Annotated in this window: 91 protein-coding genes; 45 read left to right on the top strand and 46 right to left on the bottom strand. The window is 61.4% G+C overall.

What is annotated here, in order from left to right; translation table 11 throughout:
- From DL237_RS18445 to DL237_RS18435, 3 genes are all read left to right on the top strand, one after another.
- Nucleotides 1–1,013, top strand: a 1,013-nt coding sequence (locus tag DL237_RS18445; RefSeq protein ID WP_407691921.1) for an ATPase, T2SS/T4P/T4SS family, incomplete at its 5' end; no start/stop codon positions are given.
- Between the two features lie 16 nt (nt 1,014–1,029).
- Nucleotides 1,030–1,449, top strand: coding sequence for a hypothetical protein (locus DL237_RS18440; protein ID WP_119400560.1), 420 nt, complete (start codon nt 1,030–1,032; stop codon nt 1,447–1,449).
- Nucleotides 1,449–2,474, top strand: a complete 1,026-nt coding sequence (locus DL237_RS18435) for a type IV secretion system protein (RefSeq protein ID WP_119400559.1) — start codon at nt 1,449–1,451, stop codon at nt 2,472–2,474. Before DL237_RS18440 ends, DL237_RS18435 begins: the two co-directional genes overlap by 1 nt.
- A 235-nt stretch (nt 2,475–2,709) precedes the next feature.
- On the opposite strand, the gene DL237_RS20755 is transcribed toward DL237_RS18435, so the two are convergent.
- The 5 genes from DL237_RS20755 to DL237_RS18410 all read right to left on the bottom strand — a co-directional run bounded on the left by DL237_RS20755 (nt 2,710) and on the right by DL237_RS18410 (nt 7,856).
- A complete protein-coding gene (locus tag DL237_RS20755; RefSeq protein WP_321186082.1) occupies nt 2,710–3,471 on the bottom strand; it encodes a glutaredoxin family protein in 762 nt (253 codons plus the stop codon).
- Between the two features lie 22 nt (nt 3,472–3,493).
- Nucleotides 3,494–4,366 (bottom strand): DUF305 domain-containing protein, encoded by an 873-nt coding sequence (locus tag DL237_RS18425; protein WP_119400558.1) that lies wholly within the window; start codon nt 4,364–4,366, stop codon nt 3,494–3,496.
- A gap of 106 nt (nt 4,367–4,472) precedes the next feature.
- Complete coding sequence (locus tag DL237_RS18420; protein WP_233545058.1) at nt 4,473–4,823, bottom strand: ion channel; 351 nt, start codon at nt 4,821–4,823, stop codon at nt 4,473–4,475.
- An 80-nt stretch (nt 4,824–4,903) separates the two neighbouring features.
- A complete protein-coding gene (gene cueR / locus DL237_RS18415; RefSeq protein ID WP_119400557.1) occupies nt 4,904–5,323 on the bottom strand; it encodes a Cu(I)-responsive transcriptional regulator in 420 nt (139 codons plus the stop codon).
- A 13-nt stretch (nt 5,324–5,336) separates the two neighbouring features.
- Nucleotides 5,337–7,856, bottom strand: coding sequence for a heavy metal translocating P-type ATPase (locus tag DL237_RS18410; protein WP_119400556.1), 2,520 nt, complete (start codon nt 7,854–7,856; stop codon nt 5,337–5,339).
- Nucleotides 7,857–7,995: 139 nt separating this feature from the next.
- Here DL237_RS18410 and DL237_RS18405 point away from each other — a divergent pair, with 139 nt between their 5' ends.
- Nucleotides 7,996–8,202, top strand: a complete 207-nt coding sequence (locus tag DL237_RS18405; protein ID WP_119400555.1) for a heavy-metal-associated domain-containing protein — start codon at nt 7,996–7,998, stop codon at nt 8,200–8,202.
- 51 nt (nt 8,203–8,253) lie between these two features.
- On the opposite strand, the gene DL237_RS18400 is transcribed toward DL237_RS18405, so the two are convergent.
- The 5 genes from DL237_RS18400 to DL237_RS18380 are packed head-to-tail and all read right to left on the bottom strand — an operon-like array spanning nt 8,254 to nt 12,426.
- Nucleotides 8,254–8,982 (bottom strand): DsbA family protein, encoded by a 729-nt coding sequence (locus DL237_RS18400; protein WP_119400554.1) that lies wholly within the window; start codon nt 8,980–8,982, stop codon nt 8,254–8,256.
- A gap of 15 nt (nt 8,983–8,997) precedes the next feature.
- Nucleotides 8,998–9,459 (bottom strand): c-type cytochrome, encoded by a 462-nt coding sequence (locus DL237_RS18395; RefSeq protein WP_119400553.1) that lies wholly within the window; start codon nt 9,457–9,459, stop codon nt 8,998–9,000.
- Nucleotides 9,459–10,850: a multicopper oxidase family protein gene (locus tag DL237_RS18390; RefSeq protein WP_119400552.1), complete on the bottom strand. Its 1,392-nt coding sequence runs from the start codon at nt 10,848–10,850 to the stop codon at nt 9,459–9,461. Before DL237_RS18390 ends, DL237_RS18395 begins: the two co-directional genes overlap by 1 nt.
- Before the next feature lie 48 nt (nt 10,851–10,898).
- Nucleotides 10,899–11,840, bottom strand: a complete 942-nt coding sequence (locus tag DL237_RS18385) for a c-type cytochrome (RefSeq protein ID WP_119400551.1) — start codon at nt 11,838–11,840, stop codon at nt 10,899–10,901.
- A 1-nt stretch (nt 11,841) separates the two neighbouring features.
- Entirely contained in the window at nt 11,842–12,426 is a 585-nt protein-coding gene (locus DL237_RS18380; RefSeq protein ID WP_119400550.1) for a c-type cytochrome, read from the bottom strand.
- 94 nt (nt 12,427–12,520) lie between these two features.
- Between DL237_RS18380 and DL237_RS18375 the strand changes: the two genes are divergently transcribed.
- Complete coding sequence (locus tag DL237_RS18375) at nt 12,521–12,736, top strand: hypothetical protein (RefSeq protein WP_119400549.1); 216 nt, start codon at nt 12,521–12,523, stop codon at nt 12,734–12,736.
- An 84-nt stretch (nt 12,737–12,820) separates the two neighbouring features.
- On the opposite strand, the gene DL237_RS18370 is transcribed toward DL237_RS18375, so the two are convergent.
- Together DL237_RS18370 and DL237_RS18365 are read right to left on the bottom strand one after the other, a co-directional pair.
- A complete protein-coding gene (locus DL237_RS18370) occupies nt 12,821–13,279 on the bottom strand; it encodes a c-type cytochrome (RefSeq protein ID WP_119400548.1) in 459 nt (152 codons plus the stop codon).
- 31 nt (nt 13,280–13,310) lie between these two features.
- Nucleotides 13,311–13,865: a L,D-transpeptidase gene (locus tag DL237_RS18365; RefSeq protein WP_119400573.1), complete on the bottom strand. Its 555-nt coding sequence runs from the start codon at nt 13,863–13,865 to the stop codon at nt 13,311–13,313.
- Between the two features lie 196 nt (nt 13,866–14,061).
- On the opposite strand from DL237_RS18365, the gene DL237_RS18360 reads away from it, so the two are divergent.
- The 4 genes from DL237_RS18360 (at nt 14,062) to DL237_RS18345 (ending at nt 18,513) form a co-directional block, all read left to right on the top strand.
- The gene (locus tag DL237_RS18360) at nt 14,062–14,355 is read left to right on the top strand and encodes a DUF2933 domain-containing protein (protein WP_119400547.1); all 294 of its coding nucleotides are present in this window, start codon (nt 14,062–14,064) and stop codon (nt 14,353–14,355) included.
- Between the two features lie 298 nt (nt 14,356–14,653).
- A complete protein-coding gene (locus DL237_RS18355; protein WP_233545057.1) occupies nt 14,654–15,403 on the top strand; it encodes a DsbA family protein in 750 nt (249 codons plus the stop codon).
- The gene (locus DL237_RS18350) at nt 15,388–17,514 is read left to right on the top strand and encodes a protein-disulfide reductase DsbD family protein (protein ID WP_233545056.1); all 2,127 of its coding nucleotides are present in this window, start codon (nt 15,388–15,390) and stop codon (nt 17,512–17,514) included. The genes DL237_RS18355 and DL237_RS18350 overlap by 16 nt, the downstream gene beginning before the upstream one ends.
- 63 nt (nt 17,515–17,577) lie before the next feature.
- Entirely contained in the window at nt 17,578–18,513 is a 936-nt protein-coding gene (locus tag DL237_RS18345) for a cation diffusion facilitator family transporter (protein WP_119400545.1), read from the top strand.
- 84 nt (nt 18,514–18,597) lie between these two features.
- On the opposite strand, the gene ccmI is transcribed toward DL237_RS18345, so the two are convergent.
- The 7 genes from ccmI to DL237_RS18310 form a co-directional block, all read right to left on the bottom strand.
- Nucleotides 18,598–19,761 carry a c-type cytochrome biogenesis protein CcmI gene (gene ccmI / locus DL237_RS18340; protein WP_233545055.1) on the bottom strand — a complete coding sequence of 388 codons (1,164 nt, stop codon included), beginning with the start codon at nt 19,759–19,761 and terminating at the stop codon, nt 18,598–18,600.
- A complete protein-coding gene (locus tag DL237_RS18335; RefSeq protein WP_199672154.1) occupies nt 19,758–20,234 on the bottom strand; it encodes a cytochrome c-type biogenesis protein in 477 nt (158 codons plus the stop codon). Before DL237_RS18335 ends, ccmI begins: the two co-directional genes overlap by 4 nt.
- Nucleotides 20,231–20,794, bottom strand: coding sequence for a DsbE family thiol:disulfide interchange protein (locus DL237_RS18330; protein WP_119400544.1), 564 nt, complete (start codon nt 20,792–20,794; stop codon nt 20,231–20,233). The genes DL237_RS18335 and DL237_RS18330 overlap by 4 nt, the downstream gene beginning before the upstream one ends.
- A 6-nt stretch (nt 20,795–20,800) precedes the next feature.
- Nucleotides 20,801–22,801 (bottom strand): heme lyase CcmF/NrfE family subunit, encoded by a 2,001-nt coding sequence (locus DL237_RS18325; RefSeq protein ID WP_119400543.1) that lies wholly within the window; start codon nt 22,799–22,801, stop codon nt 20,801–20,803.
- A gap of 124 nt (nt 22,802–22,925) precedes the next feature.
- On the bottom strand, nt 22,926–23,246 hold the full coding sequence (locus tag DL237_RS18320; protein WP_233545054.1) for an SHOCT domain-containing protein: 321 nt from the start codon (nt 23,244–23,246) through the stop codon (nt 22,926–22,928).
- A gap of 17 nt (nt 23,247–23,263) precedes the next feature.
- The gene (locus DL237_RS18315) at nt 23,264–24,652 is read right to left on the bottom strand and encodes an ATP-binding protein (protein WP_119400542.1); all 1,389 of its coding nucleotides are present in this window, start codon (nt 24,650–24,652) and stop codon (nt 23,264–23,266) included.
- Nucleotides 24,652–25,374 carry a response regulator gene (locus DL237_RS18310; RefSeq protein WP_119400541.1) on the bottom strand — a complete coding sequence of 241 codons (723 nt, stop codon included), beginning with the start codon at nt 25,372–25,374 and terminating at the stop codon, nt 24,652–24,654. The genes DL237_RS18315 and DL237_RS18310 overlap by 1 nt, the downstream gene beginning before the upstream one ends.
- Nucleotides 25,375–25,543: 169 nt before the next feature.
- Between DL237_RS18310 and DL237_RS18305 the strand changes: the two genes are divergently transcribed.
- From DL237_RS18305 to DL237_RS18285, 5 genes are all read left to right on the top strand, one after another.
- Entirely contained in the window at nt 25,544–26,119 is a 576-nt protein-coding gene (locus DL237_RS18305) for an EF-hand domain-containing protein (protein ID WP_199672152.1), read from the top strand.
- A gap of 171 nt (nt 26,120–26,290) precedes the next feature.
- Nucleotides 26,291–26,677 (top strand): DUF302 domain-containing protein, encoded by a 387-nt coding sequence (locus DL237_RS18300; protein WP_119400540.1) that lies wholly within the window; start codon nt 26,291–26,293, stop codon nt 26,675–26,677.
- A 43-nt stretch (nt 26,678–26,720) separates the two neighbouring features.
- On the top strand, nt 26,721–27,407 hold the full coding sequence (locus DL237_RS18295; RefSeq protein ID WP_119400539.1) for a TVP38/TMEM64 family protein: 687 nt from the start codon (nt 26,721–26,723) through the stop codon (nt 27,405–27,407).
- Between the two features lie 120 nt (nt 27,408–27,527).
- The gene (gene lgt / locus DL237_RS18290; protein ID WP_119400538.1) at nt 27,528–28,451 is read left to right on the top strand and encodes a prolipoprotein diacylglyceryl transferase; all 924 of its coding nucleotides are present in this window, start codon (nt 27,528–27,530) and stop codon (nt 28,449–28,451) included.
- Nucleotides 28,452–28,495: 44 nt separating this feature from the next.
- On the top strand, nt 28,496–29,104 hold the full coding sequence (locus tag DL237_RS18285) for an RNA polymerase sigma factor (protein ID WP_233545053.1): 609 nt from the start codon (nt 28,496–28,498) through the stop codon (nt 29,102–29,104).
- Nucleotides 29,105–29,175: 71 nt separating this feature from the next.
- On the opposite strand, the gene DL237_RS18280 is transcribed toward DL237_RS18285, so the two are convergent.
- A complete protein-coding gene (locus DL237_RS18280) occupies nt 29,176–30,072 on the bottom strand; it encodes a DMT family transporter (RefSeq protein ID WP_233545052.1) in 897 nt (298 codons plus the stop codon).
- A gap of 106 nt (nt 30,073–30,178) precedes the next feature.
- Here DL237_RS18280 and DL237_RS20500 point away from each other — a divergent pair, with 106 nt between their 5' ends.
- The 9 genes from DL237_RS20500 to fabI all read left to right on the top strand — a co-directional run bounded on the left by DL237_RS20500 (nt 30,179) and on the right by fabI (nt 38,851).
- Nucleotides 30,179–30,379 carry a hypothetical protein gene (locus DL237_RS20500; protein ID WP_147405375.1) on the top strand — a complete coding sequence of 67 codons (201 nt, stop codon included), beginning with the start codon at nt 30,179–30,181 and terminating at the stop codon, nt 30,377–30,379.
- 475 nt (nt 30,380–30,854) lie between these two features.
- Nucleotides 30,855–32,150, top strand: a complete 1,296-nt coding sequence (locus DL237_RS18270; protein WP_233545051.1) for an SAM-dependent methyltransferase — start codon at nt 30,855–30,857, stop codon at nt 32,148–32,150.
- A gap of 108 nt (nt 32,151–32,258) precedes the next feature.
- Nucleotides 32,259–33,413 (top strand): Na+/H+ antiporter NhaA, encoded by a 1,155-nt coding sequence (gene nhaA, locus DL237_RS18265; protein WP_119400533.1) that lies wholly within the window; start codon nt 32,259–32,261, stop codon nt 33,411–33,413.
- 171 nt (nt 33,414–33,584) lie between these two features.
- Complete coding sequence (locus tag DL237_RS18260) at nt 33,585–33,854, top strand: DUF5676 family membrane protein (RefSeq protein ID WP_199672150.1); 270 nt, start codon at nt 33,585–33,587, stop codon at nt 33,852–33,854.
- Entirely contained in the window at nt 33,851–35,605 is a 1,755-nt protein-coding gene (locus DL237_RS18255; protein WP_199672148.1) for a DUF3141 domain-containing protein, read from the top strand. Before DL237_RS18260 ends, DL237_RS18255 begins: the two co-directional genes overlap by 4 nt.
- Nucleotides 35,606–35,623: 18 nt before the next feature.
- Entirely contained in the window at nt 35,624–35,806 is a 183-nt protein-coding gene (locus tag DL237_RS18250) for a hypothetical protein (RefSeq protein ID WP_119400531.1), read from the top strand.
- The gene (locus tag DL237_RS18245; protein ID WP_119400530.1) at nt 35,799–37,007 is read left to right on the top strand and encodes an acetate/propionate family kinase; all 1,209 of its coding nucleotides are present in this window, start codon (nt 35,799–35,801) and stop codon (nt 37,005–37,007) included. The genes DL237_RS18250 and DL237_RS18245 overlap by 8 nt, the downstream gene beginning before the upstream one ends.
- A 3-nt stretch (nt 37,008–37,010) precedes the next feature.
- Entirely contained in the window at nt 37,011–38,042 is a 1,032-nt protein-coding gene (locus tag DL237_RS18240) for a bifunctional enoyl-CoA hydratase/phosphate acetyltransferase (protein WP_119400529.1), read from the top strand.
- Between the two features lie 41 nt (nt 38,043–38,083).
- Entirely contained in the window at nt 38,084–38,851 is a 768-nt protein-coding gene (gene fabI, locus DL237_RS18235) for an enoyl-ACP reductase FabI (protein WP_199672146.1), read from the top strand.
- A gap of 223 nt (nt 38,852–39,074) precedes the next feature.
- Here fabI and DL237_RS18225 read toward each other — a convergent pair whose 3' ends face one another.
- The 6 genes from DL237_RS18225 to DL237_RS18200 form a co-directional block, all read right to left on the bottom strand.
- The gene (locus tag DL237_RS18225; RefSeq protein WP_119400527.1) at nt 39,075–39,761 is read right to left on the bottom strand and encodes a DUF6629 family protein; all 687 of its coding nucleotides are present in this window, start codon (nt 39,759–39,761) and stop codon (nt 39,075–39,077) included.
- A 327-nt stretch (nt 39,762–40,088) separates the two neighbouring features.
- Entirely contained in the window at nt 40,089–40,577 is a 489-nt protein-coding gene (locus DL237_RS18220) for a c-type cytochrome (protein ID WP_119400526.1), read from the bottom strand.
- Complete coding sequence (locus DL237_RS18215; RefSeq protein ID WP_119400525.1) at nt 40,574–41,500, bottom strand: patatin-like phospholipase family protein; 927 nt, start codon at nt 41,498–41,500, stop codon at nt 40,574–40,576. The genes DL237_RS18220 and DL237_RS18215 overlap by 4 nt, the downstream gene beginning before the upstream one ends.
- Before the next feature lie 161 nt (nt 41,501–41,661).
- A complete protein-coding gene (locus tag DL237_RS20645) occupies nt 41,662–41,808 on the bottom strand; it encodes a hypothetical protein (RefSeq protein WP_158585681.1) in 147 nt (48 codons plus the stop codon).
- A 313-nt stretch (nt 41,809–42,121) separates the two neighbouring features.
- On the bottom strand, nt 42,122–42,424 hold the full coding sequence (locus tag DL237_RS18210) for a hypothetical protein (RefSeq protein ID WP_119400524.1): 303 nt from the start codon (nt 42,422–42,424) through the stop codon (nt 42,122–42,124).
- 218 nt (nt 42,425–42,642) lie between these two features.
- Nucleotides 42,643–43,263: an RNA polymerase sigma factor gene (locus DL237_RS18200; protein ID WP_119400522.1), complete on the bottom strand. Its 621-nt coding sequence runs from the start codon at nt 43,261–43,263 to the stop codon at nt 42,643–42,645.
- 627 nt (nt 43,264–43,890) lie between these two features.
- Here DL237_RS18200 and DL237_RS20640 point away from each other — a divergent pair.
- The 16 genes from DL237_RS20640 (at nt 43,891) to DL237_RS18120 (ending at nt 62,461) form a co-directional block, all read left to right on the top strand.
- On the top strand, nt 43,891–44,373 hold the full coding sequence (locus DL237_RS20640; RefSeq protein WP_158585680.1) for a hypothetical protein: 483 nt from the start codon (nt 43,891–43,893) through the stop codon (nt 44,371–44,373).
- A 136-nt stretch (nt 44,374–44,509) separates the two neighbouring features.
- Nucleotides 44,510–45,259, top strand: coding sequence for a CBS domain-containing protein (locus DL237_RS18190; protein ID WP_158585679.1), 750 nt, complete (start codon nt 44,510–44,512; stop codon nt 45,257–45,259).
- Between the two features lie 40 nt (nt 45,260–45,299).
- Nucleotides 45,300–45,917 carry a ubiquinol-cytochrome c reductase iron-sulfur subunit gene (gene petA / locus DL237_RS18185; protein ID WP_119400519.1) on the top strand — a complete coding sequence of 206 codons (618 nt, stop codon included), beginning with the start codon at nt 45,300–45,302 and terminating at the stop codon, nt 45,915–45,917.
- Nucleotides 45,918–46,517: 600 nt separating this feature from the next.
- A complete protein-coding gene (locus DL237_RS20750; RefSeq protein ID WP_233545050.1) occupies nt 46,518–46,832 on the top strand; it encodes a DUF5676 family membrane protein in 315 nt (104 codons plus the stop codon).
- Nucleotides 46,833–46,878: 46 nt separating this feature from the next.
- On the top strand, nt 46,879–48,261 hold the full coding sequence (locus tag DL237_RS18175; protein ID WP_119400518.1) for an MBL fold metallo-hydrolase: 1,383 nt from the start codon (nt 46,879–46,881) through the stop codon (nt 48,259–48,261).
- The gene (locus DL237_RS18170) at nt 48,258–49,766 is read left to right on the top strand and encodes a thymidine phosphorylase family protein (protein WP_119400517.1); all 1,509 of its coding nucleotides are present in this window, start codon (nt 48,258–48,260) and stop codon (nt 49,764–49,766) included. The genes DL237_RS18175 and DL237_RS18170 overlap by 4 nt, the downstream gene beginning before the upstream one ends.
- Entirely contained in the window at nt 49,763–50,710 is a 948-nt protein-coding gene (locus DL237_RS18165) for a ribose-phosphate diphosphokinase (RefSeq protein WP_119400516.1), read from the top strand. The genes DL237_RS18170 and DL237_RS18165 overlap by 4 nt, the downstream gene beginning before the upstream one ends.
- 50 nt (nt 50,711–50,760) lie before the next feature.
- Complete coding sequence (locus DL237_RS18160; RefSeq protein WP_233545059.1) at nt 50,761–53,055, top strand: copper-transporting P-type ATPase; 2,295 nt, start codon at nt 50,761–50,763, stop codon at nt 53,053–53,055.
- Between the two features lie 47 nt (nt 53,056–53,102).
- Entirely contained in the window at nt 53,103–55,583 is a 2,481-nt protein-coding gene (locus DL237_RS18155; protein ID WP_119400515.1) for a phosphoketolase family protein, read from the top strand.
- Nucleotides 55,584–55,694: 111 nt separating this feature from the next.
- On the top strand, nt 55,695–55,958 hold the full coding sequence (locus tag DL237_RS18150) for a DUF2933 domain-containing protein (RefSeq protein ID WP_119400514.1): 264 nt from the start codon (nt 55,695–55,697) through the stop codon (nt 55,956–55,958).
- A complete protein-coding gene (locus DL237_RS18145; RefSeq protein WP_119400513.1) occupies nt 55,955–56,611 on the top strand; it encodes a methyltransferase family protein in 657 nt (218 codons plus the stop codon). The genes DL237_RS18150 and DL237_RS18145 overlap by 4 nt, the downstream gene beginning before the upstream one ends.
- 11 nt (nt 56,612–56,622) lie before the next feature.
- Entirely contained in the window at nt 56,623–57,120 is a 498-nt protein-coding gene (locus tag DL237_RS18140; RefSeq protein WP_233545049.1) for a c-type cytochrome, read from the top strand.
- Nucleotides 57,120–58,217: a saccharopine dehydrogenase family protein gene (locus DL237_RS18135; RefSeq protein WP_119400512.1), complete on the top strand. Its 1,098-nt coding sequence runs from the start codon at nt 57,120–57,122 to the stop codon at nt 58,215–58,217. The genes DL237_RS18140 and DL237_RS18135 overlap by 1 nt, the downstream gene beginning before the upstream one ends.
- Nucleotides 58,214–60,283: an AarF/UbiB family protein gene (locus tag DL237_RS18130; protein ID WP_119400511.1), complete on the top strand. Its 2,070-nt coding sequence runs from the start codon at nt 58,214–58,216 to the stop codon at nt 60,281–60,283. The genes DL237_RS18135 and DL237_RS18130 overlap by 4 nt, the downstream gene beginning before the upstream one ends.
- Nucleotides 60,267–61,595: an APC family permease gene (locus DL237_RS18125; RefSeq protein ID WP_119400510.1), complete on the top strand. Its 1,329-nt coding sequence runs from the start codon at nt 60,267–60,269 to the stop codon at nt 61,593–61,595. The genes DL237_RS18130 and DL237_RS18125 overlap by 17 nt, the downstream gene beginning before the upstream one ends.
- A 200-nt stretch (nt 61,596–61,795) precedes the next feature.
- Nucleotides 61,796–62,461, top strand: coding sequence for a L,D-transpeptidase (locus DL237_RS18120; RefSeq protein WP_119400509.1), 666 nt, complete (start codon nt 61,796–61,798; stop codon nt 62,459–62,461).
- Nucleotides 62,462–62,548: 87 nt separating this feature from the next.
- On the opposite strand, the gene DL237_RS18115 is transcribed toward DL237_RS18120, so the two are convergent.
- The 4 genes from DL237_RS18115 to DL237_RS18100 all read right to left on the bottom strand — a co-directional run bounded on the left by DL237_RS18115 (nt 62,549) and on the right by DL237_RS18100 (nt 66,178).
- The gene (locus DL237_RS18115) at nt 62,549–62,827 is read right to left on the bottom strand and encodes a hypothetical protein (protein WP_119400563.1); all 279 of its coding nucleotides are present in this window, start codon (nt 62,825–62,827) and stop codon (nt 62,549–62,551) included.
- Between the two features lie 210 nt (nt 62,828–63,037).
- A complete protein-coding gene (locus DL237_RS18110) occupies nt 63,038–63,670 on the bottom strand; it encodes a hypothetical protein (protein WP_119400508.1) in 633 nt (210 codons plus the stop codon).
- A 258-nt stretch (nt 63,671–63,928) separates the two neighbouring features.
- Nucleotides 63,929–65,491 carry a multicopper oxidase family protein gene (locus DL237_RS18105; RefSeq protein WP_233545048.1) on the bottom strand — a complete coding sequence of 521 codons (1,563 nt, stop codon included), beginning with the start codon at nt 65,489–65,491 and terminating at the stop codon, nt 63,929–63,931.
- A 66-nt stretch (nt 65,492–65,557) separates the two neighbouring features.
- Nucleotides 65,558–66,178, bottom strand: a complete 621-nt coding sequence (locus DL237_RS18100; protein WP_119400506.1) for a Crp/Fnr family transcriptional regulator — start codon at nt 66,176–66,178, stop codon at nt 65,558–65,560.
- Between the two features lie 54 nt (nt 66,179–66,232).
- Between DL237_RS18100 and DL237_RS18095 the strand changes: the two genes are divergently transcribed.
- Entirely contained in the window at nt 66,233–66,793 is a 561-nt protein-coding gene (locus DL237_RS18095) for a hypothetical protein (RefSeq protein ID WP_233545047.1), read from the top strand.
- A gap of 279 nt (nt 66,794–67,072) precedes the next feature.
- Here DL237_RS18095 and DL237_RS18090 read toward each other — a convergent pair whose 3' ends face one another.
- Genes DL237_RS18090 through mobC form a run of 3 tightly spaced genes read right to left on the bottom strand, consistent with a single transcriptional unit; the run spans nt 67,073 to nt 71,955 of the window.
- A complete protein-coding gene (locus DL237_RS18090; RefSeq protein ID WP_119400505.1) occupies nt 67,073–69,040 on the bottom strand; it encodes a type IV secretory system conjugative DNA transfer family protein in 1,968 nt (655 codons plus the stop codon).
- Complete coding sequence (locus DL237_RS18085; RefSeq protein ID WP_119400504.1) at nt 69,033–71,381, bottom strand: relaxase/mobilization nuclease domain-containing protein; 2,349 nt, start codon at nt 71,379–71,381, stop codon at nt 69,033–69,035. The genes DL237_RS18090 and DL237_RS18085 overlap by 8 nt, the downstream gene beginning before the upstream one ends.
- A complete protein-coding gene (gene mobC, locus DL237_RS18080; RefSeq protein WP_119400503.1) occupies nt 71,368–71,955 on the bottom strand; it encodes a plasmid mobilization relaxosome protein MobC in 588 nt (195 codons plus the stop codon). Before mobC ends, DL237_RS18085 begins: the two co-directional genes overlap by 14 nt.
- A gap of 510 nt (nt 71,956–72,465) precedes the next feature.
- On the opposite strand from mobC, the gene DL237_RS18075 reads away from it, so the two are divergent.
- The 4 genes from DL237_RS18075 to DL237_RS18060 all read left to right on the top strand — a co-directional run bounded on the left by DL237_RS18075 (nt 72,466) and on the right by DL237_RS18060 (nt 75,471).
- Entirely contained in the window at nt 72,466–73,185 is a 720-nt protein-coding gene (locus DL237_RS18075) for a ParA family protein (RefSeq protein WP_119400502.1), read from the top strand.
- A gap of 10 nt (nt 73,186–73,195) precedes the next feature.
- Nucleotides 73,196–73,837 carry a hypothetical protein gene (locus DL237_RS18070; RefSeq protein ID WP_119400561.1) on the top strand — a complete coding sequence of 214 codons (642 nt, stop codon included), beginning with the start codon at nt 73,196–73,198 and terminating at the stop codon, nt 73,835–73,837.
- 161 nt (nt 73,838–73,998) lie between these two features.
- A complete protein-coding gene (locus tag DL237_RS18065; RefSeq protein ID WP_119400501.1) occupies nt 73,999–74,238 on the top strand; it encodes a hypothetical protein in 240 nt (79 codons plus the stop codon).
- Between the two features lie 120 nt (nt 74,239–74,358).
- Entirely contained in the window at nt 74,359–75,471 is a 1,113-nt protein-coding gene (locus DL237_RS18060) for a Fic family protein (RefSeq protein ID WP_119400500.1), read from the top strand.
- 140 nt (nt 75,472–75,611) lie between these two features.
- Here the strand turns inward: DL237_RS18060 and DL237_RS18055 are convergent, their stop codons facing one another.
- The 7 genes from DL237_RS18055 to DL237_RS18025 all read right to left on the bottom strand — a co-directional run bounded on the left by DL237_RS18055 (nt 75,612) and on the right by DL237_RS18025 (nt 84,971).
- The gene (locus tag DL237_RS18055; protein ID WP_119400499.1) at nt 75,612–76,160 is read right to left on the bottom strand and encodes an RES family NAD+ phosphorylase; all 549 of its coding nucleotides are present in this window, start codon (nt 76,158–76,160) and stop codon (nt 75,612–75,614) included.
- A gap of 9 nt (nt 76,161–76,169) precedes the next feature.
- On the bottom strand, nt 76,170–76,508 hold the full coding sequence (locus DL237_RS18050) for an antitoxin Xre/MbcA/ParS toxin-binding domain-containing protein (RefSeq protein WP_038073762.1): 339 nt from the start codon (nt 76,506–76,508) through the stop codon (nt 76,170–76,172).
- Between the two features lie 3 nt (nt 76,509–76,511).
- Nucleotides 76,512–77,846 (bottom strand): hypothetical protein, encoded by a 1,335-nt coding sequence (locus DL237_RS18045; protein ID WP_119400498.1) that lies wholly within the window; start codon nt 77,844–77,846, stop codon nt 76,512–76,514.
- A 55-nt stretch (nt 77,847–77,901) separates the two neighbouring features.
- Nucleotides 77,902–78,186, bottom strand: coding sequence for a WGR domain-containing protein (locus DL237_RS18040; protein ID WP_119400497.1), 285 nt, complete (start codon nt 78,184–78,186; stop codon nt 77,902–77,904).
- Between the two features lie 84 nt (nt 78,187–78,270).
- Nucleotides 78,271–79,203, bottom strand: coding sequence for a DUF2493 domain-containing protein (locus tag DL237_RS18035; protein WP_119400496.1), 933 nt, complete (start codon nt 79,201–79,203; stop codon nt 78,271–78,273).
- Between the two features lie 362 nt (nt 79,204–79,565).
- Nucleotides 79,566–80,597 (bottom strand): DUF7146 domain-containing protein, encoded by a 1,032-nt coding sequence (locus DL237_RS18030; protein WP_119400495.1) that lies wholly within the window; start codon nt 80,595–80,597, stop codon nt 79,566–79,568.
- Nucleotides 80,598–80,600: 3 nt separating this feature from the next.
- Entirely contained in the window at nt 80,601–84,971 is a 4,371-nt protein-coding gene (locus tag DL237_RS18025; protein WP_119400494.1) for a bifunctional class I SAM-dependent methyltransferase/DEAD/DEAH box helicase, read from the bottom strand.
- 177 nt (nt 84,972–85,148) lie between these two features.
- Between DL237_RS18025 and DL237_RS18020 the strand changes: the two genes are divergently transcribed.
- Nucleotides 85,149–85,445, top strand: coding sequence for a hypothetical protein (locus DL237_RS18020; protein ID WP_119400493.1), 297 nt, complete (start codon nt 85,149–85,151; stop codon nt 85,443–85,445).
- Nucleotides 85,446–85,665: 220 nt separating this feature from the next.
- On the opposite strand, the gene DL237_RS18015 is transcribed toward DL237_RS18020, so the two are convergent.
- From DL237_RS18015 to DL237_RS17985, 6 genes are all read right to left on the bottom strand, one after another.
- The gene (locus tag DL237_RS18015) at nt 85,666–86,367 is read right to left on the bottom strand and encodes an RES family NAD+ phosphorylase (protein ID WP_119400492.1); all 702 of its coding nucleotides are present in this window, start codon (nt 86,365–86,367) and stop codon (nt 85,666–85,668) included.
- Nucleotides 86,364–86,765: an MbcA/ParS/Xre antitoxin family protein gene (locus DL237_RS18010; RefSeq protein WP_028095451.1), complete on the bottom strand. Its 402-nt coding sequence runs from the start codon at nt 86,763–86,765 to the stop codon at nt 86,364–86,366. The genes DL237_RS18015 and DL237_RS18010 overlap by 4 nt, the downstream gene beginning before the upstream one ends.
- A 65-nt stretch (nt 86,766–86,830) precedes the next feature.
- The gene (locus tag DL237_RS18005; protein WP_119400491.1) at nt 86,831–87,475 is read right to left on the bottom strand and encodes an antitoxin of toxin-antitoxin stability system; all 645 of its coding nucleotides are present in this window, start codon (nt 87,473–87,475) and stop codon (nt 86,831–86,833) included.
- Complete coding sequence (locus DL237_RS18000) at nt 87,468–87,887, bottom strand: hypothetical protein (RefSeq protein ID WP_119400490.1); 420 nt, start codon at nt 87,885–87,887, stop codon at nt 87,468–87,470. Before DL237_RS18000 ends, DL237_RS18005 begins: the two co-directional genes overlap by 8 nt.
- Nucleotides 87,888–88,157: 270 nt before the next feature.
- Nucleotides 88,158–88,535, bottom strand: coding sequence for a DUF6915 family protein (locus tag DL237_RS17990; protein ID WP_119400488.1), 378 nt, complete (start codon nt 88,533–88,535; stop codon nt 88,158–88,160).
- A gap of 10 nt (nt 88,536–88,545) precedes the next feature.
- Nucleotides 88,546–88,841 (bottom strand): DUF6878 family protein (locus DL237_RS17985; protein WP_407691920.1); only part of this gene is annotated, 296 nt, incomplete at its 5' end.

The raw sequence follows: 88,841 nt of genomic DNA, 5'->3' as shown, positions 1-88,841 counted from the left end.
CGTCGCTCGACCGTTTCGGCCCCGAGGTCCTGCGCGACGACACGATCGAGATCTGCATCAATCCCGACGGACAAGTCTGGGGCGAATTCCAGGGCGATCACTTCATGCGAGGTCTCGGCAGCCCGCTGAGCCAGACTGAGATCAAGGACCTCGGCAACCAGATCGCCTCCGCCGCCTCGACCACGCTCAGCACCAAGAAGCCTATCGTCTCGGTCTCGATCCTATATCGTGATCGCCCGATCCGCGCGCAGGTGATCCAGCCGCCGGCAGTCGAGGGCGGGTTTTCAATATCGTTGCGGTTCTTCTCCTCCCTGCCGCTGGAGGCAATCCGGCTCGGCTTCCTCTTTGGAAAGGAGCGCAGCCTCGAAGGTCTGCGGCGCGAACGAAACGCCGCGCTGCGCAATGTGGTTGCCTCCGGCGACATCGACGCCGCGCTGCGCTTCTGCGTCGAGAACAAGCTCAACATGATCGTTTCGGGCGGTACATCGACCGGCAAGACGGTCGCGGCGCGCAAGATCCTTTCGCTGATCCCGCCCGAAGAGCGGATCATCACCATCGAGGAGGCGGCCGAGCTGCGCCCCGAGCAGCCCAATGCCGTGACGTTGATCGCGGACCGGGACACGGATGCCCGCAGTGCCGATGTGCTCTTGGCCTCAACGCTTCGCATGCGACCTGACCGGATCGTCCTAGGCGAAGTCCGCGGGCGCGAGGCGATGACGTTTCTCGAGGCAATCAACACCGGCCACGGTGGATCGCTGACCACGCTGCATGCCGAGACCCCACAACTTGCTGTTCGCCGCCTTGCCATCGCCGCCCTGAAAACCGATGTGCCGATGACCTATGCCGACATGATCGATTACATCGAAGGCTCGATCGACGTGATCATTCAGGCAGGCCGCCATGAAGGCGCGCGCGGGATCACCGAGTTCTTTCTCCCGGGTCAAACCACAGATTTGAACCTCGACACGGTCGACGGCAGAGGCAACAAGAGCCCCTCCGTTGCCGCTGAGTAAAAAAGGAATCTCCCAGATGCGAAAACCAATTCTCGCACTCATGCTTGCCGCCTTGGCGGGCCCCCTTGTGGCGCAGACTTCGCCTCAGGTTTCAAACGATCTCACAGTGGATATGTCGCCTCAACAATACCGGATCTGCAACGATCGTCCGGCGCGACCGACTTGGATGGACGAAATCAATCCGCGTGAAGCTTACAAGGCAGCAGCTTTGATGGAGTTGTACGAAATTCGGGCCTGGGAGGAGATCGCTGAATCTGGCGACTGCGGCTGTGAAACCCGCTTTCCCGCTTGGGATAGCTCCGATGGCGAATATCATGGAAGGTATGCAGGCCTTAGCCAAGCCGAGCATTCAGCGTTTCGCCGCGACTGGATTGAAGTAAGGAAGCAACTCGAGCCGAGCGTGCGTACAATCTGCGAAGCTCAAGGCAACTGGTAATGGGCGTCGTCAGCTGGATGGTCGGAACGGCAGACGCGTTCCTTGCCGATGCCGCTGAGTCCCAGTTCGGGGCTGTGGCAAGCAATACCGGCGCGATCGTTCTGCTGATGGTCACGCTCTCGCTGATCAGCGTCTGCATCAACATGGCCTTCCAGTTCCGCAGCATGGATGGCGCCAGTTTCTTCTGGTATCTAGTGAAACTTACCCTGATCGGGCTGTTCGCCTTCAACTGGGCCAACTTCAACGCTGTCTCAAATGCGGTCATTGGCGGCTTGGACTACGTTGCCGGCGCGCTGGTGTCGTCGGTTGGCGGAGGAGGAGCCGGAGCCACACATTTTGCGGGCGAATTCGACATCCTGATCGAAAAGTTCAGCCAGTACCTGAATGCGATCGGCAGCAACCTGAACTGGATGACAGGTGCGATCCTGGGCGGCATCGGGCTCGTCCTGTTGAGCCTTCTCGGCTTCATGACTGGCATCGTGCTCATCTTCGCCAAGATGATGCTGACACTCATGCTCGGCCTCGCTCCTATCATGATCGCTCTGTCGCTCTTCGACGCGACCAAAGACTTCTTCCATAGGTGGGTTTCGACCACGATCAGCTACGCCTTCTACCCCATCGTGATCGCAGCAATGTTCTCGACCGTGGTCGGCATGGCCAACTCACTCCTTGCCCAGATCGGTGATCCGAATTCCGCGACCAACATTGGCTCGCTCGTGCCATTCTTCGTCATGGTCTTCCTGGCCAAGGGCTTTGTCGCGGCTACTCCCCTGATCGTGCGGGGCATTTCCGGGAACCTGATGGTGGCAGCAGCACCCGCAGTTGTCGCCGGCTCGACTGGAGTAATGCGAGGGCTCTTCAACACCGCTGGCGTCAAGGGCAGGTCGCGGATCGGTGCGTTGACCACTGGGGAGGCGATCGGGCGAGGCGTTGTGCAGAGTCCAGCGGCGGTTCGGGCGGCGGCAACGACTGCCAGTGCGCAGGTGGTCAGGATGGCCGAACGTGCGAAACGGTTACGCCCGTGATGGACTGGAGAGTTGTTGCCGATCAATATTCCAGGTCTTCCTGTATGCAATGCGTGTGCGTCCCTAAATCGCGCGGCATCGCACTCTGGCGGATATTCTGCGAGACGTGCTTACCTGCATGCGTTTGGCCCAGCTTCACAGCTAGAAACTTCCCATCGGCCCGGAGATTCTTTGGCTAAACTGATATGTAGGCTCCGCGCTATGCCGACGCATTGCGACGCAGATCGATCGTTGGTCACCAGCCGAGTACGAAGACCTTCAATGGCATCCAGACCCCCATCAGCATCATCATGAGGTTTTCGGTCAGCGACACAAAACCGAGTGGCACGTTGCTACTGCCGCCGACGCAGGCGCATTTCAGCTCGCGCTTGTCGATATAGACCGCCTTGAAGACCGACGCCGCGCCAACCGTTCCGATAAACAGCGCCACCGGAGCCGAAAGCCAGGTCAACGCGCCGGCCACCATAAGGACACCTGCGAAGGCTTCGCCAAAGGGATAAATGTAGCCATAGCGTACCAGTCGGCGGGCTAGCAGGTCGTAATTGAGAAACATCGTCGAGAAGCTTTCGACATCCTGCAACTTCTGCACCGCCAGGAAGCACATCGAAATCGCGATGAACCATTCCAAGGCCCGCAACGTCAGAATCGAGCCGAACATTGTCCAGCTGAGTCCGAGGGCCATCAGGAAAGCGACGGCGAAGATGGCGATGACCGGTTGGTAACTGGTTTCGTCTTCTTCCTTCACCTCCTTGCCGAAATACTCGCGCAAATCGTCATAGCCGCCGATCCGCTCTTTTCCGATCCATGTCTGGGGCGTCGTCTCTACGACGTGCTTTTCCATGAAGGCGTCGGTCTCTTCGCGGGTGGTCAGCTCATGATCCTCGACTTCATATCCCGCGCGTTCCAGTAGGTCCTTCGACTTGAGGCCGTAGGGGCAGAGATGCCCGGGCATGACCATGCGATAAAGCGTGGCGGTTTTTGTGGCGGTGTCGCGCATACCGCGTCTCCTTCGATCTCGTTTATCCGCGGCAGTTGTAGAAACCCCGGTAACCAGCAGTCAGGCCGGCATCGAGTTTGAGCGACATGTCCGCCTCGGAAGGCTCGGGTCCGATCGGTCCGATCGCCTCTCCGGTCGTGCCGGGCGCGCCGATATTGATGGTCAGACCCTCCGTGCTGAGAACGGTGTCAGACACGGCCACCAGCCGGACCAGATCGCCGCTCAGTTTGACCAGCCCGGTGGCTTGGCCATCTACTTCTCCGATGGCGAGCGATGGCGGGCTGCCGGTAGTGTAGTTGAACGTGCAGGTCGCTCCGGCGGGAAACAGCGCCGCAATATCCTCTTCGGTCAGGAAGCCTGCGTCGAGTACGGCGACATGTGCCGTCGAGAGTGCCTGATCAAGGCTGACAATCTGGGAGCTTGACTGCTCTTCGGTCTCGGACGCGTCGCCGGAGGCCTCGATGCTGTTGATCAGATAGCGCATCTCGGCGATTTCCTTGTCTTGCGCATAGATGATCTCGTCGGCCAGCTTGCGCACGCGCGGGTCCGAGATGTTCGCGCGGCTCGACGTCATGATCGCGATCGAATGGTGCGGGATCATCGCCCGCATGTAGCTGGTGTCGCCGACCGTAACCTGGCTACGGACGAGCCAGAGCGAGGCTGCGAAGGCAATTGCCGCGCCGCCAAAGATCGCCGCATTAATCGCCTTGCTGGAATACATCGACAGCATGAAACCCAACATGATGATCGCCATGGTCGCGCCCATCAGCAGCGCCATATAGGCGCGGGTCTCGGACCAGAACACGTGGGTCCAGAGGTAGGTATTGAGATACATCAATCCGAACATCACAACCGTCGAGGTCGCGATCATCGCGGCAAATCTCCAATATGACATATGTGCTCTCCTTTCGCTGCCACTCCCACAAGACATAGCAATAACGACCTTCCAGCGCTGGAGGGTTCCGAATCTCTTTACCGACAGGTGAGAGAGGGCCGTGCAATCAGTCCCTGTCTCTCGTCACGACGAGAAAGATCGTGGATGCCGAGCAGCTGATCAACAGGAAGCCATTCAACGCTTCGACGCCGGCAAGAAAACGCAAATGACCGGTGGGATAGATATCTCCAAGTCCCAGGGAAGAGTAATTGACGACGGAAAAATAAAAGACGTCCATGAACGTTTCGACATTCGCTTGGGCAAAACCACCGATGCCGATGCCCTCGCCCAAACTGAATCCCACGGCGTAAAGACCAGCTTCAAGAATATGGGCTATCGCCAGACAATAGAGCGCGATCAACAGATTGCCCGACCGGGAAAAAGATGCACGCTTGGTGGCCGCCATCACCAGGGACATGGCGCGAACATGTATGAGCCCACTCATTCCGACAAGCAGGACCGCAAAGAGGATTGCCAATGCCAACTTTGGCGACCCGGCTAGGCTGATTTCTCTAGTTGGTCTTCGCCGCGGCACTCCATGGCCAGATCCGCGAGGATCGGGCAGTCCGGACGATGATCCCCGGCGCAGGCATCGACAAGATGCGCGAGCGTCGCGCGCATTTCCGTCAACTCGGTGATCTTTTCGTCGATCCGGTCGAGATGCAGCTCGGCGATCTCCTTGACCTCGGCACTGGCGCGGTCTTCATCGCCATAAAGCGCAAGAAGGCTGCGGCAGTCCTCTATGCTGAACCCAAGCGCACGGGCGCGGCCGAGAAAGGCCAGTCTGTGCGCGTCGCTTTCACGGAAGGTCCGATAGCCGTTCGCGCTCCGCAGGGGTTTCACAAGGCCGATGTCCTCGTAATAGCGAATCGTCTTGGCTGGGAGCCTCGACAGGGTGGCGACATCTCCGATATTCATTGCATGTTCCTCCTTATACGGCGGCGACTGGGGTGGGGGCGACAGTTGAAGCATCGCCGGAAACCATTGATTTCGCCTCGTCCATTGCTGGCCTGACACGGCGCAAGCGCAGGGCATTCGTCAGCACGAAGACGGAGCTGAGCGCCATCGCTCCGGCCGCCAGCACGGGTGACAACAGCAGCCCGAAGACGGGGTAGAGCGCCCCGGCGGCCACAGGAATAAGCGCAACATTGTATCCGAAGGCCCAGAACAGATTCTGGCGGATATTGCGCATGGTCCGTTCGGACACCTCGAAAGCATTCACCACTCCGCGCAGGTCGCCCGACATCAGGACCACGTCGGCGGACTCGATGGCGACATCGGTGCCGGTGCCGATGGCGATGCCCACATCCGCATGGGCCAACGCAGGAGCGTCGTTGATCCCGTCGCCGACAAAGGCGATCCGCTTGCCTTGGTCGCGCAGTTTGTCCAGCGCCGCGACCTTGCCGTCGGGCAACACCCCGGCGATGACATGATCGATGCCGGTCTCGCTGGCAATGGCCTCGGCCGTTTCGCGCTTGTCGCCGGTGATCATCGCGACCTTCAGGCCCATGTCGTGCAGGGCCGCGATCGCCGCCCGGCTGGCCGGTTTGACAGGGTCGGCGACGCCGATCACCGCCGCGACCTGGCCGTCCACTGCGGCGAAAAGCGCGGTGTGCCCGGACGCGGCGAGACGGGTTTCTGCCTCGACAAACGCGCCCAGGGAGATCCCTTCGCGGTCCATGAACCTGTCCGCGCCGACCAGAACGTCGCGGCCGTCGACCCTGGCCCGCACACCGTAGCCGGTGACCGAATCAAATCCCTGAACGTCCTGCGAAACGGATCCCTCGGCCTTCGCCGCGCGCACGATCGCCTCGGCGATGGGATGTTCCGACTGCGCCTCGACCGCCGCGACAAGCGTCAGCACGTCACCGTGATCGAAGCCGTCGGCGAGGATAAGGTCAGTCAGTTCCGGGCGCCCCGCCGTCACCGTGCCGGTCTTGTCGAGCGCGACCACGTCCACGCCGGTCAGTTGCTGCAAGGCGTCGCCCTTGCGGAACAGCACGCCCATTTCGGCAGCACGACCGGTGCCGACCATGATCGACGTGGGCGTAGCCAGTCCCATTGCGCAGGGGCAGGCGATGATCAGCACCGACACGCCTGCCACCAGGGCATAGGACAGAGCGAGCGACGGCCCGACCACGAGCCAGACCAGCACGGTAAGCGCGGCGAGCGTCATGACGGCGGGCACGAACCACAGCGTGATCCGGTCGACCATGCCCTGGATCGGCAGTTTGGCGCCCTGCGCCTCTTCCACCATGCGGATGATCTGGGCCAGGGTGGTGTCGGCGCCGACGCGCGTAGCGCGGAATTGGAAGCTGCCGGTGCCGTTGACGGTGCCGCCGGTCACCGGATCGCCGGCGGCCTTTGCCACCGGAACCGGCTCTCCGGTGATCATGCTTTCGTCCACATGGGCGCTGCCTTGGGTCACCTCGCCATCCACCGCGATGCGTTCGCCGGGGCGCACCACGAGGATATGGCCGGTTCCGATCCTCTCTATGGGCACATCCTGCACCGTGCCATCGACTAGCACCCGCGCCGTCCGGGCCTGAAGCCCGAGCAGTTTCTGGATCGCAGCCCCGGTGCGGCCCTTGGCGCGCGCCTCCATCCAGCGGCCCAGAAGGATCAGCACCACGATCACCGCCGCCGCCTCGAAATAGACGGCGCGCGTCCCTTCGGGCAGCAGATCGGGCGCGAAAAGTGCCGTGACGGAAAACAGGTAGGCCGCACCGGTGCCCACGGCGACCAGGCTGTTCATATCCGGCGCGCCGTTCAGCAGGGCCGGAAACCCCTTGATATAAAAGCCGCGGCCTGGCCAGGCCAGAACGAGGGTGGTCAGCACGAACTGGATCATCCAGCTTGTCTGATGGCCGATCGTCCGCCCGATCATTTCGTGCATGCCAGGCACCAGATGCGCGCCCATTTCCAGCAGGAACACGGGCAGGGCAAGCGCCGCAGCGAACGCGGTCCTGCGGGCCAGGTCGCGCGCTTCGCCTTCCTTGCGCGCGCTGCGGTCCTCGAGGCCCGCGTCGTCTGCAGCCTCGGCAGGGTAGCCGGCATCCCCGGCCGCCTTCAGAAGATCGGCCAGATCCACCGCACCCTCGGCATAGGCCACGGTCGCGGTTTCCGACGCAAGGTTGACGTTGACGCCAAGCACCCCTGGCACGGCCGCAAGTGCCTTGTCGACACGTCCCACGCAGGACGCGCAGGACATAGACGACACGTTCAGGCGGATGCTTCGGGTCCTGGCGGGATAGCCCGCCCGTTCCAGCGCCTCGATCACCTCGGGGAGATGCGCGGCAGACCCGATCCGAATCTGCGCCGTCTCGGCCGCAAGGTTCACGTTGACATCGCCAACCCCGGGTAAAGCCGAAAGCGCGCGTTCGACCCGCCCGACGCAGGATGCACAGGACATGTTCCGGACAGAAAGCCGCAGATTTTGCGTTGCGGGCATGGAGATCTCCTTATCGTTCGCAATATAGATAGGGCTTCCACTGGCTGGAAGGTCAACCCTGTCAGATTTTTTTCTTTCGACCTTGACCTTCCTGTGCTGGAAGCACTCACCTGAAGCGAAGAGAGAGAAGGAGACGGAGATGACGAACTTCAATGTTCCAGGCATGAGTTGCGGGCATTGCACCGCAGCAATCGAGAAGGCGATCAAGGCAATTGACCCCACGGCGACCGTGTCATGCGAACTGCCGACGCACACTGTTTCGGTTGAAAGCTTTCTGAGCGAACGCGCAGTGTCCGAGGCGATCCGCGATGCCGGTTACGAGGTAGCTGCGCCCGCCGCAACCTGACATCAGCGCGGCGCCGGCTTGCCCGGCGCCGGTTTCACAAGGTCGTGGCGGTCAGCCGCCGTCGCGCGTTTCCTCGACAACAGATCTGAGCTGTTCCTCGTCCACGAATCCGGGAACGAGGGTCTCACCGATCACGAACGACGGTGTTCCATTGAAGCCGAGTGCTTGCGTCAGACGCATCGAGGTAGCGATGTGTTCCTCGACTTCGGGCGCGTCCATGTCGGCGCGAAGCTGTTCGACATCCAGACCGATCTCTTCCGCGACCCGCAGGACCGAGGCTTCCTCGGCACGTCCCTGCATTCCCATCAGGGCCCAGTGGAATTCCTCGTACTTGCCTTGTTCGCGCGCCGCCAGGGCGGCCTTGGCGGCAAACACCGAGCCTTCGCTCAGAATCGGCCATTCGCGATAGACCAGCCGGACGTTGCGGTCTGCTTCGAGCAGCCCCTGGACTTCAGCCATGGCGCGTTTGCAATAGGGGCAATTGTAGTCGAAGAACTCGACCACGGTGACGTCGCCATCGGGATTGCCGAGAACCGGCGCGTTTGGGTCGCGTTCAAGCAGATCCCGCTCGTTTTCCAGTACATCTGCCACTGCGCCGGCCTGAGCGGCCGCTTGCTCGGCTTCCAGCAGTTGCACGGCCTCCATGATGATCTGCGGGTTTTCCCTTATGGCTTGCAGCGCCAGTTCCTTGATCCGCTCGTCGGTCAGGTCCTGTGCCGTTGACTGAATGGGGCCGAGTGCGAGCCCCAAAGAAATTGCTGCGATTTTGATCGAGCGCATTTCAGTTCCTTCCCGCTATTGGCTCTGACCGCTTCGTTCGGCCTGAATGGCGCGCTGACGTTCGGGCCAGGTCGATTTGATGTAGGCAATGATGTCCCAAATTTCGGGGTCCGAGAGCTGCTCGTCGAAACCGGGCATACCGCTTTCAAACTCGACACCCTGGCGCGCGAGCGCCGCCTTGCCCCCGAGTTTCGTGTAGTCGAAAAGGACACTGTCGGAATGATGCCAGGTATGTCCGGTATCGTCATGGGGCGGTGCGGGCAAAACGCCATCGGGTCCGGGCGAGCGCCAATCGGGCTGTCCCTCCAGGTTCGCCCCATGGCAGGCCGCGCAATACTCCGTGTAAAGCGTCTCGCCCCGGACAATATCGTAGGTTTCGGGTGTGGCTTCGGTCTGAGCACCGGCCCGGGTCATCAGCCAGCCTCCAGCTGCCGCCGCGCTCAAGACGATCGCCGACAAGGTAAGATATCTGCCCATCACGCAACCCTGATCCAGGTCATCATGCCAGAGGCCGCATGGCTGAGCATATGGCAATGAAACAGCCAGTCACCCGGATTGTCGGCGACGAAGCCGATCGTCCTGGTCTCGCCCCCGAACATTAGCAGCGTATCGCGAAGGGGGCCGAGGGTTCCGCCCTGGCCGATCTCGCGGAAATGCATCCCGTGTAGGTGCATCGCGTGGGGGAAGGACGTGTCGTTGTAGATTTCGAGTTTGGCGGTCTGACCAAGTGCAAGCTCGGCAAGCGGAGTCTCGGTCATTCCGATAGTGCCATTGAAGGCCCAGAACTGGTTCGCATTAACAAGTTCCCGGAAAGACTTGCGCTCGCCATCCAGAACAGCTGCGTCCAGCGTTCCCATCGCTCCGCCCTGCATGTTCAGTCGCACCGGAACAGCGCCATGGATCTCGCCCACTTCCATCTTCGCATTGCGGGGAAGGGCACCGGGAATGTCGCGTCGTGCGGTCGATGCCGAGCCGCTAACCGGGAAGGCGACCTGCGAAAAGCCCTCCTGGTCCTCGACCCGAACCAGATGCGCGGTCTCACCTGGCTCCGCGGTCACGTCGACGATGAGGTCGGCGCGTTGACCCGGACCGAGGATGAGCGCATCAATCAGTGGTTCCGCCAAAGCCAGGGGCATCCCGTCCAGCGCGATGCTCCAGCCCTGCAATCCGGCAAGGGACAGCACAAAGATCCGCGCATTGGCGGCATTGATCAGTCGCAGGCGCAGGCGCTCGTTCTGCCGCACTTCGAGTGACAGGGCAGGGTGCCCGTTGGTCGCGATGAAATTGCCTCGGCGGCCGGCGTGGCTGCGGTCGTGGACTGCCTCAAAATCCGGATCGATTTCAGCGGTTTCCGGATCGAGCAGCCAATCATCGAGGATCAGCACTTCTTCCCGGTCCACCTCCGGTGTCTCATCCTCTTCGACGATCAACGCACCGTAAAGGCCACGTGCGACCTGTTCGACCGACCGGTTATGCGCGTGGTACCAATAGGTCCCTGCGTCCGGCGCGACAAAATCGTAGTCGAAGGTCTGACCCGGCTCCACGGCGGGCTGGGTCAAGCCTGCGACCCCATCCATGGCGTTGTCGATACGGATGCCGTGCCAGTGTACCGAGCTTGCCTGTGGCAATGCGTTCCGGAACGACCGCTGCACGCGTGCGCCTTGAGTGACCCTCAGTTCGGGGCCGGGCATGGTGCCGTCATAGCCCCAGATTTCGGTCCTGGGGTAGGACGGCGGTGCCAACTGAATTGAAGCTGCGCGCGCTGTGAGTTCCTCGAACCGGGCGGTTTGGGCGCGGGCCGAAACGGGTAGGGTCAGGGCTCCGACCGTTGCCGCACCGTGCTTCAGAAATTCCCGCCGTGTCGTCATTTTTTCATTGTCCTTTGATTGGGTGGGGCGCGGAAGCGCCCCACCATGTCAGTCCAGCACTGGACCGGAAGCTGGTATGGAGGCGATTTCATCCTCGGGCGCGAGATTGCTGTCCAGAAGATAGGTCGCCATGGCCCGCAGATCATCTTTCGACAGGAACCGGGTTCCATTCTGCACGACTTCGCCCATGCTTCCCCCAAAGACATCGCCCGAAGGCGTGACACCGCTTTGCAGCGCGTAGGACAAGTTCGCGACCGTCCAGCCACGTTCCGCCAGATCCTCTGGAAGGATGGACGGAGCCTTGTTTCCGCCCGGCAGCGCATCGTTGCCGGCGAAGACGGCGCTTGCGACCCGGGCACCGGCCAGATTGCGGCCCGTGTGGCAGGCGCCGCAATGCGTGGCACCCCTGACGAGTTCGCGCCCCCGGTTCCAGGTTTCACTCTTCCCCTCGACCGGCTCGGTTTGCGGGTCGCTCAGATATGCTGCACGCCAGAGCTTCAGCCCCCATCTCTGATCGAAGGGGAATGTCGCCTCGTGGACAGGGGCGGACTCGGCGGCAGGTGCCACCGTCTGGAAAGCCGCCCAAAGGTCCGCGATGTCCTGATCCGAGAAGTCCGCATAAAACGGATACGTGAAGGTCGGGTAATACGGCTCGCCCTCGGGCGAGATACCCTGCCTTACCGCCATTGCGAACTGCTCGACGGTCCAGCCCCCGATCCCATGCTGGGCATCGGTTGTCAGGTTTGGCGGATAGAAGGTTCCAAAGTCAGTCTCAAGCGGGGCGCCACCCGCGAGTGGCGCCCCGCCATCCTCGAAATTCGTATGGCATGCGATGCAGCCACTGGCGCGCGCCAGATATGCACCGCGCTGGACATCGCCCGCCAATTCGATCTTCGCCGGTTCCTGGCCGACCGGCCACATCACCAGCGCGGCTGTCGCGGCCGTACCCACAAGGGCAAGCCCGACAACACCTGCAATAACCTGCCTCATGTCACTTGGCCTCTGTCCGGAACCGCGTGTGACACGAAGAGCATGTGTCGCTGACCATCGCAAAGACGGCATCGGCCGGCATTTCAGCGAGCTCTTCCCGGCCCATAGTAGCGTCGGCCATCATCCCGCCTCCGCCCATCATGTCACCAGAACCCATCATGGCGTCGCCGCCCATCATCGCACCCGCATCGGCCATGCCTCCCTCATAAGAGGCGAGCCCGTTCTCGGCGGCGAGAGCGAGCCCTTCGGAATAGGTGTGCAGCTGTTCCGCAAGGCCGGTGAAGGTGTCCCAGTCCTCCCAAATGGCATCCTTGACGTAGGATGCCGCATTCTCGTTGTCTTCGGGAAACAGTTCCGTCATCGCGTTGCCCGCGTGCGCGCCGATCAGTTCGGCGGCTTGGCGGACCGCCTCCGCCTCGTAGGCGGCCTCGCCGCTCATCATCGGGGCGACGGCCTTGACGGCGTCGCCCATGGCCGACATCGCGACCATGCGTTCCTTGACGATGCCGGTTGCGCCGCTATGCGCCAGCGTGGCCGATGCAACGCCAATTGCCAATGCGGCAGTGATCATCCCTTTGGTTTTCATATTCTGTTCCTTCGTCTTTCACTGTTCGATTTCGCAATTTCGATCAGACGAAATCTCGTGGAGGCGGAGGGTCATAGGATAAGTCGGTGCCTTCATGGGAAGCATGACGGACACGAAACTTCTCACCGTCGATCCCGACACCTTGGAGCAGGTGTTCCGGTTGAATCACTACAGCTGCAAGCGCGCAATCGAGGCCTGGGTGGCAGTGGCCCAAAGCCTCTTCGATCAGGTTGTGGGGGTCATGATCATCGCCGGTCGTCCCATGCGCTTCTGCGACGACCCCCACATCCTCTGCGTGTGCGTCGGCTGATTGCGGCGCCAGGCCAAATGCAACAAGCGCGCAGAGGATCGCTGCGCGCAAGACCATGAAGGGAGAAAGCCCGGCGTACATACGCTAGAAAATACCGTTTTCTGCCTGAAGTTCGCGCACATAGCGCGCGATCATCTTGACGTCGGCATCGGTAAGCCCCTCGACGGGAGCCATGTTCCCGAAATTCCAGTGATGGGCTCTGACGCCGTTCTTCGCCGCGAGCACGAAGGCCATGTCGGAGTGATGATTGGGCTCATAAATTTTATGTACAAGTGGCGGCGCAACGCCATTCTGGCCTGCAGCATTCGCGCCGTGGCAGGTTGCACATTTCGCCTCGAAGGCACGTTTACCGATCTGCGCTTCAGAGGACAGCTCCGCGGGGAGCGCGACCTCCACAATCGGTGCCCCTTGCGCGATCTCGCTCGTATCCGGCGTCACCATGGAGTGGCCAGCTGTTTGTTGGGCAGTTTGCGTCGCGTTCCAGTAGACCGCCAAGCCGCCGATCAGCAGAAAGGCCAAGACGGCCAAAAGCGTTTTGTTCATTTTTGCGGTTCCTCGCAGACGTCAGTCCGGCTCATATCAATTTGACCTGTGTTCCGACCGGCGTTCTGTCAAAGACTTCGACAATGTGCTCGTTATAAAGCCCGATACAGCCGTTCGACGATTTCCTGCCAATCTTGCGTGTGTCATTCGTACCGTGGATACGATAATATTGCCACGTAAGGTGCATCGCGCGAATGCCAAGCGGGTTCTCAGGCCCCGGCGGCACATACCTTGGAAGGCTCGGGTCGCGCTCGATCATCGATGGGGTAGGGGCCCAGTCCGGAGCTTCGTCCTTGAACACAATCTCGGTGTAGCCGCGACGCGTGAGTTCATCGGACTGCGGAACCGAGGTCGGATAGATGCGCATCGCACCATCGTTGGTCCAATGCTGGAGAACCTTCGTGGTTGTGTCCGAGATGATAATACCCTTGCCCAGGGAATCGAAGTGATCCTGCCATTCGTGGGTGCGGAAAGACGAAATGTTGCGTCGCGTGAGCGCTGCTTCTTGAGCTCGAAGTATCGACGGTGCTGCCAACGCAAAAAGACTGCCGGTCGCACCTGCGATGAACCGACGGCGGTCGGTCATGGTAAGGGCATGCTCTGCCATAGCCTGCTTGCTCCGAATTCCTGCCTGTTTCGCGTGCTTAAACGACCTTCCAGTACTGGAAGGTCAAGCGATCCCTGTCTGACATAAGAGTGATTTTTGTATCGGTTTGTAACGTTGACCTTCCCGTGCAGGAAGCCGCTAGCAATTGCGCGAGGACCGAAAGAGAAATGACCAAATGAGAGCTGAAGACGAAAAGAATGCCAAGCCGGCATCAGAAATGTTGATGAAATACGGCATGTGGATCTGCTGTGCGGTAATGGTGTTGCCGATCATGGCCTATCTTGTAGCCGGTGGGATATCAGGCGCTTCCGAAGGTCTCTTCGCCGTCGCGCCACTCCTTCTGTGTGTCGGAGCGCATCTGGTCATGCATCGCATGATGGGGAAATCCTGTCATGGGTCGGCACGAAAAAAAGGTGCCGGGTACGAAGCCGATGGCGTCCGGGAAACTGCGAAAATTGCAGCGGAATAGGATCGGCCGTCTCACCTTGCGCAACCTCTCTCCCCTAGCCGCTGTCTTCTTTCTGGGTGCTTGCTCGACATCGCTACAGAATTGTCTCGATGCCAATGCGGCACGACTGTCGACCAGCGACACATCAGGACAACTTCCTCAAGGCTGCGTGGCAAGAGAGGCGGGAACGAGTGGGCTGATGATCCTCAACTGCAAAGATGGTCGCGAGGGTTTCCTGTTTCGTGGCAAATTGATCGAATAGATTTGGACAAAATATTGAAATGGGCGAGCCAGGGTGAACAGGGAAAGACGAAACACGTTGCTGGTCGTATCCGGAGTGGCCGCGGCATATGCCGCCTTTCGAATTGCTCCCGGCTTCGGCCGCGATGACCTGGTTTTTGAAGAGATCGATGATCCCGCAGGGTTTCAGCGCTTGACCGCAGGGCAGAGTTCGTCCGGTTTCGATCCGTTCGTCGGGCTGGAAACTCAAGAAGATGCCGACAATCTCGCAGCGGCCGAGATCAGGGCAAGACAGAACATTTGCGCCGCGCTGTATCACGACCTGCCGACGACGGCAGACGAAGTGCCCGTGGCGTCATTTTCCGATTACTATTGTCCGTATTGCCGCGTTCAGACCAAACGCCTCGCCGCCTTGGAAGCGCAGACGGGCAGCGGGATCCGCGTAAGCTGGCACGAATTGCCATTGCTGGGCGAGACCTCGACGCTTGCGGCGAAAGCGGCGCTGGCAGCGAGAAACCAGGGGGCTTATCCTGCATTCCACGAAAGGCTTATGAGATCGCCGTTTCAAGCGACCCCCGAATATCTTCAATCTCTTGCCAATGATATCGGCGTCGATCATGCAAGGCTGGTCGCGGACATGGACAGCGACCAAGTTCTGGAAGATCTCGAAATCAGCGCAGCGATCGCGCGTATCTTCGCGTTCATAGGCACCCCTGCAATGGTGATAGGCCGAACAGTCATCCAAGGTGAAGTCAGCGAGCGAACGGTTCAGGCGATCGTCGCGAGAGAACGTGAGGAAGGCTGGGGATCGGCATGTCGGGTGGCTTGAAGAAGCGCATAGCATCACTTTGCGGCAAGGCTTTTCCTGTCCTTTTCGCCCTGATTGCCATCTTAGCATTCGCCTCGATGGCCGCGGCGGCCGAGTCGGAAAGTTTCGCCAACCCGGCCGTCGAGGCCCGTCTGATAACGGCGGAGAACGGCGTCGGTCCGGATGCGGCGTCGATTTCGGCAGGTCTTCATTTGCGGCTCGGCAAGGACTGGAAGACCTACTGGCGTTCGCCGGGCGAAGTCGGATTGCCGCCAACGATTGACTGGACCGGATCGGAGAACGTCGCGGAGACGAACTTCCTGTGGCCTGCGCCCAAACGATTCACCGCCTTCGGCATCGAGAATTTCGGTTACCAAGACGAGGTCGTGTTCCCGATCCGGATCACGCTATCGGAACCTGGCGGGCCGACGCGTCTAAACGCGCGGGTGAGCCTGCTCATCTGTTCGACGGTTTGCGTCCCGCAGGATTTCGCGCTGTCGCTGACCCTGCCGAGGGCGAGCGGCATCGACAAAGACGCTGCGACGCAGATTTCGACCTACGCCGCACGTGTTCCAGATGATGGCACAGACAGCGGCATCGGGATCGAAACCGCTCACCTCGATGCGTCTATGACAGCTCTCACGGTGACCGCGCGCAGCGATGTTCCGTTCGAAGCCCCGGATATCTTCCCTGAACTGGGCGAAGGCACGGCGTTCGGAAAACCGGACGTTCGTTTGGGGCAGGGCGACAGACTAGTCTGGGCAAGGCTCCCTGTCCTTGCCGCAGCCCCGGATTTGCCCGAGTTGCAGATCACGGTGACGGACGGCAGTCGCGCCGCCACCTTGCAGCCCGCGCTCTCCGACGCGCCGCCCGAGCCGCCCTTCAGCATCGCCGCGGTTGTGCCCGGCATGGGCGAGTTGGCGTGGATTGCGGCCATCGCATTCCTCGGCGGGTTGATCCTGAATGTGATGCCCTGCGTGCTTCCGGTGCTGTCGATCAAGCTTTCCTCTGCCATCACGTCCGCCGGCCAATCCCCGGCCCGGATTCGCACCGGGTTTGCCATCTCCGCTCTTGGTGTCCTGGCCTTCATGTGGGTGCTTGCCGCGGCGACGCTTGGCGCCCGAGCATTGGGTTTGACTGTGGGGTGGGGTCTGCAATTCCAGAGCCCGGTCTTCTTGGCAATTATGTTCGTCGTCCTGGTGGTCTTCGCGGCCAATCTCTTTGGCCTGTTCGACATTGCGCTGCCGACGTCTTGGCAGACCCGGCTTGCCCGGGCGGGCGGCGGAAAAGGCTATGGCGGCGACTTCGCGACCGGCGCGTTCGCCGCGATCCTGGCCACGCCATGTTCGGCGCCTTTCCTTGGGACCGCGGTGGCCTTTGCCCTGGCCGGGCGGTCCATCGATATCGCGGTGATCTTCACGGCGTTGGGGCTGGGATTGTCCCTGCCGTACGTAATCATTGCCGCGTTTCCACATCTTGTCGGACGCCTGCCAAGACCGGGGCAGTGGATGATCGTGCTCAAGATCGTTCTTGGCCTGGCGCTGGCTGGTACCGCGGCCTGGCTTTTCTGGGTTCTGACCGGCGTGGCTGGACAATGGACCGCCGTCTGGGTCGGGGCGCTTAGCCTCAGTGGGGTGGCACTCTTGTCGCTGCGACGGGTACCCGGGATGGCGAGGGTTCTGGGAGCAGCGGTGTTGTCAGTGGTTTCCGTCGCGCTGGCGGGATATCTTTCGGACGCCGACAAGTCCACCGCCGTCGCCGGAACCGAATGGGCTGAATTCGACCGCTCGGCTATCGCGCGGCACATCTCGATCGGGCAGGTTGTCTTCGTGGACGTCACGGCCGACTGGTGCCTGACCTGCAAAGCCAACAAGGCGCTGGTTCTCGATCGTGACCCCGTCGTTTCGAGATTGCGAGGCTCCGGTGTCATCGCCATGCAGGCGGACTGGACGCGCCCAAGTGAGACCATATCGCGCTATCTGGAAAGCTTCGGGCGCTACGGGATTCCGTTCAATGCCGTCTATGGACCCGGAGCCCCGGACGGCGTCGTGCTGCCCGAACTTCTGTCAAGCGAAGCCGTTCTCGAGGCACTGTCGGACGCCGGTTCCGGACGGGCCGCCGCAACACAATAGAGGCGCGGATCACCAGAAACACCGGTCATCGGCAATCAGGGCTGAACAGGAAAGGATCATTCGATGCGGGAGGCTCCAAAGAACGCCGCGGTCGCCCATGCGGGCCACATGCCGACGAGCGGGCGGGGGTTGGTGATCTCGGCCTGGTTGACTGGCATTTACTTCGTGATCGAGCTTGCCATCGGCCTTTGGACCGGCTCCATCGCCGTGATCTCGGACGCATTTCACACCTTCTCAGCCGTGGGCGGCGTGCTTGTGGCGCTGGCGGCGGCCCGATTGGCTCAGCGACCTGCCAGTTCGGATCTAAGTTTTGGCTGGTTCCGGTCGGAAATCCTTGGAGCGCTGATCAATGGCGGGTTCCTCCTGGGCATGGCGCTCGTCGTGATCTACATGGCTTCAATGCGGCTTGGGTCGCCCATCGACCTTCCGACGGGACCGATGCTGTTGGCGGCGGCCGGGGGGCTGGTGACAGAGTTCATATCGCTTGGCCTGATCTGGAAACAGAGCCGCAGCGACCTCAACACCCGCGGTGCACTCTGGCACATCGTGCAGACATTTGTTGGCAGTCTGCTGATCATCGTGACGGCACTGGTGATCGAGTTCACAGGCTTCCTGCTGATCGATCCTATCCTCGGCATGGCTTTCGGGTTTGTACTGATTTGGGCGAGCTGGGGTATCCTGCGCGATGCAGGGCGCCTGCTGATGGAAGGAACACCGAAAGAGATCGACCTGGATGAAGTCGTGGATGCATTGGCCGCTCTCGAGGGCGTCAGGGACGTTCATCATGCCCACGCCTGGACACTGACGAGTGGACGGAACGTATTTTCCGCGCATCTGCGCATTCGCGAAGACATCGACAGCGGGGTCATACTCCAAGAAGCCCATGCGATGCTGAAATCGCGGTTCGGGTTCTATTTTGTGACATTGCAAATCGAAACCAACTGTCTCGATGAAGCCGGGGCCGAGGAGATTGACGTTATGGCGAAGTCCGCGCCATAGACCGGAGGATTGCGGCGGCACCTGAATCGCCGCCAAGGATGGCGTCCGACATTGCGGGACAAAATCTCGGTGAAGGTTCGCTGGCTATCCGCCAAGTTCGGCAAGCGCATTTCGAATTGTTTCAGTTCGCGGGTCATCTGGCCGCAGGTCCCCGGCCAGCCGCTCCGCCGCCTCGTAAGCGTCACGCGCGTTCTGCGTCTCGTTCAGGACACGATACGCGTTTGCCAGGCGCAGCCAGCCATCGAGATCGTCGGGCTCCTCGGCCAGACGCTCGGCGAGGCGATCGACCATCGACCGAATGAAGGCGGCCCTGTCAGCCTCGCTCATCTCGGAGGCCGCCGCCACGTCGTCCTCCGTGGGTCCGCGCGCACCGTTGCCAGCCACTGGCGCGAAAGAGGCGAGGCTCAATGGGGCGCGCCCGAGGGTCTCGCCAATCCGATTGGTCTGGGCGATGAAGACCTCCATCCATGGGGCGGGACCCTTGGCTGCATCGAGGCGAGACACTAGCAGATCATGCGCTTCCTCGCTGTCGCCAGCCTGATCGAGAGCGATTGCCTCGTAAAATGTGGCTGCGGGATTTGTGGGATCCATTTCACGTGCGCGCCGGATCGCGTTCCGGGCTTTTGGCGTCACGATGCCGTCTTCGGCAGCGACAAGCGCCTCGGCATATTGCGACAGCACCGCAGAGGAAGCGTCGTCGCGCCCGATCACCTTTTCCATGGCCAATGCTGCGTCGTCGTATTGACCCAAGCGCATATAGGTCTGCCCGAGCAGCATCCAGCCCTCTGACGGGCCGCCGCTTGGATCGCTTTGAAGGCGTTCGAGCAACCGAACGGTCAGTTCGGTGATCTGCGCCTGTTCCGTGCGCTCTTCCTGCCGATCCGCGAAGGCCACAGCTGGAATATCTGGCGAACCGAGCCCGACATAGAAGAGGCCCGCGACCAATGGAACAACGAGGGCCGAGGCCCATAGCGCGGCGCGTCCGCCCTGAACCTTGCGGTCATTTCCAGAAGGCACCCGGCCCAGTTTCAGGAGCCGCCGTTTGATCTCGATCCGGGCGGCTGCCGCCTCCTCGTTCGAAATTAGTCCCCGTTCCATCTCCCGATCGACCTCGCGCAACTGGTCCGAGAGGACAGCAACCGCGCCCGCTCTCCGATCTGTTCCAGGGATGCCAGGCTTGCGCAATGGAAAGAGCATCAGGATTGCCGCGACCGACGAGAGAAGGGCGAAGAAGACAAACAGTATCATGACTTTTCTCCGGCTTCATCATCGAGCAACGCAGCAATCGTGCCTTCTTCATCGTCGCTGAGTGTGCCCTCGACAGCGCGCTTTCGGCTGCTGCGGAGCACGGTGAACACGGCCCCGGTGCCGATCAGAAAAAACACACCCGGTGCCAGCCAAAGCGGGTAGGTCTCGGGCTTGAAGGGCGGTTTGAGCAGCACGAAGTCGCCATAGCGCGCCTGCACGAAATCCACGACTTCCGCATCGGTATCGCCAGCGACAAGCCGCTCGCGGACCAGTAGCCGCAAGTCGCGTGCCACCCCGGCGTTTGAGCTGTCGATGTCCTGATTCTGGCAGACGACACAGCGCAGATCCTTCGATATCTCGCGGGCTCGCGCTTCCAATACGGGGTCGTCCAGAATCTCATCAGGCTCGACGGCTCCGGCTGAAAAGGGCAACATTGCCAGCGTCAGCGTGGCGGCAAGAACACTGATTCTCATGAGTTTGCTCCGATCTTGGTTCTTGCCTGAGCGAGCGCCGTGGCAAATTCCGCCTCGGCGTCGGCGCCCACGATCGGGCCGACATAGCGGTAGAGGACTGTTCCGTCGCCCGCGACGATAAAGGTCTCGGGCACTCCCGATATCCCCCACTCGATACCCGCGCGACCGTTCAAGTCCGATCCGATCAGTTCATACGGGTTTCCAAGGTTATCCAGCCACGCGCGAGCATCCTCGGGTTTGTCCTTGTAGTTGATGCCAAACAGCCTGATGCCGTCCCGTTCAACCATGCGGGTCAGCACGGCGTGTTCCGCTCGGCAAGGCACACACCAAGACGCAAAGACATTCACCACGACCGGTTCGGGGTTGCCGATCAGGTTTTCCCGCGACAGCCCAGGAACGCCGATGCCCTCGACCGGTGGTAGATCGAAGGTCGGCGCGGGTTGCGAGATCAGGACCGACGGGATGGCATTGGGATCGCGGTCGGGATTCAGCCCCCACAGAAAAAAGGCGCCGAACACGAGGGCGATCAGGATGGGCAGGGCCGCAAGGGTGCGTCGCATGTACTCTTACTCCGCGGGTGTGGCGACGGACGGCGGTCGCGCGACGCGACGCGGGGCGCCGACACGCAGGCGCCTGTCGGAGAGCGACAGGGTGCCGCCCAGTACCAGCATGACCGATCCGATCCAGATGAAGTTCACCAAGGGTTCGTAGAGGATGCGAAGCGTCCAGGCGCCCTGATCGGTGGCGGTCTCCGAGGCCGGTGTGGCCAGCGAGGCATAAAGATCGCCCGCAAGCGTGGACCTGATCGCCGACTCGGTCGTGGTGCTTTGCGCGACGGGGTAAGAACGTCGCTCAGGGTAAAGCGTGGTGACGAAATTCCCCTCCCGGCTCACCACAAGCGTGCCGCGATCGGCGATGTAGTTCGGACCGCTCACCCGTTCCACACCGTCAAAGCGCACGTCAAATCCGGCAATCTGAATGACGGAACCCGGCTGGACAAAGACGATCTCTTCGGATTTCCAGGCGCTGGAGCCGACAAAGCCCAATATCGCCACCGCCAGGCCGGTATGTGCAAGCGTCATTCCGTGTGACGCGCGCGGCAGGTTTCGGGCGCGTCGTAATGCGTCGGTCAAACTCACATCGAAGAGCCTGATACGTAGCGCCCATTCGCGCAGCGTTGCAAAAAGCAACCAGGCGGCGAGTGCCACAGAAAGATAGGCGAGAACCGGTCCGCCGCGGGTCAGATACCACGTGGCAAGCCCGGCAAGTCCGGCCAGCACCGCGGCGAAACGAAGGCGTTGCAGGACACCTTTGAGATCGGCCCGCTTCCAGGACAGGAACGGTCCTATACCCATAACCAGGACCAAAGGCAGCATCATGGGCACGAAGGTTGAGTTGAAGAACGGCGGCCCGACCGAGAGCTTTTCGCCGGTCAACGCTTCCATGAAAAGTGGGTAGAGCGTGCCGAACAAGACGGTCCCGGTGGCGGTAGCAAGAAGAAGATTGTTGATCAGCAGGCCTGCCTCGCGGCTGACGGGCGTAAAGAGGCCGCCGCCCTCCATAGCCGGCGCGCGCCAGGCATAAAGCGTAAGCGAGCCTCCAATTGAAATTCCCAGAAGGCCAAGGATGTAGAGGCCACGTTCGGGATCGACGGCGAACGCATGTACGGATGTCAGAAGGCCCGACCGCACGATGAACGTTCCCAGAAGGGAAAGCGAAAAGGTGAGGATCGCAAGAAGGATCGTCCAGCTTTTGAAGGCGTCGCGCTTTTCTGTGACGATCGCCGAATGCAGCAGCGCTGTACCGAGAAGCCAGGGCATGAAGCTGACGTTCTCGACCGGATCCCAGAACCACCAGCCGCCCCAGCCCAGCTCGTAATAGGCCCACCAGGACCCGAGCGCGATGCCCGCCGTAAGGCTCATCCAGGCTGCGAGGGTCCAAGGCCGCACCCAGCGGGCCCATGCAGCGTCGACCCGGCCTTCGATCAGAGCGGCAACAGCAAAGGAAAACACGATCGAGAAGCCGACATAGCCGAAATAGAGCAGCGGCGGGTGCATCGCCAGACCGACGTCCTGCAAAAGCGGGTTCAGGTCGTTGCCGTCGAGCGGTGGAGGAAAGACCCGCTCGAACGGGTTCGACGTCAGCAGCAGGAATGACAGAAAGCCGGTGCTTATCCAGGCCTGCACAGAGAGCGTGCGCGCCTTGAGCGCCTCCGGGATGTTCGACCCGAACAGGGCCACACCGGCCCCAAAGGCTGCCAGGATCAGCACCCAGAGCAGAAGCGACCCTTCATGGCTGCCCCAGGTGCCCGCTATCTTGAAGAGCATCGGTTTGAGCGAGTGTGAATTCTCGACCACATTGGCCACGGTGAAATCACTGACCACAAAGGATCGCATCAGCGCCGCGAAGGCGAGACCTATAAAGACGAGTTGAGCAATGGCCGAGCTACGGGCGCTTCGCATCCACAAAACGTTACCGCGTACGGCGCCGAGCATGGGCAGGACGCTCTGCACCAGGGCGGTGCCAAGGGCGAGGGCGAGGGCAAATTGTCCAATCTCGGGTATCATCGAACTTCCTGGTCTTTCGGCAATCGACAGAACGGGTGCGGCCTTCCCGGGCGGGAAGGTCAATAGCGGTGAACCAAATGGCGGCTCACATTAGTGTGGGAAAGTCAGGCAATGGGCTTCGCTTTCACGAGTCCAGCTTCGCTTTTCGACGCTCGTACTCCTCCTCGTCGATTTCACCTCTGGCATATCGCTCACGCAGGATATCTTCGGCATTCGATTTGCCGCCTGGTCGGGACCCGGCGGAGAACCCCCGGACAGCGAACACGATCAAGGCGATGATCGCGCCCCAGAACAGAAGCATCATCAGTCCGCCGAACATTCCGAAACCTCCACCCCACATCATGTGGCCGAAACCGTCGCGCCAGTTATCAGCGGGGTCGGCGAGTGCCGATCCGGCAGAGACTACAAAGGCGAATGGAATTGCGATGGTTATATTTCTTGTCATTTCAGGCCCCTTTCTTCCTAATCAGGTTTGGCTTCGCGTGGCAGCGTTACGGTCGCGCGTAGACCGCCTTCGGCGCGGTTCGCCAGCGTCACGTCGCCGCCGTGGGCCCGGATGATCGTTCGTGCGATCGAAAGACCGAGGCCAGTGCCGCCCGTTTCACGTGAGCGGGATTTTTCGAGGCGGAAGAAGGGCTCAAACACCTGCTCGAGATCGGCTTCGGGTATTCCGGGGCCACTGTCGGAGATAAGGATCTGAACATCCTCCGCGTCATGTTGGTAGGTGACGGTCGCGCCTTTGCCGTAGCGCTGTGCATTCTCGATGATGTTGCGCAGGGCGCGCCGTACCGAGTGAGGCCGCAACCGCACGCTGATGCTCTCGGAAGCATCCAGGTCGAAGCCGTCGATCATATCAGCCTGCAACTGGCGCAGATAGCTCGCCAAATCCACCGTCTCATAGACCTCTGAACTCGCCATGCCACGCGCAAAGGCAAGCGTCGCGTCGACCATCTCCTGCATTTCCTCGACCGATGCGACAAGGCTTTCGCGTGTTTCGTCCTCCTCGACCATCTCGGCACGGACCCGCATGGCTGTCAGCGGAGAGCGCAGATCATGGCCCAAAGCCGCGAGAAGACGCGTCCTGTCGGCGACGAAGCGGGTCAGCCGAGCCTGCATCCGATTGAAGGCTTGCGTGAGATTGCGCACCTCGTCCGGACCGATCAGCGGCAATTGATCGACGGTCTCGCCACGACCCAGCCGGTCCGCGGCGCGCGACACACGCAAGAGAGGGCCGGTCAGACGGGTCAAAAGAAACCAGCAGGCCGCGACCAGGATTATTGCCGCCGTAAGGCCGAAACTGACGAACGAAACCCAGGGCCATTGCAGCGGCGGGCGCTCGAACCGCGTTCCGACATTCAGCCACTGCCCGTCCGCAAGCGCGATCGAAAGCTGCATCTCGATTGCCGACAGGTCACCGCGCATCATCGCCAGATGCATTTCAGCCATCTCCGGCGCGAGATGCGGCATCGGCAGGACGCCATGCTCGACCTCATGCAGTTCCACGCGGATTTCCCGGTCCGTCGCCCCCCCAAGAAGTCCACGCACGCGCGCTTCCAGGGCTCCGCCGTCCGCGTGGCTCTCGTGATCGACTGCGGGGATCTCCGAAAGATCGAAACGCACCAAGGGCGAATTCGCGGCGCGCAGGATCGCCTGCTGCAAGGATGCCGGCGCTTCTTCGAGCAAGAGCGCGACATTTGCCGCGCGACCCGCCGCCTCGAATCCCAAGGCAGCGCGCACCGCCAGGCCACGCTCGTCTACGAACAAAAACAGGCTTATCGTCTGGGCGACGGCGAGCGCGGCGACGATCAGCAGGACCAGCTGCCCCCGGAGGCTGTCGAAAGGGCGCGGCATCAGCTCAACTCGCGGACATCGGCAGCAAGGCAATAGCCGCCGCCGCGAACGGTTGTGACGATGCGGGGGCGCGACGGGTCGGCCTCTATCTTCCTCCGCAGACGGCTGATCTGATTGTCTATGGTCCGATCAAGAGGAGACGCCGCGCGCCCTGCAGTAAGATCGAGCAACTGATCCCGGTTGAGGACCAAACGGGGCCGCTCAAGAAATGCGACGAGAAGCTTCAGTTCGGATCCCGTGAGATCGACCTGCGCGCCGCTTTCGTTCGTCAGCACCCGGCTGTCGGTATCGAGGACCCACTCTGCGAATCCGATGCGGTGCCCGGACAGTTTGCCGGCGTAGATCTCCGGCGTGGACGAGCGCCGCAGGATGGCCTTTATCCGCGCAAGCAGCTCTCTGGGATTGAACGGTTTGGCGAGGTAATCGTCCGCACCGATTTCCAGCCCAACGATCCGATCCGTCTCTTCGCCGAGCGCCGTCAGCATCAGGATCGGCACACCACCCTTCGCCGAAAGGCGGCGGCAGACTGACAAACCGTCCTCGCCGGGCATCATGACGTCCAGCACGATCAGGTCGAACTGCCCTTTGGCGAGTTTGGCGTCCATGTCGACCGCATCGCGCGCGGAGGTCGCCCGCAGGCCGTTCTTCTCCAGATACCGAGTAACGGACTCCCGGATTTCGCGGTGGTCGTCCACGACAAGGATATGAGGCTGATCGGTCATGTTCTTCCTTTTAGCGATTACCGCATTGGATTCCCGAAGAGAATTGTCACGAAATGTAACAAGGACGACGCTTGCGACGGGGCGATACAAAACCATTGTTTCCCCACATTCCGTCGCGACTTATCGCTGCCATATGACGTTTGTCGAAACCAAACACGAGGAGATCATCATGACACGCAAGACACTGTTCGCGACGGCTGTGCTGGCCGCAACAGCTCTCGGAGGAGCCGCATTCGCCGATTCACATCATGGCCACGGTGCCAAAGACGGCCCGGGTGACCGCGCCGGGATGATGTTGCAGGGCGCCCCTGGCATGATGGGAGACATGGGTGGCATGACCGGGATGATGGACATGATGCAACGCATGCATGGTGGCATGATGGGCGGAATGGGCCCAATGGGCGGTGGCATGATGCAGATGTTCGATGCCGATGGCGACGGCACTGTGACGCCCGAGGAAATGCGTGCCCAGTTGCAGGCGAAACTGACTGAATACGACAGCGACGGCGACGGCGCGCTCTCGATTGCCGAATTCGAAACCCTTCACAGCGCCATGATCCGCGAGATGATGGTGGATCGGTTCCAGTACCTGGACGCCGATGGCGACGGGTCGGTCACGGCCGAGGAGATGACGGCTCCGGCCGACATGATGGAGCGCATGCAATCGATGCGCGAGCGCATGATGCAGACCCAACCCGGTGATGGCGCGCGCATGGGCAACGGTACCATGATGGACGACAACTGAGCGGTCGGCGCCGGCGTTACGCCGGCGCCGCAGATTTCCCGCATTTATGGAGGTTCTGATGATGGGTTTCGGCATGGGCGGTGTCTGGATGCTGCTCGTTCTCGTCTTCGTGGTGTTGGGGATTCTCGCATTCGTCAAATATCTGTCCAAATGAACGAAAGGAGATCTGGAATGGCCTACACCTATGACCGCATTCTGAATGGCACCGGCATCGACGACGCGGAAACGCGCATTCGCGAAGCGCTTGCCGAAAAGGGCTTCGGCGTCCTTACCGAGATCGACGTCAAGGCGACGATGAAAAAGAAGATCGACATCGACATGCCGCCCTACCGCATCTTGGGGGCCTGCAATCCCGGCATGGCGCACAAGGCCATCGGGATCGAGCCACGCGTGGGCGCGATGCTGCCCTGCAACGTGATCCTGCGCGAGGTGAGTGGCGGCACCGAGATCAGCGCCATCGACCCGGTCGAATCGATGAAGGCCATCGACAACCAGCAGCTGCACGACGTCGCGGGCGAGGTTCGCGACATGCTTCGTAAAGCGGTTGATGCTGCTTGATCGCCAATGCCTTGACCTTCCAGCCGCAGGAATGAGCGCGCGAATGGCAGACTCGTCGATATCCCGCCCGGCTGCCAAGGCAGCCATCGCAGCGCTCCTGGTCGTGGTACTTGTGATCCTGTTTTTCGGTCCAATTGCAGATGCAATCGAAAGTATTGATGGTGAGCGCATCTCCGGATGGGTGCAGGCTGCGGGGCCTTGGGGTCCGATGCTTGTCATCGCCTTCATGACGGCCGCCATCGTCGCCACACCAATTCCGAGCGCACCGATCGCACTGGCGGCCGGGGCCGCCTACGGACATACGTTGGGAACCGCCTACATCGTAGCTGGAGCCGAACTGGGCGCACTTGTCGCATTCGGGCTGGCGCGATTTCTCGGCCGCGACGTTCTCGTTCGCTGGCTCGGCGACAAGGTGGACGCGGGCTGGCTGGGGTCGCAGAACGCGCTGACATTCACGGTCTTCGTCAGCCGGTTGCTGCCATTCATTTCCTTCGACATCGTCAGCTACGCGGCAGGGCTAAGCCGACTGCACTTCTGGCGGTTCGCGGTCGCAACCCTCGCCGGAATCATCCCGGCGAGCTTCGTTCTTGCCCATTTCGGAAACGAGGCGGTCAGCGGGAGTTCATCCCGAGCTGCCTGGGCCGCCATAGGGCTGGGTGCGCTGACGCTGACGCCCCTTCTGTTCGTGGCCGTGAGGGACTGGCAAAGACATCGGGTGCGCCATGATTGATCGCCGCTCTGGTGGTGCCCCCTGCGGGTCTTTCAAGCGCCGCAAAGCCTACGAGATCAAAGGCCGGCCGGGGATTGCTGACGGTTTCCAAGTCAAACCCATGCTTAAGGGGACTCGCCGATGCTGACCGCCGCCCTACCATTTCCGGATATCGGACCCGAGCTGTTCTCGATCGAGATCGGCGGCTTCAAGTTTGCGCTTCGCTGGTACGCGCTCGCCTATATCGTCGGCCTGCTGATCGGCTGGCGCATCTGCGTGGCGGCGGTGTCCCGACCGGTGCTGTGGTCCAGGGCCGGTCCGCCACTCGACCGCAATCAGATCGAGGATCTTGTCACCTGGATCATCCTCGGGGTGATCGTCGGTGGACGCCTCGGTTTCGTGTTCTTCTACCAGCCGGAATACTACATGGCCAATCCGCTGGAGATACCGAAAGTCTGGCAGGGAGGCATGTCCTTTCATGGCGGTATCCTGGGCGTTGCCATCGCCGGGCTGGTCTTCTGTCTTCGCCAGAAGGCGTCGCTGCTTAGCGTCGCCGACCTGCTCGCGCTGGCGACCCCACCTGGGTTGCTTTTCGGGCGGCTCGCGAACTTCATCAACAATGAGCTCTGGGGTCGCCCCACCGACGTTCCCTGGGCAGTGATCTTTCCGGGTGAGGCCGCGCAGGATTGCCTCGGCGTCGTTTCCCTTTGCGCCCGCCATCCCTCGCAGATTTACGAGGCGCTGCTCGAGGGCCTGCTACTTGGCACCGTTCTGATCTACCTCGCTTGGCGGCGCGGTTGGCTAAAGATGCCGGGAGCACTCGCCGGGACATTCCTGGTCGGATACGGCGCTGCCAGAAGTCTCGTAGAATTGTTTCGACAGCCGGATACGCAATTCGTAGCCCCCGGAAATCCGGTCGGCCATGCGATCCATTTTGGCGATTGGGGACTGACGATGGGGCAGGTGCTCTCCGCGCCAATGATCCTGATCGGGCTTGCCCTGGTACTGTATGCGTTGAGACGATCGAGAACCGCAACCAAGCAGGAAGCCAGCTTTGTCGCGTGACCCATCGTCGTCACTGAAAAGGAGGAATTGAAATGTGCAACGATATGAAAGGAACTGACCGCGGACCATCGACCGAGACCGCATTGATTGAGGGACGCAAAGCGTTCCTTGGCTTTCTTGCGAAACGCCTCGGCAACCGGGCCGAAGCCGAGGATGTGTTGCAGGAATTCTGCATTCGGGTTCTGGCCAGCAAGGACCAGCTTCGCGATGTCAAACGGATGGACGCCTGGCTTTATGCCATACTGCGCTCGGTACTAAACGATCACTATCGCAAAGCCGCGCGGCGACGGCATCTTGCAGAGGCCGTGGCGGCCGAGCCCCAAGGCTGGGCGGAGGATGCAACCGGTCAGTTGTCGCGGTCATGCAGCTGTTCTGCGGGTCTGCTCCCCGAATTGCGGCCGGCCGATGCCGATCTGATCCGGCGGATAGACCTGAACGACGACGACCGTGCCTCTGTCGCCGCTGATCTGGGACTGACGCGCGGCACTTTGGCGGTGCGATTGCATCGCGCGCGCAGTGCCCTGAAGGATAGCTTGCTAAGCCATTGCGGGATTTGTTGCGAGACGGATCGCGATGACTGCTACTGCCCGCCTGCGGGATGCGGAAATCCCGCGGTGCATTCGAATTGCAGGGAGGACGCCGCGGTGACATGAGCCCACAGGACCTTTCTTTTAATTCTCCGGAAAACTCGGCGTCTACGATTTACCCCCGCTCGCGGTCAATTCTAGATCGAACCTGATAGCGGCTTTTCGCCCGAATCCCGCGTGGCTCCATTCCGCGTTACAAGCACCACACCGATGATTGCCAGAAAAATGCCTGTCATTTTCAGCCAGCCGATGGCTTCACCATAGAACAACACCCCCATTGTCAGTCCGAAAATCGGCACCAGAAAGCTGAAGGCGTTGGCCTGATTGAGCGGCACAACGGTGAGGACAGACATCCAGAGCACATAGACTAGCGCCGATCCGAACAACGCCAGCGCAAGCAAGACAAAAATGAAGGTGAAGCACCACTGGATCGCGAATGGGTCCTCTGTCATGCCAGCGATGATGGCTAGGGGAACGCTGCCAATCAACAGCTGCAACCCCATTGCCATGAGCGGGTCAGTTTTTCCAGCGATCTTCTTTATCATCACATTGCTGACCGTGACGCCCAGGGCGGCGAGTACGATATAGGCTATACCAAGGATATAGCTGTCCTGACCGCCCGAAAACAACTGCGGGGCAGCGATCACAATGATGCCTAAAAACCCGATGAACAGACCGGCCTTGCCGACCGATTGCAATCGCTCGCCTAGTACGATGCCCGCCAGACCGGCCGCAAGCAATGGTTGTGTGTTCGCGATGACAGTCGCAATCCCCGGCGAGACAAACTCGGCCGCGTGAAACATGCCAAGAAACCCGAGGGTGGTTGCACCGATCCCCATCATGCACAACGCTGCCCACACGCCTGCGCCACGTGGCAACGGGCGGCGCAATAGGTATGCCAGACCGACCAGAGCCAAACCGGCGATCACTGCGCGCAGTGTTGCAAAACTGAGGTGTGGTGCCAGCTTGATGCCGACAGTGATCAATGGATAACAGGCGGCCCAAAGCAGCATCGCAGCCACGATCTTGAACAAGGATACGATACTCATGTGAAAACGAATTCTGCAACATGAGCCAACGCCTGCAAGCTCTTGGCAGACATCATTCGGATTTTGCCGGCGCGAGTGTCAAGACCACAAGATGGCAAATACAGCGGCGCGCATGCGCGAGACGGCGGGTTGCCTCAGACCGACTGCATCCGGTTTCGCAGGCGATCCTGGAAAGCGTCTGGCCCTGCACCTCGCAACGTTCGAAAATGTCGGCGTGGTTGTGGTCCATGACTCTGAAAAGCGTTTGCTCCAAGTCTCGGAACAGCTGCACGAGTTCGGCCTCGTCCGCTGAACTCCCGTCGAGATGGCTGCATCGACAAGGCGGGCTGCCGCGGTCTATCGGCGTCACGAAATCGAAAGCGCTCTGTCTCATCCTGGACAACTCCTGTTTGCATCCTGCATTCAATGGAACTGACGTCCGCCTCGGCGTTCCGTTACACGTTCTTCATGCTGTCGACATTTTTGACTATACGGTCGGGCCCTTCCGCTCTGTCACTCCGCAGCACGGAAAGCTGTTCCGGATTCTTTCTAGTCTATTGGCCATACGGGAGATGCTGGATTCACATTTCAAGTGCGACACCGAGTTTCTGAGCGAAGGCCTCGACTGCGGCCGCAGGCCCCTCTGACGGCCTTTGGGATGGTCAGACTCGCTCACATGCGAATGAAGTTGCGCCGATTGCCGGCCCGGACCGGCTGTCTCGAATGTGTAACGATCTTCAACGGTCAACGTCCTGATATCGAAACCGCTAAGCGAAGGAGGCCCATTCGTGAACGACTTCACTGATATCGAGCGGCTCACCGCGACAAGGGTTCATCCTGCACCTCCGGCAATGTCAATGCGGGGTCGGTTCAATCTCTGGACGCACTTGGTAAGTCGCTTTCTGAACCGGTCGATCAAGAACGGCTCGCTGACGCTGAGCTTTCCCGACGGAACCGTACGTCGGTTCGGCAAGGGCAACCCGCAAATTGCCGCCACGATCACCAGACCAAGCACCGTGCGCCGGATTGCATTTCACCCCGATCTGGCGGTCGGAGAGGCCTATATGAACGGCAGTCTTCGCATCGATGACGGCGACATCTACACATTTCTGGAGCTGGTGCTGCGCAACCTTGGCGATGCGAAGAGCTCGCCTGTGCGCCGGATATGGCTGGCGATCCGCCGAAACACCCGGCCGTTTACCTTGTTCAACCCAAAGGGACGGGCCGCGCGCAACGCGGCGCATCATTACGATCTGACGGATGAGTTGTATACCTCGTTTCTGGATGCGGACCGGCAGTATTCCTGCGCCTATTTCGCAGCGGCGGACGATACGCTGGAACAGGCGCAGCTCCGAAAGAAACGGCACATTGCGGCCAAGCTGCTGTTGCAGCCGGGTCAACAGGTTCTCGATATCGGCTCGGGCTGGGGCGGGCTGGCCCGGTTTCTGGCGCGCAAACATGACGTTTCGGTCGCGGGTCTCACGCTGTCCGCAGAACAGTTGAAATTCGCGCAAAAGGAAACCCTGACCGCCGGCCTGGCGGACAAGGTGCGATTTCTTCTGCGGGATTACCGGAATGAAAATCGGAAATATGATCGGATCGTGTCGGTCGGCATGTTCGAGCATGTCGGTACGCCGCACTACCAGACCTATTTCGACTGCGTCGCACGCCGGTTGAGCGACGACGGGGTCGCGCTGATTCATACGATCGGCACCAGCGGTCCGCCCGGCGCGCCGGGGGCATGGATCAATAGGTACATATTTCCGGGCGGCTACGTCCCGGCCATGTCCGAAGTGCTTCCGGCCATCGAAAAGAGCGGCCTGATTGTCACGGATGTCGAGGTTTTGCGCCTGCACTACGCCGAAACCCTGCGCGCCTGGCGGCGCCGGTTTCTGGCCAATCGTGCGAGGCTCGCCGCGCTTCATGACGACAGGTTCTGCCGGATGTGGGAGTTCTATCTTGCGGTCTGCGAAGCCGCGTTCCGCCATACCGGTTTGGTGGTGTTCCAGTTCCAGTTGGCGAAGCGCCAGACCACGGTCCCATTGACCCGCGACTACATCGCCAAAGCTGAAGGCCGACTGTGACAAGCAGAAACGGCCGACACTGGCGACCTTTGGCCAAAGCTGCATTTTGGTTCACGAGATGTTGCAACGGACGCCGTTCGAAACATTCACGGACAGATTGCATACGAAGTGACCATTAAGCCGCTGATCCAAGACAGGATTTCGGGAGTCCTTATCCTGAGCGCCATCATTTCTGCTTTGATCGCGGCAAATTCTCCGTTGGCGGATTTGTACGCGGCGATTCACCATGCGCCGATCCGGGTTGGCCTTCTGCCTTTCCAGATGAGGGAACCGCTGATCGTCTGGATCAACCAGGGCCTGATGACGATTTTCTTCGTTCTTGTCGGGGTCGAAATCAAGCATGAGCTTCTCGAGGGGCATCTGTCGAGCCTTCAGCGGGCCGCGGTGCCCGCGATTGCCGCTTTTGGCGGCATGGCCGTTCCGGCACTGATCTACGTCGCGCTTGCGGCACCCGATGGCGAAGCGCTGCGTGGTTGGGCGATCCCCATGGCCACCGACATTGCCCTTGCCCTGGCGTTGCTGTCCTTGCTCGGGCATCGCGTCCCCGTCGGACTCAGGGCATTCCTGATGGCACTGGCGATCTTCGACGACCTCGGGGCGGTCGCGATCATCGCCGTCTTCTACAGTGAGGAAATCCAGTTCTTCCCGATGATCCTGGCCATTGGCACATTCGGGGTCATGATCTGCCTGAACCGGCTTGAACTGGCTCGTCCGCTGCCGCTGACTGTCCTGAGCGTATTGCTTTGGTTAGCCCTGTTCCAATCCGGCCTCGAAGCCGCCCTTGCTGGGGTCCTTATCGCAGCGGTGATCCCCAAAGGCGCAAAAGGCAGCCATAGACATTCCCCCCTGCGCATCACAAAGCGGTTGTTGCATCCTTGGGCAGGTCTGCTGATCGTGCCGGCATTCGGCTTCTTCAACGCCGGTGTGTCGGTCGAGGCAGAGACACTTCGGAACGTAACGGGTGGCGTGTCGCTTGGCGTCTTTCTTGGCCTGTTCCTAGGCAAGCAGATAGGCGTGCTCGGCGCAACCTGGGTAGCCGTCAGACTGAATATCGGCGTACTGCCGCCAAAAGTAAGCTTCAGGCACATCTATGGGGCCGCTCTGCTCGCAGGCGTCGGGTTCACAATGGGACTGTTCGTCACTGCGCTTGCGTTCGAGGCGCCGGCGCTGGCCGCTAGCGCGCGGCTGTCAATCCTGGCCGGGTCCAGCCTCTCGGCAATTGCGGGTCTCTTGGTTCTGGCGCGCGCAAGGCAAGGCCAATAACTGCACACCTTGTTCTCAGGCAGCCGAAAATGGTCTGCATCGACAGTTCCGTCAACAGTTTCTTGTACTGATCCTGTAACGGATGCCCACTGGCGACGTCTTGATATCGAACCCGTGGAAACGCGGGGCCTGTCGTGCTTGCGCGACATTGCGATCTCAGGAGTAATCTGCATGTCAGAAACAAGACCTATCCGCATCTATCCTGTTGCCATGGCGCTTGGCGTCCTGTTGGCGGTGAGCTTCGCGCTCTGCGTTCTGTTCGGACTGCTGTTTCTCGGAGCCACCATGTATCAGGCGTGGCTGCCATTGCTGCCCGGTGTGAGCTGGATCAGTTGGTCAAGCGCCCTTCTCGGTCTCATCGAAAGCTTTGCCTACGGCTGGTACGTCGCCGTGATCTTTGTCCCCGCATGGAACTTTTTCGCACGGAGTGCCCCGGCATGAACACTGTAACCTCGATTGAGCCTCTCGTCGCCGCGAACACGGAAGCTCCCACCCATCCAGTTGCCAACAATGTTCCGCCCTCCGATCCCGTCGCCTACGGCCGCGATCTCTGGGAACGCACGGTGCTGTTTCTGGATACACTGCGCGAACGCGCTGACAACATGATCGCGCACGACCGCGCGGGGATGCCGCCGCTGCTGAATTTCAAGTACGAAACGCTCCTGGATGCGCGCCAGTTTGAGCGCCCGGCCAATTATGCATTGCTCAAGATCACTGAAGTCGATGGAAATTGCTGGGACGATTGCGTCGATGCCAATAAACCGCCTGTCATCGTGGTGGACCCCCGTGCAGGACACGGTCCCGGCATCGGCGGGTTCAAGCGCGATAGCGAGGTCGGCATGGCCATGGCCGAGGGGCACCCGGTCTATTTCGTCATCTTCTTCCCCGAACCCGCCCCCGACCAGACGCTTGAGGATGTGCTGCTCGCGTTGCGTCGCTTCGTCGAAGAGGTCGCATGGCGCCACGATGGCGGCGCCCCGGTCCTCTATGGCAATTGTCAGGCCGGTTGGGCGGTCACGCTGCTCGCGGCGCATTGCGAAGGACTGGCCGGGCCGGTCGTGCTGAACGGCTCGCCGCTGTCCTACTGGGCCGGAGAGGAAGGCGTGAACCCGATGCGGGTCACCGGCGGCTTGCTGGGCGGTGCCTGGCTGGCGCACTTGACGGCCGATCTGGGCGACGGACGCTTTGACGGTGCCTGGCTGGCGCAGAATTTCGAAACCCTGAAACCTGAAAAGGCGATCTGGGAGAAATACGCCAACCTGCTGACCAACGTGGATACCGAACGCGACCGCTTTCTGGAGTTCGAGCGGTGGTGGAACGGATTCTATACCCTCAGCGGCGCGGAAATCATGGAAATCACCCGGAACCTGTTCATCGGAAACAAGCTGGAAAGCGGCGAGATGCCGATCGGAGACCACTGTGTGGCCGATCTGCGCAAGATCAAGAGCCCGATGATCGTTTTCGCCTCCTACGGCGACAATATCACGCCGCCCGCGCAGGCCCTGGGGTGGATCCCGGCGGTCTACAAGGACACAGCGGATCTCAAGGCAGCGGAGCAGCGGATCGTCTACATGACCAATGATCATGTCGGGCACCTCGGCATCTTCGTTTCGGCGTCGGTGGCGCGCCTTGAGCATCGCGCCATTTTGGAAAGCCTGGGCAAGATCGAAAAGCTCAAACCCGGTCTCTACGAGATGAAGATCGACAACCCATCGGGCGATCCTGATTGCCACGCGCCGGAGTACAAGGTGCGGTTCGAGCCGCGCAAGGTGAGCGACCTTGATCCGCATGTTCCTGAGAAGACCTTCGAGACTGTCGAGCGCGTTTCGGAAATCAACGAGGCATTCTATGCCACATTCGTGAGTCCCTGGGTGCGGCTGATGACGACCCCAGCCAGTGCCGAGATGCTGAAATGGATGCATCCGATGCGCACCAGCCGCCTTGTGTTTTCCGAACGGTTCAATCCCTGGATGCGTCTGGTCCGGCAGACGGCAGACGCTATCGCCGCAACACGCGAACCGCTCGGTTCGGACGATCCGATGATCGGGCGTGAGAGGGCGGCCATCGCGGCCATCGGCGATGCCATCGAGCGCGCCCGCATTGCCCGGGACGCCAGTTCCGAGCGCGCGTTCAGAACGCTCTACGGCGGCGATACATCCGACCCCGAGAACGACGCCCATTTGCCGGTGTGACCGGAGAGGAGACGACAAATGCAATGGATAGCAGAAAACTGGCTGCTGCTTCTGGGCGGCGGAATGGTTGCCATGCACCTTTTTGGACACAGCCACGGCAAGAAGGGCGGACAGAATCACACCAGTGATCACGCCACGAAAAGGGACGGACTGGCCAGTCCAAAGAACAACCAGCCGTCAAAGGGCCACACCGATGCCTGAACAGGTCATTCTGACCCTCAATTCGGGGTCTTCCTCGCTGAAATTCGCCCTGTTCACCGCGTCCGGCCAGCCCAGGCGGTTGTGGTCGGGGGCGATCGACCGGATCGGGCTTCCCAATGCGCATTTCCAGCTTAGCGATGCGCGCCGGACCGTGGTGATCGACGAACCGGGTCAATTCGTCAGCCATGACGCAGCGCTAAGCCGGCTGCTCCGTGCTGTCGCCGGCCTGCCTGGCGCACTGGACCTGGTGGCCGTCGGCCACCGCGTCGTGCATGGCGGACCGGACTGCGACTGCCCTAAGCGCGTCACACCCGCCATTGTCGCGCGTTTGCGCCGACTGAAGGCGCTTGCGCCGCTGCACATCCCGCCCAATCTGGCCGGAATCGACGCGGTTCTGGCCACCCGGCCGGACCTGCCGCAGGTGGCCTGTTTCGACACCGCGTTTCATCACGATCTGCCCCCTCTGGCTCGCATGACCGCGCTGCCCCGCGCCTGGGCTGAAAAGGGCATCCGGCGCTATGGCTTTCACGGCCTCTCCTACGAATACATCATGGACGCACTTCACCGCGACGGCGTCGAAATCGGTGCCGAACGCATCGTCATCGCCCATCTGGGCAACGGTGCGTCGATGGTCGCGATCCGGGACGGGAAACCGGTAGAAACCAGCATGGGTTTCTCCACAATCGCCGGCCTGCCCATGGGCACGCGCAGTGGTGATCTGGATCCGGGTATCGTTCTCTTCCTGATGCAGGAAAGGGGCCTGGGTGCCGACGAGGTCGCAACCCTGCTCTACACCCAGAGCGGGCTTCTGGGGATTTCCGGTTGCAGCCGGAACATGCGCGATCTTCTGGAAAGCTCCGTGCCGCAAGCGCAGTTGGCGGTCGACTATTTCTGCTATCAGGCCCGGCTGCACCTTGCGCGTCTGACCGGTGCACTCGGCGGCGTGACCCGTGTCGTGTTTACCGGCGGCATCGGTGAGAATTCGGCCGAGATACGCGGGCGCATCTGTTCCGGGCTTGGCTATCTGGGGATCGACGTGGAACACGGTGCCAACAAGTCCGGCCACACCGTGATCTCAAAGCCGGGAGCGCGGGCCATCGTCGAGGTCCGCGCGACGGACGAAGAAAAGATGATTGCCCGGCATGTCGCCGCGCAACTCTCCACCCATCGCGCGTTCAAACGAACCGGAACCGAGGGCTAGGACATGAGTGCACAGCCGGAAAGCCTGCAACATCTGATCGACAGAGCCAGCGGCCAGGGCGCGGTGCGAGTCGCCGTGGTCGATGCCGCGCAGCCGGTGGTTCTGGAAACCCTGCGCGATGCCGCCCTTGCAGGTCTCGCCGAACCGCGACTGATCGGCGACCGGGCGGCGACGCTGCGGATTTGCACGGCAATGGATTGGACCCCGCATTCCGACTGGATCATCGAGGCGGGATCCGATGCCGAAGCCGCAGCCATTGCGGTTCTGATGGTGCACAGCGGCGACGCCGATCTCGTCATGAAAGGCAATGTTCATACCGATATCCTGATGCGCGCCGTTCTGGACAGTGCCGCCGGCCTGCGCCTCGCGGGGCGACGGTGCAGCCACACCTTTCTGGTCGACATTCCTGGACATGACCGGTTGATCGGCATCACCGATGCGGCCATCAACATCGCGCCCGATCTCGCGGCGAAAGGTGAGATTTGTCAGAATGCCGTTGATCTGTTTCACACGCTCGGCGCGGCCGAGCCGCGCGTTGCGGTCCTGTCGGCGGTAGAGACGGTGACGGGCGGCATTCCCTCGACCCTCGACGCTGCTTGTTTGACGCTGATGGCGCGGCGCGGTCAGATTACCGGCGCGCAGATCGACGGGCCGCTGGCGTTTGACAACGCTATCTCCAAAAGCGCCGCCAATGTGAAAGGCATCCTGTCGGATGTGGCGGGTCGGGCGGATATCCTGCTGGTCCCCGATCTTGTGTCTGGCAACATCCTCGCCAAGGCGCTGGAATATCTTGCTGGAGCGGTCGCTGCGGGCGTTGTTGTGGGTCTGTCGGCCCCCGTCGTTCTGACCTCGCGTGCCGATTCGGCCCCGGCGCGGATGGCCTCGCTGGCGGTGGCGGCGCTGATGTTTCGCCAGGGCATATTGCAGCAAGCACCAACCTCACCGGTAGAGAGCAGCGCAGCGGCGGCCCCGCAACCCGAACACGCTTGCTGCGCGCTTGGCGTGACAGCGCCCCCCGAGGAGGCGGCGGCATGACAAATGCAACCCATGCCCCCGGCACCAACTGGTCACTCGACATGAACGGCAAGAAGGGCCTCGTGATCGGTATTGCCAACGAACACAGTCTGGCTTGGGCGGCGGCGCGCAATTGCCACGCCGCGGGCGCGGAGCTCGCCGTGACCTATCTCAACGACAAGGCACGCCCGCATGTGGAGCCATTGGCACAGTCGATCGACGCCCCAATCCTGGCGCCTTGCGATGTCTCCCGCGACGGCCAGCTCGAGGCGGTCTTCGAGCGCATCACCTCTACTTGGGGGAGACTCGATTTTCTGGTGCATGCCATCGCCTGGGCCCCGGCCGCGGACCTGCACGGACGGCTGGTGGACAGTTCGGCGACCGGCTTTGCGCAAGCAATGCAAATATCCTGCCATTCCTTCATCCGCATGGCCAAGTTGGCTGAGCCCCTCATGGCGCGGGGCGGCAGCCTCACCACGTTAAGTTTTCTCGGGGCCGAGAAGGTCGTGGATCACTACAACTTGATGGGTCCGGTCAAGGCCGCGCTCGAGGCTTCCGTGCGTTATCTGGCGCATGAACTGGGGCCAAAGGGTATTCGCGTCAATGCGATCTCCGCCGGGGCGATCAAGACCCGCGCGGCATCCGGCATCGAGCATTTCGACGAACTGATCCGCGAGACCGAGGCCAAATCACCGCTGCGACGCACCGTGACCGCCGACGAAGTGGGACGCGCCGCCCTGCTGCTGGTCAGCGACCATACAACCGCCATCACCGGCGAGATCCTGCATGTCGATGCCGGGTTTCACGTCGATGGCATGATCTTTCACTGATCACGGCTCCGCGCGCCACGCGCCCGGGCAAAGACTAGAAGGAAGACGAAAAGAACGTCACCAAAGGCAAATTCGGAATTGCTCGCTGATGCGAGATCGGTCCGTCAGTCAGAAATCACCGCCGAACTTCTGGACGTTATCGTCGGCTTCGAGGCATTGACTACTCGAGATAGGCGCAAGCCGGCGCTGACGGCGCTGACGGCGCCACAAACCCGGACCGCATCTAGGCAAACAACATAGGACATTCTCGCGCGCACTTGTTGCGGGCGATGATGTAGATGAGGTGTAGCGTGCCAAGCCCCGCAAGCAGACAGAAGAACGAGATATAGGCGTAGCGAAGAAACAGGATATCGACGACGACCACCGCCACGATGGTCAGGGCGAACCAGCGCATGTGCAGATAGGTCGAAATCAGCGGCGGCACAATGATCAGGATCAGGTAGATCACATAAGTCAATTCGCGTGGCATCAGATAGTCCAGGATCATGGTGCCCTCATAGGCCAGTGAATCCTGATTGACAGTTACCTGAATCCACTCCGGATTGGTCAGATGCGGGACATAGAGAGCCAATCCGAAGGCCAGCCCCGCCAAAGTCATCGCCAGCATATAGGGGCGCCGACGGCTGCCGTTCGGCTCCAGCACGTAGCTGGAAAGCGGAATCCAGAACGGCCACATGAACCAGGTGAAAAAGATGAATCCCAAAGCGCCCATCAGCGTTGCGCCGGGATTGCCGGTATTGACGCCCCACCATACGTTGCCTTCCATGAACTGTTGCAGGCCCGCAAATAGCGGCATGAGGGCAACCGGCAGGTAGCGCCTGTTGATTTGCCACGCCTTTGTAACCGCAAAAGCACCGCCACCAACAAGAAAGACGCTTGCCGCGAAACTGACGGTCTGGGAAAGACACATCCTGAAAATCCTCGCCTTTGCAGTTGGACCGTGCCGTTGCGGCAGGGACAGGCTTGGCCCAGTGGTGCGGTCCAGAGTTAAAGATACATCCGCTCGCAAACAAAAACAGCCGCGATGCCGAAGGCCGCAAAGAGCGCGATCATCGCGCCGGGACCCGTACCGACATCACGCCCGGGCTGATCAAGCCCTTTGCCATTGAACCGCGGCGGTGGGAACGTGCTGCCAAAATCCGTCCCGCGACCTGACATTCACCCTCCGCGTTCCGAAATCGCATTGAGGACGACCGGCGCACGCGCGGCTTCGGAGACGGTCGGCACACGCTCCGGACTAGTCATGTTGCTCTTCGGTATCCGCATGCGCCGCATCGCCCTCCATATGGCCCATCATCGCCTCGATGTTTTCGGGGATGTCCGCGTTCGAGAACTTTGCCTGTTCGTCGGGGTCGTGAACAAAGGCAATGATCTCGGCCAGTTCCTCGCCATTCAGTTCGATCACATCGCCAAGCTCGTCGCGCTGCAACGCGACCATCGCCTCGGCGCCTTGCCACATGCGCGCAGCAAACTCGAACGGATTCATCGGAGAGTCCATGAATTCCGCGTCCAGCATCGGCGCGTCGGTCCCGCCGACTCCGTTGATCGAGTGGCAGACAACACACCCCTTCGCCGCGAACAGCCGGCGACCTTCCTGTGCATTCATCTCTGGCAAGAGCAGTCCTGCCCCCATCATCGTCCCGGAAGCATTGTGGCTGTCCGCCAAGGACGGCAACGCAAATGCGGCCACAAAGGTCGCAGCAAGGCATGTCTTGATGATTGTCATGGTCTGTTCCTTTCTTCGGTGTTGCATTGCGCTTCGGGGGTGGTTGGAGCGAACACCTCTGGCTCAACCCTTTGGGTCAGCCGCCGGATTTCGGCGCGAGAGCGCAAGACAGCGCGTGCACCCGCTGCTGTGCATCGGCGCTTGTTTTCGAACTCGAGCACTCCAACAGGCGGGTCAATTACCGGGCGAATGATCATGTCCGCTGGCATGAACCGAAGATGTGTATGTTCGTTCTGGCAGATCTCGATGGCTCGAAACATCGCCTGCAAGCCATTGGCTGGCTTCTTCGCCTCGAAATTTGTCGCGGCATCCACCACAATCACAATTTCTGCCCCGGCCGCCCGCGCCACATCGACAGGCGCAAGGTCGCAGTAGCCGCCATCGACCAGAATGCGTCCGTCCATCTCGGCGGGTGGCAGGATGCCTGCCAAGGCTGCGCTCGCGTAAAGCGCGTCCGCCGTCGGCCCGGTTTCCAGAACGACGCGCTCACCGCTCACGATGTCGGTCGCCGTCGCGAGGACGGGTATGCGCCCGGCTTCGAGCGGCTTACCCAGGGTCAGGTTCGAAAACATGGTCCTGCCCCATTCAACGGTCGGCTGCCCGACGCCCCAGCCAAAATACATCCCCGTGATTGCCTTTTGAGCGACCCGCAGGTTCTTGACGTAATTGAATACTCCGGGTTCTGAAAAATTCGGCCACGGAGGAAACCCGGATATGTCCATGTCAACCAGTGCGCCGTACCAATCGTCGTTCAGCGCATATGTCGCCCCGACGACGGCCCCCATCGACACGCCAACAAGAACACCGGGAAAAATACCAAGGTGGTTGAGAGCCCGCAGCGCGCCCGCGTGCGCGTATCCACGCGCGCCTCCCCCGGACAGAACCAGCCCGAGGTGGGGCGCACGGCGCGTTTCAGCGCGCATCGCGGTTCGCTCCACAGCGCTCAAGGCGATGGGTAAATCCCTGCCAGATAGGCCTGCCCGCAATTCGCCCTGTCCACCCAGGCGTGGGGCGGATGCTCCGCGCCCTTAGCATCCCCGGTGTCATCGGAAATGCCGCAAGAGCGGTGGCAGTCCCCGGCGCATCAGAATTGCTTCCGCAACCGCGCAGCGGGTTTTCCGAAGGCGTATCTGACGCTTGCCAAAGCCAGAATTTCACCGCGATTCCGAAAGCCGTAGAGCATCAGAACGACGGTCAGGCCGCTCGCGAAAAGGAACATGATGAATGGCATGGTTGGTCTCCTTTGATTTTTTGAACCCGTGGAAGTGGCGAATTCATTGCGACCCGTGACCGCCGCAGCAGACGTTGGACCGCTCGGTTGCGGTTTCTCTTGCCTCGTTGCTCAGCCTACCTGCCGCCGCCGCCTCCCTGGTCTCGGAAGCGGTGTTTTTCGAGCTGTCGGTTGACGACCCGCAGCAGCAGCTGCCTTGCGTCTTGGATGGCGCATCTGTCTTGCTCATAGTAAAACCCTTCGTCAGTGACTTATCCTTGTATTGTAAGGACGCATTCGGCGCCCCGGCGTTACAGCCAACAGGGGACCAGATTCAGTCGTCGCCTATGCGATGGCACTCGCAGCCAGCCAGGCCGTGCACGGGGCAGATCCTGGACATCTCGCCAAACGTGGCCTTCAGGCCCTGCCGCCCTAACGCAAGAACCGTGGCGACATCGCCCAGGCCCAGCCCCAGAGTGTCGGCAACAGACTGGGGTGACGCGCCCTCCAGATCGATAGCACGAACAATGCTTGCCTGATCCGCGGGAAGTGTCTGAAACAGTATTTCAATGCAGTCGCAGATCAGCGCTTCTAGCTCATCATCGCCAATCGGATCGGGATTGCCGACTGATTTCATCGGATCACTCCCCGGATCGAATCCCGACCGAGCCGTTCCTGCGCGGCCATCGAACGCGCGACACGTACCTGCGGATTCCGACCGGGGGTCCCGCGCCGCCTGATGATACGACTAAACGGATCAAGCTCTTGACTGACCTCGCTTCGCCCAATCGTCGGAGCCTTCGCAATAGAGGCGATCGTCAATTGGAAGAAGCGCATTTTGGAAATTCCCGACATTCAGAACGCCATTTCCGTCCGATTGTGGATTTCTTGGGAATGATCGCAGTCGCACTGCATGAACCGACCTTCACCGCAAGTCGGGCAGATCTCGGCTATGCGCTTCTTCAACGCGAGCCTCGCGCGATGGACACGCACCCGCAAGGCATTCTGAGTGACTGCAAGGTCGGTTGCGACCCTGTCGCGTGATTCTTCGCGCAGATCGAGGCGCGTCAGCAACTCTGCATGAGCAGGTTGCAGGTCCTGCATTGCCGCGTGAATGCAACTGCACGCCGGCTCATCGACATCCCCGGACGATGGCTCGGTCTCCGGACTCAGTATCTTTGCCTCGCTCGCAAAGGCTTCGGTCGCCTGACTTCGCGTGGCCTGGCGCCGGTAGTGATCGGTCAGGGTATGCCTCAGTGTGATCGCCAACCAGGCGTCCAGTCGTTCGCCATTCTTGATGGTGGCGTGATTGCGCAGCACCTTGACGCAGAATTCCTGAAAAATATCCTCGGCATCTTGGGGATTTCTCAGTCGTTTCCGAAGAAATCCCAAAAACTTGTTGCGGCACTCGATGAGTCTGGCCTCGGCTTCGTGGCGAGAGACCTCGGTTGATGTGTGTATTCGTTCAGCGTACATGGCTTGCTCCTTTCACATGGCGTTGAGCAGCACCGAAGAGCCGGTGCCGACGATCAGACCTGTGAAAGGATTCGGGGCGGGTGGAAGAGCCGGTACCGAACCCCTAATGCGAGGTAGTCCCGCACGCGGGGAAGTCCCAGCGGACTATCGAAATGCTCCAAACCCTGTACTTCGAGTCTGGGCATGATCACGGGCATGCAACTGTGGCCGGCATGGCATTCTGTGCTCGAAGCAAGCTGAACGCGACCGCCATCGTCACTGCCGACGTTGGCGACGGAAACAGCGGCAGCTTGCGTGGACCGGACACGGTGATCGATTTCCAGCGGCGCTGCAAATGCAGAGGCGAGAAGCGCCATGACGGCTACGGCGGCTGTCACCGCTCGAATCCTCACGCCCCAGGTTCTCTGCATAGTACTGAACATGCGTCCATGCCCTTCGCGATTCCCGCAGTCAGATTTTGACATATTGCCAAAGCGTGACTTTGATTTGAGTCAATCCTGAACTACCAGCAATCTGGGGCAGCACGCCGCTCGTGACCATTTCTGGTTTGCTGTTCACAGTATCGGTTTCAGGGTATTAGCCGGAGGGTCATAGCCCCCGTTCTCCCACGAAGATATCAGGTTTCAGATGCCCATAACCGTTGCGCGTTCCTGTCGCCCGCCGCCAGAGGTCGATCTTGTGTTCCTGTCGTTCCTTGGACATTTCGCGTGGGAACTCTTGCAGGCACCGTTATTTGCGAGCCTCGGCCAGACCGAACACTTCACCGGTACTCTCATCTGCCTGAAGGCGACACTGGGTGATATTGCCATCGCGTTGGCGGCTTTCTGGTGTGCCGCCCTTGTGGGCGAAGGCCGCAATTGGATTGCAAACAAAAAGGTGGCTGCCCCGGCTGTGTTTTTTGCGGTTGGACTTATGGCGACCATAGGTCTCGAATACCTGCACACCGAGGTGACGGGCCGCTGGGCCTATGATGCCGACATGCCGACGCTTCCGGTCCTCGGCACCGGTCTTTCCCCGATCCTGCAATGGGTGTTTGTTCCCATGCTCGTGCTTTTCTACATGCGCCGTTTGGCGTGCCGGATTGCTGATCAGGGGCGCAATCCCGGTTGATGCTTCGCTTGGAACCGAGCCGAGGAGACTAGGTTCGCGCGGTCTTGGGCACGCGTCGGCGGACCGTTGCGCTCCTGGAGACGCTCTCACCTGTAATGTTTCGAAGCCTGGCGCGTCTCTTAATCAGTGGCCGCCGATGCAGGCGCTTGCCTGTGTTGAGGCCGCGAAGCAGCGCACGGAAGGCGAACCAGACATGAATGCATCGGATATCATGACGAAAACCGTTGTTACCGGAACGCCAGGCATGACCGTAAAGAAGGCAGCGGAACTGATGTCGCAACACCGTATCAGCGCCATTCCGGTTCTGGACGATGCCGACGGCCTCGTGGGCATCGTGAGCGAGGGCGATCTGATGCGCCGCGTTGAGGGCGCAAAAGACGAGACCCGATCTTGGTGGTTATCTCTTTTCTCCGAAACCCAAACAGACGCGAGGAATTTCGTCAAGGACCACGGCCAGCTGCTCAGGGATATCATGACCACGCAACTGACGACCGTGGGACCTGACACGCCCGCTGGGGAGATCGCCCGGCTGCTTGAAAAAAAACACATCAAGCGGGTGCCCGTGGTCGAAGACGGCAAGCTCGTCGGGATCGTGAGCCGTGCAAATCTGTTGCAGGCACTTGCGGCGCAACCGATCGTGCATGTCCGGCCGGAGGCCGGCGAGGACGAAAGGCGCGACATAGTCCTGGGTGCGCTTGCGCAGGTGCCGGGACTGAACCCCGTTCACCTGAACGTCGTCGTCGCTGATAATCGCGTCGACGTCTGGGGTATCGTCAATTCCAACGACGAGGAAGACGCGGCCAAGGTCGCGCTGGAAGCGATTGACGGTCTTGGCGAGATATCGGTGCACCTGGGCCGTATTCCCGACTACGCCTGGGGCATCTGATGCGGGCCATTGATCGGCAATTCAGGGTCAGGAGCGTGATATGACAGAGCAAAATGCTCCTTCGAGCGCCGATGTCTTACTTCATCAAGCCTATGCCCCATCGGCACGACGCGACTTCCTCTACTATGCGACCGCGAGCGCCGGAGCCGTTGCAACCGGCGCCGCGGTCTGGCCACTGATCAACTCCATGAATCCCTCGGCCGATATCGTCGGTGCGTCCACGGTCCGGGTCGATCTCACCGGGGTGGAAGAGGGTCAACGCATTACCGTCAAATGGCAGGGACGTCCGGTTTTCATCTGGCGCCGCTCGCCCCAAGCGATCGCTGCGGCGCAGACCGTTTCTCTCGACGATCTTGTCGATCCGGTCGATACCAGCCGCGAGAACCCGAACCACGAAGCCCAAGAGTCCGCACTGGATGAGAACCGGGCCGCGGACGCAACCGGTGAATGGCTTGTGGTGATCGGCGTCTGCACGCATCTCGGATGCATACCTCTGGGTCAGGACGGTGCGGCGGTAGGCGATTTCGGCGGCTGGTTCTGCCCTTGCCACGGGTCTCATTACGACACTTCGGGAAGAATCCGACGAGGGCCGGCGCCACGCAATCTTGACATCCCGCCATTTGAGTTGGGCGTCGATCTGCAGCTGGTGATTGGGTAATGACGTGTCCGCGACAAAAAAAGACAGGTCAAGCAGGATCCGATGTCGCGCTTTGTCCGGGCAGTCCCCGCCGTCCGTCGCGCCGACGGTTCCTTGTCCTGTAATGCTTTTTCTCGGCCGGCGTCTACTGATTGAAACCCAAAGCATTGGAGGCAAGGATGGAACCTGAGAAACACACCCGAACCGACCTTGAAGCCCAAGCAGGAGGTGTCGGTTGCTGCGGAAGCGATCGGGAGGCGGTGGAAGCGACACCCTATGAGTCGCCAGACAATCAGCCGACCCCGCAGAAGCAGCGAAGAGCGGGCGGTTGCTGCTGCGGGCGGAGTTAAGCGCGATGCTTCCCGGACACTTCCCCAGTTTGGCAACATCAGAAAACGGGCGCCGGCAGCCAAGGAATTCGAAGCCATGGCGGATCAAATGCCCGCCATAGGTCGGCTACAAGCAATCCTCGACGCCGTTTGAGACCAAGCCTGATAGGGCTTGCCGGGGAACCGAACGAATGGTTGGGGCAGGGCGGTCGCACGGCCTTTGCTGGCGAATTGTCAGGACATCAGATCGGGAGGCGTCGAAAGGCCATGGAACACATCAAGGAGAATTGTCATGACCGCAATCATCTATTTTGCCGTCCTCGCAGCGATTCTATTCGTGGCGCTTCGTTTCACCTGTGGGGACTGCGTGATGGGGAAGTCCGGTCCAGAAGGGGCGGTACGCATCCCGCTGATGGCCTTCGGCTGGGCGCTGAGCCTGTTCCTGGCCCTGACCTTCCTGATCTGCGTAGCGTTCGACCTGATATTTCCCGGCTATGCAATGTATGAGACCTGGGCAGGTCTGCTGCCCGGGTTCGTCTGGCTGACGCCCGCAGGGTTCGTCATCGGCCTTATCGAGACCTTCCTCTACGGCTGGTATGTGCCCTGATCTTCGGTGGCCTGTTCAACGCCATCGCCAACCGCGGGAGGGTAGCATGACACGCTCCAACCGTCCCTCGCTGCGGTTTCTCGGAGCCGCCGGAACTGTCACCGGATCGCGCTACCTTTTGGAAATCGGTCGGCGGCGCATTCTGGTCGACTGCGGCCTGTTCCAGGGCTTCAAGCAACTGCGCGCGCGAAACCGGAAACCGTTCCCGGTTCGGCCGTCCACCATCGACACCGTGTTGCTTACGCATGCGCATCTGGATCATTCCGGCTATCTTCCTGCGCTGATCCGGGCGGGCTATCGTGGCCGCGTCATCTGCACCAGTGCCACGGCCGAGCTTTGCGGACTGATCCTGCCGGACAGCGGCCACATCCAGGAAGAGGAAGCGCGCTATGCCGCGCGCCGGGGGTTCTCCAAACACAAGAACCCGAAACCACTCTACACGCTGAAGGACGCCGAGGCGGCGCTCGATCGGTTCGAAACCGTGGATTTCGGGCAAAGGGTCGATCTGGGCGACGATATCACCGCGACCTTCATTCCGGCGGGGCACCTTCTGGGCGCGGCACAGATCCGGATTGAGTTCGGCGGAAAGGTCATCCATTTCAGCGGCGATCTGGGGCACGACCCGGACCCGTTGATGCGTCCGCCAAAGCCCTTTGCCGGTGCCGACGTTCTTGTCTGCGAATCCACCTACGGCAACCGCGTCCATCCCGGCATCGACCCGGAGGCGGAACTGGCGCCGGTCCTGAAACGGGTCTTCGCCAGGGGCGGAACGGTATTGATCCCGTCTTTCGCTGTCGGCCGTGCCCAGGGGTTGATGCTGCATATCTCGCGGCTGATCGAGAGGGGCGAGATTCCATATGTCCCGGTCTTTCTCAACAGCCCAATGTCGGTCGACGCCACCGAGATCTACCACCGGCATCATGACGAGCATCATGTCAGCCGCGAGGAATGCGTGGCGATGTTCCAACTGGCCAAGCGGGTGAACACGGTAGCGCAGTCGAAAGAGCTCAACACCAGAGCCGGGCCGATGATCATCATCTCGGCAAGTGGCATGCTGACCGGCGGACGCATCCTGCATCATCTGGCCAGTTTCGGAGGCGACCGGCGCAATGCGATCCTCCTGTCAGGCTTTCAGGCGGGCGGCACGCGCGGCGCCGCTTTGGCGGAAGGCGCGCGGAAGTTGCGCATGTTCGGGCGGGATTTTCCCATCGAGGCCGAGGTCGTGCAGCTTCAGTCTTTTTCGGGCCATGCCGACGCCGAAGAGATCCTGCGCTGGATGTCAGCCGGTCCGGTGCCGCGCATGACTTACGTGACCCATGGCGAGCCTTCGGCATCCGACACCCTGCGCTTCCGCATCGACCATGAACTCGGACGACCGGCCCGCGCGCCCGAGCATCTGGAAACCGTGTATCTGGACCGCCCGCGATGACCGATACGCTCGCAATGCTCCCCTCCGGAATAGACACCTACCGCCAGCCGGTCGTCTACATGCACGAAGATTGCCACATCTGTCGTTCCGAAGGGTTTGCCGCCGAGACCCGAATTCGCGTCGACCTGCGCGACCGCTGGATCATCGCAACGCTGAACGTGGTCGCGCGCGGCCAGTGGCTCGCGGTGGAAAAGGCCGCGCTGTCGGTCTCCGCTTGGGAGGCGCTCAAGGCGCAAGCCGGAGATCGGGCACGTTTCTCGCATCCCGAGCCGCCTGTGTCTTCGTCCGCAATTCGGGCCAAGGCCTATGGCGGGCGGCTGAAACGGGAGGATTTTGCCGCGATCATCCGCGACACGCTCGACAACCGTCTCTCGGATCTCGACCTCGCCGCCTTCATCACTGCCAGCGCTGGAAACCGTCTTGACGAGGGCGAGACGGTGGCGCTGACCCGCGAAATGCAGGCTGCGGGCGAAACGCTTGACTGGGGTAGCGAGGCCGTCCTGGACAAGCATTGTGTCGGTGGCCTTCCGGGAAACCGGACAACCCCGATTGTCGTAGCCATCGTTGCCGCAGCCGGGCATCTGATCCCCAAGACGTCGAGCCGGGCGATCACTTCCCCTGCTGGGACCGCTGATACGATGGAAGTCATGGCACCGGTGGCTCTGGACGCTGCAGCGCTGCGCAAGGTGGTCGAAGCCGAAGGCGGATGCGTGGTCTGGGGCGGCGGACTGAACCTCAGCCCGGCCGACGATCACTTCATCCGCATTGAGCGGCCGCTGGATTTTGACAGCACCGGACAGTTGGTGGCCAGCGTCCTGTCAAAGAAGGCGGCGGTCGGTGCAACCGACGTGTTGATCGATATGCCGGTCGGGCCGACAGCCAAGGTACGGTCGGCGCAGGCAGCGGCGTCCCTAGGTTCCCGCCTGAGTTCGGTGGGTCAAGCCATTGGGCTTCGCGTCGCGATTCACGAAAGCGATGGAACGGCACCGGTCGGGCGGGGTATCGGCCCTGCACTCGAGGCGGCGGATGTGTTGGCGGTGCTGCGGCGTGCGCCGGGTGCGCCGACGGATTTGCGCGAACGTGCTCTGGACCTCGCGGGTCGGCTGCTCGACCTAGCACCGGGTGCAGAGAGTGGAGAGGGCAGGGCGCAGGCAGAGACTTTGCTCGACACTGGCGCTGCAGAGGCTAAATTTTTGGCGATCTGCGCCGCGCAGGGTGGGTTCCACGAACCCGGGGAAGCGCCGCAGCGCATTGCGATGACTGCCGGTGTGTCCGGTTATCTCACTGCCATCGACAACCGTTTGATTGCCCGCATTGCAAAGCTTGCCGGCGCGCCGCGCCAGCAGCGGGCGGGAGTTCGTCTGCTGGTGCGGGTCGGGGAAGGTGTGGAAAAAGGACAGCCGCTCTATGAGATCCACGCCGAGACGACCGGCGAGCTCGCCTATGCACGAGTCTATGCCGAAGCCCATATTGGCGCGCTGACACTGTCGGAGGACACGGCATGATCCTTGTCCCGTTCCCAGAAATGACGCCACTCGCGCGATCCCTCGCGCCAGAGCTGGATGCCAATCTCCGTGCGCTCGACTGGCATCGCTTCCCCGACGGTGAAAGCCTGATTACCTTGCCGGGCGATATGGAAGGTGCCGATGTCGCGGTTCTCGCGACGCTTCGCGATCCCGATCGGCTAGCACTGCCGCTGCGCTTTGCCGCGGAGACGGCCCGAGAGCTGGGGGCCCGGAATGTCGGGCTGATCGCGCCTTATCTGGGATACATGCGGCAGGACCGGCGTTTTCGCGACGGACAGGCCGTCAGCGCCAAGCTGTTCGCCGGATTTCTCGCCGAGAGTTTTGACTGGCTGGTGACGGTCGATCCCCATCTGCACCGCATCGAGCGGCTGGAGGATGTTTTCACGATCCCGGCCGTGCGTGTCGCTTCCGCCCCGCTTCTCGCCGACTGGATTCGAACAAATCTGCCGGATGCCGTATTGCTGGGACCTGACAGCGAAAGCCAGCAATGGGTTGCCGAAGTGGCCCGGCTCGCCGCACGACCGTACGAGGTCTTGCGAAAGATCAGGACTGGCGATCTCCAGGTTGATGTCAGCGTGCCAGAGAGCGCCACGCTTCACCAGGGCACCCCGGTGATACTCGATGACATTGCGTCTTCCGGCAGGACGATGGCGCGCGCCGTCGAGCGATTGCTTGCAGCCGGAACCGGATCGCCGGTCTGTCTGGCTATCCACGCGGTCTTTGCGGAAGGGGCACATGATGTCATCATGTCCGCCGGTGCCGCACGGATTGTCACCACCGATACCATACCGCACCCCTCCAATGTGATCGGAACCGCCGGTGTGCTTGCCAAGGCGGTTCGGTCAGCTGTGTCAGGCCTTGACCTTCCAGTAAGTGGAAGGACTAGGTTGACCCCGACTCGCTCCGAGAGGAATTCCAAATGAACGACCACGCTCACCAGTCCGCACTCGACTGCACCACCTATGTCTGCCCGATGCACCCCGAGGTGCGGCAGGACAGTCCCGGCGATTGCCCAAAATGCGGGATGCATCTGGTTCCCGAGTCGGAACTCGGCACCCATTCCGGGCACGATCACCACGCCCATGGCGCGCACGGACATCCGACCATCACTGATGCCAAATACGATGAGATTCCGGCAGGATATGATGGCGCCGTCTATACCTGCCCGATGCACCCACAGGTCCGTCAGACGCATCCCGGCTCGTGCCCGATCTGCGGCATGGGGCTTGAACTGGAATCGGCCGCGATGGCTGCGGAAGGCCCGAATCCGGAGCTGGTCGATTTCACGCGGCGCTTCTGGGTTGGCACTGTACTAACGATCCCGCTTCTCGTTCTGACCATGGGCCCCTATCTGGGTTTCCCTGGAGTGCGGGACATCTTCGGCGAACGCACGACGCTATGGATCGAACTGGTGCTCGGCACGCCCGTCGTCCTCTGGTGCGGATGGCCGTTCCTCGTCCGCGGTTGGAATTCGTTCCGCACGTTGAACCTCAACATGTTCTCGCTGATTGGCATGGGCGTGATGGCGGCCTGGCTTTTCAGCGTCGTCGCCGTGTTCGCGCCAGGCATCTTTCCGGACGGTTTCCGCGACCCCGAGGGGCATGTCGGCGTCTATTTCGAGGCGGCCGCCGTGATCGTGACGCTTGTGCTGCTCGGCCAGGTGATGGAGCTCCGCGCTCGCGAGGGCACGGGCAAGGCGATCCGCGCGCTTCTTGACATGGCGGCCAAGACCGCCCGCGTGATCCGGCCCGACGGGACGGAAGAGGAAATCGCGCTCGAAGAGGTTCAGGTGGGCGACCGGTTGCGCGTGCGGCCAGGTGACAAGGTGCCGGTGGACGGCATCGTGGTCGATGGCCGGTCCTCGGTCGATGAAAGCATGATCTCGGGAGAGCCCGTTCCGGTCGAGAAGACCGAAGGCGATCCCGTGACCGGGGCCACGATCAACGGAACCGGCAGTCTGATGATGGAAGCGACCCGCGTTGGCGCCGACACGATGCTGTCGCAGATCGTCGAAATGGTGGCGAACGCACAACGCAGCCGCGCGCCGATCCAGAAATACGCCGACCAGGTCGCCGGATTTTTCGTCCCGGCGGTGATCGGTATCGCCATTCTGTCCTTCATTGCCTGGGCCGTCTGGGGACCGGCACCGGCCTTGTCCTATGCGTTGATTGCCGCCGTCGCGGTGTTGATCATCGCCTGCCCTTGTGCATTGGGCCTGGCCACGCCCATGTCGATCATGACAGCCACAGGCCGCGGCGCACAGGCCGGGGTACTCATCAAGAACGCCGAGGCGCTGGAGCGGTTCGAGAAGATCGACACCCTCATTGTCGACAAGACCGGTACCTTGACCGAGGGCAAACCGAAGCTTGTCGCCGTCCTGCCCGAGACGGGCCATGCCGAGCCGGAAGTCCTGCGCCTTGCCGCCTCGCTAGAACGCGGGTCCGAGCATCCGCTTGCCGAAGCCATCGTTCGGGGTGCGGAAGAGCGCGGGGTGAAGATGGCCGATGCGAAAGAATTCGAGGCCGTCACTGGCAAGGGGGTCAAGGGAACCGTTGACGGACAGGCGGTCGCACTTGGCAACCTCGCGATGATCCGCGATCTGGGGCTCGAGGCGGGCGACCTGACCACCAAGGCAAATGCCCGCCGCGACGAAGGCGAGACGGTCATGTTCGTGGTGGTCGAAGGCGAGATCGCCGGCCTGGTCAGCGTCGCAGACCCGGTCAAGGAGACCACCCCTGCGGCGATCAAGGACCTGCACGAGCTTGGTTTCCGCGTCATCATGGCCACAGGCGACAATGAACGCACGGCAAAGGCGATCGGATCGCGGCTCGGCATCGACGAGATCCGGGCCGACGTTCTACCCGAGGACAAGGCCCGCATCATCAGGGAGCTGCAAGAGGCAGGCCGCAAGGTCGCGATGGCCGGGGACGGCGTGAACGACGCGCCGGCGTTGGCACAGGCGGATGTCGGGATCGCGATGGGCACCGGCGCCGATGTCGCCATCGAAAGCGCCGGCATCACTCTGGTGAAGGGAAACCTGGACGGCATCGTGCGCGCGCGGCGGCTCGCGCGCGCGACCATGCGCAACATTCGCCAGAATCTCTTCTTCGCCCTGATCTACAACGCCTCCGGCGTACCGGTCGCGGCGGGGGTTCTGTTTCCCTTCTTCGGCATCCTGATCAGCCCGATGTTTGCCGCTTTCGCCATGAGCGCCTCGTCGATCTCGGTGGTGCTCAATTCGCTGCGATTGCGCGGGGTGAAAATATGACGAGCCCAGTTGGGTCATCGCGCGACCGACGCGAAATGGGTGCCGACATGCCGCCACCGGCCAATAGCGGCATAACCTTGCCGAGTCCTGAACGACACCGACAGCGCAACCGGGCAGCACTTTACCGCGACCATGATCGCAGTTTCGCCGATTGGGCGGGCGGTGCCGGGGCGCTGGCCCACGACGACCTGACTCAGGTGCGCGTTCACGATATGGTGGATGCGCTTCACCAGCGTGGGGCCATCCCCGACAAGGCTGCGGGCTACGCCATTCTCAGGGCAGCGGATCAGGTCACAAACGCCGCGATGTGGCTTGTTGTGCACATGACCTATGCGTGCACCGTCCGCACCGACGGACAGGCCCTCCGGTCCGAGGATTTCAAGCCGAACCCCGACGGTCACACCGGGGGATCACTCAATATGGTCCCCGCTTATGTTGGCTATCTCGCAGCCAATGCGCTCAGTGGCACGACGCGGTCTTGGTTGATGGGTCAGGGGCATTGCGTCGCTGCGATCGATGCGGTGAACCTTATCGTCGATAACATGTCGCCAGCGCAGTCGGAGCGGTACGCCTTCTCCGACCAGGGGCTGACCGGATTTGTTCGGGATTTCTACTCCTATGAGATCGACGCCGGAGGGCGACCGTCGTCGCCGTTGGGAAGCCATGTCAATCCACATACAGCGGGCGGGCTCATCGAGGGTGGATATCTCGGTTTTGCCGGGCTTCTCTATGGGCACATGCCAGAGCCCGGCGAGCGCCTGGTCGCATTCTTGAGCGATGGCGCGTTCGAGGAACAGCGTGGCAGCGACTGGGTGCCGCGCTGGTGGAGAGCGGACGACACAGGACTGGTCACCCCGATCATGATCGCGAATGGACGGCGGATCGACCAGCGTACCACCATGGCTCAGGTCGGGGGAGTCGAATGGTTCCGTCGCCATCTTCGCCTGAACGGCTTTGACCCAATTGACTTGGATGGCCGGGATCCTGCCGCCTTTGCCTGGGCGATCCTGGAGATGGAAGAGCGACTCGGCGCCTGCGCTGCGGCGGCCCTGCAGGGCGAGCAAACTTATCCTGTCCCACTGCACTACGGCATCGCCGAGACGATCAAAGGCTTCGGCTTTCCTGGCGCCGGCACGAACCGAGCGCACAATCTGCCCCTTGATGGGAACCCGCGGAACGATGCTGCCGCACGTCGATCATTCAACGATGGCGCAAGGAAACTCTGGGTGCCCGCGGACGAACTGGCGACCGCTGCTCGGCAACTGAACAATCATTCGGCGGCCGGACGCACGAAGGAGCGCGATCATCCACTGATCTCGCGCCAACCGGTTGCAGCCGACTTGCCGGAACCACCCTGGACAGCTTCTGAGGAAGACGAACGGGCATCTCCGATGGCTGGGATTGACCAGCACTTTCATTCCATCGTCATGGCAAATCCGCGTCTTCGCGTCCGTGTTGGCAACCCCGACGAGATGCGGAGCAACCGGATGAACGCGACTCTCGACCAACTCAAGCACCGCGTGACCGAGCCCGAGCCGGGACTGGCGGAGTCGCTCAGCGGCTCCGTCGTCACCGCTCTCAACGAGGAAGCGGTAATTTGCTCTGTCCTCGCGAACAAGGGTGGTCTGAACGTCGCGGTGTCCTACGAAGCATTCGCGACAAAGATGCTTGGAGCGCTCCGCCAGGACTTGATCTTCACGCGGCACATGATCGATGCGGGGCGCAAGCCCTATTGGTTGGGCGTGCCCCTGATCGCGACGTCCCACGCCTGGGAGAACGGAAAAAACGAGTTGTCGCACCAGGATACGACGGTGGCTGAAACGATGTGGGGCGAGATGTCCGATCTTTCCCGCGTCGTCTTCCCTGTCGATTGGAACAGTGCAATAGCCTGCCTCGACGCGGTCTTCCGTTCCCGAGGTGCAATCTGGACGATGGTCATTCCCAAGCGCGAGGTGGCGGCCCGGCTTTCTCCCGAACTGGCGAGAATGGCGCTGAACGACGGTGCGGTCTGTCTTCGTGATCTCGGTGAGGAGGCGCCCGAACTGCTTCTTGTCGCGGTGGGCGCCTACCAGCTTGGAGAGGCCCTCGGAGCCTCCGTTCGTCTCGCTGAACGTGGCGTGAGGCACCGCGTTATCCTGTTGCTCGAGCCGGGGCGGTTCCGCCTGCCGCGCGACGGCCGCGAAGAGGAATACACAGCCTCGAAGGCCGTTGTCGACAAGCTGTTTCCACCTTCCGTAAAGGCGCGAGTCTTCATTTCCCATACGAGGCCAGAGCCGTTCTGCGGTGTCGTCCGCCCCCTCGATACCGGTGCCCGGACCTCCAGATTCCTCGGGTTCTGCGGGCGCGGTGGCACACTCGATACGAACGGCATGCTCTTCGCCAATCGGTCGACTTGGGCGCACGTCGTCGTGGCCGCCGCAGATGTTCTGGGGCGGCAAGCTGAAGACTTCCTGACGAGTGCCGAACTCGACGCAGTAAATGGTGATCGCGCGCCGAAGGACATTCTATTTGAGGAGAATGCCCCATGATTCCGATCATGCAACCTCTCTCCCGCGCCTTAAGCGGACATCCTAACCGCGTAATCGGCCCGGACAGTGACGACGGGTCACCTGACAAAACGGTCATATTGGAGGTGCAACATGCATGATCCCAGCGAACACCATCGAGGTCGCGGCGACCAGTCGGAAGAACCTTCCCCGACGCCTTCCTTCTGGCGGTCGCGCGCCGGCATTTATCTGATCGTTGCGCTGGTCGTCGGCGGTCTCCTGTTGGGCTACGAGCACCGGGTCCACATCCTCGGCAGCAACTGGCTCCTTTGGCTGCCGCTACTGCTCTGCGTGGGCATGCACTTCTTCATGCATGGGGGCCACGGCGGACATGGTGGAGGAGGAGACAAGAAATGACCGATCCCGGAACTGCCTATGGCCTTTGGCTGTTGGTCTTCATCAACTCGGCCGTCTTCATCATCTTCGCCTTCAGCTTCTTCAAGCCGCAGACGTCGCGGGACTGGCGGAGTTTCGGGGCGTTCAGCGCCTTCATCGTGGCCCTTTTTACCGAGATGTACGGGTTTCCCCTGACCATCTTCTTTCTGTCCGGCTGGCTGCAGTCAACCTGGCCCGATGTCGACTGGTTTGCGCATGACAGCGGGCATCTGCCCGAGATGATGTTCGGCTGGCGCGCGAATCCGCATTTCGGTCCGTTCCATTTCCTGAGCTTCGCGCTGATCGGCGGCGGGTTCTGGCTGATCTCAGTGGCCTGGCACCATCTCTGGTCCGCGCAGCGACGCGGCGTGCTGGCAACGACCGGGCCTTATTCACGCATTCGCCACCCGCAATATGTTGGCTTCGTGCTGATCATGGCGGGCTTTCTCGTGCAGTGGCCGACACTTCTGACACTCGCGATGTTCCCGGTGCTGGTCTGGATGTACGCACGACTCGCCCGCGCCGAGGAGGCCGATAGCCGGTCGCGCTTCGGGGATGCCTGGGATCGCTACGCCGCAGATGTTCCCGCGTTCATTCCGCAACGGTGGTCGAGCCTGGTCGGTGCTAACAGGTAACGGACAGTAATATGCCCAAAGCCAAGAAAAGCGGAAACCCCGCAACAATGTCCCGAAAGACAATGGCGATTGCCTCCCTGCTCGCATTCGGATTGGCAACTGGCCTGTTGGCCCAGTCCGATGAGGTCGGAGCCGACCGACCACGGGTCAACACCCAGATGCATGGCGACGCCGCCGGGGCGCCCGCACCCGATCCAGATACCATCATCGTGCCGGAGACCCTGAGCGCGCCTTCATATTTCGGCCAGCTCGCGTTCGAGAATAGCTGCGCGTCGTGCCACGGAAAAAACGGGGCAGGTGGAACTGGGAATGGTCCGCCGTTGGTCCATCCCATCTACGAGCCGGGTCATCACCCGGACGGGGCGTTCCTGCGGGCCGCGACGGCGGGCGTGCAATCACATCACTGGAATTTCGGCGATATGCCTCCTGTGAAAGGGGTCACGGAGGAAACGGTTGGACTGATCGTCAGCTACATTCGCGAATTGCAGCGCGCCAATGGAATCGAGTGATGGAAAGCCGGCTCGACCCGCCGCCGATGCAAGGAACCGTCGTGCTGATCGGAGGCACGGGCGATGTCGGCGGTCGACTGGTCCGGTTGCTGCTCGATCATACGGCGGCCCGAATATTGCTGGTTTCGCGCAACGGAGTTGGGTCAGGTGATCGTGTCGAGGCGCTCCGGCTCGATATCGCCGGGAAGGACGCCGCCGGAAAGCTGCCGCTTGGCGCGACGGTGATAAACCTAACCGAAGCGACGCCGCCATCGGTCGCAGTCGAAGTTGTCCGCAATGGGGGAAGCTTCCTCGAGACCTCGGCGTCGCCGGATTTTGTGCAAGCACTGAGGCGTGAAGTGGCGGTCGTCGGCGGCCCGGGCACTGCTGTCCTCTGCGTCGGGACCGCGCCCGGCTTGAGCACTTTGATGGCAGCCGAACTCGTCCGCGAATATGAGGCTGCCACTGTAGACATCGGGTTGGAACTCGGCATGGGCCGCCACTATGGAAGGGCCGCGACGGAATGGTCCATCGGCGCCCTCGGCCGCCCGTACCGGCTTTCCGGTCCCAAAAACCATATGGTCCGGCCCGGAGACCTCCGTCGCTCGTTTGCCTTCGAGCGGGGCAGTCGGGCGCGTCCCGCGCTTGGGATCGGCTTCCCTATGGATGGCGTCGCGGATTGCTCGGGCAGCGGGGCCCCGGTCCTTGTCCGCACTTTCGTGTCGATCGATCCTCCTTTCGTGACGCGCGCTGTCGGTCTGCTCTTGCGGCTCGGTCTCGGTCCGGTGCTGTCGCGGCGCAAACGCGGCGTGACGCGGCTCTTGAGGAGGCTGCCGGAACTGGGTCAAGCCCGCACCCGCATCGCCGTTGAGGTGCAGAACCCCGACGGCAGCGTTGCTGCCTCGCGCCATGTCGCAGCCGGCGATCAGGCCGAGGTGACGACGGCGATGATCCTCGCCACGATCCGCGCATTGCCAGCGTCGGAGCGCCCGATGCCCGGCGTGTCAACCATCGTCGACCACCTGACATACTCCGAGGCGCTGGACGATCTTCGCCGTCTCCTGCCGAGCATGGCAGTCGAGACCTGGTCGACCGGGGTCAATGGAGGAAGACCGTGAACCGCACGAATAACTTCCTGCGGCTGGTCCGAATTGTCGTCGTCTTGTCGAAAGACATTTGGACCCTCCGGCGATATGAACCGGCCAGCGGCGACACTGGTGCGCCGGATCGGTTCGCCCGAAACCTGCTCGCTTTGGGGCCGGTCTTCGTCAAGCTGGGCCAGATCCTCAGCACCCGCCCCGACATTCTGCCCGAAAGCTACGTCGCGCGGCTTGCGGAATTGCAGGAGCACGCGCCCGATGTTGACTTCGCCACGGTGCGGCGCATCGTCGAGGATGAACTCGCGGCGCCGGTGGAAACGGCCTTTGCCAGCTTTGAGGCCCGACCCGTCGCCGCCGCGTCCCTTGCCCAGGTGCACAAGGCAAGTCTGGCGAACGGTCGGGCGGTCGCGGTCAAGGTGCAGCGACCGGGGCTGGGGCCGCTGTTCCACCGCGATCTCGACGCGCTCGACCTCGGGCTGAGGATCGCGCGTATGGTGCTGCCGCGCCGCCTTCGGCGCACGAATTTGCCGGCGTTCCTCTCGGAGTTTCGGCGCTACTCCTTAGCCGAACTTGACTTTTGCGCCGAAGCGGCTGTCATGGATCGTTTTCGCGAGAATCTCGCGGGACAGGATCGCGTCCGAATTCCAAAGACGTATCCCGACCATACGGCGGCCCGCGTGCTGACCATGGATTGGGTCGACGGCATGCGCCTGTCCGAGGCCTCGGCCACCCTTCCTGAACAAACCCGATCCGCACTGGTCGAGGCGCTGGTGTCGATGCTGCTGGAGATGTTCGTGTCGGACGGGCTGTTTCACGCCGACCTGCATCCCGGCAATATCGTCTTTCATTCCGACGGCAGTGTCACATTGCTCGATTTCGGCATGTATGGCGAGTTGGATGCGGCGCAGCGCGACCGCTTTGTGCTGTACTGGATGGCTGTAGCACAGCGGCAGACCCGGCGCGCCTATTACCATTTCAGCGCGCAGACCGAGGCCCTAGCGGGCGCCGATCACGCGCTGTTCCGGCATAGGTTCGAGGAGCTTGCGGCGGAATTCTACTCGGCCCCCTCGCGCCAGGCCAGCCTGGCGCGAACCTATCTTGCGATGATGCGGGCAGGCTACCACGCCGGGTTCGTCTTTCCCGCCTCCCTCATGCTCCATGCCAAGGCGCTGACGACCGCCGAGGCGTTGCTTTTCGTGCTGGCGCCCGACGCGCGGTTTGACGATTTGTCGCGGCCCGTCATCGCGCGCGAGGTCGCCGCGCGTCTGGCGGACAGCGATCCACTGGGGCGTGTCACGCAGGTGCTTCCCGAGCTTCTGCTGACGGGTGCCATGCCACCCGCCGAGGCGATTGACGAGACCTGGGACCATTCCGCGACCCGCGGGATGGGGCGCGGAATTCTTGAGGCTGTCATCCCATCCGGTGAGAGTATTGGCCGCGCCGCGCTGACGATGCTTTTCAGTCATTTCGCCTTGCGACACCTGGGCGAGGAGACCGACGCAATCCTCTCGGAAACCTGGGCGGCCTACTATCTGCTTGAACGCGACCTTCCGCTGGAGCCGAACGCCGGCGCGATCCTGACCACGCATCTTGCCGCCCTGACGCTTGCGTTGAACCGAACCCTGATCGCGCGAGGGCGGTCAGAGGCGCAGAGTCATAGGATCATCCATGCGATTGGCTGGGACATCTACAATCGGATGGCCGATCCACCGTTCGAGTTCGCCCGCGCCATCACCGCCGATCCGGCCAAGCGACTGCAGATCGCGACGAGCCTGTTTCGCCGTTTCCCCTTTGGACCGCCGGGGTATGGTTGGCGCGACGTCGAAGCGGGCGAGAACGTCGTCGCCTTTGACTGTACGAAATGCCCGGTAGCCGAGTTCTTTGCGGGCCATGATTCCTCGGCACTATGTACGGCAACGTGGTGCGCACTCGATTTCCCGGTGGCCGAGAAATGGGGCGGGCGGCTGTTACGGCCGAAGACAATTGCCGGCGGCAACGACCACTGCGATTTCAGGTGGCATGCCGGCCCAGGGTTGGACGAAGACGAAAGAGTAGAGGCAGGCAAGAATGCAACACGAAGATAGAAGCGACACCTACCGCGAAGGGTCGATCACTCTGGGCGGCGCCGTCGCAATGGGAACGGGCGTGATGATCGGCGCTGGCATCTTTGCGCTGACCGGGCAGATTGCGCAGCTTGCCGGACCGCTCTTCCCGCTTGCCTTCATCGCGGGCGCAATCGTGACTGGCTTCAGCGCCTATAGCTACATCAGGATGTCCAACAAATGGCCGTCCTCGGGCGGGATCGCGATGATCCTGCAGAAATGCTATGGCCCTGGCGCAGTCGCGGCGGGAGCCGCCCTGCTGATGGCTTTGAGCATGGTGATTGCCGAAAGCCTCGTGGCCCGGACCTTCGCAACCTACGTCCTGCGCGCCTTTGACATCGAGGGTGGGCCGCTGGTGCCGACCCTCGCCGTGGGCGTCATTGTCTTCGCCTTCCTGGTGAACATCGCCGGCAACCGGTCGGTCGGGGTGTTCTCGCTGATCATGGCGGCGATCAAGATCGGCGGCATTGGATTATTCGGCATCGCCGCGATCTGGTCCAGCGGCTTCCAGATCTCCGCTGCGACGAGCGACACGCAGTCCTATGGTGTGACGGGCTTCATCGCATCCGTGGCGTTCGCGATATTGGCCTTCAAGGGCTTCACCACAATCACGAACAGCGGTTCCGAAATCACCGAACCGAACCGCAACGTGGGCCGGGCGATCGTGATATCCATCGCAATCTGCGTGGCTGTCTATCTGTTGGTTGCCTTCGGTGTCGGGTCGAGCCTGACCATCGACGAGATCGTCGCCGCGCGGGACTATTCGCTCGCCGAGGCCGCCGAACCCGCCCTCGGGCAGACCGGTTTCTTTCTGACCGTAATCCTGGCGGCGGTGGCCACGGCTTCGGGCGTGCTGGCCAGTGTGTTCGCCGTATCGCGGATGCTGGCGATGTTGACGGATATGAAGATGATTCCGCATCGGCATTTCGGCATGTCGGGACCGATCCAACGGCACACGCTCGTTTACACCGTTGTCATCGCTTCGACACTGGCGGTGTTCTTCGACCTCGGCCGGATCGCATCGCTCGGCGCCTTTTTCTATCTTGTCATGGACATGGCCGTGCACTGGGGCGTTTTCCGCTACAGGCGCGAGGAGATCGGGGCCTCTGGCTTCGTGCTGCTTTTGGCTCTGGCGTTCGATTCCGTAGTGTTGGTGGCCTTCACCATGATGAAACTTCGGAGCGATCCGCTCATCGTGCTCTATGCCCTTGGCGGCATCACTGCTGTTTTCATATTCGAGCGGATTTACTTGTCTCGGTGGCTGGCGCCGCAGGAAGTTGCACATGATCACTGATATCGGGCGACAAAACAGCCGAGCGGATGGAACCGCGGAGAGAAGACCAAAACAGCCAGTGTCAGGACCAAGACCGCCTGCAAACCACCGGGATCACACAGATCCTTTATTGGACTGTGCGAAGACCACGCGTTTCAATGCGGTAGAGAAAGTTAGCCGCACGAGTTTTTCATTATCGGTTGCCGAACGAAGGAAATCCAATGTTGACCAGACGCCATTTCGTCGTGACCACTGCGGCGTTGTTTTCGCCGGCGATCTCGAACCCACTGCTCGCAGACCCCGCACCCGGGCCGGACCAATGGGCAGCCTGGGATGCGCAGGTAACGCCACCGAATTTCGATCCGGCGACCTCGAACCCCTGGGGCCTGCATCCGCGCTTTCTGCCCGTGCGGGTCGAGGCCAATGACGGATTGCGGCCAGGTGACATCCACGTGGATGCTATCGCCCGCTACCTCTATCATATCCGGAGCGACGGAACCGCGATGCGGTTCGGTGTGGCCATCGCCCGCGGCGACCTCTACGAGCCAGGGACATATACAATCCGCAGAAAGGCCAAATGGCCGAGATGGACGCCGACCGACGACATGATCCGACGAGAACCGGAAGTCTACGCACAGTACGCGGATGGACAGGAGGGCGGACCGACGAACCCCTTGGGCGCACGGGCATTTTATCTGTTTTTCGGCAACCGAGACACGTATCTGCGGATACATGGCACGCCATATCCGCGTTCGATCGGCGGGCGGGCAAGTTCAGGCTGCGTTCGGATGGTCATGCCCCATATCATCGGCCTCTATGATCAGGTCGCACCCGGTTCGACGGCGTTTCTCTACCCGCCTGAGGAATCCACGACCGCGCAGAGTTGAACCAAGAACAGCGGCTGCTTATCAGCCACCCGCGATTCATTCCTGAGTTGCCAACAAACGAAACCGAGCCGCGTGGAAGGTCGCGTCTTAACCTGACGAGGATGCAGTGCAGATCGGGCGTCCATCGGTCGTCCGAAGCGGCAGCAAGGTATTTTCGACCGGCCCGACGTGCAGATACCAGTAGCAGCCGTCTTCCGGCAAGACGCGTACCGTGCTGAGGTTCTGGTACGGTGCTGCAATTGCGACCACACCGTCGGGCAGCTTTTGGATGAACCCCGTTTCCCCTTTGTTGTTCGAGGTAGTCGGAACGGCGCATCCCGCGAACAACAGGATCGCTGACGCAAAGCCAAACAGTCGAGTTCTCATATTCGTCATCCCGGGCGCAACCTTCCTCAACAAAGCAGTTTTGAACTGTCAATGAGTGTCGAAGACACCGGCTTGGTGAACAAGCCCTTTTAGTCGGATACGCGCGGGTGCAATTGAATTCAATTGGCGCTATTCATCGGGACACTATATGGAAATCTCTGGTGCAATTCGATGAGTTGCGGCCGCCGGAAGCGCCTTTCAAGACGCCTGCTACCAGACGAGCAAGGCAGCGAATGCAGTCAGCGCCAGAACAGAGAAACCAAACAGTAAAATCGCGAAAAGCACGAATCCCAGCCGTCTTGGAAATCTCCGTGCCAGTCCGCCGAGCCTGTCCGAATTCTCGATGGCTGTGACATAGAGCGGTAACGCGCTCACCATAGTCGCATAAAGATAGACGCCAGAAATATTCTCGAAGAGGAAAGAACGGGCCAGTGTCGGCGCCACGACCCGAAGCGCGGTCGCGCGGCTTCCTCCAAAGGATCCGTACAAGTCGGCCGATAGGACATAAATCACGACATGCAGTGCGATGAAGCCGATGACGCGGACCGGCATATCGACGAGTAGCACAAGCTTTATCCCGTAACGCTGGCCCGGCTTGGCGACGATCCACGCAAACAAGAAGAAACTCACGTAGTTTACGACAAAGACGACCGGCAGACCGTTGGTAATGACCTGCCGCATGAACCTGCCAAGCGGAGGCCCACCGCTGGCCAACATAGCACCGAAACCCGGCGTCATCGCGACGAAAGCCATCAGCGGCGGCACCAGGGCGAGCAGGCTGAAGAACAGTGTGTTTCGCACGAAACGGACGGCGGACATCTCAATGGCGAAATATTTCTGCATGACTACCATCTTTCACGCTTGAAGCCTGGTCGTCGATGGCACGTGCTGCGGCAAGAGAAATATTTGGCGTTTTTGGGGATCGGAGCATTCAAACTTGATCTCGCCCTGCGCGGCGCGCAATTTCGGCTTGCTTACAGGGCGTTCGCTTGAACCGCGCCGGGTTTACCGGAGACTGATTGGCGTTAGTTGCGCGGTCATGGCTTCAGCGATTGATGATCAGACGATCCCATCGCCTCGATCTCTTCGGGAGAGCAAGCTTCAGACATACTCAACAGTCGTCATCATGCCTGCTGCCATGTGATAGAGGTTGTGGCAGTGCAGCGGCCACTCGCCGGGATTGTCGGCGTCGAACGCGATTGTCACGCTTTCCATCGGCGGCACGATCACGGTGTCACGCAGCGCGCCATTCAATCGCGCGGCTCCAAGACCTACAACCTGGAAATGGTGCCCGTGCAGGTGCATCGGATGCGACATCATCGTCTGGTTGCGCAGTGTTATTTCCACACGATCGCCACTCGTTACCTCAAGGGGGCTGCGTTCCTCATAGGTCAACCCGTTCAGTCCCCAGACATAGCTCATCATATCGCCGGTCAGATCGAGCGCGATCCGCCGATCCGGGGTTCGGGCGGCGAGTGGTGCCGCCGCCACAAGCTGGCGCTCGAGATCGAGCAGGACAGGGGGCGCAATTCTCTCTGCCTCGGAAGGCACCTTGGCGATCTGTGCACCGGCCGTGGCCAGAACGATCCCGGTGCGGGTCCGGTCACCTTCGCGCTGCGCCAGGATCGGGAAGACCCCGCCATCGCCCGGAACCACGACTTCGATATCGAGGCGTTGTGCCATGGCGATCTCGAAATGGCCGCCGAACACGGGAGACACGTCCATCCCATCGACGGCGACGAGCGTTCCGTTCAGCCCGCCGAGATCGATCCAGAAATTGGTCGAGGCGGCGCCATTGATGATCCGCAACCGCACCCGGCCGCCCCGGTCGACCGGGACTACCAAGGGGTCGGAAAGGTCGCGATCATTGGCAAGGTAGGCGTCGAAGGCAATATCGTTCAAGTCCATCTGCATGTTGCCATGGCCCATCGCGGCGTGATCCATGCCAGCCATTTCGCCCATGGCGGGCGCGGCACCCGTCCCCGGCATCGAACCGTTGTCCATGCCAGCCGTTCCGGAGTGATCCATGCCGGCCATGCTTCCCGGTCCCGTCCGCATCATTCCCATGTTCATGGCAGCCGTCCCCGAGCCGATGACTGTCGCGTCCTGCCCGGTCAGCCGCGCGAGGAGTTCCTCTGGGGGCGTGAAGCTGAAGTCGTGCAGCATGATCGTCACGTCCTGGCGATCGATCGCGCGTTCGCTGTCGGCGCGCACGATCAGGGGCGCGGCGAGCAGACTTTGTTCGGTCAGGCCGTGATGTGAATGCATCCAGAACGTGCCGCTCCGACTGAGATCAAAGCGATAGTCATGGGTTGTTCCAGGGGCCACGAGGGCTTGCGCCACCTCGGTCCCGTCATATTCGAAGGGCGGTGTGAGTCCATGCCAGTGGATCACGGTCGACGCATCTGTTCCGTTGGCAAGCCGAACATCGAATCCCTCGGACTGGTAGAGATCAAGGCCGTTCTGGCCGGCGCCGTCCAGAATACCGAAGACCGTCGCCGCTCTTCCATGCACGTCGATCGTTCGCGTGCCGAGAGATAGCGTCCTCGGTGCCCCCGGGGTCTCAGCGAAGAGGCGCCGCGGAACGAAAGACCCGGCTCTCAGCACAGCGCCGCCCGCGAACGAAAGAAATTGACGACGTGACGGCATCTCTTCGAACTCCAAACAATCTATTGGGAGGAAGCTGGTGCTCCCCGTACTGGAAGGTCAATGACGACGAAAACAAATACTTCACACCAATCGAACGCGCCCGCGTGCCGGTCTCTCGATCAAGCCATCTCGTTCCAGCGCCGCAAGCGTACGATAGAGCGCGGGCGCAGTGACGCCCGCATCCGCGGCGAGCGACTGCAGCGGCACGTCTTCGGGCAACCACCCCGCCGCGTCGACCAGTTCGGACAGCCTCGCCAGCACGGCATCGGTCAGTGGCGATGTCGCTCGAAGCTCCAGAAGACGCCGCGCTTGCATCAGGTTCCCCGCAAGATGATGAAGGAGCCCCGTCGCCAGGTCGGGATTGTCGGCGACGGCCGAAAGCACGTCTTCTTTCCTGATCGTCGTAAGTCGGGTCTGGGCAATAGCAATCGCGTCGCAATGGCAAGCCGGGGCGAAGAGCGACGCTTCGGCGAAGGTTTCGCCAGCCTCTGCTGCGTGGATTCTGACGGCCCGCCCCGATAACGTCCACCGGACGAGTTCGACACAGCCTTCCAGAACGACCGAGAGACCAGGAGATGCATCACCCTGATGAAACAGTGGTTCTCCGACCTCAAGCAAGATCGTGTTCGTAGCTGTCGCGGGACATACCGCTTCAATGGCCCTGAAGAAATCCGGCTTTGACATGATCGTGATCATATTCATGCAGTACGCTGCTTGCTACGTATTATTTCGGCAACCGGCACGGAGCTGAGCACGATGAGCATCACCAAAGCAACAATCACCGCGTTGGCTATCGCGATGTTGTCTTTTGACCCGGCCCCGGCCCAGCAGATGGATCACAGCGCCCATATGCCATCTCCCGAAAGCGACAACATTCCGCGCGAGCCGGGCCAGGATGCGTTTGCCGCCATCGCCGAGATCGTCGAAATCCTCAGAGCAGACCCGGTTACCGATTGGGGCAATGTGAACATCGACGCCCTGCGCGCGCACCTTGTCGATATGAACGCACTTGTCCTGAGTGGCGCGGTCGAGACGGAGCAACGACCCAATGGGCTGGCGATGCGCGTGTCGCTGACAGGACCTGCCGGAGATGCCGCCAGGCGCATGGTCCCGGCTCACGGACCGGTTCTCGCGGCCGAGACCGGGTGGACATCAGATGTGGAATTCGGCGTGGAAGCCCTTTTATGGACAGTTACGGATCCTGTCGGCAAATACGCTAGCCAAATCCAGGCCCTCGGTTTCTTTGGTCTGATGGCAACGGGCGACCATCATCGCGCTCACCACATTGCTATCGCGCGAGGTGAAACAACACATTGACGCGCTGAACGTAGCGATGAATCGTGGCTTTCGGAGGTCTGCAACTGAGAAAGGAGCAGGAGCATTGCTTTGAGTGACGGAGGCGATTCGACCTCGCGGTCGCTCTCTCCGATGTCTGTATCGAGAGCAGGATGCGATCTTGGTCAGCCCATTGTTCCAGTGCTGGAGGATTGGGCCAAATTTCAGATAGATCCCAAGCAGTAGACCGCTCCCGTGTGCAGATTGCGGTCAATTTGGCAAGCAACACGACAGCAACGCCCAGCTTGTGACGGCCATCGCTCACCCATGTTCGGCAATGATTGCTCTCGTTGTTTGAACGGCCGAGGCCAACATTGTCTTGTCTGCACCCTCAATCCCTAGCCCTTCGATATCAAGCGCCAGTTGGCCTTGGCCACCGCCACTCGCGGCAGCGCGCGCCGCGCGGCCTCGTGCCTTTGCTGAGCTGACAGGTTCGGACTTCGATGCGTCAGTCCCCGACTTCGGCGCATTTGGACCGGATCCCTGAGCTACATTTGCTGCCCGCACCTCCTGCAACTCCTGCCTCAGTTTCTCCACGGTATCGCGGGTTTCTGACATCTGCCGATCCCGCCGCACGCCGTCCTCGTCCGGATATGGGAGGCTTCCCGATTGACCGGCGTGCAGAACCTTCAACACCGGGTCCTCGAAATACTTCACCCTTCTTGCCCGGATCGGCATTTGCGCGTCTATCACTAGAATGACCTCGTCGAGGTCCATGCGTCGGGCCTCATCCTCGGTCAGCAGCGGGGTATCTTCTGTCCTCTCAGAGACGCTGCGCCCTTCGAATGGATTGCGTCCAACAGCACGGGAGCGGGTCACCACACGCTTGGTGGTCTTGCCGACAGCCTGGCTCAATTCCTCGATGGTCTTCTGCTCGGACGGGGTGAGGTAGAGCTTCACGCCGGCGCCGCCCTGCAGCGACCTGCGGGTGTTCTCACCATAGATCTCGTCCAGCGCCGGGATCGTCTGGGTCACGATGGCGAGGTTGCCGCCGAAGGAGCGCAGCGTCTTTATGCTTTCGGCGACGATTGGCATTTTCCCGAGCCGGTCAAACTCGTCGAGCATGATCATCACGGGCCAAGGCTCGTCATCGCCGGGTTCCTGTGCCTGCAGCGAGGCAATCAGATCCGAAAAGAAGAGGCGGATCAGCGGGGCAAGCGGTCGGATCATCTCGGATTCGACCACAAGATAGATCGCATGTGGGCGGCGGCGGATATCCCGGAATGAGAAGTCAGAGGTCGCGGTGGCCGCGTCAATCGCGCGGTTGTCCCAAGTGTCGAGACCCGATGTCATCAGGAGGGAGAGGTAGGAAGTGAGCGTGTCGTTGTTGGTCGATGCCATACGCTCGAAGATCAGTTTGGCCGACGTGTTCTTCACCTCCTGTGAACGCTTCAGGTATTCCTTCTGCTTGTCGCCCCCCGAGGCTGTGATGCGATAGATCTCGCCGATGGTCGGCACACCGCGCTCGAAGGCCAGAAGACCGGCCGCCACGAAGAGGTCGATACCCCCGGCCAAAAGCCCGCTCAGCTTTTCATTGTCGGTCTGCAGAAAGAGCTTCGCGGTGAGTTTCAGCTCCATCTGCTGCCGGTCGGGGTTGGTCATGGCAGCAATGCGCGCCAGCGGATTATAGCGATGTGTCGGTCGGTCCCAGTCGGTCGGCGCGAAGCGGAAAACCTTGTCCCCCATGCTGGCGCGGAAGCGCGAGGTCTCGCGGAAGTTCTCGCCTTTCACGTCGAGCACCACGGCCGAGCCCTTGAAGGTCAGAAGGTTCGGGATCACGAACCCCACGCCCTTGCCCCGGCCTGTAGGCGCCACGATCAGCGCGTGGGGGAAGGTTTTTGAGACAAGGAACGGGCGCTTGGATTTCGGGGAGCCGAGCTTGCCCAGAAGGAAGCCGCCGCCGGGCTTGGCAAAGAAACCGTTCCTCTTCATCTCGCTGCGCGTCTGCCAATGCGTCGTCCCGAAGCGGGTCAATGCATCCCCCAGAAGCGTGACGCTCAGCATCAGCGATGTGAGGGCGAAGCCGCCCAGGATGAGGTTCACCCAGAGGAAGTCTTTTCGTGCAGACTCAGACAGACCCCGATATTCGCGGGCAAGCAGGGTGACGTCGAAACGCGTGGGAGAAAGCCCATAGCGGAACATGACAAAGCCGGTCGCCACGACATAGCCCATGGCGAGACCGACCAGCACGAGGCTCAACACTCCGAGGGCAATCTTGCCTTTATCCATGGGTGATCCCCTTCTCGCCATCTGCCGAAGCGTGGCGTGCGCGCTGCGCCTCTATCTGTTCTTCCGCCAATGCATCGAGAACGCGCTCCATGGCCGGGCCATGCGCGGTGACCTCGCTGCTCTGGAGGTAGGTCTTGGCGAGTTCAAGCTGGCGCACCGGATCCTCGGTGAATGTGTCCAGGACGTCCGCGTTACCGGCCCGCAGCGCGTCGATTGCGTCGGGGCTTAGTCGCTCGTTTATCTGCCGGACGATGTCCTGCTGCTCTGCCTCGGAGGCCGAGGTCCCGACGTCGGCGTTTCGCACAAAGGCCATAACGGTTGGCGCTGTCTCTTCCAGATACCGGCGCTCGGCGTAATCTTGTCGCGCCTGGTCCTCGATCTCGAAACTGCGCTCGCTGATATAGGCACGCGACGCGCCGAGCGAACGAAGGTGATTGATTTCGTCCTGGACGGCCTGCTCGAACTCGTCATCCGGCATCTCCGTGCGATAGCGGGCGAGGGTGCGGAGCTCTTCGGTAATCGGACCGAGATGATCCGAAGGATCCCGCAAGGCGAGGTCCATGTCGCCAGCATGAAGCGTGCGGTCCTGCTCCGATACCGCATATTGCGGCGGCATTCGACTGTCAGTCATCTGTTCCCAAGCCATCGAGGCCAATTCGGCATGTTGCGGAGATCTCTGCGCATAGGCGTCGAACGCGACGCGGGCCTCTTCAACCTCCACGGCGCCCGCCCGCCGGACGGACGGGTCGTCGGAGAACGGATGATCGAAATCCGTCCGACGGAACTGCGCCACCAGCGCCCTGAACGCCTGCCGCTCCGATGGGGCAAAAATGTCGGGCCCGTCCTTCTCGAGATCACCCCCGGGTGCCGCCAACCGCTCGCCGAGCTCTGGCTCAGCGTTGTCCACCTCGTCGATCTCGGTTGGCGCGCGAAGGACGCGTACGTCGGTCAGGACATCGCCCAACCGAACATGCACGGCTTCCAGCCGGTCGAGCGCTTCTTCCCGGTCCGCAGATTTCTCCAGATCGAGGTCGCTTGCTTTGGCAATCCCCTGCAGATCCTGTGCCAGCCACTGGCGCTCCAATGCGGCATTGCCTGCCCCCTCCCGCAGGCGCGCGGCCACAGCCTCGGCATCGATGCCCGTGCCTTGCAACGCCTCGGTCAGCTTTGATGCCACCTCTCCATCGTCAAGACGCGCGAGGTGTTCTTCACTTAAGTTCGGCCTTGCATAGATGCCGTCCCGGGACGGGGCATCGATCAGGGCGGCGGAGCGATCCCCGAGCGGGTTCAAATGCGCGACCGAGGCCAGAACGTCGGTCAGCTTGCGCTCGATCACCGGCCGCCCGGCCGCCGGCGCCCTGTCGATCGCCGCCTCGATCTGGCGAATGTTCTGAGAAAACTCGGTGATCAGCGTGTCGAACGCTGCTTCGTCTTGGGACATGTAGATGGCTCCGTCAGATTGAATCTGACCGCCACTGGCAAGGATGGTGCTGGCACTCTCGAGCGCTTCGGCCACGTCTTCGAAATTCGAGCGTGACGCCTCCGCCGCGAGCCCGCGGTAGATCAACGCGTTGTGCCTGACGGTTTCCAGAGCGGCCGCCAGGTCAGCACCGGTTCTCTGGCGCTCGACTGGGGGACGACCTTCGTCGCGAGCCTTGTAGATTTCATCGATCTCGGCGCGGTAGGTCGTGACGCCGCGATCCAGACGGCGCGTCGCCTCAAGGCGGATCCCATGAACTTGGGCCGCCTCGACCATCGCCTCGCGAAAGGCGCCGTAGTTGAAGTGATGATCCTTCCCGAGAAAGAACATTTCGCCATCCTTGCTGCGGCGGTTCAGAACGATATGCGCATGTGGATGCGCGCGATCTTGGTGTATTGCAGCAATATAGTCGAATTGCGACCCCTCGCCTTGAAAGAACTTCTCGCATACCGCCTGGGTGATATCGCGCACCTCTTCACCCCTGGTCCCAACCGGGAATGCCATCAGCAGATGCGACGTATGGCCAAGCCTGGGGCTGTAGCGCTCGTTCCACTGGTTCTCGAACCGCCGCGCCAATCGGTTGATCTCGGCTTCCGAGAGCTGCTTCTTCCCGTCATGGGTGCCGCGACTGTCGAGGATATGGGTCGCCTTTGTTGTGAGATATGTGAGCTGCGCCCGTAGCTGCGCCCCGGTGTGGCAGCCCCCTTTCGAGATAGCCTTGAAAATCGCTGGCGAATAGCCGCGCGCGGCCCGAACCATCTGCGCGCCCTTGGAAAGCCCTTGCCAGGATCCCGAAACTCGGCTCCAGCCGCGGTCAAAGAGCGCCGGGTCGATGCCACGGACCCGGTCACTCCGCGCCATTCTCATCCCTCTCGGCGAGGCCCGCCAGGGCGGAGCTGATCTCAAGGTCCAGCACGCTGCGCCGCGCACGCGACATCTCCTGGACCTGGTCGGCCAGATCGAAGACCAGACCTGCAAGGGCGCGGACGTCACGGTGACTTGAGGCCGGGTAGGACAGTCTCTCGCCCCGCACCTTGGCCTCGTTCAGACGTCGCGCGATCTGGTTAACATTGTTGCCGACCCGGTTGAGTGCGGCGCCGAGGTTGCGCAACTCTTCACACATCTCGTCGTCGGGCAGGAAGACACCTTCGGCCGCCAGCATCAGTCGGCGCATGGCATCCGAGCGGTGCGTAATCCCGCGCCGCGACAGCGCCGCGTCGAACCGGCGCAGGTCGTCGTCCGAGACCCGGATCCCCACAACCCGCGATCGGCTGCCGTTCGCTGTCTGACGCTCATCCCGGTGGTTCACCACGTTGTAGATCGTCTTCAGGCTGACATCGTAGCGCGCGGCCAATGACGCCGCGGAGACGCCGTTCCGGCGCTCCTGGGCGATGGTCGATCGTTCGATCTCTGACAGTCTGCGACGGCGGGGCATTTTGAAGTTAACATTCCTATTTCTTGCCAACTTCGTACAAGCCCGCCGACTCCCAACGCAAGTGGAGTCGGCCATAAGGGCTTGTACTCAATGTAGAAAATCGCCCTGCAGGGGCGATTTCCCGTCCTTAGTCAAGTGGATCGCGCTTCGCGCTCATTGCACCCCGTCTCTTGCACCCCGCAAGACGGGTTTTGCTGCGTGCTGACCGTCTCGCGTCACCTGCAGAACGCCATACGCGAGGCTGCCTCCCGTTGTCTGGAGCGCGCTATCCGTCACCTGCATTCCGTCCGCAGTACATCGCCGAGCGCATCCCGACATTTGGAGGGTGTGTGGTGCCCCGCGACGAATGCTGAAGGCACCACGGCAGACGTCGCACGGTCATCGCAAAACGCCGCCCGCAGCATGCCAGGCGCGGGTCGCATCCCGACTTCTGCTTGACCCCTCCGCCTCATGCGTTTAGCGACACTTTAGCATTTTCGTTGCGATTCACTATTTTTGCGGAGGGTCAGAATGCCGAACGAAAATCTTGTGGTGATCGCAGCGATGGCCCGGAAAGGGGGCAGTGGAAAAACGACGCTTTCGCGCGCCTTGATCAGCGCCGCGATCGCCGCCGGACGCAGAGTGATGTTGATCGACACGGACAGCACGAGAGTACTCGGTGCCTGGCATGCTCGGGCGGAAGCCGGTGGGCTAAGTTCGCCGCTTCTCTGCTCGGCCACCGTCGAAAGCGTGGCGGGTGTCGAGGATCAGATCGATCAGGTCTACATGGCAGGCACGGCAGACTTCATCTTCATCGATACCGCAGGGGTCGGTGCCGAATGGTCAGACGGCATCGCGGTGCTTGCGGACCACATTGTGACGCCCGTCATGCTGTCAACGTCTGATTTCGATGTCGGAGCGCAGACAGCTGATTGGTTTGAGAAACTGAAATCCCGTGTTGATGACCCCTCCAGCCTTCCGCGCCACCACGTCGTCCTCAACATGGTCGACCCGAAAACGACCCGTGCTGACGCCGCCCTGATTGAAGAAGCGCTCACCCGTTTTCCCGTGATTGAGACCGTCATGATGCGACGGAACACTTACAAGGAGATGGACCAGAAGGGGCTTCTCCACGCCTTGGCGTTGGAAAAGCAATCTGATCCAAACCCTCTGATGCGTCCACATGTACGTCATGTCGTCGAGGCGCTCGAGGAGGCGACGGACATCCTCAACAACATTCTTGCTGCGTGAGGACAGGCGATTGCGCAAGAAAATCCCGACCATCACCAGGCCCGACCCAGCCTACGCCGCGACCCTGCAACAGGGTGACCGCGAGGTTCCCGGGAAAGAAGATGAGGCACAGGTCACAGCAACAAAGACAGGCACCCCAGCCGCTGACGTTGACGCTGATCGGCACGAGTCAGAGCGTCTGCCAGAAGGTGCCGTGGCGCCGCACCAAGTCACCGCGGAAAGCTCTGACCCGCATACCAGCCTGAGAGCTCCCGTATCGGCGCGCGCATTGAGCCCGACCCGGAAGATCGACATCAGGGTCAACGCACTTGAACGACAGGAAGCGGCGCTGCAGACTTGTGGTGTTGAGCCAGCACATGTGGTGCGTGCCGCCCTGCGCCGTGCAGTCAAAGGCTGGCAACTTTCGCCGGTCTTCGCCCCAGTCGCGGAGGAGCGGGGCACTCGCAACACGCAGTGGCAGGCCCGGACATCTCTGGCAGTCGATGCGGACAGCCTGAATGTCCTCCTCCGGGACCACGACCCCCTCGACGTGTTGAGTAAATGGGCCCTGATCCGCGGTCAGGTGGAACCACGCATATGGGGCGAGATCGACAAAATCTTGGAAGAAATTTCTGCTCGTGCTGCATCGCCGCATGAGCAGCACACACCGTAAGAGACCTATCTGAAAAGATAACTTGCATTTCGCCGGTGGATTTTCGCCCACCGGCGGAAGCTCGCCTTGCGGTTGCGGAAAGCGTGGCGCTAATGAGCGTCATAGGGAATTTCAGACCTCAGTGGTGACGAGTTACGAGGTCCATTTAGGAGGAACGCATTATGAACACGAAGCCCCGCCTGACTGGCGAACCGATTATGCGCATCCTCTGCAAGACATCTGAAAATCTGGTTGGCTACCTTTACCAATGGAATAATGGTGACGTGCAGCCTGCCTGGTTCGACGGCGCCATGGCGGACGTTCGCTATGAACCATTCATTCGAGCGCCGGAACAAAACCCCGCCGATCCGAAGATCCCCAGATCGCGTCAGCAAGATCTGACGCACCTTGAAAAGGCCTAGCTCAAGACCTCGCGTCGGTTTGTGGGTCACCCCATCCCGCAGGTCCTTTGAGCGATAGAGTTGACTTCTATGCCTCAAAAGTGATCTATGTTTGAGTTATAGAAAGGACATCTATAACTCATGGCTTGGAACTGGACGCTGCCTGATTGGCCGGATTTCCGGTATGACGCCTCCGCGCTGGAGCCGTTTGAGCAGACGTTCCTGCTGTCGTCCGGAGAAATCCTCGGCGCGGTCCATCATGTCAGCCAGCCGGAGCGCGAGCAACTCCGCATCGAACTGCTCAGCGAGGAAGCGATGCAGACGAGTGCCATCGAGGGTGAAATCCTCGATCGGCTCAGTGTGCAATCTTCGCTGCGCCGCCATCTGGGCCTCGATCCGGGCAGCTACCCTGCCAAACCGCGCGAACAGGGCGTCGCGGAAATGATGGTCGATGTCTATTCCAGTTTTGCAGAGCCGCTGACCCATGAGACACTGTACCGCTGGCATCGGATGCTCCTATCCCATGACCGCCGGTTGGAAACCATCGGGGCCTACCGACGCCACACCGAGGCGATGCAAATCGTTTCCGGCCGCCTTGACCGGCCCACGATCCATTTCGAAGCGCCGCCTTCAGAGCGGGTCATGCCTGAGATGGAGCGATACGCGGATTGGTTCAACAAGACCGGGCCGGGGGGAGCAGAGTCGCTTCCAGCGCTGACGCGCGCGGGGCTAAGCCACCTCTATTTCGAGAGTATCCACCCATTCGAAGACGGCAACGGCCGCTTGGGTCGCGCCCTCGCTGAAAAGTCGCTGGCGCAGAACATTGGCCAGCCGACCCTCATCTCGCTCGCCTTCACCATCGAGAAGGAGCGCAAGGGATACTACGATCAGCTTGAGCAGCATCAAAAAACGCTCGACGTGACCGATTGGCTCGTCTGGTTCGCAGAAGTTGTCTTGAAGGCCCAACAGGCAACACTCGACCGAGTAGGCTTCTTCATCAGCAAGGCACACTTCTACGATCGTCACAGAGACCACTTGAACGAACGCCAGGCCAAGGCCATCGCTCGCGTGTTTCGGGAAGGCCCTGGCGGTTTCAAAGGCGGCCTCAGCGCCGACAACTATCTCAAGATCACCGGAACTTCACGCGCGACCGCGACCCGCGATCTGCAGGATCTGGTCGAGAAGGGCGTGCTCGCTCGAACCGGCGAGCGGCGGCACACGCGATACTGGTTGAAACTCGACTGGATTGAATAAAAATTGCACGAAAACAACAACTTATCAAAAATCCGATAATTCGTTTTATGTAACATCTATCTTTGCAAGCAGGGATAGCTAATCGGAACCCTCATACCCAATTTGTCAGCCAAGAAGGTTAAGCTCTTTATCGAGTTGGATCATTTTTCCCAGTCCACGAGGCCGTGATCCCTGAGAGTGGACTCGGGCAGCGATCTTACCTTGTCGCAGAACACAACAGCGTTGTTTGTGTCGGATCGAGCTGATGGGACAATCAGGCCATCGAAATCTAGGAAGTGTGCGACTTCACCAATCTCCTGAGTACGAGGATATTCGTCGTTCTTTTGCTCATAGGAAAGACGACCGAACGTCTCCGTGTTCAACCCAACGTCGGAAAGCGCGTCAAGATCCACAAATCGCAGCGCCCGTTCAAGTAGAAGTTCGATCTCGAACATGCGGTACTTAACTTTACTCGGCATAATCGGTTGGCCGCGCATCAAATGAAAGCGCATCTCTTCCAGAGCGCCCGACCGAGACGTTGAGGTATAGAGCACATCGAAGGTTCCGTCGTCCCACCGACCTCCCGACGCGCTGCACAACAGCGGGTCTCGTCCGTCACGAACCAAGCGCCAAACATTGCCCTCAAAAACGACTGGCTCGATTGCCTCAATCGCGTCGATCAGCCGGTTGTCGCGTCGAGCTTTAACCATTCATCGAACCTACACATAAACATCATTGTCCAGCCGGTCGATAACGGCCAGAACCTCGAGCGAGCGATCATTATGAATAAGATCCATGGCGCGCTCGCCGCCAAGTTGCGGGTGCCGCGCGTACAACCAGGCGCGAACCTCGTCCGGCGTGTAGTATTCATTGAGACGGCCGACGACGTAATAGAGGTCGGACAGAATCAGTTCGTTCTTTGGTTGCGGTTTGATATCACCAGCCTTCCAACGCGACACCGTAGCTTTGGAGACATCCGTAATATTTGCGATATCGGTTCCTTTAAGGCCCCCGATGTCGGCGAGTTCGCCTATGTAGCGTGACACTGCACTTTGCATTTCTTACCTCTGATCGCCACGACGCAGGGCAATATCGACATTGAAGTCGCAAGCCCGAACTCGCGGTGACTCTGTTCCGCGCTCCTCATGGAGCTTTTCAAGCGCGTCTGCAACCTTGCCCATCGTCTCTGCGTGTCCTCTGGTCCGCTTGAGCAGACTTGGCAAGTCGACACCCGCCGCCTGGGCTTGAGCTTCAGTGGGCTTGAGGAAGCTGACATCTTTTGCCCTGCGCTCGGCATCCGCCATCGTCTTTGACAAAAAATGCCCTGCTCGGTTGAGGTCCGGTACAGACTGAAGCGCTTCTTGTGAGCGCACCAAGTGAAGTGCCTGTACCTGCTTTCGAGTTCTTACCATTTCCTCGACACTGGAAACGGAAACGAACTCGCTTTGAAGAAGCAGCTTCCGGCCACCGCGAGACTTGGCTAGCAATTCAAACTCGTGTGCATAAAAGCCCCGACCAAGACCCGGTACCTGAACAATGCTACGCCGACCGAACTGCGCATCGGGATCGGGCTCTTCTGGGGGTTTGTGCCAATCACGTGCGTTGAACTGGTCCAACTCGAGAATTCCGCTCGCGGAGCCAGAAGCCACACCGAATGCTTCGGTAGCCTCCGCGTTCAAACCAGAACAGTAGTCCAAAATGACAGGCTTCCCCATATTGTGGAAACCGCTGAGCATCCGTACCAAAGACCGAACCTTTTGCGGACCTGGCTCCTTCCCGAGACCGGAAAGGCGCATCCAAATCGCATCGACGGGAAGGATCGAAAGGGTCTCGGCAAGCGCCTTCCGCGACGCGGGATCCACCAATCCTTGAACGCTTTGTATAACCGGGTAGTCGATCCGGACCTGGCCTCCCCCCAAACGATCAAGCGCCAATCGGAGGGCCGAACACGCAGCCGCATCGACCTTGAGCCATCCGTCAAATTTCGGATCGCCCAAGAAGTGACTCGGAGCCAGCACGCGATCCGCACCGACCGCAACCACCATTTCCGCGATGCGCTCGATGACCTCTGTAGTAAATGCGTCCGGCCCCAAGGGAGACATCGGAGCCTCGACCAACCATGGGGAGTTACGCACAAACGTCCTATGTCGCGCCAAGCTCGACAGTTCGGCCGCTCCGGTGTCGATCGTGATCTCAACACCTTCAACTTTTAACTCTTTCGCTAGAGCAGTCTGTCGGTTGAGGCGTGCGGCGTCAAAGACAACTCGAGAAGCAGGCAGCCCCCCGGACGCGTACATCTCGGCAAACTTGTTGTGAGAGTCTCCGACACGGAAGAACTGCGCTAACGGCGAACGCAGTCGCTGGCCTTTCGGAAATGGGACGACAACCTTGGTCATGGCGCTTGTTCCATATCAGTTTCACAAATTTAAATAGTGAAACTGATATGGAATGTCAATCCTTGGCATTCACTCTATCAAGCAACCGATAACCTCGCCGCTTCTTCGTCGCCGCGAGCTTCATGAGTGCCGTGACAGCCCTTCCCTCGTCATCATGCCGTTCTATCAGCATCTGCCCTCGAAACCCCATACGGCCCCATTCCCGCACAAGGCATGCGCCGCCAAACAGGTCCGGCTGAACGCTCATTCGATAGAAGCGGCGCATGTTCAGAGACGGGTCGATCCGCTTGAGATCGACCGTCGTCGGGAACACTTCCATTTGCTGCGATGTGTCGAACATGTTGTTGGCACCTCTCTCCAGACCACAATATCAAGCGCTCTTCGACGTTTCCACAATGTTCTGTCCCGGATTGAAGTCGGGGGCTCACGCCCCCTTCTCGAACTTCATGACCGGGATGCCAAGCTTCTTGGCCTTGTCGGCGAGGTTTTCCTGGATACCGGTTCCGGGGAAGACAAGGACCCCGACCGGGAGCACATCCAGCATCGCGTCGTTGCGCTTGAAGGGCGCGGCCTTGGCGTGCTTGGTCCAGTCGGGCTTGAAGGCCACCTGCGTCACGCCCCGGGCTTCGGCCCATTTGGCGGCGATGAGCTCTGCGCCCTTCGGGCTGCCACCGTGCAGGAGGACCATGTCGGGATACTTGGTCCGGACCTGGTCGAGCTTGCCCCAGATCAGGCGGTGATCGTTGAAATCGGTCCCGCCGGTGAGGGCGACCTTGGGGCCTGCGGGCAACATCACCTCGGTTTCGGCGCGGCGCTTCGCGGCGAGGAAATCGCGGCTGTCGATGAGCGCTGCGGTCATGTGCTGGCGGTTCACCATCGAGCCGGTGCGGGGGCGCCAGGTCGATCCCGTGTGATTGACGAACTCGGTGGCGGCGTGATCGCGCATCATGTCCATGCAGTTGCGCCGTTCAACGAGAGTCAGGCCTTCGGCCGTCAGGCGCTCGAGTTCGACGGACTTCACTTCGGAGCCGTCCTGCTCGCGCTGGAGGCGGCGCTGCGCCTGCTCGTTCTCATCGAGCGTCCGCTCGATCCGGGCCGTGGCACGGTGGAAGAGGTTGACCTGGCCCCAGAGCACCTCTTCGAGGTCGGGTTCCATGCGGGTGTCTTCCAGGGTCGCGACGAGGGCATCGAAGATGTCGGCGACGGCGACCGCGAGGCGCTGCCCATCGGGCATCGGGCGCGGATCGGGCTCGTCAAAGGGGCGATAGCCGTAGAGCTGGAGCTCGTCGAGCGCATGGGCGGTCTGGGATGCGCTATGGGCGGGTTCATACGCGTCGTCGTGGGTCTGGATCGTCATCGGTTTCTTGCCTCCGGGTTTTGCCGTGTCCGCGCGTCATCCCGCGCGGCCTTCATGGGCAGACCCGAGCCGTCGGGGCGGTTGCCCCTTCACCCCGGCTTCACCGGGGCCGGAACAGCGTGGAGGAGGTCGGTTGGGAAGCTATTTGTATCGCGATGCAAAGGCGGCTTTGCCGCCGGCGGAAAAAGGTTCCCTGCCGACCTTGCAGGGGCAACCGCTTTGACGGCCTGCCCATCTCTTGAAGGCCGCTCGGGTGACGGGTGGGTGCGCAAGGCCCGGGATGGGGTGAGGACGACGATCCAGTGCCACGACTGGGATGCTGCCCACTGCCCCGCACTCCCAGCCCCCCTGCGCGATGCAGCTCAGCTGGGCAGGCGATGCCGATCCTCTGGCCCGATCTGTCCTGCCAGATGCTGGCGCAGCGCGACCTTGCCGTTCGCCCGGAGATCATCGTTGAAATCCCCGAGCCGCGGTTCCAGCACATGGCAACCAATCCCGACCTCGGTGGCTATGGCGCTCAACTTCTCTGCCGCGCGCTGCCCGGCCGGATCGCGATCGATCGCGATGTAGAGGCGCTTCAGCCCCTCCGGCAGCAGGACCGCTCCGAGGTGACCGGACGAGAGCGCCGCCCAGACGGGAAGGCCGGGGATCGCCTCGGACAGGGACAGCATGGTCTCGATGCCTTCGCCGACGACGAGGATGGCATCGTGCGGGGTGAGCCTGACAGCATTGCCGAGGAGGTGACCCATAGCCCGACGCTCTGGATTCACTGCCGCCTTCCCCTGTCCGTCAGGCGCCAGCCAGGTGCGATGCACGCCCTGCACGGCCCCTGCCCCATCGGTAACCGCCGCGATCATCGCCGGTCTGGGGATGCTCCGGGTCTGCCCCTCTTCCCGATGCCAGCACTTCGGGTGGAAGCGTAAGGCGCCGTTCGCCCCGAATTGGGTGATGCCTCGGGAATGGAGGTAGGTCTCAGCAAGCGTGCCTGTGATCGGGTTCGAGGCAGCAAACAAGCGCGCCGCCGCCGCAGGAGTGCCACCGGACGCCTTGGCCTTCCTCGGCTCTTGCCTATCCGGTTCGACCGGCTGCGGACGGCCAAGATGCGCTCGGGCCTCGGCAAGAACGTCGGGGAAGCGCGTGATCCCCGTCCGGGCGCGGATGATGTCGAGGAGATCGCCATGCGCGCCGACGGCAGGGTCCTGCCACTTGCCCGCTGCCCCTGGTCCCGACGCAGGGCCCGTCAACCGCACGAAGAGCGACCGGCCGGGGTTATTCTGCAGATCGCCGACGATCCAGTAGGATCCTTCCCGCCGTCCGGCGGGAAGGTAGGCACGACAGACGCCTTCGGCATTTTCTGCCAGATCGCGCACGAGGTCTTCGGTCTCGGAATACATGGGTCAACAACCTCCGCGATCATGTAGCCTTGCGACAGAACAACGTGCAAGCAGACGATCCAGTATCGCGACGCCATCGGCGTCGGTCGGGCAGAACAGCCGAAGCTTCCAACTGATGATCTCCGAGAAGAAGCCATCGGCCTTGAGCCGGTCCTTGGCGGCCTCGGTGAACCCGGATAGCTCGATCCGGTTCACGCCCATAACGCGGGACCGATGGAGCTCCATCCCCTCGGCCAGCCGCACCACGGTCTTGCCCTCCAGAACGAGGGCATGGACCTGCGCCGCCGACAGAGTCGGCGCGTCACTCGCAAGCGTGGTCGCGACCCAGGCAGGCGAGACGCGGCGGCCGATGATGCGCTGACCGTCATCGGTCTGCAGCCGGTAGACGCGGGTTTCGTCCTGGGGAAGCTGCTTCCAGATCGGCAGCAGCAGGCCCGCCACGATGTGCAGCGTGGAGTCCGAGAACTCGGGCACTTCAGCCAGTTCGGAATTCCATGCGGCGGTGAAGGCCGCGCGGTCGGCCTCGAGCCAATGGGTGTCCTCCATCAGCTTGGCCGGGACCGTGCTGGCATCAAGCGGCCGGATCAGCCTGAGGCGTGGCTCGATGGTGCCATCATCCAGCATTAGGCTGGTGGCGGGCACCTGCACCGCGGCCCGGCCCGAGCGGCTGTTGACCAGAAGCCGCGCCTTCGGGTCATCGAGCCAGTCGAGCGCATCTGCGAGGGACGTTGGCGTGTTCCGCCGCTTCTCCGCGATGGTCAGCAGCTGGGTTTCCGCGCCAGAGCCGGGATGGGTGTAGATCACCCGCGCATCCGTGACGCGGAAGCTTTCGGCGCGCAGCGTCTCAAGCCCGAGGTCATAGACCCCGGCAACGATAGCGCCCTCGATCCGTTGATCGAGGAGTTCTTCGAAGGCCGAGAACAGCACAGCCTGCATGTCGATCGTCAGCGCGAGCAGACGATTGAGGAAGGTCGTGATCGGCGGCAGATCGTCCTTCAGCCCATTGTCATCGGTCAGGCTGAGGCCAGTGGCATCCTCGAAGGCCCCGAGCGAGCAGCCCGCCAGATCGCCGCGATAGATGCGGCGGTAAAGCTGGCGCAGGGCGTCGCGGGCGTAGGGCGACTCGAGGTTATCCTCGGGGCGGAACAGCCCTTGCCCGCCGGTCTGGCGCTGGCCGCGCGTGATCGCGCCAAGCGTGTCGAGGCGGCGCGCAATGGTCGACAGAAACCGCTTCTCCGCCTTCACATCGGTGGCCACCGGTCGGAATAGCGGCGGCTGCGCCTGGTTGGTCCGGTTGGTGCGTCCGAGGCCCTGAATCGCCGCGTCTGCCTTCCAGCCGGGTTCCAAGAGGTAGTGGACCCGCAGGCACTGGTTCTTCGCCCCGAGATCGGCGTGATAGCTGCGCCCGGTGCCACCGGCATCCGAGAAGATCAGGATACGCTTGTCGTCATCCATGAAGGCTTGGGTCTCAGTGAGGTTCGCGGCTCCAGCCCGGTTCTCCACCACGAGCCGTGCCGAATGCCCTTCGCCCTTCCGCACGATGCGCCGCGAGCGCCCTGTGACTTCGGCCACGAGATCGGTGCCGAAGCGCTGGACGATCTGGTCGAGTGCACCCGGCACGGGCGGAAGCGAAGCCAGTTTCTCGATCAGCGCGTCACGACGCCGGACGGCTTCGCGGCACTCCACCGGTTGGCCGTCGCGCATGACGGGGCGCGACGAGAGGTTGCCTTCACTGTCGGTGAAAGGTTCGTAGAGCTGCACCGGGAAGGAATGGGCGAGGTAGTCCAGCACGTATTCCCTGGGTGTGATGTCACAGCGGATATCATTCCATTCGTCGGTTGGGATCTCCGACAGGCGGCGTTCCATCAGCGCCTCACCCGTCGAGACGATCTGGATGACTGCCGCGTGACCCGCAGCCAGATCTGCATCGATGGATGCTATTAGCGTGGGGGTCTTCATCGAGGTGAGCAAATGGCCGAAGAATCGCTGCTTGGCGGTCTCGAAGGCGGACCGCGCGGCGGATTTCGCCTGACGGTTCAACGTGCCGCTCTCGCCAGAAATGTTCGCCGCATCCAACGCCGCGATCAGGTTGTTGTGAATGATGGCGAAGGCCCCGGCATAGGCATCGTAAATGCCGCGCTGCTCGGGGCTGAGCGCATGTTCGAGCATCTCGTATTCGACACCGTCATAGGACAGCGACCGCGCCGTGTAGAGACCGAGCGCCCGGAGGTCGCGGGCAAGAACCTCCATCGCCGCGACACCGCCAGCCTCAATGGCTTCCACAAATTCCGACCGGGTCTGAAAGGGGAAATCCTCCCCGCCCCAGAGCCCGAGACGCTGCGCGTAGGCGAGGTTGTGGACCGTCGTCGCGCCTGTGGCCGAGACATAGACCACGCGGGCATTCGGAAGTTTGTGTTGAAGGCGCAGGCCCGCCCTGCCCTGCTGCGAGGCCATAGTGTCACCCCGCTCGCCTTTGCCTCCGGCGGCATTCGCCATGGCATGGCTTTCGTCAAACAAGATCACCCCATCGAACTCTGCCCCGAGCCAATCGACGATCTGGTCGACGCGGGATTTCTTGGCTCCCCGTTCTTCCGAGCGCAGCGTCGCATAGGTGGTGAAGAGGATTCCCTCGGTCAGCGGGATGTCGCGGCCTTGTGCGAAACGCGACAGCGGCGTCACCAGCAGGCGCTCCTGCCCGAGCGCCGACCAGTCGCGCTGCGCATCTTCCAGCAGCTTGGCGCTCTTTGAGGTCCACAGCGCCTTGCGTCTTCCTCGGGCCCAGTTGTCGAGCAGAATCCCGGCCGACTGGCGGCCCTTGCCCGCTCCGGTGCCATCGCCGAGGAAGAAGCCGCGGCGGAAGCGGACGGCGTCAGCGGCATCGTCCGGTGCAGCGGAGACCACGTCACCGGTCTCATCGACGGTCCAAGACCCCGCGAGACGCGCGCCATGCGCCTCCCCCGCGTAGATGACGGTCTCGAGCTGCGCGTCGGACAGCAGGCCATCGCGCAGGACAGCCGCCGGAAGCTTGGGGCGATAGCTCGGTTTCGGAGGTGCGACAGAGGCCATGGCCGCCGATTGCACAAGCTTGGTCGGGTGTGCGATCGCTGCGGGGATGTTGATCGCCTGCAAACGGAAGGTCTCGTAGATCGCATCGGACAGACGTGTCGCGTCCTCGGCGTTGTCGCGGAGTTCGTAGCATAGGTCCTCGACCTCGATCGGCGCTCCAGGTTTCTCCGGTTGAGCCGCAGAGGTCGCGCGCGATCGGTTGACGGGCTTGCATGTTGTGGGGGCAGGATTTCCCGGGAAGAGGGAAGAGTGGCTCAGACCCGCATTTGCGGCCCGTTCCATCTCGAGGCGCGGCGGAACCTCTGCAGTGACCCTGGACATTAGATGCGCCACGTCGGGGGACGTGGGCTGGTGCAGGTCAGCGGTGATGCCGCCCGGCTCACCGCCGCGGCATTTATCGAAGACAGAAATCCGCGTCTCGAAGCTGGTGCCGTGCTTGGCGAAAGCTGCGCCCGACACCGCGCCGGTGAAGATGAGATGGGTCGTCTCGGTCAGACGGCCGAAGGTCTCGGCCCAGGCCGGCGCATCCGGCGCGAAACCGGCCCCTGTGATGGCCACGAGCCGTCCGCCGGGAACCAAGCGCGCAAGGGCCGAGCGCAGATGTCGGGCCGTCGCCTCGGTCGACCGACCATCGACATTGGCTTGGGCCGAGAAGGGCGGGTTCATCAGAATGACGCTAGGGCTTGAGCAGGCATCGAGATGATCGTCGATCTGCGCGGCATCGAACCGGGTGACCGGTCGGGCCGGGAACAGCAGGCGCAGAAGATCGGCGCGCTTGTCAGCAAGCTCGTTCAGCGCGAGGCCGCCACCCGCGATCTCGGCGAGAATCGCCAGAAGCCCGGTCCCGGCAGACGGCTCTAGGACAAGATCACGGGGCGTGATCTGTGCTGCCGCCACAGCCGCGAGCCCCATGGGCAGCGGCGTCGAAAATTGCTGAAAGCGCTCCATCTCTTCCGACCGCCGGGTGTGCGTGGGCAAGAGGCCTGCCACCTTGGCGAGGATCGGCAAGAGCGCCGCAGGCGAGCCGGCACGCGCAAGCAGCGCCCGACCGAACTTTCGCAGAAAGAGGATCAGCGCCACCTCTCCCGCCTCATAGGCGAGCTTCCAGTCCCAGGCACCGGTCGCATCGGAGCCGCCAAAGGCGCGCTCCATCTCATGGCGCAGGCGCAGCGCGTCGATCTGAAGCCCTTGCGCCAGATCGGGCTGCAGCGCTTCAGCAACAGCAACGATCGCAGGGGCAGGATTTGCTGCCAACGGGACAATGGGCGCAGGCAAGGACGCCTGCGCAACAGGGGCAAGATGGGTCATCGGGAAACTCCGGAATGAAGGACAGGATCAGGCCAGGACACCCTCTCTCGGGCAGCCTCGGACCTGATCTTTCCCGGCCCCTCTCTCCCTCTCGCACCAAGGTGTTCCCGACGCTTGGCTTGATATTGTTCTTGTTATGTTCTATGTTCAGAGCCAAGTCAGAAAGGGGGTTCCACCATGGAAAGTACCAAGCACGCCCTGCCCGTAACGCCCAAGCAGATTGCCTATGCGCGGTCGCTCGCCCTGCGCAACCGGACGCTCCTGCCCTGGGAGGTTCAGCAAGACCGGCGATCTTTGAGCGCCTGGATCGAGGCTCAGGCCCAGCTGAAACCGGTATCGGACATGGACTGGCTGCCCACGTCCAAGCAGGTGGCCTTCGCTGAGAAACTCGCCCGGATCAAAAGGCGCGCCGTTCCGGACGAATGCTTCCGCGACAAGGGGCTCATGTCGAAGTGGATCGACGGGAATAAGTGACGGGTGTCAGCTGGCTGATGACTTGTCGGCGCAAGAATCCACCAGAGTTTCCCTCCGCCTACGAAACGCTGCTCGTAGTGCGTCGGTCGGTGGGGGCGGACAGTCCAACGCCTCAAAGAACGGCTGATGGTCACATGGCTTCAAGTTCGTGACGTCCGCGCTGTTGTCGTTTGCCTGTTTCATTTCTTCGGACCCCCAAAGGCGCATGAGCTGTAACTTGTCAGCCGACAGCCGCAATCGAGTAGTGCGGTGTCCCATCCCACACAAGATCCCAAGACGCGCCCGGACGAACGTTCTGAATTGCGCGGGGCTCGAAGCAGACCAGGCAATTCCCGCCCGGTGCAGGAGCCCGGACCGAAGGGTAAATCAGGCCCTTGGATCCGCCCCGACGCAGATGCTGTGCCAGGCTTTGGCCCTCGGGATACCCGACAGCCGGATCCGGATGCAGCGCCGGATGACCTGCCTCACCGGTCATGTCATCGAAGACGCCGATGAAGTCGGCCAGCAATTCCACATAGCGGGCGCTGTCCTGGAAGCTGCCGGTAAAGCCGAGTTCGCGTGTGCGGTGCCAGGCCACTTCGCTGACAGAAACCATCACATCCCATGCGCAATACCACGCGCCGCGCTCCTCGGCGTTGAAGCGGTTTCCGCCGACGCGGGTGTAAGTGAAGGCTGCGTTGACGTGACTGTCCCCATAGATGCGCAGATCGCGGCTGCGGCGTTGCCAAGCGAGTTCGCGCGGGTCCAGATGCGGGTTGCGCCCGCGTTCGGCCTGTAGACGCCCACTGGTCAGGCCCTCGATCTCTGCCAAGACCTCCATCTCGTCATCGGTATCGACGAGACCGCGCAGCGATGGTGGCTTGTGGTAGGTGGCGGGCAGGAGACGAACGAGACCGCGATCAGAAATCTCGGTCTGCTTCATGCCCCACCACGCAACGCATCAAGATAGGTCCGAACCGCGAGGATCTGCGGCAAACCCCCGTCGATGGCGGTGTCGACTGGTCGGCTTCCACCAAAGAGCGGCCCCTTGTTCGGTCGGGTGAACCAGCTTTTTGCCAGAGGCTCCGAGAAGTAGAGTTCGAGCGACTTGAAGATGCCAATTACAGCGCTGAGCCGCAACAGCTGGTCCTTGGTGAGCTCTCCGGCGAAATCCGGCTTCTTGGCGCGCTTCCACGTGCTCTCTGACATGTCGGCAAGCCCAGCCGCTTCCTTGAGACTGAGACCCCAAGCATCGGCCACGCGTGCATAAGCTTTCAACGCGACAGCGTTGATCTGTGCGGGTTCCCGGATTTTCTCTGCAACGTACATGGCGTCCTCCATTGGCTTGAATATAGTCCATATGGACTTACTGTAAAGATCAAATGAACCTTGCGCTTTGATCTCTGTTACCCGAACCGCCGCCCTCTTTCAGTAAACGTATATGCGTTCGCGATGATCCCCTCCTCGATGGCCTCGTCCGAGGTGAGGTGGTCGTATTCGGCTTCAAGCTGGCGGTAGAGCCAGCGGGCCAGATCACGCAGCGCCTCGGTCACGACTTCTTCCGCGTCCTCAGTCGGCGGCTGCCAGGTCGCGCTGTCCCGCGTGACGTCGATCGACATGGTATATTCATGGTAATAGCGGCCACAGTGGCTGGCCTCGGCGGCGAGTTGGTAGAAGTTTCGCCGCTGGATGGCCTGCAGGCGGTCGGCGATGCCATGCAGCGTCGCGTCCGTGGGCGCGTAGTCCCGGATCTGCGCGGCCGCGCCCTTAGCGTGGAACCAATAGCCCTCGAAGCAAGCGCCGTCGCCCTGGCTCCAGAAACCGGAAAACCAGATGCAAGGCTTGGCCCGCGTCCCGCCGCCCATCAGCCGCACGGGCGTGGTCTTCAGGCGGATGCCGAGGATTTCGCAGACCCGCTCGAAATCCTCATAGACCGCGTCCCACCAATCGTCGTGCGGGCCGAGTTCGCGATACCAGCTGCGCGCATTTTCTTTGGCGGCATCCGAGAGTTCGGGGAACTGGTAGACGTTGGTGCAGATGATCTCAGTCATCGATGTCCTCCCCGTTCAATGCGGCGGCCAGCCATTCCTGCGTGCTGGACCAGCCGATGGATTTGCGCGCGCCGAGATCGATGGCATGCGCGCCGCCACCAAAGGCGTCGAGTCGTGGCCGAGAGCAGGTCAGAGAATACTGGAACCCCCAAAGGCCGGTGAGGTCGAGCTCTTCAGCAAGACGCAGGACGAAGCGGATGACGGCTTCGACATCGCCTTTCCCGTCATCATGGATCCAGAGGCTGCTGCCCTCGGGGGCATCCTGGTGCACGAGATCGAAGCCAGCGACATCTGGGTCGTCGGCGTCGTGATCCGCAGCGCGCAGATCGTGAAACAGCGCGAGTGCTCGGGCCGCCTTTTCGGGAGTGCCGACGTCGAGCAGGCATGAGAAATGGGTGAAGTAATCCGCCATGGGGACCTCCTGAATGGGGAAGACCCGGCCAGAAGGCCGAGTACTGGATTGAAAGGGTCGGCCGGGAGCGATCAGCCGATCGACGTGTCGTCTGCCGCCTGTCGTGCGACATGCGCACAGAGCATTTGTCGGTAGAAGCGCTTGCGCGCCGTCCGGAGGCCGCAAACAGCGCGTGTGTTGGGGTGCAGCGCCCGGACCGCCGCGCGAACCACTGCCAGTCGCGAAGCGGTCGGCGGCACGCCAAGACGTAGATATGTGGGATCGGTCATGTCACGTGACCTCGACCACGGGCGAGACGAGATGCGGATCGATCTGCGCCTCGATTCGTTCGGTCCGACCCATCCAAGGCTCGGGCCGAATGGCCTTCACCCACTCGGCGAAGCTCGGGATGAAGCCGAGGTCCTCCTTAACATGCTGCTCGCCGACCCACCGGGTGGGGATGACGCGCCCGGTCGAGAGCGTGAGGGTCTGACCAAAGATGGTCTCGGCCATGAAGATGCCCTCGGCATGGTGGCGCAGCGCACGGTGCCGAAAATCGGCTGTGATCTCCTTGCTCTGGTCGAACCAGGAATGCACGGCGAGGAAATCCTCGACCGTGCCGCCCCATTTCTTCACCGAGGACAGGGCGTGGTGATACGGATGTGCCATCACCGCCCCCTCAGAAATCGTGGGTATAGAGTTCGGACGAGGTGAAGCGCTCGTTGAACTCGAGGTGGATGGAGCGAGCGCTCGCGTCGAAGCAGAACTCACCGTAGGCCCCGTCGTTGTTTTCCCAACCGCCGTGGGTGTCAGACAGCAAGTCGTACGCCAGTTGCTCCACGACATCTTCGAGCGAAAGCGCCCGCATCTCGACCTCCGGGTCGTCCCAGGTCAATGCGGCATAGGCGATCTGGGTCTTGGGGAAAGTGACTTCGGCGTCGCCAGCGTAGGCTTCGATGCTTTCAACCTGGCCGC

The organism is Pseudooceanicola sediminis, from assembly GCF_003575965.1.
Lineage (GTDB): Bacteria > Pseudomonadota > Alphaproteobacteria > Rhodobacterales > Rhodobacteraceae > Pseudooceanicola > Pseudooceanicola sediminis.
Note: the sequence above shows the minus strand (reverse complement) of the source record. Positions and strands in the feature narration are given on the sequence as shown.

What these genes read in the sequence shown, in the direction of transcription:
- DL237_RS18310 (WP_119400541.1), bottom strand. Translation starts at nt 25,374, where the DNA reads ATGACCGATCAGCCTCATATCCTTGTCGTGGACGACCACCGCGAAATC.
- DL237_RS18085 (WP_119400504.1), bottom strand. Translation starts at nt 71,381, where the DNA reads ATGGCGCGGAGTGACCGGGTCCGTGGCATCGACCCGGCGCTCTTTGAC.
- DL237_RS18440 (WP_119400560.1), top strand. Translation starts at nt 1,030, where the DNA reads ATGCGAAAACCAATTCTCGCACTCATGCTTGCCGCCTTGGCGGGCCCC.
- DL237_RS18125 (WP_119400510.1), top strand. Translation starts at nt 60,267, where the DNA reads ATGCAACACGAAGATAGAAGCGACACCTACCGCGAAGGGTCGATCACT.
- DL237_RS18345 (WP_119400545.1), top strand. Translation starts at nt 17,578, where the DNA reads ATGCGGGAGGCTCCAAAGAACGCCGCGGTCGCCCATGCGGGCCACATG.
- DL237_RS18045 (WP_119400498.1), bottom strand. Translation starts at nt 77,846, where the DNA reads ATGACCAAGGTTGTCGTCCCATTTCCGAAAGGCCAGCGACTGCGTTCG.
- DL237_RS20645 (WP_158585681.1), bottom strand. Translation starts at nt 41,808, where the DNA reads ATGCCATTCATCATGTTCCTTTTCGCGAGCGGCCTGACCGTCGTTCTG.
- DL237_RS18060 (WP_119400500.1), top strand. Translation starts at nt 74,359, where the DNA reads ATGGCTTGGAACTGGACGCTGCCTGATTGGCCGGATTTCCGGTATGAC.
- DL237_RS18135 (WP_119400512.1), top strand. Translation starts at nt 57,120, where the DNA reads ATGGAAAGCCGGCTCGACCCGCCGCCGATGCAAGGAACCGTCGTGCTG.
- mobC (WP_119400503.1), bottom strand. Translation starts at nt 71,955, where the DNA reads ATGCCCCGCCGTCGCAGACTGTCAGAGATCGAACGATCGACCATCGCC.
- DL237_RS18225 (WP_119400527.1), bottom strand. Translation starts at nt 39,761, where the DNA reads ATGTGTCTTTCCCAGACCGTCAGTTTCGCGGCAAGCGTCTTTCTTGTT.
- DL237_RS18295 (WP_119400539.1), top strand. Translation starts at nt 26,721, where the DNA reads ATGGCAGACTCGTCGATATCCCGCCCGGCTGCCAAGGCAGCCATCGCA.
- DL237_RS20500 (WP_147405375.1), top strand. Translation starts at nt 30,179, where the DNA reads ATGGCAAATACAGCGGCGCGCATGCGCGAGACGGCGGGTTGCCTCAGA.
- DL237_RS18065 (WP_119400501.1), top strand. Translation starts at nt 73,999, where the DNA reads ATGAACACGAAGCCCCGCCTGACTGGCGAACCGATTATGCGCATCCTC.
- DL237_RS18110 (WP_119400508.1), bottom strand. Translation starts at nt 63,670, where the DNA reads ATGCAGAAATATTTCGCCATTGAGATGTCCGCCGTCCGTTTCGTGCGA.
- DL237_RS18170 (WP_119400517.1), top strand. Translation starts at nt 48,258, where the DNA reads ATGACCGATACGCTCGCAATGCTCCCCTCCGGAATAGACACCTACCGC.
- cueR (WP_119400557.1), bottom strand. Translation starts at nt 5,323, where the DNA reads ATGAATATCGGAGATGTCGCCACCCTGTCGAGGCTCCCAGCCAAGACG.
- DL237_RS18335 (WP_199672154.1), bottom strand. Translation starts at nt 20,234, where the DNA reads ATGAGAATCAGTGTTCTTGCCGCCACGCTGACGCTGGCAATGTTGCCC.
- DL237_RS18055 (WP_119400499.1), bottom strand. Translation starts at nt 76,160, where the DNA reads ATGGTTAAAGCTCGACGCGACAACCGGCTGATCGACGCGATTGAGGCA.
- DL237_RS18245 (WP_119400530.1), top strand. Translation starts at nt 35,799, where the DNA reads ATGCCTGAACAGGTCATTCTGACCCTCAATTCGGGGTCTTCCTCGCTG.
- DL237_RS18145 (WP_119400513.1), top strand. Translation starts at nt 55,955, where the DNA reads ATGACCGATCCCGGAACTGCCTATGGCCTTTGGCTGTTGGTCTTCATC.
- DL237_RS18160 (WP_233545059.1), top strand. Translation starts at nt 50,761, where the DNA reads ATGCACCCCGAGGTGCGGCAGGACAGTCCCGGCGATTGCCCAAAATGC.
- DL237_RS18155 (WP_119400515.1), top strand. Translation starts at nt 53,103, where the DNA reads ATGCCGCCACCGGCCAATAGCGGCATAACCTTGCCGAGTCCTGAACGA.
- DL237_RS18330 (WP_119400544.1), bottom strand. Translation starts at nt 20,794, where the DNA reads ATGCGACGCACCCTTGCGGCCCTGCCCATCCTGATCGCCCTCGTGTTC.
- DL237_RS18015 (WP_119400492.1), bottom strand. Translation starts at nt 86,367, where the DNA reads ATGAAGCAGACCGAGATTTCTGATCGCGGTCTCGTTCGTCTCCTGCCC.
- DL237_RS18020 (WP_119400493.1), top strand. Translation starts at nt 85,149, where the DNA reads ATGGAAAGTACCAAGCACGCCCTGCCCGTAACGCCCAAGCAGATTGCC.
- DL237_RS18370 (WP_119400548.1), bottom strand. Translation starts at nt 13,279, where the DNA reads ATGAACAAAACGCTTTTGGCCGTCTTGGCCTTTCTGCTGATCGGCGGC.
- fabI (WP_199672146.1), top strand. Translation starts at nt 38,084, where the DNA reads ATGAACGGCAAGAAGGGCCTCGTGATCGGTATTGCCAACGAACACAGT.
- DL237_RS18305 (WP_199672152.1), top strand. Translation starts at nt 25,544, where the DNA reads ATGACACGCAAGACACTGTTCGCGACGGCTGTGCTGGCCGCAACAGCT.
- DL237_RS18240 (WP_119400529.1), top strand. Translation starts at nt 37,011, where the DNA reads ATGAGTGCACAGCCGGAAAGCCTGCAACATCTGATCGACAGAGCCAGC.
- DL237_RS18050 (WP_038073762.1), bottom strand. Translation starts at nt 76,508, where the DNA reads ATGCAAAGTGCAGTGTCACGCTACATAGGCGAACTCGCCGACATCGGG.
- DL237_RS18435 (WP_119400559.1), top strand. Translation starts at nt 1,449, where the DNA reads ATGGGCGTCGTCAGCTGGATGGTCGGAACGGCAGACGCGTTCCTTGCC.
- DL237_RS20755 (WP_321186082.1), bottom strand. Translation starts at nt 3,471, where the DNA reads ATGCGCGACACCGCCACAAAAACCGCCACGCTTTATCGCATGGTCATG.
- DL237_RS18425 (WP_119400558.1), bottom strand. Translation starts at nt 4,366, where the DNA reads ATGTCATATTGGAGATTTGCCGCGATGATCGCGACCTCGACGGTTGTG.
- DL237_RS18200 (WP_119400522.1), bottom strand. Translation starts at nt 43,263, where the DNA reads ATGTACGCTGAACGAATACACACATCAACCGAGGTCTCTCGCCACGAA.
- DL237_RS18365 (WP_119400573.1), bottom strand. Translation starts at nt 13,865, where the DNA reads ATGACCGACCGCCGTCGGTTCATCGCAGGTGCGACCGGCAGTCTTTTT.
- DL237_RS18375 (WP_119400549.1), top strand. Translation starts at nt 12,521, where the DNA reads ATGGGAAGCATGACGGACACGAAACTTCTCACCGTCGATCCCGACACC.
- DL237_RS18380 (WP_119400550.1), bottom strand. Translation starts at nt 12,426, where the DNA reads ATGAAAACCAAAGGGATGATCACTGCCGCATTGGCAATTGGCGTTGCA.
- DL237_RS18260 (WP_199672150.1), top strand. Translation starts at nt 33,585, where the DNA reads ATGTCAGAAACAAGACCTATCCGCATCTATCCTGTTGCCATGGCGCTT.
- DL237_RS18390 (WP_119400552.1), bottom strand. Translation starts at nt 10,850, where the DNA reads ATGACGACACGGCGGGAATTTCTGAAGCACGGTGCGGCAACGGTCGGA.
- DL237_RS18075 (WP_119400502.1), top strand. Translation starts at nt 72,466, where the DNA reads ATGCCGAACGAAAATCTTGTGGTGATCGCAGCGATGGCCCGGAAAGGG.
- DL237_RS18150 (WP_119400514.1), top strand. Translation starts at nt 55,695, where the DNA reads ATGCATGATCCCAGCGAACACCATCGAGGTCGCGGCGACCAGTCGGAA.
- DL237_RS18090 (WP_119400505.1), bottom strand. Translation starts at nt 69,040, where the DNA reads ATGGATAAAGGCAAGATTGCCCTCGGAGTGTTGAGCCTCGTGCTGGTC.
- DL237_RS18215 (WP_119400525.1), bottom strand. Translation starts at nt 41,500, where the DNA reads ATGCGCGCTGAAACGCGCCGTGCGCCCCACCTCGGGCTGGTTCTGTCC.
- DL237_RS18405 (WP_119400555.1), top strand. Translation starts at nt 7,996, where the DNA reads ATGACGAACTTCAATGTTCCAGGCATGAGTTGCGGGCATTGCACCGCA.
- DL237_RS18250 (WP_119400531.1), top strand. Translation starts at nt 35,624, where the DNA reads ATGCAATGGATAGCAGAAAACTGGCTGCTGCTTCTGGGCGGCGGAATG.
- DL237_RS18400 (WP_119400554.1), bottom strand. Translation starts at nt 8,982, where the DNA reads ATGCGCTCGATCAAAATCGCAGCAATTTCTTTGGGGCTCGCACTCGGC.
- DL237_RS18140 (WP_233545049.1), top strand. Translation starts at nt 56,623, where the DNA reads ATGCCCAAAGCCAAGAAAAGCGGAAACCCCGCAACAATGTCCCGAAAG.
- DL237_RS18190 (WP_158585679.1), top strand. Translation starts at nt 44,510, where the DNA reads ATGCAGGCGCTTGCCTGTGTTGAGGCCGCGAAGCAGCGCACGGAAGGC.
- DL237_RS20640 (WP_158585680.1), top strand. Translation starts at nt 43,891, where the DNA reads ATGCCCATAACCGTTGCGCGTTCCTGTCGCCCGCCGCCAGAGGTCGAT.
- petA (WP_119400519.1), top strand. Translation starts at nt 45,300, where the DNA reads ATGACAGAGCAAAATGCTCCTTCGAGCGCCGATGTCTTACTTCATCAA.
- DL237_RS18350 (WP_233545056.1), top strand. Translation starts at nt 15,388, where the DNA reads ATGTCGGGTGGCTTGAAGAAGCGCATAGCATCACTTTGCGGCAAGGCT.
- DL237_RS18395 (WP_119400553.1), bottom strand. Translation starts at nt 9,459, where the DNA reads ATGGGCAGATATCTTACCTTGTCGGCGATCGTCTTGAGCGCGGCGGCA.
- DL237_RS18010 (WP_028095451.1), bottom strand. Translation starts at nt 86,765, where the DNA reads ATGGAGGACGCCATGTACGTTGCAGAGAAAATCCGGGAACCCGCACAG.
- lgt (WP_119400538.1), top strand. Translation starts at nt 27,528, where the DNA reads ATGCTGACCGCCGCCCTACCATTTCCGGATATCGGACCCGAGCTGTTC.
- DL237_RS18005 (WP_119400491.1), bottom strand. Translation starts at nt 87,475, where the DNA reads ATGACTGAGATCATCTGCACCAACGTCTACCAGTTCCCCGAACTCTCG.
- DL237_RS18360 (WP_119400547.1), top strand. Translation starts at nt 14,062, where the DNA reads ATGAGAGCTGAAGACGAAAAGAATGCCAAGCCGGCATCAGAAATGTTG.
- DL237_RS18385 (WP_119400551.1), bottom strand. Translation starts at nt 11,840, where the DNA reads ATGAGGCAGGTTATTGCAGGTGTTGTCGGGCTTGCCCTTGTGGGTACG.
- DL237_RS18040 (WP_119400497.1), bottom strand. Translation starts at nt 78,186, where the DNA reads ATGTTCGACACATCGCAGCAAATGGAAGTGTTCCCGACGACGGTCGAT.
- DL237_RS18030 (WP_119400495.1), bottom strand. Translation starts at nt 80,597, where the DNA reads ATGTATTCCGAGACCGAAGACCTCGTGCGCGATCTGGCAGAAAATGCC.
- DL237_RS18420 (WP_233545058.1), bottom strand. Translation starts at nt 4,823, where the DNA reads ATGTCCCTGGTGATGGCGGCCACCAAGCGTGCATCTTTTTCCCGGTCG.
- DL237_RS18120 (WP_119400509.1), top strand. Translation starts at nt 61,796, where the DNA reads ATGTTGACCAGACGCCATTTCGTCGTGACCACTGCGGCGTTGTTTTCG.
- DL237_RS18000 (WP_119400490.1), bottom strand. Translation starts at nt 87,887, where the DNA reads ATGGCGGATTACTTCACCCATTTCTCATGCCTGCTCGACGTCGGCACT.
- DL237_RS18165 (WP_119400516.1), top strand. Translation starts at nt 49,763, where the DNA reads ATGATCCTTGTCCCGTTCCCAGAAATGACGCCACTCGCGCGATCCCTC.
- DL237_RS18025 (WP_119400494.1), bottom strand. Translation starts at nt 84,971, where the DNA reads ATGACCCATCTTGCCCCTGTTGCGCAGGCGTCCTTGCCTGCGCCCATT.
- DL237_RS18100 (WP_119400506.1), bottom strand. Translation starts at nt 66,178, where the DNA reads ATGAATATGATCACGATCATGTCAAAGCCGGATTTCTTCAGGGCCATT.
- DL237_RS20750 (WP_233545050.1), top strand. Translation starts at nt 46,518, where the DNA reads ATGACCGCAATCATCTATTTTGCCGTCCTCGCAGCGATTCTATTCGTG.
- DL237_RS18410 (WP_119400556.1), bottom strand. Translation starts at nt 7,856, where the DNA reads ATGCCCGCAACGCAAAATCTGCGGCTTTCTGTCCGGAACATGTCCTGT.
- DL237_RS18175 (WP_119400518.1), top strand. Translation starts at nt 46,879, where the DNA reads ATGACACGCTCCAACCGTCCCTCGCTGCGGTTTCTCGGAGCCGCCGGA.
- DL237_RS18285 (WP_233545053.1), top strand. Translation starts at nt 28,496, where the DNA reads ATGAAAGGAACTGACCGCGGACCATCGACCGAGACCGCATTGATTGAG.
- DL237_RS18255 (WP_199672148.1), top strand. Translation starts at nt 33,851, where the DNA reads ATGAACACTGTAACCTCGATTGAGCCTCTCGTCGCCGCGAACACGGAA.
- DL237_RS18325 (WP_119400543.1), bottom strand. Translation starts at nt 22,801, where the DNA reads ATGATACCCGAGATTGGACAATTTGCCCTCGCCCTCGCCCTTGGCACC.
- DL237_RS18220 (WP_119400526.1), bottom strand. Translation starts at nt 40,577, where the DNA reads ATGACAATCATCAAGACATGCCTTGCTGCGACCTTTGTGGCCGCATTT.
- DL237_RS18035 (WP_119400496.1), bottom strand. Translation starts at nt 79,203, where the DNA reads ATGACGATCCAGACCCACGACGACGCGTATGAACCCGCCCATAGCGCA.
- DL237_RS18210 (WP_119400524.1), bottom strand. Translation starts at nt 42,424, where the DNA reads ATGAAATCAGTCGGCAATCCCGATCCGATTGGCGATGATGAGCTAGAA.
- DL237_RS18300 (WP_119400540.1), top strand. Translation starts at nt 26,291, where the DNA reads ATGGCCTACACCTATGACCGCATTCTGAATGGCACCGGCATCGACGAC.
- ccmI (WP_233545055.1), bottom strand. Translation starts at nt 19,761, where the DNA reads ATGATACTGTTTGTCTTCTTCGCCCTTCTCTCGTCGGTCGCGGCAATC.
- DL237_RS18320 (WP_233545054.1), bottom strand. Translation starts at nt 23,246, where the DNA reads ATGACAAGAAATATAACCATCGCAATTCCATTCGCCTTTGTAGTCTCT.
- DL237_RS18095 (WP_233545047.1), top strand. Translation starts at nt 66,233, where the DNA reads ATGAGCATCACCAAAGCAACAATCACCGCGTTGGCTATCGCGATGTTG.
- DL237_RS18115 (WP_119400563.1), bottom strand. Translation starts at nt 62,827, where the DNA reads ATGAGAACTCGACTGTTTGGCTTTGCGTCAGCGATCCTGTTGTTCGCG.
- DL237_RS17990 (WP_119400488.1), bottom strand. Translation starts at nt 88,535, where the DNA reads ATGGCACATCCGTATCACCACGCCCTGTCCTCGGTGAAGAAATGGGGC.
- DL237_RS18315 (WP_119400542.1), bottom strand. Translation starts at nt 24,652, where the DNA reads ATGCCGCGCCCTTTCGACAGCCTCCGGGGGCAGCTGGTCCTGCTGATC.